The following is a 115,343-nucleotide window of genomic DNA, read 5'->3' on the forward strand; positions in this document are numbered from 1 at the left end:
AACAGATCACCCATTATATGTCAACGTATGGAAGTAATTTCCAAAGTGAAATCTATATTCCCAATGAAATATTGGATGTTCCTGATATGAAGCTGGTTTTTAAAGTAATCAAAGCCTATTCTGTGGAAGAAATGCAGGAAAAATGCCTTGCTCTTTTAAGATCAGGAATTGCTTTAAAAGAAGAAACCATTGATGATTTGCTTTCTATTCTACATACGGAGCTGGAATATGATTTTACAGGAAAAGAAAACATCAGAAATAAAGAAGCGGTTATAAAAATTGCTGATCTTTATGATATTTACCCTGAAAATCCCGTTGAGTTTTTCCGTTATGTTATTTATAAAACAACGAATACAACGCTTTTAATCAAAAACAATGATTTGATTGATCTAATCAAGCAGAGTAATTTCAATCCGACATTCTTATTTGAAAGCTTTGGAATGGAAAAAATGGCAGAAATTTTCAACAGATTTAAACCATTATTTCTGGCTTATAAAAACAGAGCACCCAAAGCGATCAATAAAATATCAAAGTTATCTAAGACCCATCATAAACCATTGATTTCAAACCCATTGAATGACGCCACAAATACTCTATTGGAAAACAGCGATTGGCACTGGCTGGAAAATGCAACACCGTTTGCCTTATTCAAAGCATTGTCAGCATGTTACTCAAGAATGTATGGCCAGGATACATTTGTCTACAGAGTCCGAAACGGAAAATCATGGACTAAAAAAGGTAAGGAAACTTACGTGAATCAGTTCAATTATGATTTCATTCTGGACTTTTTGAAACTGAAGTATGAAAACCTATCCGGAAAGAAATTCTATTTCCCTGAGAATATAGAATTTGCGTTGCCAACTTCTGAAAAGATGTTTGTTGGAAACATTCCTACCGGAACCCGTTTTTATGCGGATAGACTGGCTGTAGGTATTTATTGGGAAGACCAATGGGGTGCCAATGACCTTGATCTTTCAGGATTGAACATCGCAGGAAAAATAGGTTGGAATGCCGCTTATAACCATGGTAACGGACAATTGATGTACTCCGGAGATATGACTTCTGCTCCTAATGGCGCTGTTGAATATCTTTATGCCAATAAAGGTCTGTGTGAGCCAACACTTGTCATGAACAACGTTTTCAGTGGAGATGCCAACTGCGGATATAAAATTGTGATCGGAAAAGGAGATGACATTTCCTACGATTATATGATGAATCCTAATCATCTCTTTGCTGAGGCCAGATGTAATTCTGTTCAGAAGCAAATGATTCTGGGAATGCTGGTGACAAAGAATGAAAAGCAATGTTTCGTACTGTTGAATTTCGGAGCAGGACATTCACATGTTTCAGGAAATAGCCAGATTTCTGCAATGGCCACAACGGCATTGTATCAGCAATGGTATGAAGCGATGCCTTTCAATGACCTTATCAAAGAACTTGGAGGTGAGATTACCACAGAAAAAGCGGAAGCTGATTTTGATTTCTCACTGGAAAGCCTGGAGAAAGATAGTTTTATCAGAATTTTTAAATAAATTCTATGGCGTCATCTGATGGTATCGGGTGGCGTTTTTTCGTGGTGGTTGGGTTAGGGAAACTTGAGAACCACCCCGTCAAAAATTCTTTGAATTTTCGCCACCCCTCCGAGGGAGGGGAATTTTTACGTCTTCAGTTGGGAGATTGGTCGGGATTGTACTGTTTTCTTTGTGTGTGTTTATGGGATTGCTGCTGGATTCCTACGGAATGGCACAATTGCAATGATAGTTTATCCATACAGTTTGTCATTCCGCAGGAATCCAGCCTACAAAATTTAGAATTACCTAATGTATACTATTACAAACTGATGTATACTATTACAAACAACTTATATTTTGGCTAAAGCCGATTGAAAAGTGTAATCTTTAACAAACGGACTAAAGTCCGTTCCTATTGAATACAAGCCTTTATGGTAATTATACATTTATCTTCTTCACTGAAAAAACTCCTTCATTCACATTAATAATCACTTTTTTCCCATAATCAATCTGAATACTGAACATATTCTCCAATGGAAACTGAAGGACCGCCTGCAGGATCAAACGAATAACTCCGGCATGCGTAACTATAAGTGCTTTCTCCAGATCTTTTCTCTGAATCAATTCTTGCCAGAAGCTGAGAACGCGATTTTGCATTTCCAGAAGACTTTCACCGCCTGAGGCTTTTACACTCACAAAATCCTGATACCACGGATTGATTTCTTCTTCAGGAATATCCGTCCATTTTTTCATTTCCCAGTTCCCGAAATTCATTTCACGAAGTCTTTCGTCTGTCTGATAATCAAACTTAAAAAAATCGGCTAAAAGCCGGCAGCGTTGAGAAGGACTTGAAATAATTACATCATAATCCTTATCTATTCCCAATATTTTAAAATCTTCAGTGAAATCTTTACGTAAAGGCATTTCAGCAAAACCATAACACCGATTTTCCGGATTGTCTACAGCAGTATGACGGATCAGATGAATTTCCATACGATGATTGTTCCTAAATAAAATAAAACTTCACAAACCTGCTGTACCGATCCCAGACAATCACCTGTATACCCTCCGATATGTTTTTTAAAATACCAGCCCATATATATTTTTCCTAAATAAGCGAGCGCAAAAGCAAAAATCAAATACCAGTCCTGAACCAGGGCAAATGCAATTAAAACACTGATAAATCCTACCAGCAACGCCATCTTATCCAACGGTTTATTGGCTAAAGGCTTTGATTTACTTACATCAATATCAGTGACATACTGATGAGTATAGATCATCGTTCCCGCAATAAAACGGCTTACCGTATGACCTAAAACAACAATGAGTAAAACACCCACCGGATTACTCATTCCCAGGGCCTGAATGCTATAAAATTTTAAAGCGAAAAGCAAAATGATCCCTATTGTTCCATATGCTCCTACCCGGCTGTCCTTCATAATCGTCAGGATTTTTTCTTTTCCATATCCGCCCCCGAAACTGTCGCACATGTCTGTAAAGCCATCTTCATGAAAAGCTCCGGTCAGCAAAACATTGGAAATCATCATTAAAACAATCCCGATTTCAAGATTAAAAAGTAATGAAGAAAGATAAAGAACCAAAGCGTTGATGAACCCTACGATCAAGCCTACCCAGGCAAAATATTTCTGGGATTTATTCATAATCTCACTGGAGTACGGGATGGTAAACGGAACCGGAATTCTTGTGAAAAACATGAGTGCCGTTGCAAAGTAAATCAGTTCATTTTTTATAGCTTTCATTTAGTTTTTATTTGATACATCTGCATCTTCAAAACTTGACATTTCATTCAGGAAATTAACCGCACTCTGAATAATCGGATACGCCAATGCACAGCCTGTTCCTTCTCCCAGACGTAGATTCAGATTGAGAATGGCCTGCTCTCTCATCAGTCCCAACAACTGAGGATGGGCATTTTCATTGCTTACATGACAGAAGATACAATTGTTCAACACTTCCGGATTCTTTTTCCAGACCGTGGCTACAGCAACTGTTGCGATAAATCCATCCACCATGATCAGCATGTTGTGATGATAAGCTTCTTCTATGGCCCCGATCATTTGAGCTATTTCTAATCCACCAAATGTTTGGGCAATTTCATCCTCGGTCATTTCAACCTGATATTTTTCAATAGCGTCTTTTAAAATACTGATCTTATTGTCTAGCTGATGATCATTCAATCCTGTTCCGCGTCCAACACAGTTGGTAATAGGAATGTCGAAGAGTTTACTCATCATCAGAGAAGAAGCAGAAGTATTCCCGATTCCCATTTCACCGAAGCCAATAATATTGCAGCCTTTTTTCGCAATATCATTCACCACAGCTTTTCCATTTTTAAGCGCCTGCTGATACTCTTCAGGTGTCATGGCAGGTTCTTCCAGAATATTACGGCTGGATTTTCTGACTTTTTTATCCACCAGATCCAATCCTTCCGGAAAATCAAAGTTGACTCCGGCATCCACAATTTTGATTTTAATATCATTCTGCCTGCAAAAGACATTGATGGCTGCGCCTCCGCCAAGGAAATTCATCACCATCTGATAAGTTACTTCCTGTGGATAGGCACTTACTCCTGCAGCAGCAATCCCATGATCGGCTGCAAAAACCACCATATGTGGATTCAATAACTGTGGGGAAGTAGTTTTCTGAACCATTCCGATTTTGTGGGCAATATGTTCAAGATGTCCTAATGCCCCTAATGGTTTTGTTTTAAAATCAATTTTATGCTGTAGTTCTGATGATAACATGGATGTTTATAGTTATGTTAAATGGAAAAATGCAATATTAGTAAAATTCAATGAGTCTTTTTCTTTTGCCTTGACACAAAAGAAACAAAAGGTCAAGATCTTGAAAATTGAGCTAAAAATAAAATGTGTTCTCTAAAAATTCTAAACTCGTGCGAATTCATTATTACTTTTTTGTATCAATATATTTGTCGCACTCAGACAGGAGAATTTTCTTAACGTTCACACAATTTATTTTTTTAACGCCCAATTTTCAAAAGTCAAAAAATTTTAGCCCGCAATATTCACTTACTCACCAACCCGAACCCCGAAACTCTCAAACTCTCCCACACTCAAACCCTAAAACCCATCCCCACGAAACCTGCACCTCGAAACTTAAAACATCTACGCGAGTACATTGCGCACTTCATCTTTTACTTTGCACTATAAATACAAAACAATGACACCAAAAATACTTGAAAAAATAAAAGAAGTTGAGGCTGCAAAAGGCGTAAAAGTCCTTCTTGCCGTAGAATCAGGGAGCAGAGCCTGGGGTTTTGCGTCTCCTGACAGTGATTTTGATATACGTTTTATATACCGTCACGACAAAGATTGGTATCTTTCTCCATGGGATAAGAATGAAACGATAGAGTTTATGACAGAAGATGACTTGGACGGCTCCGGCTGGGATCTGAGAAAGACCTTTCACCTTTTACTGAAATCGAATGCGGCTTTACTGAGCTGGTTCTATTCTCCTATCGTGTATAAAGCGGATGAAAGGTTTGTAGAACTCTTTAAACCTTTGGCTGATGCCTGTTTTTCTCCGGTAGCCGTTTCTTATCATTATCTGAGCATGAGCAAGAAATATCTGGAAGCGTGCAGAAGTGATGAAGTAAAATTAAAAAGTTACTTTTATTGCCTACGAACCACCCTCACCGGAAAGTGGATCATAGAGAAAGGAACAGTTCCACCCATATTGTTCAGTGATCTGCTTGTTTTAACAGATGATGCAACCAGACGAAAAATAGAAAAACTCGTTGCCTTAAAAGCCACCAAAGGAGAATCTTACTACCATCCAAACGATTGGAAACTGTTTGATTTTCTGGAGAGAACAGTCGCTGAAAATGAAGAAAAATCGAAAGTTTTATCTGGAGGAAAGGCCGATAAAGGTGAGATGGAGAGGGTTTTTAGGGAGATTTTAAAGTAGAAAATTACATAAAAAGCTTATTTTACATAAAAAAAAGATACAGATGAAAAATATAATCGCTCTTTCTCCCATGTATACGGAAGATAGCAATAATTTGAAAAAAGCATCGCTCACTTCTTCTTATGAACTGAGTCGTTTCAATGCAAAATGGAATGTTCCGGAGGAATTTCGTGCGGATGTAGTAGCAGTCTATGGTGAAGATATTTATGCAGAAATTGTAGCAGAGCAATGTAATCTAACATTAACAAAGCCCAATGATAACTGGCTCTCAAACATTTCAGAAGAATTTACAAAACGGAAAATTGTTTACGGAAAGTTGAAAGACTTCTTACATGAAGAAAATATTTTTATCAAATGTTCGGATTTTAAAAGCTTTAAAGCAGGAGTTTTCGATAAAGTTACAAATATCAAAGGCTTTGAAACACTTGATCTGGAAAGCATGGTTTTCACTTCAGAAGTAGTGGAATGGGAACTTGAGGTTAGATGTTTTGTTTTGAATAATGAAATTAAAACTTATTCTTCTTATTGGAGAAATGATGCTTTCGACATCAACCCGCTTTCTGAACCGGAACAAAAAGATTTGTTTGAGTTTTTCGGCAGGTTTATTACACAATATGCTGAAACGCTTCCAAAAGCAATCGTTCTGGATTTCGGTATTATTAAAGGAAAAGGCTGGGCTTTGATTGAAGCAAATCCTGCATGGTGTTCCGGGTTGTATGCCTGTGATGCAGAAAAAGCTTTGGAAGTAATTTTAAACAGTTGCATTAAAAATTAGACTCAAAAATACATATATATTGATTTTATAAATGACCATCCAAGACCTAAAAAACAAAAAACTCCTCCTTTTCGAAGCCATTTCCGGAAGCAGAGCTTTTGGGCTTGCAACGGAAAATTCTGATACGGATATCCGCGGGGTGTATTATCTACCGAAGGAAGATTTCTTTGGACTGAATTATATTCCGCAGATTTCCAATGAAACGAATGATATCACGTATTATGAAATCGGGAGATTTGTCGAACTTCTTCAGAAAAACAATCCTAATATTCTGGAGATTCTGGCAAGTCCGGAAGATTGTATTCAGTACAAGCATCCGTTGATGGATTTATTGAAAGCTGAAGATTTCCTATCCAAATTATGCAAAGATACTTTTGCGGGCTATGCTGTTTTCCAGATTAAAAAGGCAAAAGGTCTCAATAAAAAGATTGTAAATCCGATTGATAAAGAAAGAAAATCAATCCTGGATTTCTGTTTTATTTTGGAAGGACAAGGTTCTGTACCGTTGAAAAAGTGGCTGGATGAATTCCCCGTGTCCGCAGGACGTGTTGGTCTCTCACAGGAAAATTGCGGATTGATAAACATTGATCATACCAAAGGAATGTATGCTCTGTTTTATGATGAATCGGGGACATTGGGATATAAAGGAGTTATTCAGAATGAAGAAGCTAATCAGGTTTCTGTATCCTCTGTTCCTAAAGATGAAAAACCGGTTGCTTACCTGTTTTGTAATCTTGATGCCTATTCTGTGTATTGCAAAGACTACAGGGAATATTGGAAATGGGTTGCTGAACGCAATGAAGACCGTTATAATGTCAATCAGACTCACGGGCAGAATTATGACAGTAAGAATATGATGCACACCATCCGCCTGCTGCAGTCCTGTGAACAGATTCTTAAAACCAACTCACTGACGATCCGTGTAGAAAACCGTGACGAACTCTTAAATATCAAAGCAGGAAACCAGTCTTATGAAAGTGTCATCCAAAAGGCAGAAAACCTCATACAATCTATAGAAAATCATTATTCCACTTCCACTCTACCCGACGCTCCGGATCTGGAAAAAACAACAAAAATCTTAGTTCAGATCAGAGAAAAACTGTACAATAATGATGAATTATAAATGATAAGTTATGAATGGTGGGACTGTTGAAATCCAACGCTCCCACTCTCTCACTCACCAATGCTAAAACACTCTCCAAAACCCGAATCCCGAAACTCGCATTCAAACCCGAAACCCGCACCCCGTACCCCGCAACTCTCCACACACTCACTTACCCTCAAACCCTCCCACTCTCAAACCCTCCAACCCCAAAACTCACTTCTTCGCTGCCTTCGCCAACGGATTATAATCAAGACATATTTTAATCCAATACTCAAAGTCATCAGGTTTTTGAAAACCGATGGGTTCTACATAGCAATAGCCATTTAACTGTTTCCCTTTCATGATCATTGGGAGAAAGCCTTTCTTTTCGGAAACCTCATCTTCTAACTCCGGATCATAACGGCACATCAGATTATCATGACTGATATTGATGCACATCTTTCCGTTCACCAGAAAAGACAGTCCGCTGAACATTTTCTTTTCTTCAACTTCTATATTATTTTCTATGGAAAGCCGTTCACGTACGCGATCGGCAAGTTCAGTACTGTAAGCCATGATTTCAATTTTTTTTGATCTATCCCTTTTAGTAATAATGGCTTCGACAGGTTCAGCCTGACAGTGCTTAAAAATTCCGGTTGGTATTCAAGTAGTTCCCCTGAGCCTATCGAAGGGCATCAATAAGAAAACCTTTGTTAATTATTAAGCTCGAGTATTAATTAAAGGGATAAGTCGGTTAACTTTTTTGTTATTAAAATTAATTAAAAAACCATGATGAGCACACTATTTCTTTCAATTTATTGATGGATTCTTATTTTAGAAAATAAAATTTTATTTAAATAAATTATTGTTTTACGATAATTAATTATACATTTGCAATAGTAATTAAAGTTCGTACCATGAACCAGACCAAAATTATTGCAAGAATTTTATTTTATATCTGTGCGTTACTTTCGGCCGGATATTTAATCACTTTTGGGTATTCCTTATTCTGTCTGATCACAGGATTTTCGGTTACACCTTATAAAGAAGGAAAGTTCCTTCATGTCAATTATCCGTTTACAGAACAGCCGTTTCTGAATATTGAAAACAATTACCCTTATATGATCTTTTCCTTTATGGTGGTACTTATCACTTATGGAATCTTTTTCTGGTTATCTGCCAGGGTTTTCAAAGTGTTTTTCCAACAGAAACTGTTTACTCAGGAAAATATCATTCAGCTTAAGAGATTTTACCTGTATAATATTTTCATTCCGCTTCCACTGGTTATTGTCGCGAGTTTCTTTGTGGAAGTAGAAAGTATGATATGGGGACTGGTGTTTATTCACTTTATGCTTGGAATTTTCTGTCTGTTTCTTGCGAATATCTTTAAGCAAGGACTACATTTGCAAAACGAACAAGACTTATTTATTTAAAATGCCAATTATAGTCAACTTAGATGTGATGCTTGCCAAACGAAAAATGCAGAGTAAAGAATTGGCAGAAAAACTGGGTATCACGCCCGTGAACCTCTCTATCCTTAAAACCGGCAAAGCCAAAGGTGTCCGCTTCGATACCCTTGAAGCCATCTGTAAAATCCTGGAATGCCAGCCGGGAGATATTCTTGAATTTAAAGAGTGATCGGGATTCGGGGTGCGAGTTGCGGGGTTTGAGTGTTTTAGAGTATGAGCGTCGGAGGGTTGAAGTGTGAGAGTGTTTGAGCATGGTATGTGAAACTTCCACTTCTAACTTCTAGCTTCTAGCCTCCAGCTTCCAGCTTCCAGCCATTAACTTCTAACTTCTAAACCAGCTGCCGAAAGGCCGCCTGCCCTTCTATTGCCCAAACACAACGTTATGAACACATTAACCATCAACAATCTTAGCCTTACCTATAAAAATGGTTTCCAGGCTATTAAAAACATTTCACTGGACATTAACAACGGAATGTTTGGACTTCTTGGTCCGAACGGAGCCGGAAAATCTTCTTTGATGAAAACCATTGTAGGACTTCAAAAACCTACCTCCGGAACACTGCTTTTCAATGAAGTCGATATTGTCAAGAATCCTGATTATATTAAACAGAATCTCGGATTTCTCCCACAGGATTTCGGAGTATATCCGAAAGTTTCTGCATATGATCTATTGGAACATATTGCCGTATTGAAAGGGATTACCAACAAAAGCGAACGTAAAAAACAAATTCCGGGTTTGCTGGAAAAAGTCAATCTTTCTGATTTTGCTAAAAAAGAAGTCCATACTTTTTCAGGCGGAATGAAGCAGCGTTTTGGCGTTGCCCAGGCCTTATTGGGAGATCCGAGGATCATCATTGTAGATGAACCTACTGCAGGATTGGATCCTGAGGAACGTAACCGTTTCAATACGCTGCTCAACGATATCAGTCAGGATGTGATTGTCATTCTGTCCACACATCTCGTTGAAGATGTCAGAAATCTCTGCTCGGAAATGGCAGTGATGAATCATGGGCAAATCCTCCGAAAAGGAAATCCGGGAAAACTGATTGCAGAGCTGGACAATAGAATCTGGTCAAAACCCATTCACAAAAGCGAACTGGAAAGGTATCATTCCAGCTATGAAATTATCAGCAGACAGCTTTTGGAAAGAGAACTCCACATCACTATATTTTCTGAAGAATCTCCGAAAGATTTCAGCCCGGTAACTCCTTTGCTGGAGCACGTTTACTTCCGCACCCTCACCCAAAAACCTTAATCATGAACGCGATAATTTTATTTGAAGCCGGACGCTCTTCCAAGCACTGGCTCACCTACCTTGTGGCGTTACTTTTAATAGGAATGGGTATCTTTTGTGGAAACCAGTTCAATCTTTCAGTAGGAGAAGGGATTTATTTAAACTCAACCTACACCATTGGTTTTATGACCGGAATGTTGAGCCTTGCCGTGATTTTTTTTGCTACGGTCTATGCATTGCAGCTGCTTTTTAAAGATCAGGATTCAAAATTTGACAACATCCTTTTTTCATTTCCTTTTTCAAAGCTCACTTATCTGAAAGGGAAATTCTCCACCTATTTTTTACAGACTTTTTTAAGCTTTTCTTTCTTAATGACAGGATTTATCATAGGTCAGATGATGCGGACCGGAAGTGAAATGCAGGCAGGTTTTAACATTGTCCATTACCTATATCCTTTATTCATCTTCGGTTTTATCAACAGTCTGGTTATATGCAGTTTTCTGTTTCTCATAGCGGTTGCGGTAAAGAGAAAATTACTTGTTGTAGTAGGTGGATTGCTACTATATGTTTTCTATATGATTATTCTGCTGTTTTCCAATTCACCCTTTATGGCGGGAAGTCTTCCACAGTCACTGGAAACACAGCAGTTTTCAGCTTTAATTGATCCTTTTGGATTATCCGCTTATTTTATGGAAGCCCGTGATTTGACTGCCCATCAGAAAAATATACAAATGGTTCCTTTTGCAGGATACCTTTTATTCAACAGGCTTTTATTTTGCTTTATATCTATTGGAATTTTACTCCTTTCACTTAAATTATTTTCTTTCTCCATGATCCCTGGACACAAAGTAAAAACATCCGGAAATATTCTTACATTTTCGGAAACAAATGAAGCAGAATATTCCACGGTGAAGCCAGACTTTGGTTGGAAGAATTCATTTCGATCTGTCTTGTCTTTTGCAAAAACAGACCTCACTTATCTGTTTAAAAGTGCTGCTGTTCCTGCCGTTTCCATACTGTTGTTATTTTGTATAGGAATGGAAATGTATGCCGAAATTGAAAAAGGAATCCGTCTTCCGCAGAAGTATGCAGGTTCAGGTCTTATGGCGACAACCATTTCAGAGAATTTTCATCTGCTTGGACTTCTTATTTCCGCTTATTTTTTAAACGATGTTTACTGGAGAAGTTCTTCATCGGGATTTTCTCTGATTGAAAACAGCACCTATTTATCAAAAAACCGATTAACCGGACATTTCATTTCCATCAGTTTTTTGCTGTTTTTCTTTACCGGAATTTTAATTATTCAGGGAGTTATTTTTCAAATGGCTTATCAGTATTTTTATATAGACTGGAATGCTTATTTCGGTGTTTTTCTTTTCAATACTTTCCCTTTGATGCTGTTTTCCGGATTGATTCTTTTAATCAATGACAGAATTCCCAACAAATTCATAGCCCTTGGAGTTTCTATCCTTGCTGTCTTTATATTATCTGGTCCGGTTTCAGGGAAACTGATCTCCTATCCTCTCTTCAGGATTTTTTCTGATTTTAAAGGTACATACAGCGATTTTAACGGCTATGGAATCTATGAAAAGGTTTTTGCCCAAAGACTATTATTCGGAACGGGGATTATCAGTATTTTATGGATGCTCAACAGTATTATAAAAATTAAAAAAGTTCCTGTACTTGCATCTGGCTTCAGTATCATTCTGCTCATCACAGGAATCTTTACCGTAGTATTATTTATGAAAGGTTATATTCCAAAAAATGAAGATCAGGCTATATTAAGTTCCGCAGCATATGAAAAAAACTATAGAAAATATGAAAAGCTTCCACAGCCGGATATCACTGATATTGCGACAGAAATCAAACTGTATCCTTCAAACAATGCTTATCAGATTATAGGAAAATATACTCTTAAAAATCAAACCAACCAGCCTATCCATAAGGTTCTGATCAATTTTAATGAGGATTTAAAACTGGAATCTGCTGTGTTAAAGTGTGGTACCGAAATCTCAAAAATCAATAAGTCTGTTACAGAAGTTTCATTACAACAACCTCTTTTGCCAGGTAAAACAGCTTTGCTTGATTTTAAATTATCTTATCAATGGTTTGCTGTCAACGGTCACAAGTCTTTCAATGCCATTATTGAAGATGGGTCTTTCATGAGAATCAGCAGGTATTATCCTACCATCGGTTATCAAAAGGATGATGAAATTCAGGATGAAAAAGAACGAGACCAATTCAAGCTTGGAAAACTTACTGAACTGAAGAAACCGGAAGCTCCTGAAGTTTCAAAAAAGGATTTTATCAATTTGAATATGATTATTTCCACGGAAAAAAGCCAGACAGCCATTGGAACAGGAGATCTTATCAAAAAATGGTCGCAGTCCGGACGTAATTATTTTGAGTATAAAGCAGATCAGATTCCTTTCCGGTTTGCCGTTTCTTCTGCAGAATACGAGGTAAAAAGCATACACTATAAAGGAATTGACATCAATCTATTTTATCATCAAAAGCACTTTGAAAATGTGAATCACCTCCTTGAAAATGCAAAGCTTACTTTAGATTACTGTCAGCAGAATTTTGGGCAATATCCTTTTAAAAGCATCAATTTTGCGGAGATTTCTTCTTTTACCAAAGGTTTTGCCGCGACAGCCTATCCTTCCGCCGTCTTTATGCCGGAAAACATGATTTTTCACGCCAACATTCAAGCCGATAAAAAACAGGATGTCATCAATGAACTGGCAGGTCATGAGCTTTCCCATCTCTGGTGGGGCAACAGTCAGATCAATCCCGATGACAGAGAAGGTTCTGTGATGCTTACCGAAACCCTGGCGATGTATACTGAAATGATGCTCTACAAAAAAATGCATGGCCGAGAAAAAATGATGGAAAGAATCAAAGTACATCAACAGATTTACGATAATGAAAAAGGACTGTCTGAAAATGTTCCGATTTATAAAGCAACCGGAGAGGTTCCTCATATTTCATATTCCAAAGGAGCTGTAGCAATGGTAGAATTGAGTAATCTATTAGGTGAAGACAAAGTAAATATAGCATTAAAGAATTTCCTCAACAACAATCAATATCCCCAAAAACCAACTTCTCTGGATCTGATTAATGAGTTTTATAATGTTGCTCCTGATATTTCTACCAGAAAACAAATCGACAGATTATTCAAGTCCATAGAAAATATAAGTTTTACTTCAGGGTCTAAAACTGCTTCTGCAAAGGCAAAACCCAAAGAACCTATCAACAGTTTTTAATTTTTTTGAAAATATTTTTTCAGGAATTGTAACAAAGTAGAAACCTCGAAAAAACAGGAGGCGAAGAAGATCTGAAATAAAGAGTAGTTAATAAAAATCATTGCGAGCCAAAGACGAAGCAATCTCACTTTTGAAAATTTAAATAACGAGATTGCTTCAATGCTCTGCATTTCGCAATGACACAAAAAGCAAAAATCCCTCAAAACTGAGGGATTTTTTATGTTTAAGAATGAATCTTATTAAGCTTCGTTAGATGGAGTTTGGTTTTCCACTGGTTTTTCGCTTTGTGGCTTTTCACCTTGTGGTTTCTGTCCTTCAGGTCTTCTTTGTCCCTCTGGTCTTCCTTGTCCTTCTGGTCTTCTCTGCCCTTCTGGTCTGCCTTGTCCTTCCGGTCTTGGAGGTCTTGGTAAAAGAACTTTACGGGAAAGTTTCATTTTCTTACGGTCATCGTAACCCATGAACTTCACTTCTACTTCATCACCTTCTGCATAAGGAACTTTGTCCAGACGAGCCCACTCAATTTCAGAAATGTGAAGAAGTCCTTCTGTTCCTTTAGCAATTGCTACGAATGCACCGAAGTCCATTACCTTCACTACTTTACCTTTGTAAACTTCACCTATAACCGGTACGAAAGTAATTTCATTGATTCTTGCAATAGCAGCATTGATCTTTTCTCTATCTGTACCAGAAATTTCGATACGTCCGATTTCTCCCATCTCTTCGATAGCAATAACTGTATCCGTATCTTTCTGTAACTGTTGGATAATTTTTCCACCAGGTCCGATTACAGCACCGATGAAATCTTTTGGAATCTCCATTACCACCATTTTCGGAGCGTGTGGCTTCACATCTGCTCTTGGCTGAGAAATCGTTTCCGTGATTTTGTTCAGGATGTGTAATCTTCCGTCTTTAGCCTGCATCAAAGCTTTCTCCATGATATCCATAGAAAGTCCCTGGATTTTGATATCCATCTGACAAGCTGTGATACCGTCTGCAGTACCTGTTACTTTGAAGTCCATATCTCCAAGGTGATCTTCATCTCCTAAGATATCAGAAAGTACAGTAAATTTACCTGATTTTGTATCAGTGATCAGACCCATTGCAATCCCTGAAACAGGTTTTGTAATCTGAACCCCTGCATCCATCAATGCTAATGTACCTGCACAAACTGTTGCCATTGAAGAAGAACCGTTAGATTCTAAGATATCGGAAACAATTCTGATGGTATATGGATTTTCTGCCGGAATTACCGCTGTTAAAGCTCTTTGAGCTAAGTTTCCGTGTCCTACTTCTCTTCTAGAAGTACCTCTTAAAGGTCTTGCTTCACCTGTAGAGAATGGAGGGAAGTTATAGTGTAAGAAGAATCTTTCGTCGTGCTGCGTGATTACGCTGTCGATCATGTTCGCATCTTTTACAGAACCCAGAGTTACCGCAGTCAGAGACTGAGTTTCTCCTCTTGTAAAGATTGCAGAACCGTGAGCTCCCGGAAGATAATCAATTTCTGACCAGATTGGACGGATCGTCTGAGGATCACGACCATCAAGACGGATATTGTCTTCAAGGATCATCTGACGCATTGCTTCTTTCTCTACGTCATGGTAATATACTTTAACGAATGGAGTTACTCGTGCCAATTCTTCTTCATTTTCAGCATATTGTGCTAAGAATTCTTCAAGAACTGCTTTGAATTTTTCTCCTCTTTCTTCTTTGTTAGATGGAGTTTTTGCTACTTCATATACTTTATCATAACATTCTTTCCATACTTTTTCACGAATTTCTTCGTCGTGATCTTCGTGGCTGTATTCTCTTTTAGGGAAAGATTTTCCTACTTTTTCAGCTAATCTCTCCTGAGCTTCGATCTGTTTTTTGATCTCAGCGTGAGCGAAGTTGATCGCTTCAAGCATTTCCTGCTCAGAAATCTCCTTCATTTCACCTTCTACCATTACGATGGAGTCTTTAGTAGCTCCCACCATAATATCGATATCTGATTTTAATAAATTCTCATAACTTGGGTTCACAGCCAATTGTCCGTCAATTCTTACTACTCTCGCTTCAGACATTGGTCCGTTGAAAGGAATATCTGTAATTGCAATAGCTGCAGAAGCTGCCAAACCTGCCAATGCTTCAGGCATTACTTCTTTATCGTAAGAAATTAATGAGATCATTACCTGTACTTCCGCATGGAAATCTTCAGGGAAAAGAGGACGTAATACTCTGTCCACTAATCTCATTGTAAGCACTTCATCATCAGATGGTTTTGCTTCTCTACGGAAGAAATTCCCAGGAATTCTTCCACCTGCGTAGAATTTTTCTCTGTAATCTACCGTTAATGGTAAAAAGTCTACACCAGGATTGGCTTCTTTATTGGCTACAACAGTTGCTAAAAGCATTGTTCCGCCACATTTCACCACTACAGATCCGTCAGCCTGCTTAGCCAGCTTTCCCGTTTCGATAGTGATTTCCCTGCCGTCTGCAAGGATAATCGTTTCTGTAAACGCTTGAGGTATACTCATAAATTTGCTTCTTTATACTCCGTATTGAGTATGATTAATATTTAAACTCTTTAAATTTTCGTTTGCAAAGGTACTATATAATAATGATATATTAAATTTTTCGATTGCTTTAATAGGCGCTTAAAATACAAAAAATTGGCTATCAATTGATGAACGTTTGAAAATTTCTAGGAGTAACGGAAACTTATTCATGATTTATGAAAATAAAAAAGTACTTTTTTGAGGATAATGTATTGAAAAATCCTGTTGTTTTTGTATTATTGTCTCAAAAAATGAAAATAATACTTTGATCTGAAAAAAAATATCTGTTTCATTTTAAAAATTAGTAAAATTATTGCAAACCAATAGGCTGATCCCTATATTTGCCCTACTTCACCAATTACAATGCTGTAGGCTAAAAAAAGTTAAGGAACTATCCTTATCCAGATAAATAAATGTTTATGATTAATAAAGAAGTACAATCTCAAAGCAGGAATTATACGGTTCCGTTGATTACCATCACCCTGCTGTTTTTTATGTGGGGATTCATCACCTGTATGAATGACATCCTGATTCCCTATCTGAAGCAACTATTCAATCTTACCTTTTTCGAATCCATGCTGGTACAGTTCTGTTTTTTCGGAGCTTACTTTATCGGGTCACTGATTTATTTTATGATTTCCATTACTAAAGGAGATCCTATCAATAAATTAGGCTATAAGAAGGGAATTCTGTTCGGAATTTTTCTGGCCGCATTCGGCTGCGTTCTGTTTTATCCGGCAGCTACGTTTTCATATTATCCGCTGTTTCTGGGAGCTTTGTTTATTTTAGGACTCGGCTTTACAGTATTGCAGATTACAGCCAACGCTTATGTTTCATTGCTGGGAAGTGAAGAATCTGCTTCCAGCCGACTGAATATGACTCAGGCATTCAATGCATTCGGAACAACCATTGCACCGGTACTGGGAGGTCATCTTATTTTTGAATTTTTCTCTTCTCCGGACGGATCATTCAGTGCGGTAGCAACGAGAATTCCTTACCTTATTTTTGCGGGGATTCTTTTACTGGTTGCTTTACTGATTTCCAGAGTTAAACTTCCTTCATTCCAGATGGGAGAAGAAGAAATCGTAAAAGGTTGGGGAGCGCTTGAATTCAGCCACCTGAAATTCGGAGTATTCGCTATGTTCTGCTATGTAGGCGGAGAAGTTGCTGTAGGAAGTTTTATCATCAGTTTCCTGGAGCAGCCACAGATTATGGGCTTTAATGAGATCATCAGTAAAAATTACCTTTCCTTATATTGGGGAGGAGCGATGATTGGCCGTTTTCTGGGAGCCATTTCTTTAAATCAATCAATAAGCCAAAGCAAAAAAGCTCTATATATGCTGGGAGCAGCAGCTGCTGTTTTCCTTGTGATCTTCAGTATTGTAAATCTTACGTTCAGCCAGATCAGCTTTTTCATTGTATTCATCATTCTTAACTTCATTGCCTTTTTCGTGGGTAAAGCAGCTCCGGCAAGAACATTATCCATATTTGCCGCGATTAATGTTATGCTATTGATTTCTGCAATGGTAAATCATGGTGAGCTGGCGATGTACAGTATTTTAGGAATCGGAATTTTCAACTCTATTATGTTCTCGAATATTTATACTCTGGCTATTTCAGGATTGGGCAAATATACCAGTCAGGGATCCTCTTTAGTGGTAATGGCTATTCTGGGAGGCGCTATTGTTCCCATATTCCAGGGATATCTTGCAGATCAGTTTGGAGTACAACATTCGTTTATTATTCCTGTATTCTGCTATCTTGTTATTCTGATATTCGGGGCTTACTGTACCAAATATTTAGGTCATGTAGAAACTACAGAAGCCAAATCAGGGCATTAAAATCAAATTCAAATCAAAATGTATAAGGCGGAATATCTCATAGGTATTCCGCTTTCTTTTTTCAGATTTTAAAATGTAACTTTTCATGAGAAAAAGGAACTTATTTTATAAACCAACTCAATCATTATGAAAATACAGTTAAAGCTTGAATACGCTGCATTTCTCCTGTTAGGAATCTATGCCTTTGCACAGACAGGATATTCCTGGTGGTGGTTTGCCGGACTTTTTCTTGCACCGGATATTTCTATGCTGGGATATACCATGAATAATAAAGTAGGTGCTTTCTTCTACAATCTCTTCCATCATTTTGGAGTAGCTGTCATTGTTTATTTTGCGGGAACAGCCTTGTCTCTGCCCTATTTACAAATGATAGGAGCTATTCTGTTTTCTCACTCTGCGTTTGACAGGATTCTGGGTTATGGATTGAAATATCCCGATAGTTTTCAGAATACGCATTTGGGGAAGATTGGGAAGAAGGCTGAATAGTGATGTTGAAAACCACCCCGTCAAAAAATCTTTGAATTTCCGCCACCCCTCCGAGGGAGAATTATCGCACCTTCAGTTAGGATGGCTGTTACAGTTGTAATCATCTTCAGTATTTTTTCAAGATAATAAAGGCTGGATTCCTACGGAATGACACAATTAGCGTATTAGTCTATCCATACAGTTTGTCATACGTAAGAATCTCAATACTTTTTTATGATCACATGAAAATCAAAGACTTTAAGAAACTTTAGTGTTCTTCTCAACCATTTGGTATTTTCTAAAAAAACTTTTGTGCCTGTTGTGGTTAAAAATCCCCTGTTGTGTAAAAACAAAAAAGCAACCTCTTTCGAAGTTGCTTTTTTATTTTGAAAATCTTTATAGATTATTTTCTTAAACCTAGTTCAGCAATAATTGCTCTATATCTTGCGATATCTTTGTTTTTAAGGTAATCTAATAAACTTTTTCTCTTACCTACCAATTTCACTAGAGATCTCTCTGTGTTGAAATCGTGACGGTTAGCCTTTAGGTGTTGAGATAAGTGGTTGATTCTGAAAGTGAAAAGAGCGATTTGTCCTTCAGCACTTCCTGTGTCTTGTGCAGATTTTCCGTGTTTTGCGAAAATTTCCTGCTTTTTGTCTGTTGTTAAGTACATTCCAATATTGTTTAATGATTATTATGTAACGGGTGCAAAATTACGACTATTTTTTGATTCTGCAAACATTATTGATTTCATATATCAAAATTGATAGAAAAAAATGTTAAAAAATTCTTAATAATTTGTATGCATTCCAATGAAAAGGCAGTAATTTTGCATTCGAATTACAAATGAAAAAAATTATATTCTTTACAGCGGTTACTACTTTTTTATTCATCGGATTTACTACGGTAAAAGCCCAGAAGAATACTGATGATAAAATAAAAAAAGTTCTTTACTTCAATCCTGAGGTAGAGCCTGATATCGACGAAATAAAAGACCCCACCAACAATGCTTTCTTTGATGCTGTTACCGATAATTTCAGTAACAGAAGAAATAAAATGCTCCGGGCAGAAGTTCAGGTTCCCTTCGACAGCATAGACAAACAAACCATTGCAGATTACTGCCTCAACAATGATGCAGATTTTGCCATTGTTTCCAAAGTGAGATATTTCAAAGTAGGATTTGGAAAATACGTATTCTCCAATCAGGTGGTGGTGAGTATGAAACTTTTTGGTGCCGACGGAACTCTTGTCGCCGAAACCGATCATGATACCTACAGAAAAAATATGCGTCTGCTGGGCTCCACAACCAATTCTGTTAAAATAGGAACCGAAGGTGCGATAAAAGGAATCATTAAAAAACTTAGAAAACTGAAACCGACAGAAGCAGAGCTTTAAGACTTAAGGTTTAAGGTTTAAAGTTCTGGGTTTAAGGTTGAAATTTACAGCCTTTTATTGCCAATGGTCAATTTTGCTTCGCAAGTCAATGGTGAATGTGTAAGGAAAATTCATGAGCTTACCGGACAAATTCATCATTCATCATTTATAATTTATAATTCTTTCATTGAGATGTCCTAATTATAAATATTTTCACGTTAAATAAAGCACTTATTCGCACTTACGGACAAGTGCTTTTCATTTAAAAAACACTATAAACAACTGATTAACAATTAAATATTTTCACCAAATAATGATTTATTAAATATTTTTTACTATTTTAGACCAACATTAAAACCAAAATCTCATGAAAAATCTAAAGAAACTCAGCAGAGAAAAAGCAAAACAAATTAATGGAGGAACTATGGAAAGGTGCAGCGAAACCAATCCGTGCACCGTTGGATGGTGTTGTTTTGGAATCTGCTCCCCTTTCATCTGCCTTGAATAAAAGATAAAACTAAACTATACAAAATCAAAATTTATGAAAAATCTAAAAAAACTAAGCAGACAAGTACAAAAGGAAATTAAAGGCAGCGGGCCTTTCAAAAGATGTACAGAACATTTCGAATGTCCGGGCGGATCATGTTGCCACAACACCTGCGTTGTTAATCCATGTCCTCTGGAATAATATATGATCATTACAGACACCTGCATTAGTAGGTGTTTTTTATTTAAAATACGAATAAAACACTGATTTATAGTAAAATATTTTCACCAAAAAATGAATAATATAGAAATATTTACTATTTTAGTCTGACATTAAATCTAAACTATAACGCTATGAAAAATCTAAAAAAACTCAGCAGAGAAGCGGCCAAACAAATTAATGGCGGCATAGGTCCATTCAGATGCAGCATCACAAGACCTTGTTCTGTTGGATATTGCTGTAATGGAGAATGCCTTGACCATGACTGTATGATAGAGCCTTAATATAAAAAATCATACAGGATGAAGAATTTACATTTTAAGAAGCTCAACAGGCTTGAACAAAAAAACATCAAAGGAAGTGGGATAAAAAAGTGCGGCGACAATTCAGATTGTGGTCCTTACCAATGCTGTACAAACGCTGTTTGCACCTATATTCCCACCTCAGAATGCGAACCAATATAAAGAGTATTGGAATTTAAAATTTAATTTTTATACATCCGTTTCGGCGGGTGTTTTTTTTACCCTTATACTGAAGCGATAAACTTTAATTAATCCTTAATTTTACCAGTTTATTGCTCAGTCTTAAAAATTTGAATTATTTTTGCATATCCAAAAAATTTCACGTTTTGAATTCTAGAGACGAACTTATCTTCAACCCTGCCGATATTGCCGAAACTCTCAGCGAACTTCCTGCTGATGAGAGGCTGCTCGCGTTCCTGAAGGTTCCGAAAGAATACAAAGCAGAAGTTTTTTCACATCTTGACCCTGATTTTCAGGAAGAAACCATCAGAAGTATCGGAAGCGATGAAGTGTCCGAAATCCTGAATGCCATGACTCCCGATGACAGAACGGCTCTTTTCGAGGATTTCCCGGATGAGCTGATCAAGTATTCCATTAATCACCTTAATCCGCAGGAAAGAAGAATTGCTTTAAAACTTCTTGGATACAATTCGGATTCGATTGCCCGTCTGATGACGCCTTATTACATCCAGATCCGTAAGGAGTGGACGGTAAAAAGATGTCTTCAGCAGATCAAAAAGGTAGGAAAAAGAGTGGAAACCATGAACTACCTGTATGTGGTGGATGAAAGAAACCGCTTAATTGATGACCTTGCCATCGGAACTTTACTGCTGGAAGAGGAAGATACTTTGGTTTCCGATATTACGGACAATCATTTCGTAGCAATTACAACTACTACTTCCAAAGAAGATGCAGTAACCTATTTCGAAAAGTATGACCGTGGTGCTCTTCCTATTATTACGGAAGCCGGTGTTTTGGTAGGAATTGTAACGATTGACGACATTCTCGATCAGATTGAGCAGCAGAACACGGAAGATATCCAGAAGTTCGGGGGATTGGAAGCATTGGATCTTCCCTACATCCAGACTTCATGGACAGAAATGATCAAAAAAAGGGCGACCTGGCTGATTATTCTATTTGTTTCGGAAATGCTGACCGCTTCTGCAATGGGATATTTTGATAAAGAAATTGAAAAAGCAGTTGTTCTCGCGCTATTTGTTCCATTGATTATTTCCAGTGGAGGAAATTCCGGATCACAGGCAGCAACTTTGATTATCCGTGCGATGGCTCTTCAGGAAATCAGTCTGAAAGACTGGTGGTATGTCATGAAAAAAGAAATTATCTCCGGATTATGTCTTGGAGCAATTTTAGGAGTTATCGGATTTATCAGAATTATGCTTTGGCAGCAAATTGGCTTGTTTGATTACGGCCAGTATTGGGTATACGTAGGATTGAGTGTTTCTGTTTCCCTGATTGCCATTGTGTTGTGGGGAACATTATCAGGTTCAATGATTCCTTTTGTTTTAAAGAAATTAAATCTTGACCCTGCTACTTCTTCTGCTCCGTTTGTAGCAACATTAGTAGATGTAACCGGACTTATTATCTATTTTACCGTAGCCGGACTTTTCTTAACCGGAAAACTTTTGTAATTTTAGGCATCATCTAACATGCCAATATGAAAATCGTTTCACTTGTACCCTCTATTACTGAGGCTTTATTTGACCTTGGACTGACCGAAAATGAAGTGGTAGGAAGAACCAAATTCTGCATCCATCCTCAGGATAAAATAAAAAATGTAGCCGTAATCGGAGGAACTAAGAATATCAATATTGAAAAAATTAAAGCATTACAGCCGGATCTTATTCTTGCCAATAAGGAAGAAAATGTAAAAGACCAGGTTGAAGCTCTGATGAATGACTTTAAAGTAACAGTAACCAATATTGATACGATTGAGGACAATTATTACCTGCTTAAAAATCTCGGAAAACTTTTCGGAAAGGAAGACAGAGCACAACTTTTCAATCTTAAAATTTATGATGTTCTGAATCAGGCCAAACTGGAAGCACCGGTAAAAGCCGCTTATCTTATCTGGAAAAATCCTTATATGACCATTGGCTCAGATACTTTCATCCACAGAATTTTATCTGAAATTGGTTTTGAAAATATTTTTAAAGACAAAACCCGTTATCCACAAATTACCACTGAAGATCTGGCAGATGCAGATGTCATTATGCTTTCGTCTGAACCTTTTCCGTTTAAAGAAAAACATATTGAAGAACTGCAGGTTTTCTACCCTAATAAAAAGATAATGATCGTAGATGGTGAAGCCTTTTCCTGGTATGGAACCCATATTGCCAAATGCGAGAATTATTTTAAAGAACTATTGGCGGAAATTCATTTGATGCAGCAAAGCTAATTTTCACGATCAACTTTAGACCCAAAACTTTAAACTTTAAATATTCAATTCACATGTCTGGCACAGTTATACTATCTGAAGGAGAAGAATTCGATTACGTGATACAGGAGGTTTCAAAATACATCAATCTTTATGTAATGGCATTTGGAAAGGAAGAAAGAGCCATCGCCCGTTTAGAAAAACGCGAAAATATGTATGGAGGAAACGGAACGGTTTATATGATACAGATGTTTGATCAGGAAGAACTGGCCAATAACCGCCTGGCGGCCTACATGGTTTTACTGAATAAAGGAGATGAATCAGGATTCCACACGCACAATCTAAGAAATGAAGAGGAATTGTACGTTGTAGTGCACGGAACCGGGGAATATCGTGAAAGAACCGGAACAGATGGACCCATACGTAAGAAAATACTTCAGAAAGGAGATATTACAGCCATCAGCTCCATAGGATATCATTCTGTTGAAAACACGGGCGACGAACCTTTACTTATGTTTGTGATTACCACTAATAATCCATAAAAAACTCCAGCTAAAATAGCTGGAGTTTTTATTTTTTATAGTAAGTTTTGATTACAAAATCTTAGAAACTTCATTACAAAGCCATTCTAGCAATTCACGGTCCTCTTTCGTGAAAGGATCGATGGTATGGGAATCAATATCGATCTGACCGATATTTTTTCCGTCTTTAAAAATCGGAACTACAATTTCTGCTTTTGTATCGATAGAACAGCTTAAATAATTGCTTTCTTCATGTACATCAGGAACTACAAATGTTTCATTGGAAACGGCAACCTGACCGCAAATCCCTTTACCATAAGGAATAATGGTATGATCTGTTGGCGCTCCTACATAAGGGCCTAAAATCAACTCATCCTTGTCTCCGTTTTTGAAATAGAAACCCGTCCAGTTGAAATAAGGAATCTCCTGATCCAACAGGTGGCAGACTTTTTCAAGTTTTTCTTCTGTATTATGTTTAGGACTTTCAAGAATTGAGGAAAGTCTTTTCTTTAATTCTGACATTGTTTTTATATTTTAAGAGAATTGTTTTAGGGAAAGTTCTTCTTTATATCCAAACATTCCGCGCTCTTTAATCATTTCTGCTACGCCTTCCGGTACCTGAGTTTCCCAGCCTTTCACACAGCATGCTATTTTTCTCAAAATTTCTCTGGAATAAATCTCCAAAAACTCAGGATTATAGTTGGTAATATCTACAATACGGTTGTTGTGTTTGAAATATTTGTATAATTCTTTCAGGTTTTCTTCCACTTTCAGATTGGAAGAATCCAGTAATTGATGTGTTTCAGGATCTTTATAAGGATACAGATATACTCTCATTCCGTTTCTGAAAAACTTACCGAATGCTTCAAGAATTCCTCCTGAGAGATTTTTATAATATTTCTCATCGAATACCATCAACATATTGTTTACTCCCATTGCTACTCCGATGTCTCCACTTGTGTAAGATGCGAAGTAATCAATCAGTCTGTAATATTCAGAGAAGTTTGAAATAATAACGGTGTACCCAAGTTTTGCAAGAATGTCTACTCTATCCAGGAAATCTCTTTCATCAATATCTCCGTCTGCTCTCAGATTGGAAATGGTGATTTCAATAAGAACCTCTGTTTCTTCATGAGTACAGGTAGCATCTTTGAAGAACATATCCATCCCGTTTTTAAGCATATCAATGTTCACTTTCGTTACCGGTCTGAAACTTCCTCTTACCGCGAAAATATTTTTCTTGTACAGAACATCTGCCGGAAGCATGTTGCTCCCCTGTGAATTGAAGATCACCGCGTCGGTCATTCCATTCTTTACCAATTGAAGAGACATCAGTCTGTTATCAACATAGGCAAAAGCAGGTCCGCTGAAGTCGATCATATCAATTTCCAGATTATCTTTTGCAATATCATCGTAAAGAGATTCTACCAAAGTTCTTGGATTATCAAAATAATGAAAGGCTCCGAAAATAAGATTCACGCCCAGATTCCCTAAGGTTTCCTGCTGAAGTGTAGCATCATTTTCTTTGAATTTTACGTGGATTACGATCTCATTGTAATCTTCATTTTCTTTGGTTTGAAAACGAATCCCTACCCAACCGTGACCTTTTACAGTTTTGTCAAAATTGATAGTAGTTACCGTATTGGCATAAGAAAAGAATTTTCTATCGGGATTATTATCTCTTGAAATTCTTTCTTCAATCAAAGCTACTTCATATCGAAGCATTTTGCGAAGCCTATTCTGGGTAACGTACCTGTTTTTTACTTCCTTTCCGTAGATGGCATCACTAAAATCTTTGTCATAAGCAGACATTGCCTTAGCAATCGTACCGGAAGCTCCCCCTGCTCTAAAAAAGTGGCGAACAGTCTCCTGCCCGGCTCCAATTTCTGCGAAAGTACCATAAATAGTAGGATCTAGATTAATTGTTAATGCTTTTTGTTTAGGAGTTAGTTTCTGATACATTAGGACATGAAATTTTTTGTAAATTTACCAAAATTAAACCAACCTCAAAACAAAATGAAGTTGAAATTTTTAGGAACTGGTACTTCTCAAGGTGTACCCGTTATAGGCTGTACATGTGAAGTGTGTACTTCGGAAAATCCCAAAGACAAACGTTTACGCTCTTCCGTGATGGTTACTACGGAGGAAAATAAAAAAATACTGATCGACTGCGGTCCGGATTTCAGGCAGCAAATGCTTACCAACCATGAACATACCGTAGACATTGCGCTGATTACCCATGAACATAATGACCACGTGATCGGGCTGGACGATATGCGCCCTCTGATTTTTAAAAGTGGAAAAGATGTTCCGTTGTACTGCTATTCAAGAGTGGCTCATGAAATAAAAAACAGATTTCCTTACGCTTTTGCAGATGTAAGGTATCCCGGTGCACCCGCTTTTGAACTTCACGAAATTGAAAATAAACCTTTTCAGGTACTGGATACGGAAATCACTCCTGTGGAGGTGATTCACTATAAAATTACCGTGTTTGGATATAAGTTTAAAAAGCTGGCTTACATTACGGATGCCGGGTTTGTTTCTGAAACGGAGAAGGAAAAACTGAAAGATCTGGATGTCCTGATCTTAAACTGCATCAGAAAATTTGATCCCCATCCTGCTCATTTTATCCTTCCGGATGTGATTAAATTGTTTGAAGAACTCAAACCCAAAAAATTATTTTTAACCCACATCAGCCATCACTTAGGTCTGCATGATATTGAAGATAAGGAGCTTCCATCCGGAATACACCTTGCTTACGATGGTTTGGAACTTAATTTTTAAAAAAATTCTTCAAAAAGCTTTTGAACATTGAAAAAAGTTCCTATATTTGCACACCAATTTGAAACAAACATCACGTTTGTAATCAACATCAAGCCCAGGTGGCGGAATTGGTAGACGCGCTGGTCTCAAACACCAGTTCTTAGGAGTACCGGTTCGATCCCGGTCCTGGGTACAAAAACCTCTGAAATTAAAAGATTTCAGAGGTTTTATTTTATACTATAATCTATTAAATTTTACCACCGTGTAAAAAACCGTGTAAAATTTTAATATTTACAAGCGCTATTATCATCATATTTATGCTACATTAACTCCGAAAATATGTCCTACGAGGGCTGTAATTCCCATTGCGACAGTTCCCCAGAAACATATTCTTAATACAGCAATCTTAATACTGGAACCTCCAGCTTTTGCTGAAATTGCGCCTAAAAGCATTAAAAATATGATTGAAAATCCATATTGGAAATAGACCATTTGTTGAAGAGGAGCCAAAAGAGACACCATAAATGGCAATAAAGCTCCCACCGCAAATGAACCGAATGAAGCCATTGCTGCTACCAAAGGTTTAGCCTGTGTTATTTCATTAATTCCCAACTCGTCACGGGCATGTGCTCCCAAAGCATCATGTTCCGTAAGTTCAATAGCTACCTGCATTGCGGTTTCTTGGGTACAACCTCTTTTCTCATATACTTTGGCCAGTTCTCTGAGTTCTATTTCCGGCATTTCTTCAAGTTCACGTTTTTCGCGGAGTAAATCTGCTTTTTCTGTATCTTCCTGCGAGCTTACAGAAACATATTCACCGGCGGCCATAGACATTGCCCCGGCAATCATCCCTGCCAATGCAGCAAGAATAATGATATGACGTTCCGGCTCTGCAGCTGCAACTCCTATAACGATACTGGTAGTAGATAACAAGCCGTCATTTGCGCCCAATACCGCTGCACGAAGCCAGCCTACTCTGTTTACATAATGTTTCTCGAGCTGATGATGCATAACTTTTATTTTGGTGGTAGGTTAAAGTTACCAACTATTTCATCAAGAATCATTTTAAATTATATTCATTTTCACAGGGATGAGCTTCTTCCAGGACCTCATATAACATGTTATAAATCAAAACATACCATGGCAAAACGTCATCATTCTGTTCAGAAAATCCTATTTTCTTATCTTTGCAGCAATGAATTTATTATATATCAACTGGGATGTTAATCCCGAAATCGTCAATATCTTAGGACTTCCCATTAAATATTACGGATTATTATTCCTTGCGGGACTTGTTTTATCTCTCAATATTTTAAAAAGAATTTATAAAAAAGAAGGTCTGAGTTCACAGGCCCACGAAGCGTTATTCTCCTATGCACTGATAGGAATTCTGGTAGGCGCCCGATTGGGTCACTGTCTTTTTTATGATTTTGAGTATTATTCACAGCACCCGCTTGAAATATTTTTACCGATTCAGAAAGGACCGGATGGAGTCTATCATTTTACAGGATTTGCAGGTCTTGCCAGTCATGGTGGCGGTATTGGTCTGGTGATTATGCTTCTCATCTATGCGAGAAAGTATTCTATCCCGTTCATGACCGTTCTGGATGCCATAGCGATTGTACTTCCGCTGGGAGGTACTTTTATCAGGCTGGCCAATCTCATGAATTCGGAAATTATAGGAACTCCTACCGATGTTCCATGGGCTTTTATTTTCCGTCAGGTGGATGATCTTCCAAGACATCCTGCCCAGCTTTACGAAGCTATCTCTTATTTTATAATCTTCCTTGCGGTGTATTTTATTTACAGGAAAAATATTTTTAAGATCGGAAAAGGGTTTTACTTTGGAATCAGTATTCTGTTGATCTTCATCATGAGAATCCTTATTGAATTTATCAAGGTGGATCAGGTAGAATTCGAACATGGAATGAGTCTGAATATGGGCCAGCTCCTGAGTATTCCGTTTGTTCTTCTTGGATTATTCTTTATCATCAAAAGTATACTGGAGAAAAGAAAGATTAAAACCACTTAATTTTCTTATTTCTTTTATTATAAAAAACTCACTGAAAGTTGTTTTCAGTGAGTTTCTTTTTTTAATAGTTTTTACAATATACTATCTCGTTGTATAGCCACCGTTGGCAAAAATGGTCTGCCCGGTAATCCACCAGCCTTCTGTTACGAGGAATTCTACCAGCGGAGCAATATCTTTAATATCTGTAAGCCCTCCCAATGCGGATGCCGATTTATGATACGCCACGGCATCATCGGTTTCCTGTCCGTAGAAGAAAGGAGTATCCATTGGCCCTGGTGCTACCGCTGTTACGGAAATACCTCTTGCCCCGAATTCTTTGGATGCCGCTCTTGTAAAATGTTCTACCGGTGCTTTTGCTCCAGCATACGTAGAATATAGTCCTGTGTAAGCCGCCAGCAGTGAAGTGACAATGGTACAGATTTTCCCATGATCGTTCAGTTTTTTACCAGCTTCCTGCAAAAAGAAATAAGCAGATTTTGAATTGACATTGAACATGCTATCATATTCAGCTTCTGTAGTTTCTGAAAATGGCTTTTTAAGAACCATGCCAACGGTATTGATTGCGATATCGATTCCTCCGAAACGGGAAATGGTTTCATCAAAAAACTTCGTGATATTGTCTACTTTGGTAAGATCTCCCTGAAATAAGAATGCTTCAGCTCCTAATGCCTGTACTTCAGCCAGTGTTTTTTCACTTTCGGCTCTTGAGCTTTCGCTGTTATAATGGATGGCCAGCTTTGCCCCCCTGGAAGCAAAATCTCTACTTAATAATCCGCCTAAATTTTTACCTCCTCCGGCAATTAAAACAACTTTCCCTTGTACATTTTGTGTTGACATATTTTTATATTTAAATGTTAATGAGACAAAGGTCAATAATAAAAACTGCCTCAACGTGGTGAAATTTTCGGGAATTTCTATTTATTATTTTTAAACCAAAAGAAAAATGTTTATTATTTTATGTAAACAATAGTTGTTAATAGAATGTTATTTACCAACCACATACGTCTTGATACCGACCTTTCCAGTTAAACACTTTTGGATAATTCACAAACCCGCGTCAATTTTAGGCATAACATTTGATACCTTCCTCCCGTATCACGCACCACCACTTCATTTTTAATATATTTTTTTATAATCCTCAGGCTTCTGAGGATTTTTTTATACAATTATTACAACTTCTATGATAGGTTTCCTGCAAAATATAAATTATCAATTAAAACCATTTCTGATAATCAATCATTTAAAACCTGATTATTCATTTTATTGTTGTATATTTGCATATTATAAACTAAGTCACTACTTTGTTTTCTGTAACGACCCGAATATTTTTTATTCAGTCTTTGCCTTTTGAGCAGCCATATTTTTAACTTTTATTCTTCTATTAAGAACAATACTTGTCGGAATTTTAAAGCTCTGTATGATTGGAAATATCCAAAACAGGAAACATCGGCGGGCTTTATAGGTCTGAAACAGACCAGATTGAACCAATTTAATTTATAGAAACTAAATACTAAAAATAATTTATGGCAGATTCTTTTTCTAAAAAGGAAAATTTCAAGAAAAAAATTCAAAAGCAAAAAGAAAAGGCGCTAAGACGCGAAGAACGTAAAACGAACAACAACAAAGGAGCGGAGGATGTCTTCATGTATGTAGACGAATTCGGAAGATTAACTTCTACTCCACCTGAACAAAGACAGGAAGTAAATCTTGATGACATTCAATTAGGTGCTGCACCTATCATTGAAGAAGATCCAAGAAAAACAGGAATTGTTACTTTCCTGAGCGAAAAAGGATATGGTTTCATTACGGAAGATAATTCCAAAGAAAACATTTTCTTCCACAATAACAACTGTGCAGAACCGGTGAAAAAAGGAAATAAGGTATCTTTCGAGAAAGAGAAATCTCCTAAAGGATTTTCTGCTGTTGAAATTCAGCTTGTTAAATAATATGTACTTATAAAATGTATTTACTGTACAAGCAGATGCGTTTTTAAATCATACACAAAGAGACTGCCCATAAGGACAGTCTCTTTTTTTAGGGACATATAAAAAAAGTTAACTCAACTTGTAAAAGTTAGATTGTACGCAAGATCCTGGAATTATTTCAATTAGCATTACGGGAATCCGTAGAATCCGATTAAAACATAAAAGAAGCTGCCTGAAAAGACAGCTTCCTTCATCGTAAAAAAAAGTAAAAATTAATCCAGTTTCCCTCCCAGTGCTTTAAACAGCAGGACGTTATTTCTGGTATTTTGGTGTTGAAACTGCAGTAAATCCAGCTCAGCAGTTAATTTGCTTTTCTGAGAATTGATGAGTTCAAAATAGTTTGCATAACCTGTCAAATACAGATCGTTGGAAACCTCAACACCACGGTCAAGGAAACCTACTTCTTCTGATTTCAGTTTCAGAACACGTTCATAGATCTTGGTTTGTTTCAGAATCGACTGAAGTTCATTAAAAGCAGTGGTAATACTTTTCTGATAGTTTAAAAAAGCAATTTCCTGCTCTTTGCTCGCTACTTTAAATTCATATTTCAACTGTCCTTTATTGAAAACAGGAACCATTAATCCTCCTAACAACTGCCCGGCCAGTGAGCTTGGCTTGAAGAACGTTTCTACAGAAAAAGAATTCAGTCCGAAACCTGCACCCAGATCAATTTTAGGATAAAAAGCAGCTCTTGCAGCTTTCGCATCAGCCTGAGAAGCTTCCAAGACATAATAGTTTGCAGCTACATCCGGTCTGGAATGAATCACATTTTCTACGTTGATGGTTTTATTCAACACTTCCATATTGGTAGGCATCAGTATTTTTCCGCGCTTTACTTCTCCGCCGTAGCTTCCTGTCAAAGTAGTGATTGCCTGTTCTACCGTAACAATTTCTACCCTGATGTGTTCAATCTCTGCCAGCCAGTTGTTATTCTGAGCTTTGAACTGCTGAACTGCCAATTCCGTGGCTTTTCCCACTTCACGCTGAGCCAGAACAATTTCAAAAGCTCTTTGCTGAAGTTTATAGTTCTTCTGATAAATAGCAAGACGATTATCCAACGCTACCAACTGGTAATACAGATTGGCAATATCGGTGAAAAGTTCTACCTGCAGTAGCCTCAAACCTTCAGTAGAAGCTAGATATTTCTTCTGAGCTGCAATCTTCTTATTTTTCAGTTTTCCCCAGGCATCAATTTCCCAGCTGCTTCTTGCTCCCAGCCAGTAATTAGGAGTAAAATCCCGGTTAATTTTCTGATTTTCGGTAATATTAGGGGAAAGATTGGTATCATAGTTTCCAACACCTTCCATTGTATATTTTCCGTAGTGGTCACCGGAAGCCTGTACTCCCACTTCAAGAGAAGGCAGCAGATCCATTTTTGATCTTTGAAGGAAGCTGTTGGCAATCTCCACTCTTTGCTGGGCAATCTGAAAATCCGGATTAGCCTGAACTACTTTTTCAAAAAGCTCAAGAAGCTGCGGATCTGTAAAGTAAGCCTTCAGATTGATCTGCTGGAATTCATCCGGAGATTTATTTTTGTCAGCTTTGATGATTTCCTCTGGTAATTCCTGGGCTTTTTTCAGCTCCGTTACTTTGGGAACAGCACACGAAACCAGGCTCAGTGATGCAATTCCATACAATATATTTCTATGATTTAATCTTTTCATCTTTCTTCTTATTTTCAAGTTTTGCAAAGAATATATACAGTCCCGGAATCACCACCAGTCCGAAGATGGTTCCAATTAACATTCCTCCTGCCGCAGCAGTACCAATGGAACGGTTACCAATTGCTCCTGCTCCTGATGCGATACATAATGGGATAAGTCCCGCTACGAACGCAAAAGAAGTCATAAGAATAGGTCTCAGACGCTGTCTTGCGCCTTCAATAGCTGCCGGAACAATATCAAATCCCTGTTTGTTTCTTGCTACTGCAAATTCTACGATCAGGATAGCATTTTTGGCCAGAAGCCCAATCAGCATGACCAATGCTACCTGCGCATAAATATTGTTATCCAGCCCCGCAGCCACCAATGCGATATAAGATCCGAAAATTCCTGTCGGAAGGCTTAATAATACCGGCATTGGAAGAAGGAAACTTTCATATTGTGCTGCTAATAAAAGATACACGAATAAAAGACAGATCGCGAAGATATAAACGGTTTGGTTTCCTGATAAGATCTCTTCCCTTGTCATCCCCGACCATTCAATATCGAATCCTCTGGGCAGTGTTTCTTTGGCTACACGTTCTACGGCTGCAATGGCATCACCGGAACTGTAACCGTCTGCAGGTTCTCCGTTGATCATCGCAGACATATACATATTGTACCTTGTCAGTACTTCAGGTCCGTATACCTTCTCGATAGTGATGAAAGTTGAGAAAGGAACCATTTCACCTTTATCATTTTTTAAATATAAATTCAGAATGCTTTCCGGGGTATCTCTGTGCTCCGGACTTGCCTGGACCATTACTTTATACATCTGACTGAAACGGATAAAATTCGTGGCATAATAAGATCCCAGCATGGTCTGTAGCGTAGACATCGCATTGTCTACCGAAACTCCTTTCTTCGCTGCCATATCATAATCTACATTGATCATGTATTGCGGGAAAGTAGCATCAAAACTGGTAAAGTTATTCTGCAACTCGGGAGCTTCATTTAATTTCTTAACAAAATCCTTTGTGATCTTATCTGTATTTTCAATCGTTCCTCCGGTTCTGTCCAGCAAACGCAATTCGAAACCGCTGGTATTACCGAAACCAGGAACGGTTGGTGGAGCAAAAATTTCAATCTGAGCATCTGCAATGCTTTTTGTTTTGTCTGAAAGTTCTGCGACCAGATCATTCACTGAAATATTTCTTTCTTTCCAGTCTTTAAGGTTAATCATCGCCATTCCGTAAGAAGAACCTGCAATTTCTGTTACGATGCTGTATCCTGCAAGTGTGGTTACGTTTTCCACTCCTTTAATCTTCTTGGCAATCACCGTCACTTCATCCAGCACCTTTTCTGTTCTTTCTACTGTTGCTCCCTGCGGAGTGGTTACACTTACATATACCATTCCCTGGTCTTCCATTGGAATAAATCCGGTCGGAAGGAATTTGCTGGTCACAAAAGTAAGTCCTACAAATAAAAACAGTAATCCGAAAGTCACTGTAGTTCTTGTGGCAAATTTTGATAAAATGCCGACATAGCCATTCGTCAATCTTTCAAAACCAGTATTAAAACTCTGGAAAGCCCTATCAATAATGGTCTTCTTTTTATTGTGGTCATGAGGTCTTAAAATAATCGCACAAAGTGCCGGAGTAAGTGTCAATGCATTCACCCCTGAAATGACAATACTGATGGCCAGCGTTAATGAAAACTGACGGTAAAATACTCCTACAGGACCATCCAGGAATGCCACGGGAATAAATACGGCAGACATTACTATTGTAATCGCTACTACAGCTCCTGCAATTTCTTTGGTGGCACTGATGGTGGCATCCATCGCATTCATTCCTTCTTCCATTTTCACGTGAACAGCTTCCACAACGACAATGGCATTATCAACAACAATTCCAATGGCAAGAACCAACGCAAATAATGTCAAAAGGTTAACAGAGAAATCCAGCATATTCATGAATGCAAAAGTTCCTACCAATGCTACCGGTACAGCCAGTACAGGAATCAATGTAGAACGCCAGTCCTGAAGGAAAATAAACACCACAATCCCTACCAGAATAAAGGCTTCGATAAGGGTTGTCAATACCGCACTGATAGAGGCATCCAGGAATCGGGAAACATCATAAGCCATGTTATACTCCATTCCGGGAGGGAAAGAAGTGACTTTTAATTCTTCCATCTTTGCTTTTACGCTCTCGATAACCTCGGAAGCGTTGGAACCGGGACGTTGTTTCATCATGATCGATGCAGAAGGTCTTCCGTCTGTTTTGGAAACCATTCCGTAGTTCATTGCTCCGAATTCTACCTTGGCAATATCTTTAAGCTTCAGAATGGTTCCATCCACATCAGATCTGATGGGAACTTCCTCATATTGTTTTGGCTCAAAAAATTTTCCTTTATATTTAATGACATACTGAAGCTGGCTGGAGGTTTTACCAGAGGTTTCCCCTACTTTTCCTGGTGCTGCGGAAATATTCTGTTTTTGCAGGGAAGTGATCACTTCATCTGCTGAAATATTGTAAGCGGCCATTTTCTGGGGATCCAGCCATACTCTCATCGAATATTCTTTCTGCCCCATGATTTCAGCACGCCCTACTCCATCAATACGTTTCAGCTCCTGAAGGACGTTGATATCCGTAAAGTTATAAATGAACTGTTCATCCTGGCTCGGATCTGCACTGGTGATGTTAAGGTACATCAGCATACTGTTCACCTCTTTTTCAGTAGTTACTCCGGCTCTGATTACCTCTTCGGGAAGTTCATCCAATATAGTCGTTACCCTGTTCTGAACGTTTACTGCGGCCACATCAGGATCTGTTCCTACTTCAAAGAAAACCTGAATAAGGGTAAGACCGTCATTGGAGGTTACCGTAGACATATACGTCATCCCCGGTACACCATTGATCGCACGTTCCAGAGGAAGAGCTACGGCATTGGCAGACACTTCAGCGTTCGCTCCTGTATATTTTGCAGTAACAGTTACTGAAGGCGGTACAATATCGGGAAACTGGGTGATCGGCATTTTAAGCAGCGCCATAATTCCCAGCAATACAAATAATATGGAAATAACCAACGAAAGAACCTTTCGTCTTATAAACATTTCTACCATAGTTAGTTGATTTACAGATTATGAAAGGTTAATATTTCTTTTTGATTTTGATAATATCACCATCTTTCAAAGACTGAGTCCCTTCATAAATGATTAAATCTCCTTTTTTAAGACCACTTTCTACCATATAAGAATCTCTTAAAGTAGTTCCGATCTTAATATTGGTCATTTTCACTTTATTCTGCTTATCCACTACAAAAACGTAGGTCTTATCCTGAATGGAGAAAGTAGATTTTTGTGGAATAAGGATCGCATTATTCTGTTGTTCAGAAATGATAAGCTTCCCTGAAGTACCGTGCTTGATCAAACGGTCCGGATTCGGGAAAAGTACTTTATATCTGATAGAACCAGTGGTTCTGTCGATTTCGCCTTCGGCTGTTTTCAAAGCTCCGTTGAACTGGTAATTAACTCCATTCGGAAGTGTTAGCTCAATCTTCTGATGACTTCCAATTTTATCATTAGCTAAAAGCTCAAAATATAAGTTTTCAGGAATGGAGAAATAGGCATAGACTTCGTTCAATTGGGAAAGGGTAGTTAATAAAGTTCCGTTTTCCACCAAACTTCCGTCTTTATGAGGAATCACATCAATCACTCCATCAAAAGGTGCTGTAATTCTTGTAAAGCTTATCTTCTGAAGAACTGTTCTCTTTTCTGCATCGGCAAAGGCGTGTTTTGCTTTGGCAGATGATAGTTTAGCCTTCACCATTTCCAACTCATTGTTGGCCACAAATTTTTTAGCATGAAGACTCTGAATCTGCTTTAGTTCTACTTCTGCAATGCGAACGTCTGCTTCAGTCTGTTTTAAAGCTGCATTGGCTTTCAGAAGTTCCATCTGAAGTTCCGCATCATTGATTTTGAATAAGGCCTGTCCCTGATGGACAAACTGTCCCTCGTTGACATAGATATGCTGGATAATTCCTCCGATTCTGGAACGCATTTCCACATTCTTTTTTGCCTGGATATCGGTCACAAACTGGTTGCTCACCAATGTATCCTTTTCCTTGATTTCCAGCACAGGAACTTCTTTATCTCTTTTATTGTTTTTCTCCTTGTCTTTACTGCATGACACAGCGAATAATGTTGCAAGAATGCAAATTATTACAGTTTTAAAATACATTTTTAAATGTTTAAGTTATAAGATTTCCGTTAAAATGATTTGGTTTTCAAAAACTTAAATCTAGTACAACTGGAGGAGATGGAGAAAGGATTTAACTCCACAAATAATAGAAATTGCAATCTCAGGAAGCGTAACTTTTGGAATAACTTTTAAAATTCCTGAAAAATCTGCAATGGCAGGATCATTTTTTTTAACTGAATGTTTTACAATTTTGGCAGCCGCTGGCAATGCATGCGTATTCATATCTGCCTCTTCGTAAACATCCAGAACATGAATATTGGTTACAGGCGGAACATGCGGAATATTCTGCAACGATTTTTCTGCCCAATTCGAATTGAAAAGGGAAAAAACCAGTAGGATATAGAATATGAAAAATGACCTCAGACCTGCCATGCCAAACCAGAACACATTAGTTTTTAAGTAAAAAACGATAGTTTGGCAAAATTAGGGATTTTTACCGGGAAATCCGGCCATTGAACTGTTAAAAAAACTTAAACAATGGAGGAATAATTCTACTCATTCGTATTGGGATTTCTACGGAATGACAAATAGAATACTAGGTGTATGGACGTATTCTGTCATTCCGTAGGGATCCAACCTCTAAAATTCAGAATCAGATTAAAAAGAAGAAATTTAATATATTTGATTATTGATTTTTTTAAGTTTTGGCTAAAGCCAGATGAATTTTGGTTTATTATTAACGGGCTAAAGCCCGTTCCTATTGAATTACTAAAATTGAATAGTTAAAATAATTTACGGAGTACTCTGAAACGGTAATCAAAGATATGTTCCAGTTTCTTTTTCACGAAAAGACCATGGGCAATTTCCCCTAAAAAACCCATGGGAAGTTCATAATCTATGGTGTCTCGCATCAGAACACCATCTTCGTTGGGAATAAATTCATGGTGGTGGTTCCATAGTTTGTACGGCCCTTTTTTCTGAAAGTCAATGAAACTTTTCTGAAAATCTACGTGGGTGATCTCCGTCTGCCACTTCATTTTGATACCGAATAATGGCGAAACATAATAATCGATGAGCATTCCTTCATAGATTTCATCGTTTTCCATTTCTGTCAATACAACAAAGCCCATATCTTTAGGGGTAATTTCTGAAAGGTTATTGGCTGAGGAAAAGAATTTCCAGGCCGTTTCTATATCACAATTGAGTTGTTGTTCTCTGAAAAGGGTATGTTTCATAAGAAGTAATCAGTTAACAAGATTGTCATGAAACAAAGGTAAAGATTTAATTATAGATCCACATCAGGACCGGTTTTTCTGATTTTTGAATCATCGGATCTATTTCCTTCATCGCGTTGTTGGAAACGGTCGGGCAACCCCAGCCTTCAGGAGATCCGTTTGGGAAAGTTTCAGTATCACTCATCAGATTCCAGGAATGAAAGACAATAAATCTTTTTAAAGCATTGCTGTTGGTTTCTTCAAGGCCGTGCATCAGGTATTTGACATTGATTCCCCAATCGCTGTACCCTCTTCCTTCCAGTTTATATTTCCCTAGAGAGGATAGATGGCTTCCGTCTTCATTGCTGAAACCAGGATTTGCTTTAGAATGATCTTTACTCCAGGAATTGGAACCGCATCCATGCCCTACCAGATATTTTTTCGAAATCTTATTATTTTTAAAATCCCAGACAAATAAACGGTTAACGCCGGAGTGAAGGCTCATATCAATGAGAATACAGAACTCTTTGCTCAAATTCTTTGAAGCACAGAATTTCAATGCTTCTTCTGCTTTTATTTTTAATTTAGAAAAATCAGCTTCAGGTTTCTTTTCTTCAACTACTGATGTTTCTACCGTTCTTATTGTATCAGTTTTCCTTTCCTGAGAACATGAACAGATCCAAAAGATGGTGAAAAACCAAAAAATCCTCTTCATATTTTATTTATAATGCTGAAAGATTCCGAAATCAGAAGGTGTCCAAAGTGCGGCTTTCTGTCCTGCTGCTTTCAAAGCGTTATTTGACCAGGTATTGCAGGTATACAGAAAGCTGTAAGTTCCTTTTGCATCATAAAAAGCGTCGTTATCACCGTACACCGCATTGGTAGGAATCAACATGAAATTGCCGTTTGGATCTCTGTCAAATTTATCTTCCACATATTTCACCAGATTTTCATACTGACTTCTGCTGATCATGATCATTTTACAGTCATCTCCTTCTTTCATCGTATTATAATAAGTACAGTGCATGGCAGAATCACTTAGCCAGAATGCTGCTTTTACAGCTGTTGAAAATTTCAGGTCTGCCCATGTAGGTGTATCAAGATAAAAGCCTTTATCTCCCCATCCTATTCCTATATACTGATAGTCTGTTCTTTTTGATTTTGTATTGGCAAAAGGAATTTTCCGGCTCCAGTCCTGCAGGTCGTTTTTCACAGGCATTACAATATCGGTATGCACTCCGTTGGTATAAATATAGATTGGAATTTCTTTCTTTTGTCCGTCATCTTTTGCAGAAACAGGAATATAGGGAATGAGCAGCCCAAGGATGACATAAATAATCACAATTCCTAAAATAATTCCTAGCACTTTCAGGATATACATTAATATCGTTTTCACAGTCATGTTTTTTAATAAAATTTAATCTTTAATTTTTAGTAAAAGTATTTGTTTTAATCGAAAAATTAGCTATATTTAGTTACGAAATATTCACAAATATGCGTAAAAATACTAAATCCCAAAAAAGGTTTAAAGTAAGAGTAAAAACTGCTCCTAAAAGAATACAAAAAAGACGTTGATTTTCGGTGAGATTTTGATCTCCTGAAAATCAATTTTTCTTTATAGGAAAGGCTTTTTAAGAAACTTATTGATGTAAATCTTCACCTCCTTAAAGCGAAAAATTTAAGGAATGGTCGACTATCAGCTCTGGTTTGGAACTTCAAAAAATTCCAAAAGAGGGATTGTCACCAAAAGTTCAGAGAAAAATCAGTCAGAAGATTTCTGTAAAAACTCAATATTTCTTTTAAGTCCTGTAAATTTGGTTCTTTTCACAGGAGATTTTCTGAAGATTTCTGAAAAAATTTCCTGGGTAAGTTCCTTCCATTCTCCTTTTTTGAAGTTTTTCAATGCTTCATTGGGTTGGAAACGGCTCTGTTTATTAGGCGCGGAGAATCTGTTCCATGGGCAGACATCCTGGCAGATATCACATCCGAACATCCAGTCTTCCATTTTATCTTTAAAATAATCCGGAATTTCGTTTTTGAGTTCTATGGTTGCATACGAAATGCAGCGGCTTCCATCTATAATCTTCTCAGAAACAATAGCATCTGTGGGACAGGCATCAATACATTTCCTGCAGCTTCCGCAATGATCTGTGGTGGCATGATCAGGAATCAGCTCCAGATCACAGATAATTTCGGCCAGAAAATAAAAAGAGCCACTTTGCTTGGTAATAAGGTTGGCATTTTTTCCTACCCAGCCTATTCCTGATTTTTTCGCCCAGGCTCTTTCCATCACCGGTGCAGAATCTACAAAGACCCGGAAACCAAATTCTCCAATTTCTTCCTGCAGCTCAGCTACCATTTCACGGAGGATCTCTTTAATGACTTCATGATAATCTTCTGCATAGGCATATTTTGAGATTTTAAAATTCTCAAGAACGGAAATTTTTTCTTCAGGAAAATAATTATAAGAAAGTGAAATCACAGATTTTGAACCTTCTACCAAAAGTCTGGGATCAAGTCTTTTGTCGAAATGATTTTCCATATACTTCATTTCGCCGTTATAATTATTCTTCAGCCATTTTTCAAGATGAGGAGCATCTTCTTCGAGAAAATCAGCTTTGGAAATGCCACAATTCTGGAATCCAAAACTTTTGGCTTTGGACTTGATCAGTTGGGAATATTTTTCGGCACCGGCATTCATTAATTTCACCCTGCAAAATTAAGATTATTTTATCAATCTTTTGATTTTGGGGAAAGTTCATAGCACAGCTGACTTCTTTTCTGAAAAATTATATTTTTATTAGGATTTTTTTCAAAAAAAAATTGCGTAATTTCGTTTCTAATTTAATATTTAAACCAACAACTATGTCTTTAATAGAAGTAATACAATCCGGAAATTATGAATTAATCGACGTTCGTGAGCCAATGGAGCTTGAAATGGACGGTAATATAGATGGTGCTAAGAATATTCCTCTAGGTGAAGTAGAAGACAGACAGGATGAGATTCTATCTGTTGAAAAACCTGTCATCTTATTCTGCAGAAGTGGAAACAGAAGCGGAAAAGCATTGGATTATCTTAACGCTCAGGGATTAAAGGACGGTTATAACGGCGGAGGCTGGGCTGAGCTGAAAGCTGTACTGGAAGCAAATCAGGGAACTTTTTAAAGTTCCTTTTTTTATATCTTTATTTCTATGAATCTGAAAAATCAATTTGAACAGCTTTGCTCTTTGTTTACGGAAGATCAGAAATTGATTAACAGTCTTTGGAAAGAGATTGAAACCAGATATTCTGAAAAAGGCAGGCATTATCACAATCTTCTTCATCTTGAAAATATGTTTAAAGAGCTTGAAGCAGTGAGAAATACTATCTCAGATTTTACTGCTCTTTCTTTCTCTGTGTTTTACCATGATATTATCTATGATGCCACCTCCAAAGCCAATGAGGAGAAAAGTGCTGCCAAGGCAGAAAAAAGGCTTGCTGAACTTCATATGCATCAAGATATAATTCCGATAATTTCTGCACAGATTCTGGCTACAAAATCTCACCAAATCTGTGATGATGAAGATACCAATTATCTTCTGGATGCTGACCTTTCTGTACTGGGCAAAGATTTTAAAACTTATTCAGAATACACTCAAAATATCAGAAAAGAGTATTCTATTTATCCTGATTTCCTTTATAAACCGGGACGAAAAAAAGTGCTTAAGCATTTTCTCGAACTGGAGAGTATCTTTAAAACAGAGTATTTTAAGAAAAAGTATGAAGTTCAGGCAAAGGAAAACATTGCTGCTGAACTGCAGTTACTTTAAATACAATTTCATTTATCATTTATATCAATAAAGACACCCTGATTACAAGGTGTCTTATTACTATATTTTATAAGTTCAGATTAAAAATATTTACCAATAAATTCCGTAGCTTTCTCTAATACAAGCTCAGGAGATTCTTTATGTGGTGTGTGTCCTATTCCGGGAATGATATATTTTTCCGAACTTCCACTGACCTGAGTCACTGTTTTTTCTACCTGATCCAATGTACCGTATTCATCAGCTTCTCCCTGAACAAATAATAATGGAGCAGTAATATTTTTTAAGAGATATTCAATATTCCAGGTTCTGTAATCTTCACGCGTCCAGGTTTCGGTCCAGGCCTTGAAAAGCATTTCTACTTTATCCCCATGGTATTTCTGTAAACGTTCCGGAAGATTAGTCGTTTTGTAAGCTTCCCAGGCGTCATAGACTCCCTTTAAAGTTACCTCTTCAACAAAGATATGACCAGCTTCACAAATGACAGCTTCTACTTTTTCAGGATATTTTGCAGCGGTAATCAAGGCTATTGTTCCCCCGTCACTGTGCCCGAACAGAATAACCTTATCAAGATTCATTTCAGTCAATAGATGATTCAACAGATCTGCTTCCAGCTCCATATAATTTACCGGTCTTACATGAGTAGACATTGGAAATGATTTACCGTAACCTAAACGGTCATAAGCCAAAGTATTGCAATGTGTGGCTTCGGATAGTTTGGCTGGAAAATCTCTCCAAAGCTGCACAGATCCTAATGAATCATGCAGAAAAACAATCGTAGGTTTGTCTTGAAATTGATTATTGTGTTCGATATATAATTTTTGTCCCTTTACATCTATTATTCTTCCCGCCATTGAGTAAAATTATATTTAAAAAGTTGGCATTTTTGTTTCTTCAAATTCTTTTAAAAGGTGGCTGAAGACAGTTTCTACCGGAAGAATTTCATCAATCAAAGCTGAAACCTGGCCTATTTCAAGTTCTCCATCTTCCATATCTCCTTCAAACATTCCACGTTTTGCTCTTGCTCTTCCTAAAGAAGCAATTAAGGCGTCTTTATCTCTTCCATTCACGTAGATATCTTCCAGTTCATTAAAGAATTTATTTTTAACCATTCTTACAGGAGCCAGCTCCTTCAAAGTAAGATGGGTATCTCCTTCCTGCAGTTCCGTGATTTTCTTTTTCCAGTTTTCATGGGCACTTGCCTCGGTTGTAGCCGCAAAGCGGGAACCGATCTGTACACCGTCTGCACCGAGAATCATGGCTGCTTTAATCTGTGAGCCTAATGCGATTCCTCCGGCTGCGATTAACGGCTTAGAAATATGTTTCTTTACATTCGGAATAAGACAGAATGTGGTGGTTTCATCTCTTCCGTTATGGCCTCCTGCTTCGAAACCTTCTGCAACAATGGCATCTACTCCGGCATCTTCACATTTTACAGCGAATTTGGTGGAAGAAACGACGTGAGCTACTTTTATTCCTTCTTTCTGAAGGGTCTCCGTATAGGTTTTCGGGTTACCGGCTGAAGTGAATACGATTTTCACTCCTTCTTCAAGAATGATCTGAATGATTTCCTCAATATTAGGATATAACATCGGTACATTTACCCCGAATGGTTTATCTGTTGCCAGTTTACATTTCCGGATATTTTCTCTCAGGATATCAGGATACATACTTCCTGCTCCTATAATTCCCAATCCTCCACAGTTGGAAACCGCAGAAGCCAATCTCCATCCTGAATGCCAGATCATTCCTGCCTGGATAATTGGATATTTAATAGTAAAAAGGTTTGAAATTCTATTGTGTGTAGCCTCCATGTCATGAAGTTTTTTTGCAGCGTTAAAATCTATAAAATTGCTCATGTGTAAAAATAATAAAAACAACGGTTTTCCGGGAAAAATATGTCAATATTTTCTATAACAACCAGTCATTCCTTAAGCTTTAATATAAAAAAAACCTTCAGAAATTCTGAAGGTTTTGATTTTATTTTGTCATGGATTGTTTCTTCCAGTTAGACTTAAAGTTACAGCTGTCGTAACGTCCGTCAATGGAAATAAAAGTAGTCGGCAACTTCGAGTTGACAAACTTTTCAACCATTTCACTTTTCTTTTTATTCAGTGCCATCTGCTTGATTCTGCTGAAATCTGTTTCCAGAGTAATCTGGTGAGAAGGAATCACATCTTCAACTTTGATGATCTTGATTTGTTTTCTCTTGTTCTCTTCGTCTTCAAAAGCAGTAGTGATATCACCTTTGTTTAATCCTGCCAATTCGTAGCTGATTGTTCCAGGGATACTTTCTCTTTCAATTTTATCAGAACCATCAGCTCCAGGAATGATCCCTGCATTGAATTTTGTTCTTTTATCGTCTGAGAATTTAAAAGCAGCATCTTTAAACGTCATTTTACCATCCATGATAAGACCTCTGATACTGTCTAATTTAGCTTTTGCGGTTTTAATTTCGTCATCGGTAGGAACAGCTTTCAACAAGATATGTCTTGCATCATATACTTTACCAGATCTTTTTATCAACTGAATAATATGGAATCCGAATTCAGATTCAACAGGATCTGAAATTTCATTTTCCTGAAGGTTCAATGCAGCAGCTTCGAATGGCTTCACCATCTGCCCTTTATTGATATTTTTATATAATCCTCCGTTGGCAGCAGATCCTTCATCTTCAGAATAAATTCTTGCCTGGCTTTCAAAAGTTTCACCTCCGATAATATCCTGCTTGATTTTTTTCAACCTGTTGATCAGTTCTTGTTTGTGAGCTTCTGTAAGTGACGGATAGATCATAATCTGAGCTAAAGTAACTTCATCCTTTACCTGTGGAAGCTGTGTTTTATACATATTGTAAAAATCAGTTACCTCATTAGGAGTTACATCTGCTTTATCCGTTACTCTCTGGTACTTTGCCTGTCCGTAATACTGGTCTGTATCTATTTTTTCAATAGCATTTTTCAGTTCATACGCATTTCTGAACTTATAAGCTGCAAGCATTGTTTTTTCATCCGGAAACTGAGAAAGCATCTGACGGTATTTTGCATTAGCTTGTTCTTTGATTGCTGCAGAACGGTTTTCAATTAACGTATCTTTTTTTGCTTCGTATACAAGAAGTTTATTGCTGATCAGATTTTCCAGGAACTCACATTTGTCTGTGTTGGCAGCTCCCTGTTGTTTACCATAATTCATCTGCTCGATTACATCAGATTCCAATACAATCTCATCCCCGATAACAGCGGCAATACCATCCACCAAATCTCCTTGTTTTAGCTGGGCGTTCATCATATTTGAAGAGAATATCATGATGAAAATCCCAAGAAGAAAAGTGATTTTTAGTTTATTTGTCATTTTACTATTTTAACAAGTTGCAAATTTAGAATTCTTAACGAATTTCACTCAATTTTTTATTATAAATATTTCTTAAAAAGACTTATTTACTGCAGTTCAACATCAAATGTCGTTAATTCTTTGAATTGTCTCAATCTGCTGAACATATCCGCTTCATTTACTTCCTCTATTCTTTCTGTTCCGAATTTCTCTACTGTGAATGATGCCATTGCAGATCCTACGATAAGGGCAGACTTCATCGTTTCGAAATCAATTTTCCCTTTTTTAGCAAGATATGCTGCGAAACCTCCTGCAAAAGTATCTCCGGCTCCTGTCGGATCGAAAACATCTTCTAACGGAAGTGCAGGGATAGCAAATACTTTATTGTCATGGAAAAGTAAAGCTCCGTGCTCTCCTTTTTTAATGATCACATATTCAGGACCCATAGTATGGATCTTTTTAGCTGCTTTTACCAGAGAGTATTCTCCTGAAAGCTGTCTTGCTTCTTCATCATTGATGGTAATTACATCTGTTTTTGCAATCATATCCATTAAGATATCCCATGCAGAATCCATCCAGAAGTTCATGGTATCAAGTATAACCAGTTTTGGACGGTTGTTCATTTTTTCAAGTACAGATAACTGAACTCCAGGGTGTAGGTTTCCAAGTAGTAAAATTTCGGCATCCTGCATTGAATCCGGGATTTTCGGATCAAAATTTTCCAACACATTTACTTCTGTAGCCAAAGTATCTCTAGTATTCAGATCGTTGTGGTATTTTCCGGACCAGAAGAATGTTTTTCCTTCTTTCACGATTTCAATTCCTTCAATGTTTACCTCTCTGTCTGTGAACATATCAAGATGTTCCTGTGGAAAGTCTCCTCCTACTACAGAAACAATTCCGGATTTAACGCCTAAAATTGATGAAGTGATTCCGATATAAGTGGCTGCACCTCCTAAAATTTTGTCCGTTTTACCAAATGGTGTTTCAATTGCATCAAATGCAACACTTCCTACAACTAAAAGTTTCATATATTTTTCAATGTATATTAAAAGTAATTATTTTTTCCATTCAAAAGTGTCCAGCAGATGTTTCATATCATTTTTGATATAGTTCACCGCAGGCGCAAGAGAGTCCGGCTTCGGTCTCGTATTAAAGTATAAGTAAGCAGTCACGAAATGTTTCGTACTGTCTGTAATGTAAAACTGAAGATTGGAAGCGCTCTGCCCTTTCAATTCATAGAAGTTCCCGTACACTTTCTTTTCAGGGTATTCAAAGGATTTTGTATCTATGGAACTGGCTTTGATGGTATGCTCATATACCATTTTCTCGGCTTCCTTAATATGGTCAGCAAAGTCGTTCTGTATCGGATAATAGGTAACGAAAAGCTTAGCTTTCATTTTCGGATAGTTCAGATAGAACCAGCAAGGTTTTTTGGCTGGTGCAATCGAAGCAAAGTGCGAATATTCAAAGGTATAGGCACAATCGTTTTCAAACTTTTGGTATTTCGGTGTCGGATATTCAAGACGCAATTCTCCATAAGGTTTTGGCGAAGGGTCTTTTCCACATGAAATTAAAAGCAGCGATACAAAAATAAAAATGACTTTTTTAATCATTTTGCAAAAGTACAAATTAGATTTCAGATTTCGGAAGACAAATTTCAGTCTTTCAGAGCGTTTTGAATGTAATTTTCCAAAGGCTTCGGAAACGATTTTTCATGAGAGCCTTCAACGTCTGTAATCAGGTACTGATTTTCAACGACAAAATCCTTCCATATCTTTTCAGAAGTTACCTCAACATTCCAGATTTCAATGCTTAAGTTCTTATGGGTCAACTTATGGGTAACTGTTTTTGAACCGGTAATGAAAGGTTCCATATCGGAAGGAATAGCTGTTGGAAACTCAAATAATTTCTTCCAGATGAAGTCATCCGCTCTCTGACGGATCAGAAACTGTCCGTTTCTGTGAACAAAATAATACGTCAGCGCAAGATCTTCTGCTTTTACTTTCTTTGTTTTAACGGGATAAGTGGAAATTTTCTGCATTGAAAATGCCAGACAGTCTTCATTTACAGGGCATTCTCCGCACAACGGATTTTTGGGTTTACAGATTTCAGATCCAATATCCATCATAGCCTGATTAAAGTCTCCTACATTTTCCGGCATTACCAAAGCTGCCAGTTCAGAGAAATAAGTAAATGCTCTTGCATTTGAAATATCAAAATCATCGGCAAAAAGGCGGCTCAACACACGGTAGAAATTCCCGTCAACAGCAGGCATTTTTCCTCCAAAACATATACTTGAGACCGCTGCTGCAGTATATTTCCCTACTCCTTTCAGTTTTAAAATTTCTTCGTATTGATCAGGAAAGACGCCCTGATAATCATTCATGATCTGTTGGGCAGCTTTATGAATATTGATCGCTCTGGAATAATATCCCAATCCTTTCCAATAGAGTAAAACTTCGTTTTCTTCAGCTTCTGCCAATGTTTTTACATCGGGAAATCGCTTAATGAAATTATTATAATGGTTTAATCCCTGATTGATCCTCGTCTGTTGAAATACAATTTCACAGATCCAGATTTTGTACGGATCTTTTGTCTGTCTGAAAGGCAGATCTCTTGCATTATTTTTATACCATTCTAGAATTTTGCTGCCTATATGCAGAAAATCTGAACTTCGGTTATCCTTCTCCAAAAATTTTTGTTTTGCTTTTATGAGATACTTCGACTTCGCTCAGTATGACATTGCTAATACCAACCGTTTTCAATAAACGAATATTATTTAATGTGTTATGCATTGCGGAGTCAAAGCATTTTGTATCTGCAAAGATAAAACTTATTTATCAGCTTTAACAGAATATACCGGAGCCGCTTTTAACCACTGGTACTTAAGGTTTCTGTCTTTGGCTATAAAACGATACCCTTCAAGCTTTTTCAGATATACATACATAGAATCTGTATTTTTGATCTTTAATTTATATTGAGATAAAAACATCATGGGCATATCTACAGTGGAATCTCTCACTGTTTTCAATACTTCTCCTGATTTTACTTTATAAAGATAGAATGATTTTCCGCGGCCTTTTGAACTGTCGGCCAGCTTTACATCCGAACTTGCAAGTACGAGTTCACTGCCATCAAAACATTCATCTCTGTTCATGATGTATGCTTTTCCTTCCTGGCGTTCCTGTGCGAAAAGATCATTTTCGTAAGTGCCCGGACTCTGGTATTTTTTTTCACAGCTTATCAAAAAGATGACCAACAAAAAGGGTAATCCAATCACAAGTGTTTTATTCATATTCAATTTCATAGATGTTGGTTGAAAAAAAACCGATGTAATATTGCATCGGTTTTTGTTATATAAAGTACGTTTATGTTACTCCTGAGTGTATTCTGCATCCCATTCGTTACCATCATCTCCTTTGTGTCCGTCCAGTTTAATAACGAAACTTTTTGTAGGGAAATAAGGCGTCATACGGATATCCAGCCATACTCTGTCTTTGTTTACTCTATCCTGCTCGAAACGAACAATTTTGAATTTCTCGATCAACTTGTCCGGTCCTTTGATATTGTCAAGGAAAGTAACAATCTGTCTTCTCAAATCGTCTTCGTTTTTAGCATTCCAGTTTTCGAAAGCTCTTCTGTTAAGGAAGTCTAATAATACTTTGGTCACATAGTCGAATACACGAACTACGGAATAGGTCTGAAGACCGATATTGTCTCCTGTAAATAAGGTCTTCGCTGAGAAAGCCATAATTTTTCCGTATTCGTTTACCATTGGTACAAGACCCATTTTTTCCAATTGAGAAATTTCACTTTTCTTCAATTCGAATTTTACAGCGTCTACTTCGTTGATGTTACCGTGCTTTTTACCTGCTGCTACCTGAGACATCAGTGTTTTATGGATCTTTCCTGCTAATGAAGTGGAAGGTGGAAGTTCTACGTTTTCTTCTTCCCCTACTTCTTCAGCTTTACCACGTCCTACCAGCCAGTTACACGTCATGATAACGTTACTTCTGTGAAGTTCACCTCCTGTAAGGTTTGCAGAGTGGAATAAATCTACCACGTCATCCGGCTTATCAAGGTTGGCGAAGTCTGTAACCATCATTACTTTGTTTTCGTTACAGATTTTTGCCCATTTCTCTATAACCTTGTTAGATCCTAAATATCCTGGTATTGCAAGGATTGAATAGTTATCTCTAAGGTCAAGACGGTCGTAATAGTTTTTGAATTCTTCTGAAATAGCATCGATGAACAGAGGATTATCCAGATCGGAAACCTGATCAAGGCTTGCATTCACGATACTTACGTTATCCACTTTATCCAATTCCGTATTCTTGTAGAATTGCGCTACTGTTCTGTAGTTGGTTTCCAACATACGAACGGCATCCAGTGTATTTTTTAAGTTTGTTTTTAAGTTCTGATCGGCCTGTTGTGCTTTACTTTTGCACGTATCAGCCATTTTATCTGCAGATTCATTACCTTCTAAAAGGTTTACCCAAAGATTAATCTTCTGAAGAAGTTCTTTTCTTTCGTCTGCTTTATTGCTGTCATTCAGGAAGATTTCTTTTCTTGCCTTTCTTGTTGGGTTCATATTGGCAATACCGTCTACAACGGATTCAACAAAGCCAAATCCTCCCATTTTATTGAGCTCTGCAAGCGGGTTGCCCTTCGGCTGCCCTGCGTGTTGCTGCTGCCCCTGCTGCTGGCTCTCTTGTGCCTGTAATTTGCTATCCATGATTTAATGTAAGTCTTTAATTATTTTTCAAGTTCTTGTGCCACTTCTTTCAATACTTCTATGAACGCCGCTCTTGTCTGATCGTTCTCCAGCATGTTGCGTAGAATTTTGTTAGTTTTCAGCTGACGTACGATTTTATTGTACTGCTCCTGTTCCATGCTCAATTGCTGCAGATAATCTGACTTCTGAGTAAGGCTTTTAGGGGTAAAGTCTCCAAGGTTTTGAAAACGGAATTCTTCTTCTACCACTCCACCATCTTCTGTTTCGTGCTGTACCGATACTGAAGGCTGAAAATGTTTGAAAACGTCTTCCACTGTTTTTAATCCTGTTACGATTTCAGGGGTATAAGACTCGTCTGTTGTAAGTTGGCTTACTATCAGTGATTTATTTTCCTGTATTTCCTGAATAGCTTCATTAGCGTCTACTTTTACCTCGTTTCCGCCAACACCATAATTAAACATTGCCATATTATTGTTATTTTGAGATTTACTATTTTGGTTTGGATCTGTCTTTGAATAATTTACCGATGAATCAAATAAATTACCAATCCAATGTTTAAATTTAAAAAAAAACTGTAACATACAAAATTTTACTAAGATTTTTCTTGAATCATCTAAATCTATTTACATTTATTCAACATAAAATCACCATATTACGATATCACTAAGCTATGAAAAAATAAATAAAGTCTTCCAAGAAAAATAAAATAAAATTTTTGTTTGCTGTACTCTTTTATAAACATGCCTGATAAATGTTAAAATAAGAATTCCTCAGATTTTACAAAAAAATATTTTTTATATTTAAACAAAGTGAGCCGTGTCATGAAAGATGTAAAAATAGCGTTCAGAAAACCGATATTTCCCGTTTCAGAAGCATTACAAGAATATCTGGAAAAATATAACAGAACTACCAAGATTAAGTTTCTGTATGAAGATCTTTTAAGATTTAGTGACAGTGTAAGAATTCTGGATAAAGATGGTAAAGATACTTTGTGGCTTGGGGTGCTGTATTCTGAATATGAGTTTAAAGAAATAGAGGCCAATTTAAATAAAATTTATACCCTTCTTCATTCTGATGGAGATATTGCCACTTTACCTTATCTGAAAGTGGATACCATCGACTTTTGTACTTTCGGAAATTCTAAACCTTTCCGGATTCGGGTGAGAAATGTACTGAATGATAATTATACCTATTTTTATATAAAACAGGCCGATGCTTCCCGGATATTCGGACTGGAGCTTGAAGACCTGCTTTCTCCTAACCGGATTAACTTTCTGGTCTATAAGAATACTTTGATAGAGGAGCATATTTTAGGAATTCCCGGAGATGTTTTTATTCAGAAACATCTGCCCAACTGCTCAGAACTTGAAAAGGCACAGATTTCCAAAGAATTTGTAAAATTTAATGAACGTTGTCTTATTGGACTTCTTGGAGACATGCGTTCTTATAATTATGTTGTGATTCCTATACACGATTTCGACCAGGTCATTTACAGAATCCGTCCTATAGATTTTGATCAGCAAACGTATGAGGGAAGCCTGAAGGTTTATCTTCCACAGTATTTCAAAGAGAATAATCAAATGGTGAATATGGTATTGGAAAAGCTGAAGCCAAGTTCCATAGAACAATACCGCAAAGAAGTACGTTCCCAAATCGTAAAAAGAGTGACCACCAGTAAAAACAGATTTGATGAACTTATTTCTATTATGAAAAAAGATAATCTTGCGCCGGAAGCCAATGTCATAGAACTAAGGACGGCTTTACAAAAACTCACCTATGATGTTAATTTCAAATATTGTAAAACCATGGGAGATATTATAGAAACGGGAATAAAGTTTGTACTCCGGAATTATAAGAAAGAATATTAAAAAGAGAATCCGTCTCAAATGTGAGGCGGATTCTTTCTTTTCTAACAATTTAAGGTAAAATTACCAGATTTTTATTCTGTCCTGAGGAGCTTTATATAATTTGTCTCCCGGTTTGATATCAAATGCTTTGATGAATGAGTCCTGATTAACCAATGGTCCAAAAGCCCTGAACATTCCCGGAGAGTGTGGATCTGTTTTCACCTGGTTGATCATATACTGATCGGTAGCTTTAGTTCTCCAGACCGTAGCCCAGCTCATGAAGAATCTCTGATCCTGAGTGAACCCGCTGATCTTTCCTGGGTTTCCTTTGTCTTTTAAATACATCTGAAGCGCATCGTAAGCCACTGCTACTCCACCTAGGTCTCCTATGTTTTCACCGCTTGTAAATTTCCCGTTCACAAAGCTTCCTTTTACAGGTTCGTAAGCGCTGTACTGAGCGGCTAACTGTCCTACTTTTGCATCAAAGTTTTTACGGTCTGCATCCGTCCACCAGTTGTTAAGGTTACCATCTCCATCGAAACGTGAACCGCTGTCGTCAAATCCGTGAGAAATCTCGTGACCGATAACGGCACCAATACCACCGAAATTTACGGCTGCGTCAGCTTTAGGGTTATAGAAAGGCGGTTGAAGAATGGCTGCAGGGAATACGATTTCGTTGTTTGATCCGCTGTAGTAAGCATTTACCGTTTGTGGAGACATTCCCCATTCTGTTTTGTCAACAGGTTTTCCTACTTTATCTAAACTTCTCTGATACTGCCATGCTGCAACATTCTGAAGATTAGAATATAAGGTAGCACCTTCTTTTGGTGATTCTACTTTCAACTGTGTATAATCTTTCCATTTATCCGGATAAGCAATTTTCACGGTAAACTTGGATAGCTTTTCCTGAGCTTTTACTTTGGTTTCAGGAGACATCCAGTCTATGTTTGCAATGTGTGTTTTGAATGATTTTAAAAGATAATCAATATACGTTTCCATCTGCTTCTTAGCTTCAGGAGTGAAGTATTTGTCAACATACAGTTTTCCGAAAGCTTCTCCCAGAACACCATTGACAAGGGTAAGCCCTCTTTTGTTCATCGGACGCTGTTCTTTTTGTCCCTGTAAATATTTAGCATAGAAATCGAACCTGATCTGCTCTAAATTGTCATCCAGATTGCTCGCATTTCCGTTGATGATATGGTATTTCAGATAATCTTTCAGTAAAGGAAGGTTTTTCTGGGTAATGAACTGATCCATGTTCTGGTAATATTTCAGTTCGCCGATGATCACTCGGTCTGTATTTACTCCTGCATCTTTCAGATATTTGGCAAGGTCAACATTTTTCACAAGCCCTGATAATTCTGATACGTTTTTAGGATTATATCTTAAATTGGCATCTCTGTTCTGCTCTAAAGTCAATAAATAATTAGCAAGCTGTTTTTCAAAATCTACCACATTCTGTGCCGCCTGAGTCGTATTTTTATATCCTAAAACTCCGAATAACTTTCCAACATAAGTCTGATATTCCGCCAGGGTTTTAGTATTGGCATCGTTTACTTTCTGATAGTAATCTCTTCCTAATCCTAAATCCGGACCGCCAAGATACACCGCGTTCATCTTTGAATTCTTCATATCAGCACCTACTCTCCATCCGTAGAAAGAGTTGTCACCTAACCTTGTAGCTTCCAAAAGGTATTTCTGAAGATCGCCCAGACTTTTAATAGCATCTACTTTGGCAAGATCAGCTTTGATAGGAGCGAGACCTTCTGCATTTCTCTTATTGGTATCCATAAAAGAGGCATACAGATTCTGGATTTTCTGTCCTTCTGATCCTGCAGGATATGATTCTGTAAGAATTTTGTTTAAGATATCTAATGAAGCATCATCCACATTTTCTCTCAACGCATTGAAAGATCCCCAGTTTGCTTTATCGGAAGGAATCTGAGTCGTTTTCACCCAGTTTCCATTCACATAGCTAAAAAAGTCATCTTGTGGACGGACACTGGTATCCATATACGATAAATTGATTCCCTCTTCTTTTGCTTCTTCTTTTACCGGTTCAGCCACTTTTGCTGTAGCTTCAGTTTTATTGTCTGTCCCTGCATTCTTAGCAGCACCACACGAATTAAGAAATACAATACCCGAAAGAGCAAGTATTCCAATATTTAGCTTTTTCATTAAAGATAATTTTTGATTTTACACAAACTTATCAAATATACAAACTTTAATGATATGTAGTGAATGATAATTGATATATGGTGAAAAGTGAAAATTCAATGTTTAATGTTTAATGTTTAATGTTATTACGTATAGAACCACCCCGTCAAAAATTCTTTGAATTTTTGCCACCCCTCCGGGGGAGGGGAATGATGGAAGCCGTTATTGTAAAAATTGTCCCCTCGATTGCTTATCAAAGCACTTATTACTTATTACTTATTACTTATTACTTATTACTTATTACTTATTACTTATTACTTATTACTTATTACTTATTACTTATTACTTATTACTTATTACTTATCACTTATTACTTATTACTTATTACTTATCACTTATTTTCCCTAAAACCCATTCCCTGCAGCCTATCATCCATCACCTGCTACCTAAAAAAACAAAACCGCCCATTGCTGAGCGGTTGTTATTGTTACCAGATTTTGATTCTGTCTTCCGGAGCTTTGTAAAGTTTGTCTCCTTGTTTCACATCGAATGCTTTGTAGAAAGCGTCAACGTTGATAAGTGGACCAAAACTTCTGAAATATCCTGGTGAGTGTGGATCAGTTTTTACCTGATTCACCATATATTTCTCACTTGATAATGTTCTCCAAACGGTTGCCCAGCTTAAGAAGAATCTCTGATCCTGAGTAAATCCGCTGATTTTTCCTGGGTTTCCTTTGTCTTTTAAGTACATCTGAAGAGCGTCATAAGCGATATTTACTCCACCTAAGTCAGCGATATTCTCACCGTTTGTGAAAGTACCGTTTACAAAAGTTCCTTTTACAGGCTCGTATTTGTCATACTGAGAAGCAAGAGCTTTGGTTGCTTTTTCGAAGTTTGCTTTATCTTCCGGAGTCCACCAGTCTACTAAGTTACCGTCCGCATCGAACTGTGCTCCTGAATCATCAAATCCGTGGCTCATTTCGTGGCCGATAACCGCACCGATACCTCCGAAGTTTACAGCAGCATCAGCTTTAGGGTTAAAGAATGGCGGCTGAAGGATCGCTGCAGGGAATACAATCTCGTTGTTTACCGGGTTGTAATATGCATTTACAGTTTGTGGAGTCATTCCCCATTCTGTTTTATCTACCGGCTTGCCAATTTTAGCTAAATCTTTGTTATATTGCCATTCGGTAATATTCTGAAGGTTCTGATATAGGTTTCCTCCTTTAGCTTCCGAAACGATATTTAATTTTGAATAGTCTTTCCACTTGTCCGGATAAGCCACTTTTACAGTAAACTTGTTCAGCTTCTGCATTGCTTTTTCCTTCGTGGTTGAAGACATCCAAGATAAGTTGTTGATGTGAACAGCGAAACTTTTCTTTAAATAGTCGATCAATTCTACCATCTGAGCTTTTGCTTCAGCAGGGAAATATTTCTCAACATATAATTTTCCGAAAGCTTCTCCCAAAGTACCGTTGATCAATTCAAATCCTCTTTTGTTAAGAGCTCTTTGTTCCTGTTGCCCTCTAAGGTATTTACCATAGAAAGCAAATTTCATGTTTCCTAAGTTTTCGCTTAAGTAAGAAGCACTTCCATGGATCATGTGGAATTTAAGATAATCCTTGATTACAGGAAGATTCTGAGCATTTACCAATTTATCGAAGTTCTTATAGAATCCTAATTCGCTGATAATTACTTTGTCAGAATTTACGCCTACTTTTTTAAGGTAACCCGGAAGGTCAACATTTTTTACCAAAGCAGAAAGTTCAGCCATCGTCTTAGGATTGTACTGAAGCGTGTTATCACGGCTCTGCTCGTTGGTCAGGTAAGTTTGTGCGATGCTTTTTTCATAATTAACGATACCTTTTGCTGCTTCATCAGCATTTTTGTATCCTAATTCTTTTAGCATAGAAGCTACATATTTCTGATACTCAGCAATGGCTTCGGTATTTTTTTCGTTTACTTTCTGATAGTAATCTCTTCCTAAACCTAGAGAAGCATTACCCAGGTAAACTGCATTCATTTTAGAATCTTTAAGATCTGCATCTACTCCCCATCCGTAGAAAACATTTTCACCTTCTTTCGTTACAGAAGTAAGGTAATTCTGAAGATCAGCCATATTTTTAATAGCGTCAATCTTGTTCAGGTTTTCCTGGATTGGTTTAATTCCATCAGCATTTCTCTTCTGCATGTTCATATAAGTAGCATACAGATCCTGAATTTTTTTCCCTTCGCTTCCGTCAGCAAATTTATCTTTCAGAAGAGAATTCAGGATGGTCATGGAATTGTTATCCGTATCCTCAGCCAGTTTGTTGAAGCTTCCCCAAGTTGGTTTGTCAGATGGAATTTTGGCAGTTTTCATCCAGGTTCCACTCACATAGTTATAAAAATCATCCTGAGGACGTACTGAAGTGTCCATCAAGCTAAGGTCTAAGCCTTTATCTGTGTTATTCACTGCTACTTTAGCAGTTTTTGCTTGTGCGCTCATCGTAGTCTGAGTGCAGATCCCTGCTATTAAAAACAAAGAAAGCGTTATTTTTTTCATTATGATAACAATTTTTAGAATATGTATGATTTATTTCGGATTTGTTACTTGAATATGAAAACAAATTTAAATAAATATCATGAAAGTATCCTAAGTGGGAAGTTGGGAGCAGGAAGCTGGAAGTTATTAAAGTCATAAAACAACCTCCAGCCTCACTCTTCCGGCCTCCAAACCTCATTAAGAAGTTGCTATCTCTTTTACATTCCCGGTTCTTTTCAGGAATCCCCAGGACTGCATTTCGCCTTTCAGTGCTTTTCTTAAACTTTTAAATAATACAATATACATCAGCCATCTGTACCCGAATCTCTGTGGAATAATATACAGGAGATTGATCAGTTTTTCCCTCTGTATGATGAATGCTACTAATGCTAATGAAGCATCCACCAAAAGGAAGATCAGATAATAGGTGAATATTTTGTCTCCGTTTCCGGACAAGATTCCAAAGAACATAATTACGTCTGCCAATGGCGAGAAAAATGGGATGATGTATTGGAATAATAGAATATTCGGCATTGCCCAAAGTCCCAATCCTTTATATTTGGGGTTAAGGAAAGTCTGTCTCTGTTTCCAGAACATCTGCATGATTCCGTAGGTCCAGCGGAAACGTTGTTTTAAAAACTGTTTTGTGGTTTCGGGAGCTTCTGTTACTGCTATTGCTCTGTTTTCGTTCGCAACAGTATATCCGGCTTTTAATATTTTCACCGTAATATCACAATCTTCTGCCAGCGTATCGGATGAATAACCTCCTGTTTCAATGATCACGGATCTTCTAAATGCTCCGATAGCTCCCGGAATAACCGTAATCGCATTGATATGAGCATATGCCAGCCTGTCAAAATTCTGACTTGTTGTATATTCTATAGCCTGCCATCTGGTAAGCCAGTTGACTCTGTTTCCTACTTTTACATTTCCTGCTACCGCGGCTATTTTTTCTTCCGCACTTGAATTTAAAAATCTTGCAATAAGATATTTCACGGCATCCTGCTGTAATTTGGTATCGGCATCAATACACACTACATATTCTGCATCAGTCTGTGATATCCCAAAGTTCAGAGCTGTGGCTTTTCCACCGTTTTCTTTGGTGAAAATTTTCAGTTTCGGATGATTGGGGAATGCTTCCAATGCTTTTTCATAAGTAGAATCTTTGCTACCGTCATCTACCATAATGATATTAAAATTAGGATAAGTCTGCTTCAATAAGTTCTGCAGGGAAGACACAATATTCACTTCTTCATTATAAGCAGGAACAATGATGGAAACTTTCGGATAAGATTCCAGAACAGGAAATCCGCCCAGTTTTTTCTCTTTTTTTCTTTCTTTAAATGCCCAGTATGCCATCAGCGATAATCTGATCAATCCTAACACAATGAAAATGGTAAATAAAGCAACCAGGAAGTGGCTTATTCCATAGATAACCGTTGCCAACACAAGGTTCAGCTGCATGATGTAATACGATCTCGTTTTAGGAACTTCAGGCATTAGTTCGCTTCTGCTTTTGTGCAGAATATTGGTCAGATTGGTAAAATGATAGCCTTGTTTCTGAAGCGTCGGGATCAGAATTTTTAAAGCTTTTACTGTTTCCTCTCTGGTATCTCCGCCTGCATCATGAAGAAGAATGATATTCCCTCTCTGCTGTTTGATTCCGGCCATTACACGTTTTACAATCTCATCTGCTTTTATTCCCGGCTGCCAGTCTTCCGGGTCTATATTTTCCCCTATATCAAGATAGTTTTGTTGTCTTGCCAACGCTACCGGAATAATCTCTTCTGAAGTGGTAGGTTCAGAGTCTGCGTTGTATGGTGCTCTGAACAGAATGGTACTGTGACCTGTGATACATTCGATCAGCAGTCTTGTCAGTTTCATTTCCAGCAAAGCTCTTTCCGGGCTTACTTTTGCCACATTCTCATGGGTAAAAGTGTGATTTCCTATTTCATGTCCTTCCCGATAAATTCTCTTTACAAGCGGAAGGTTTTTTTCTGCATTTAATCCTACCAGAAAGAAGGCTGCCGGAACGTGGTATTTGGACAGAATATCCAATACCTGTGGTGTATACGTTTCATCCGGACCATCATCAAAGGTAAGAACGAGCTCTTTCTGAGGAGCACTTCCGTATTTTTTCACTTCGTAAGAACTTGGGTAAGTGATATAATTTTCGTCTGTGATAATTTTCTCTTTCGGATCGATTTCAAGTGCAATTTTTCCGTCATGAGGGGTATTCAGAACATCCAGTACTTCTCCATCTCCGATGTAATCCACCATGGTCTGCCCTTTTACATTTTCAAGCGATTTCAAATTCATTTTGGAAAGTCCGGCGAAAGTGAGATCTTTATCATAAAAATTCCATACTCTGCTGTCTTCACTTCCCAGTCTCCAAAGCGCTGTTCCGGCCAGAGGATATTCTGAAGAGAAACGCATTGTGTTGAAAATAGAAGCCGCATCATTAAAAAAGACGGTATGGGTTAAATTTTTAGAATCTGTATAAGAATAATTTAAATTAAAAGTATTGTCATTAAAATCAATAACCGCTTTACTTGCACTGGCTTTTGTAATCGCCTGCATGTAAGTAACGGAGGTGTTATCATCCTTATTGGAACTCCAGTCATACCCATACGCTCCTAATCCAAGAATGATTTTTTGCGGAGAAGTTTGTTTTACGATTTTTCCCGTCTGCTCTTCAATCCATTTCTGAGAAGAAACCGGACCGGCATCACTTCCTGCGGAATACTCATCATACGCCATCAGTACAAAGTAATCTACATAAGGATTCAGTCTTGGGATATTGTAATCATCATTATCCGTCATGATATCCATAGTCACCAGCAACTGATTCTTTTTGAAAGTCTCTGAAAGTTCTTTCATAAAAGCAATCAGATTATCATCAGAATTGAGGTTCATATCCTCAAAGTCAATATTAATTCCTTTGAAATGATATTTTAGACATTGTTGGGTGATTTTTTGAATCAGATGGGTTCTTTTCTGCGGATCGTTCAGAACTTTTACCAACCCTTCTGAACGAAATTCTCTGTCTGAGTTATTACTCAACATGGGCATGGCTGCAACCCCTGTTCTTTTGATCACTTTATATCCTTCCGGATCTACATTGGTTTTCAGATCACCTGTTTTGGGATCAAGAAAAAACCATTCAGGGAAAACAAGATTGACATGTCTGATATTTCTTTTCAGAGACATCAGCGACTGAGGATCCCAGGCAACATAAAATGCAGAACGGATTCCTCCCGGAAACTGAGCCCAGTTTCTGTTCTGATTTTTATATCTTTCTGCTCTTGCTTTCTCGATTTTGTCGAGATTGGTATGAATTGTTTTTTCAGAAATAAAGCTTCTGAAACCTTTATATTCCTTTGAAATTTTATTCTCCTGAAGGTAAGGTTTATTGGCTGTAATTACCGCTTTATAATCTTCTTTAAAAGGTATTTTAGGACTTCTGTCCAGAGTCATCATCAGACCTAAAGCAAGCAGAAGCAGTATTCCTATAAAAATAAAAACACGGCTTCCCCACTGTACACTTTTCCAGCGTTTTTTACTGCTGGTCTGAAAAATCTGTTTGGAATTTTCCACGATTTTTGAAATTTATTGAAGGGCTTTCAAAAAGCGTGAAAAACTGTATGAAAATTAATTAAAAAAAAATTAAAAAAACAGGCTCGTATTTAACTGTTTACAAGAAGACTTACCAAATCCTGAATCACCTTTTGGGAAACAAAATCCATGAAGTCTACTCTTTCCAGATGTGGCATGTATAATTTGGAGGTTACTTCCTGATCATTGATCCTGATCGTATAGTAAACCGTTCCTACATCTTTACCATCTTCTCCTTTTCCCGGTCCGGCAACGCCTGTTGTAGAAAGGGAGATATGGGTTTCAAATAATTGCTGGCAGCCTTTCGCCATTTCCTGCGCCACCTGTTCGCTCACCACAGTGAACTCATCAACGGTTTCTCTTGAAACATTTAAAATTTTAATCTTTTTCTCTGTGGCATAGGCTACCATTCCACCAAGGAAATATTTTGAACTTCCGGAAACTGAAGTGATCATTTTGGCCAGTTCACCTCCTGTACAGCTCTCCGCAGTAGAAATCGTCAACTTTCTTTCGGTGAGCATTTCTGCCAGAATATTTTCAATTTTATCTTCAGATACTGCGATCACATGACCTTCTACCAAAGGAAGTAATTTCTGGATTTCTTCTTCTGTCCTTTGTTTCAACTGTTCTTCATTCTCACCGGAAGCCGTCAGACGAAGCTTTACACGCGTTCCTACCGGAAGATAAGAAAGTGCTATATTTTCAGGAAGTGCCAGCTCCCAGTCTTCAATTTTGTCTGCAAGAAGACTTTCAGGAATTCCCACCACAGAAACAATTCTGGTATGGATATAATGAAGGCTGAATCTTTGCTGTAAATAAGGAATGATCTGATCCTTAATCAGTGGTTTTACTTCGTAAGGAACTCCGGGAAGACTGTAGCACAATTTTCCATCCTGCTCCATCATCATGCATGGTGCTGTTCCGTAATGGTTTTGAAAAACGATGGATTTGGTAGGTACAAAAGCCTGTTCTTTGTTTCTCTCCAGAATATCTGCCCTTCCCCTTCTTTCCATATAGCCTTTCAAATGATTGAAGGTTACCTCATCCAAAGCAATTTCATCATCGAAATACTCTGCCAGTGCTTTTTTCGTTTTATCATCTCTGGTTGGCCCGAGTCCTCCTGTTGTAATGACTAAATCACCTGTTTCAAAGGCCGTGCTCAATGCATTTTTAATGGTTTCAATTTCGTCTGAGATGGTAAGAATCTGAATAACTTTTATTCCTATATTTTTAAGTTCAGTTGCGATAAAATTAGAATTGGTATCTACCGTATTTCCGGAAAGGATTTCATCACCGATAGTAATCAGAACAGCTTTTTCCATATATCTTTTTGTTGAAAAAAATTCTATGCAAATGACGGAAAATTCTACGGCAGCGGCAATATAAATTGATTTTTTCTATTTTTGCCTGAATTATCAAAAACTACAAGAAGAATTATGTCTAAATATGATGATGCTTCATGGCATTATGGTGGTGATTTTCCGGAAGGACTTCCTCAGAAAAACGGGGCAACACATACAGGAATGTTCCTGAACTGGTGTATTCACAACGATCTGATCTCCGATGAACTGAAAGAAGATGCTGCAGAAGAAATAGAAAAAGTAAAACGAAGAGAAATGACCGGAGCAGAATTTGTTATGGATTCCTGCGACGGAAAATTTTCTGAATATGATCTGAATGAACTGGGAAATCTTTTTGCCAAAGACTATTATGCAGACGACACAGATTTCGGGAACAGATACAGTTCATTTGCTGATGATTACGTAAATATTTTTGATGCTAAAGCAGAAGAAAACGACTACGAATATGAGACCTTCTACCATATCGAGGATACCTACGAAAACTACGATCTGATGAAACAGGTGATTGATCACCGTTTTGAAGAATGGAAGGAATACATTAATAGCTAATAATGAAAAGATAAAATCGCAAAACGGCTGATTTACAAATTGACCCTTTTGCGATTTTGTTTTTTTATTAATTATGCTTTACCCAAATCAGTTCATCGGTGTTATAGCCGATTTTTTTTGCTTTCTGAATGAAACGCTGGCGGATGCTTTCAGGAATATTGGTAGTACGGGAAAGTATCCACAAATATTTTAAACTGCTTCCAGCTACCAGTGCATACTGATAGTCTTCATCAATATCTATGACGTTATAACCCGCCCATATCGGTTTAAAAAATGAAACTTTAAGACGTGCTTCTGTCGGGTCTTTTACAAATTTTGCCTCCCCAATAGATTCATTCCATACTTTTTTAACGTAATCATACCCTTTATTTGTGACCTGAACTGTTCCATCCGGATTCTCTGTATACTCTGCAGTAACATTATCCATATTTTTCTCAAACCTGTAATCAAAACGGGCGATCTCATACCATCTGCCCAGATATTTTTTAAGATCAAAATTCTTTACCGCAGATGCTCCTCTGGGAATCCTTACAGAATAGGAATTGAAAATGATAAGCCCCAATGCTCCTAAAGAAACGGGAAGTATAATTTTATGAATAGTTTTCATGACAGAAAGATTTTGTGTAGTTGTTATAAAAACGTCAAAAATAATGCCTTAAGTCTGTTAAGGTACAATAAATTCTATGAAAATACTTTCAGGAAATTATCTTTAAAGCTTCCTGAAACCTCAATTTCTGTATCGTCAGACAACATCACTGTTCCGCTTTTGTGATAGGATTTTACAAAACCTGTATTGATAATATGGGAACGGTGAACCCTCACAAACGGGTTTTCCAGAAGGTCATCAAAGTGCTTCAGAAAACGGCACACCATCTTCTTTGTACCATCTGTAAGATATACCTGAGTAAAATTTCCATCCGCCTGAAGTCTTACGATATCTTCGGTCTTTACTACATCAAATCCCTGTAAAGTTGGTAAAATCAACTGTTGTTTTTCAGGTTTTAATTTCAGGTTTTCAAGAAGAATCTTATTCCGGTTGAGTTCCTCTTTTCTCTCAAGACTTTCCGCTACTTTATTGACAGCAAGAATCAGTTCCTGAATATCGATAGGTTTTAAAATATAATAGCTTGCTGATTTATTTAAAGCCTGTAATGAATATTGAGAAAATGCAGTAATAAAAATGGTTTCATAGGAGAAATCTTTGGTAGCTTCCAGCACGTCAAAGGCATTACCAAAAGGCATTTCTACGTCCAGAAACACCAGTTGAGGCTGTTTTTCAGTGATTAACGGAACAGCTTCTTTGATATTTTCAGCTTCACCCAGAATTTCCACCTGCGGGCAGTATTTGGTCAGATAGTTTCGCAAGACTTCTCTTGCTATGATTTCATCGTCAACAATAACAGCTTTTATTTTCATGTGAACAAATATTAAGTGGCAGGTAACAGATTGCAGATGCAAATTAGTGATATTTAAGCAATCATACAATCGGTCCAAAACTTACAACCTCCGTAATTCCGGCTAGGCAAGATTCATCCGGATAGTCACCAAAACTCCATTGTTATTTTCTTTATCCTTTATGGAGCACGTGATCTCTTTTTTGTAGAGATCATTCAAAAGCTGAATTCTTTCCAGCGTATTTTTCATTCCTCTTCCCTCTCTCATTTTCTGGTGCTGGGTTTTCTGCTTTTTACTTTCTTCAATACCTATTCCGTTGTCTTCAATAAGGATGTTCAGATGAGATTCACTTTTCTCAAAGCTTAATTTTAAAAATCCTTTGTCAGTTCTGTAGCGGAGTCCGTGCCAGACGGCATTTTCCAGAAACGGCTGTATCAGCATTCCCGGAACTTGCAGATTTTGCATATTCAGATTTTCATCTACTTCAATTTCATAATCGAATTTATCGGTAAAACGTGTTTTTTCCAAAGCCAGATAATTCTGAAGAAGATCAAGCTCCTGCTGAAAAGGAATAAAATCTTCAGTGGAATTTTCCATTACACCGCGCATCAGTTTGGAAAATTTGGTCAGATACTGATTCGCTTCCAGTTCATTATTGGTAGCTATAAAATGGTTGACACTATTTAAGCTGTTAAAAATAAAATGAGGGTTCATCTCACGACGCAGCGACTGCAGGGCAATTTTTTTATTTTTGGTCTGAACCTTTTTCAAAGTTCTGAAAATAAAAATGATTAATCCTGTCAGCAGAATTAAAGCTCCGATCAGACTGTAATTAAAGACATTCTTCTTTCGTATAAGCTCATCTTTAAGCTCTTTTTCTTTTTCCAGCTGTGAGATTCGCTGTTCTGTATCTTCCAGAATTTTATTATCAACCAGGCTTCTGTCTTTGGAAACAAGATTCGGAAGTTTTCCCAAAAAATCTCTGTACAATTGAACTGAAGCATCTACATTTCCTGAAATCGCATACAGACTGTCCAGTTTTTTTACACTTCTCTGTGCTTCCAGTGTATGACCTTTATCCAAAGCAATTCCGTAGGCATTTTTCAAAAGGTCCACAGCTTCTTTAGGATCATTCTTTTTAATATAGATATCGGCCAATTCCTGAATCTGGTTAACTTTCTCCTGTGAGTTTTCTTTCACAAAATCCTCCTTCAGAACTTTCTTTTTGGCTTCAATCGCTTTCTCAAAGTTTTTGTTTTCCACATAAAGATCTGCCAGTTTCTGATTAATGGCAAGCGCTTGCTGAGGAGCTTCTTTTTTAGAAATTTTATAGGCTGTATTCAGGTTTTCTTCGGCACTGGAAACGTCCTTCTGTTTCAAATTCACATCTGCAAGCTGGCTGTAACTTTCTGCAAGATCGCCTTGCTCATTTTCCTTTTTAGTCAGATTGATATTATTCTGGATTGCTTCTGCTTTAAGCTCAGGTGTGGGCGAAGAAAGTCTTGCTACATCATTAGCATTAACAGCTTTACTTTTTTCGCTGTAACTCATCTGTGCGGCCATGCTGTAATTACTGATGGCTGGTGTAATTTTATTCTGTTTTTCCTGTGACTGGGCTAATCTTCGGGTTGCTTTCTCGATATTGGGTTTATCATTGAGTTTTTCATACAGCTTTTTCGCTCTTGTATAATACTCTTCACTTTTGGGAAAGTTTCCGCTATTGAAAAATGTTTCTCCGATATTATAATAAGAATCTGCCTGGGCAGGTTCATTTTTCTTGTCCATTGCTTTTTTCAGCTTCTTCGTTTCTACCTGCACTTCTTCCACAGCAGCCGCGCTGTTGGTAGTGGTTTGGGAATAAATTATATTTCCCAAAAGCACAAGTAAAAAGATTGTAAAGAGTTTAAGCATTTTCATAAAACAAAGATATACATATATATAGTCTGCTCAAAAACTATTCACCAAGTGAAGTTTCCCTTTCACCAAGTTGAGTTTTTGATACTCTGACTATAAAATGATTTTTTGGAAATGAAGAACACCCGTTAGGCATTTAAGCAAGTCTCTGGATTTTATGAATGGTTGAAAAGAGTATTTTTCAAAATAATTCTTTTTTCTCAAGGTTCACCAAGTGAAAACTCCATTTCACCAAGTCTCCCGGAATCTGGTTTATGATCAGTGTAATTTTACATCAGAATTAAAAATTTAAAAACAGGAAATTATGAAATTGAAACATTTTTTATTAATCGGAATTTTAACCCTTGGAAGCTTTGTAAATGCTCAGGAAATAAAGAAAAACGCCATTGAAGTAACAGGTGTTGCCGAAATGGAAGTAGAACCGGATGAAATTATCTTCAGCATCGGGATAAAAGCGGATAATAAAAACGATCTCGCAGATAATGAAAAGAAGTTATTTGATATTTTAAAAAACGCAGGAGTAAAGAACGAGGATATCAAGTTCAAAGCGATGTACCAGAATATCTATTCTAAGACAGCTAAGTTTTCAAAGAACTATCAGTTTAAAGCAGGTACAAAATCAAATCTCAGTAAAATATTTGAAGATCTGAATCAAAAATGGGTAGGTAATCTGAACATTGCAGAGGTAAAGAATACTAAAATTGCGGATTTCAAAAAAGCAGTGAAGATCAATGCTTTGAAAGCCGCTAAAGAAAAAGCAGACTACTTACTGGAAAGCATGGGTAAAAAGACAGGAAACGCTCTTGAAATTGTAGAAATAGAAGACTACACCAGTGATGTGATTATGCCTGCAGCTTATAAAGGACGATCTTATGGTGTGCAGGTGGAAATGGCTGACGCTCCTGTAGATTATTCTTTTGATAATATTGAAAATATCAAGCTGAAGTACAGCATCAAAACAAAGTACGAAATCCTTTAAAATGGACTGCCCCCAAAAAGTTAGACACTTTTTAGGGGCAGTTTTTTTGTTTTTGTACTATTGGGTTATTGACTTTCTGACTAAAGAAAAATACCTGCCTATCTATTAAAATCTGGTCAATGGTTGGAGGCTTCGACTCCGCTCAGCCTGACACTCCTCACACTAGTGAAATTACATACCAGATCAATATTATCACACTAAACATATAATCAGATCCTTCCGTTTTTATCATCCACCAAGTGAAACCTTCCGTTCACCAAGTTTCCCGATTTCCAGCCTTAAATAGGGATAATTTTACTTCAGGAATTCAAAATAATAAATGATAAAATGCTATCACAACAAATAACCAATAAAAAAATAACAATATGACAACTTTAAAAATCTTAGCACTTGCAGCAGGTACAGCTTTTTTAGGCACCGGTAATATTCCGGATAACCGCTCCAATAGTAATACTGACAATAAATTACCCGTAGAAAAAACGACATTGGTTCCGGTACACTCAACGGTAAAGGATAATAAAATTCAGGTCGCGCTTTTACTGGATACTTCCAACAGTATGGACGGACTGATTGATCAGGCAAAATCCAGACTATGGAATATTGTGAATACATTGACCACTCTTAAATACAACGGACAAGCTCCCCAGATTGAAATTGCCCTGTATGAATATGGCAATGACGGAATTCATGATGAAAATTACATCCGTCAGGTCACTCCTCTTACTCAGGATCTCGATCTTGTTTCTGAAAAATTATTTGCCTTAAGAACCAATGGCGGCAGTGAATATTGTGGTGCAGTGATTCGGGATGCCTCTGCCAACCTCAACTGGGACGGAAATGAGAAAAGCATGAAGCTGATTTATATTGCAGGTAATGAAGCATTCGATCAGGGGAAAATAAATTATAAAGATGTTGTTTCGAAAGCAAAAAGTAAGAATATTTACACCAACACCATTTTCTGTGGAAGCAGGGAGGAAGGAATCCAGACTTTCTGGCAAAACGGAGCTTCATTAGGAGGTGGAAAGTATTTCAATATCGACAGCGACAGAAAGGTTCTTTATATTGAAACGCCTTATGACATCAGAATTTCAGAATGTAATGCAAAACTGAATGATACGTATATCTATTACGGAAATCATGGGTCTGAGTACAGACTTAAGCAGATCACACAGGATAAGAATGCAGAGGCACAATCAGCATCCAACTTAGTGGAAAGAACAGTTGCTAAATCTAAAAAGAATGCCTACAAAAATGACCATTGGGATCTGGTAGATAAAGCTGAAAAAGATGCAGGATTTATTGCCAATGTTAAAGAAAGTGAACTTCCTGCTGAATTGAAAGGAAAAAGCAAAGAAGAAATTCAAAAAACAATTGCTGCCAAATCAGCAGCACGAGATAAAATTCAAAAAGAGATCGAGGAACTTTCCAAAAAACGCCAGACTTATATAGATTCTGAAATGAAAAAACGGGGAACTGGTGATTCTGATGATCTGGGAAAAGCTATTGAAAGTTCTATTGTAGAACTTGCGAAAAAGAATGGGTATAGTTTGTAGTGTAAGCGGGTTGAGGCCCGCTTTTTTATGTTATTCGATGACTTTTGTGATACAAAAGCACTTTGATCCAACAAATAATTTATCTGAGATTCCTATGGAATGACACAATTGGAATAGCGATTTATCCACGCAGTTTGTCATTCCGGTAGGTCTAAATAACCTTTATTCTTACTAAAAAATTGTGGTAAAATAAAGCATCACCTACCAAATTGAAAATACCTTGATAACGGATGTTTCTTTCCTTTCATAAACAAGGAGGCCATTTCCATTCCCGCCACTGAAAAAGTAATTCCGTTTCCTCCGAAGCCTAACACAAAATAAGAGTTTTTAAATTTATTATGTTCACTGATATAAGGTAAACCATCTTTGGTTTCACCGAAAGTTCCTGCCCATACAAAATCTGTATAAAAATGATAGTCAGGTTTTATTTTCTTTAAATTTTTAAGGATTTCCTTTTCTTTTTTATACAATATAGCATCACGTTTTTCGGCATCATAAAAGTCTTCGTCTCCTCCTCCAATGAGAAGTCTTGCATCATCAGTAGTTCTCATGTAAAGGTAGGGATCATCCGTATTCCAGACTAAAGTACTGGTGATATTTTTAAATTTGTCCTTATCTATTTCAGAAACGACAGCATAGGTACTTTTCAGGTTGACAAAGTTCTCTTTCAGCAGATTTTTACTTTCGTAGCCTATACAGTAAATGATTTTTTTTGCTTTAATCTCAAATCCACTGTCTACAGTAACCGTATTAAAGCCTCTGTGCTCCTCCACTTTTACCATTTCAGTCTTATCAAATACCTTAAGCCCTTTCTTCACATTGTGCATAAACAGTTCATGCGCAAATTGAAAAGCATCAATACTGGCTCCCTGTTCTGATACAATTCCACCGTAAGTATTTTCAAATTCAAATTTTTTCAGAATATCTTCTGCTTCCAGCCATTTTACTTCGAATCCGTTTTGTTTTCTGGCCTCACATTCTTTCATCAACCATTCTACATCTTTCTTTTTTGAAGCAAAATACAATGATTTCTTTCGTTTGAAACCTGCTTTAGATCCTATAATTTTTGTGAGTTTTTCTATTGTATCAATAGCATCACTGCAGGCTTTATAACTTAAGACAGCACCCTTTTCGCCTATTTTTTCTATCAGTTCATAAAGTGGAACATCTATTTCATACTGAAGCATTGAAGTTGTGGCAGAAGTACTTCCGTTACAAAGTTCTCTTTTATCAATAAGAATTGTATTATAACCATCTTCTATCATCTGATGAGCGATCAGACTTCCTGTAATACCGCCTCCTATGATGAGGACATCACATTCTTCGTTTGATTTTAATGAAGGGTAAGATGCTAATAATCCGTTTTTTAAAAGCCAGAAAGGTTCGTTTGATTTCAGATTCATATTGATATTTTCCATTTAAAATATCAACATTTATACCTTTTTTAACAATTATACATCAAATATTGGTGTAATTATTGTTATTTTTTTAAACTAAACCACCAAAAAATATTTATTATGATAACAATTATTCCAGAAGCTCCGGAGAATGTTGCAGCATTTAATGCAACGGGAGAAGTAACGAAAGAGGATTTTGAAAGATTGGTTATTCCGCGTGTAAAAGAGAAGGTAGAGCAATTCGGTGAACTGAACTATTTATTGTACTTGGATACCGATCTGGATAATTTTACTGTGGGAGCATGGCTTGAAGATTTGCTGTTGGGATTGAAAAATCTTACGAACTGGAATCGTTCTGCCATTGTAACAGACAAAGAAGGCATACGCGATTTCACCAGTGTTTTCAGTGTTCTGATGCCGGGAGAGTTTAAATCTTTCCCCAAAGAAAATTTATACAATGCCCTCTATTGGTGCAAAAATGGAGATGAGGTAGAGGCATAAACTTATCCTATAAAAAATCGCCTGTTTCATTTTTCACTGAAACAGGCGATTTTATTTTTAACAATGATTCTTTATTTATCACATGATACACACTCAGCAGCCACTTCTTCTTCATTTTGAGTCTTTGAACCGTACAGATACATATATCTTACACTGATCACTACTCCAATAAAAGTCATCCCTACTCCTACCAGCGATGGATATTTGAATGAGTAGCCATATTCTAAAGGAATTCCGCCAAGAAAAGCTCCCATTGCATTGGCAATATTGAAACCTGCCTGCATAAAAGCAGCGGCCATCATTTCACTTTTGGGGGCAGCTTTCATCATCATAATATTGATAGGTGAAGCAATAGACATGGATAGAGCACCACACATGAATGTGAGAACCAAAGCAATATTTTTATATTCTGCAAGGAAGAAAACACCTCCGAGAGAAATCATCATCAGAAAGATCAGTAGAGCACACGTCTTTTCCGGGCCTAATTTATCTGAAACAATCCCTCCAACCAGGTTTCCAACCACCATTCCTGCTCCGGCAAGGACCATTACATAAGCCATCTGGCTGCTTTTGATTCCGGCAACGACAGTCATTAAGGGGGTGATATAGCTCAACCATGTGAACAATCCTCCAAATCCTATTGCTGTAATGGCCAATACCAACCACGATTGTTTATTTTTAAGGAATTTCAGTTCTTCCATGAAATGGGTATTCTGATTGGATTCCATTGCAGGAAGCCATAGTTTTAAAAATAAAATGGCAAAAAGCCCGATTACAGCTACAATAGCAAAGTACAGCCTCCAGTGAAAGGTGTGTCCGATATAGGTGACCAGAGGTACCATTGCCAGATTGGCGACCGTGAGTCCCGTAAACATCATGGATATATAAAAGGCTTCTTTTCCTTTTCCAGCCATTCTTGATGCGACCACCGTTCCTACTCCGAAGAACGCTCCGTGAGGAAGTCCGGACATAAAACGGATAACCAGCATACTGTTGTACCCGGGAGCAATAGCAGAAAGCCCATTAAATAAAGTAAAAAGGATCATGAAAGCCATCAGCACTTTTTTGGGTGGAAATTTCACAGAATATCCAATCAGAATGGGTGCTCCGATAACCACTCCCATGGCATAAGCTGAAATCAGGTGTCCCGCTTGCGGAATCGTGATCTGTAGCGTTTTGGCAATGTCCGGCAACAGTCCCATTACCGTAAATTCCGTAGTTCCTATCCCTAAACCACCGATAGCCAGTGGTATTATTCTTTTATCAATCTTCATTATCTAAATCTTTTTTCTGAATTAATTGGTTCAAATTAAAGGTTCATCTAGGCGTCTTTATTTTGAAAGTGCAAAAATCGAAAGAAAGTTTGAATTTCACACCTCTTTGAATGATAAAAATTTGCTCCATATTAACCTTTTTATTTAATTTTAGATTCAGAAACAATCAAATAAGAACAAAATGAAGATCCAGAAAGAAATTATTGAGTTTGAAAAAGGAAAATCGTTTAAACTTTTTTCCCCTTCACTGAAAAATTGCTTTTTCTGGCATTACCATCCGGAAATCGAACTGGTCTATGTAGAAGCAGTGAATGGAATCCGTCATGTTGGAAAAAATATTTCCGGTTTTACAGACAGTGATCTTTTACTGATTGGTTCCAATGTACCTCATCTTAATTTTGATTATGGTATTCAGACTGAATGCAGACAGCTTGTATTACAGATGCGGGAAAGCTTCCTTCAGGACATTATTCTTCCTGTTCCGGAATTTGAAAGTATCAAAAATCTTTTAGAACGGTCTTATCTCGGTCTTTCATTCTCCGGGGAAACCAAAAATACTGTTGTTGAAAAACTTCAGATTATTAAAGATAAAAACTCTTTTGAATCTTTAGTGGGGTTAATTGAAATTTTGCAAATCCTCGCTGATTCTACCGAAGTAAAAGAACTCAATAAAGATGATACCCGAATTAAATGGTTTTTAAATGATAAAATCAGAATGGGCACCATCTACGATTATATCCATGAAAACTACGACAGAAAACCCAACGTAAACGAAGTAGCGCAGGTTGTCAGTTTGAGTACTCCTGCTTTCTGCCGGTATTTTAAAAAACAGACAAATATGACTTTTACAGATTTTGTCAACAATTACAGGATTAATCAGGCCAAAATATTCCTGCTGAAAGACCAGTCTGTGACAGAGGTCTGTTTTCAGGTAGGTTTTGAAAGTCTTTCTTATTTTAATAAACTGTTCAAGCAGCATACGGGAGAAACGCCTTCTGAGTTTAAGAAAAAGCATTTCAGGCCGATCGAAATCAATGGAAGGATTGGAGTGATTAAGAAGGATACGACTTGTTAAGTAATTTTTAATGAAAGTGGACTAAAGTCGGATGCTATGGATGTTTTTGTGAGTGTCCTACGAACCACCCCGTCAAAAATTCTTTGAATTTTTGCCACCCCTCCAAAGGATGGGAATGATGGCAGCCGTTATTGTAAAGATTGCCACATTCATTAGCTAATTCCTCACAGCTGATACCTGCAACCTGCCACCTAAGAAAACAAAAAACCGTTCATTGCTGAACGGTCTGTATTTTAGTGAATATGTTTTTCTGCGTGGTAAGAACTTCTTACGAGTGGAGAACTTTCAACGTGTCTGAAACCCAGGCTTCTTGCAAAATCCCCGAACTCATCAAATTCTTCAGGCGTGATAAATTTCTTTACCGGAAGATGTTTTTTAGTCGGCTGCAGATATTGCCCAAGGGTGATTACGTCTACATTGGCATTTCTGATATCTTCGATCGTCTGGAAAACCTCATCTTTAGTTTCACCTAATCCAAGCATTACCCCTGTTTTGGTTCTTCTTTGTCCGGCTTCTTTCAGGTATCTTAATACTTCAAGGCTTCTTTCATATTTTGCCTGAATTCTCACTTCTCTGGTCAGACGTTTTACGGTTTCCATATTGTGAGAAATCACTTCAGGAGCTACATCTACTAATCTGTCAAGGTGTTTTGTAAGTCCCTGGAAATCCGGAATCAAAGTTTCCATTGTCGTTCCCGGAGAAATTCTTCTGACAGCATTCACTGTTTCTCCCCAAAGAATAGAACCCATATCTTTCAGATCATCACGGTCTACAGAAGTAAGAACGGCATGTTTGATCTTCATTAATTTGATGGATCTTGCTACTTTTTCAGGTTCGTCCCAGTTTACATCAAGAGGTTTTCCTGTTTTTACCCCACAGAATCCACAGCTTCTTGTACAGATATTTCCTAAAATCATGAAAGTAGCTGTACCTTCACCCCAACATTCTCCCATGTTCGGGCAGCTTCCGCTTTGGCAAATGGTATTTAATTTATATTTATCAACCAAAGTTCTCAGCTCTCTGTAATTCTTTCCGGTAGGAAGTTTTACGCGGATCCATTTTGGTTTTTGAACGGTAGTGTCTTGAACTGAATTTTCCATTTCTAAAATTGAAGTTCAAAGTTAAGGATTTTTTAATGGAAACCATCAACCGGATATATTGATGAAATTGATCATTCAAATTTCATTTGTATATTTATCCGCTCAAAATATTCTTATGAAAAAAATATTCTTCCTTTTATTCGCGGTATGCGGAACATTTTGTCTTGCCCAGAAACAATTTCAACCTGCAGGATCCACCGTTATCGAAACAGTAGATGGAGATCTTGATGGAGATAAAATTCCTGAAAAAGTAATTATTTATAACACCAAGGACACCACAGATATGGGAAACATCCGCGAAATCCAGATTCTGAAAAAAGTTGGCGGAGCATGGACAATCCTTGAAAAATCCAGGAATGCTGTTATGGAAAGCAATGGCGGAGGTATGATGGGTGATCCTTACAGAGAAACTAAAATAGAAAAAGGAATTCTGATCATTTCTCAAAACGGCGGAAGCAGCTGGAAATGGGATGTTACAGATAAATACAGATTCCAGAACGGACATTTTGAACTCATAGGAACCTCTTCCACTTCCGGAAGACCTGGTGATTACTGGAAAGATGTAGATTTTAATCTTTCAACAGGGCAGCTGAACTATTCAAAAGAGGTAGAAAATACTGCTGAATATGGTAAATCTTTAAAAGAAACTTATATTAAAAAAGGGCTGAAAATTAATCTGCAGAACAGAAATCAGGAAAAGCAGCAGAAAATAATTCTTCCAAAAACAAAAGAAGAGGTTTATTTTTAAATAAAAGTCGTGGGATGTAAGTTTGGGCTAAAGCCCATTGTGAATCTTGTTGTTCTGGCGAAGGAAGAATCTTATTGATGAACAAATTTATGAGATTCTTCACTGCATTTCATTTCGTTCAGAATGACAAATCCGTTTCTATTGAAGAGTATTAATTGAATTTAATGATCATCAAATTCATTATTTTTCAACAGCTCAGCCAGGACTTTTTTGGCCCGCATGACTCTTACTTTGGTGTTGGCAACGGAGATTCCCAGCTCTTCAGCAATTTCTTTGATGCTTTTTTCTTCAAAAAACCTCAGCTTGATAATATCCTGATAATTGGCATCCAGAGATTCTATGGTTTTGATGATTTTCTTTTGTTCTTCTTCAGAAATAAGAAGTTCTTCGGGTGATTTTGCATATTGATTTTTGACCTCATCAAGGTTTTCAACGGCGTCTTCGTTATCACGGTTTTTCTTTCTCCAGAAATCAATAACGGTATTCTGGGCAATAGTCAATATCCAGGTTTTAAACTGAAAATGAGGATCAAACATATCCAGCTTCGACAATACTTTTGAAAAAACATTCACGGTAATTTCATCGGCATCATTTTCATCTCTTACCTTTTTCATGACAAAAGAGAAAACATCCACCCAAAAAATATTAATGAGTTTAGTCTGGGCCTTCTGATCTTTATCTTTGGCCTTCTGGATGAGCAGGAATAGCTGTTCGTCGTTCATTAATAACAAATATAGATTATTTGGGTCGAAATACAAAGTGATAAAAAGGAAAAGCTCTTCTATTTGCCAAGTCAACGGGTAAAAATTTTGTTATATTTTATTTTGTATTTCTGCCTTTCGTCCTTTTGCTTTTTTACCCTTAATACTTCTGAATTTACTATCTTTGCATCTTAAAATTTTAAAGTTAACAATCAATGAATTCCTTTATAGAAGAACTGAAATGGCGTGGTCTGTTTGCCGATATGATGCCAGGAACCGATGAACAACTGAATAAAGAGGTAACTACTGCATATATTGGTTTTGATCCTACTGCCGATTCTTTACATATCGGAAGTCTTATCCAGATAAAAATTTTAGCACACTTCCAGCTTCATGGCCACAAGCCGATTGCATTGGTGGGAGGTGCAACAGGAATGATCGGAGACCCGTCCGGAAAATCTGCTGAAAGGAATCTTTTGGATGAGGAAACGCTTTTACATTACGTTGACTGTTTAAAAAATCAGCTTTCAAAATTCTTAAACTTTGAAGGAAACGAGCCTAACAAAGCTGAACTGGTGAACAACTACGACTGGATGAAGAATATTTCTTTCCTTGATTTTGCTAAAAATGTAGGGAAAAATATCACGGTCAACTATATGATGGCTAAAGATTCTGTGAAGAAAAGATTCTCAGGAGAATCGGGTGCTGACGGAATGAGTTTTACAGAATTTACGTACCAGCTTATCCAGGGATATGATTTCCTTCACTTATATCAAAATAATAATGTAAAGCTGCAGATGGGAGGTTCAGACCAGTGGGGAAATATCACTACAGGTACAGAATTGATCCGTAGAAAAGCTCAGGGTGAAGCATTTGCATTAACAGTTCCTTTGATTACCAAAGCGGACGGTTCCAAATTCGGAAAGTCTGAAAGCGGAGAAAACTACTGGCTGGATAAAAAGAAAACTTCTCCTTACAAGTTCTATCAGTTCTGGCTGAATGCTACTGATGAAGATGCTGAAAGATTCATTAAGTTCTATACTTTCTTAGGAAAAGAAGAAATTGAAGCTTTAATTGAAGAGCACAAAACAGCAGCCCACGAAAGAAAATTACAGAAAAAACTTGCAGAAGAAGTAACCGTTTGGGTACACGGAAGAGAAGAGTACGAAAAAGCACTGAAAGCTTCTGAAATCCTTTTCGGACGTTCTACAGCTGAAGATCTTGTAAGCCTTGATGAGGAAACATTCCTGGAAGTTTTTGATGGAGTTCCTCAGAAAGAAATTGCAAAAACTGATGTTTTAGGAGTAAATATTATTGATCTTCTTTCTGAAAAATCAGGATTCTTAAAATCTAAGAGTGAAGCTCAAAGAGAGATTAAAGGAAATGCCATCTCTGTCAACAAACAAAAAGTAAATGACACATTTACAGCTAATGAAACAGATCTTATCGATGGTAAGTTCTTATTATTACAAAAAGGTAAGAAAAGCTACTTTATTGTAAGAGCAAACTAGTAGAAAATATATAAAAAAACCGGCGCTAAGATGAATCTCAGCGCCGGCTTCATTTCCTAAATAAATTTAATATTAAAATGTATAGCTTGTAGTAGCCGACAAATACTGTCCGCTGGAAGTTCCTTCTTTCTTCAGTTCTCCGTCTACCCAGATCTGAACTTTCAATGTTGCAGAAGCATCCGGTCCGACAGCGTTTACTCCAACGGTGGCATTGTATGCTCCCGGTTCTGATGTTACCTCAGGGCTGCTCCATGTTGTTCCGCTAAGACTTGTTGCAGTGGTAGGGTTACCGTCTATTCCGTAAACCGCTACATCAATATTACTACCTGAAGAAGCGATTGCTTTAAAGACCAATTTATGACTTTTCCCTGCTCCATTCACATTGTTGTCGTCATCGTCGTTACTGCAAGACGCGGTAAATCCAATAAGCATTGCTGCTATTACCGCGACGAATGCTCCTCTTAACAGCTGGTTCATTCTCATTTTTTTCATAATCTTTTTGTTTAAATTTTAGTTACTATATTGAATATTCTATGATTCATGATTTGATGCTTGCAAAGCTATGAGCATCACGTACGTCTATCAATCCTCAAAAACCAGTAATTTTTTCTACCTAAATTCAGGTATTTTTTATGCTAAAATTTTTAATTAAATTGAGCGTTTAAAAAAATATTTTACAGAATTGATCCATAATGAAGAGATTACTTGTCCTGTTAAGTCTGTTTTTATCTTTTGCGTTACAATCCCAGCAAATCATTCCACTTGATGAAAAGTCTTATATAGACAGCTTACAAAGCGTTACAAATGGAAATTATCCCGATACTTCAAAAGCGACTGCGTCTCTCCTTTTATCCAATTATTACAGGAACAGCGATTCAGTTTTGAGTAAAAAATATCTTTCCAGCGGAAAAAGGCTGGCTCAAAACAATCCTTTTATCCTGGCAAAATATTATTATTACGAAGGACAATATTATCTGGACAGGAATAAGGAGAAAGCTGCTGCTTCCTATCAGCAGTCTATCCGGACTTTATCGAAATTTAAAAATGAAGAATCCGATTTTCTTCAGGCTCTTGCCTGGTACAGCTATGGTGTTTCGCAAAAGGATAAAGAAGGCTATATTCCTTTGGTTAAGACCATGCTTGAAAAGAGTATTCCGCTGGTTGAAAAATATGAAAACAGTAAAAATCTTGGTTTCCTGTATACTCAGCTTGCTGTTATTCTTACGTATAATGCCCAGTTTAAAAAGGCTGAAGGGTACAATGACAAAGCTCTGAAAATTCTTGAAAAAAATTATCCTAACTCTGCTGAATTATTTTTCACCTATCTCAATTCTGCCAACAATTTCTGCTATCAGGCTAATGGGGATCAGGCTGAAAAGTATTTGAATAAAGCTGAAAAACTCATCAGGGCATATCCTGAATCTTCATCCAATGCTTTTTATTATTACAGTAAAACCCTGTTGTATATTACCCGTCAAAAAAATGAAGAAGCGCTTCCTGTAATCGAAAAAGGTATTTTTTATACAAAAAAATACAATCAGAATCTTCTGGCTCAAATGTTTTATTTCAACAAGTATGATATTTTAAAGAAGCTTAAAAGATATAAGGAGGCTAAAACTACTTTGGAGAATGTTTTAACAGAAAAATCTCTGGCTATTGATCTTAATAACCGGAAAACCTTCTACAAACAGCTTTCTTTGCTCAATGAAGAATTAGGAGATACCAAAGAGGCTCTTGTATGGGAACAGAAATATTCAAAGCTGAATGACAGCCTTAATACAGAGAATGTAAAAATTGAAATCAACAAACTGGAGTCTAAATTCAATACTGCTGAAAAAGAAAGAAAAATAGCAACTTTAAATGCAGAAAAAAACCAAAAGGATCTGGAAGTCAACAAGAAGAATTCCTATTTGTGGGGAATGGGTCTTGTTTTATTACTTGCGTTAAGTCTTCTGATCTTCCTGTTTATTATTTTCAGAAAAAACAAAAAAATAAACGAGCAGAAGCTCAATGAAATAAAGCAAAAAGAAGAATTATCATTAACCAAAGCCATTCTTGATGGTGAAGAAAGGGAAAGAGAACGTATTGCAAGGGATCTTCATGATGGTCTGGGAGGAATGCTTGCCGGAGTAAAGATCAACTTTTCTACCTGGTCTTCCAGTCATTTAAATCCTGAAAAAGATCAGGAATTTTATAAAATATTAGGTCAGCTGGACAGCTCTGTAAGTGAACTCCGTCATGTAGCGAGAAATTTAATGCCTGAATCATTGCTTAATTTCGGTTTGGAAACCGCAATACTCGACCTGTGTGAATTTTACAACAGAAAAAATCTTGAAATTGATTTTCAGGCTATTGATATTGACAAAGCACTCCCTTTAAATATCCAGCTTAATATTTACAGGATTGTACAGGAGTTACTGGCCAATGCTGTAAAACACGCCGAAGCAAGCAGTATTCTGCTTCAATGCTCACAATCCGGCGAGAATTTTCTGATAACGATTGAAGATAACGGAAAAGGATTTGATAAAAATATAGAAAACACCACCAAAAGTATGGGACTTCGTAATCTGAAAAACAGAGTCAATTACCTGAAAGGAAAAATGGAAATCAATTCTGATGATCAGGGAACAGTAATTAATATAGAACTCAGCATCCATGGAGAATGAAAAAATAAATATTGTCATCGTAGATGATCATCCCATTGTCATCGAAGGTCTAAGAATGATGCTGAGAAGCCAGCCTTTCTTTCATGTCGCAGGAAGTTTTGCATCCGGTGCAGAAACACTGAGTTTCATCCGGTCCGAAATGGTAGATATTGTTCTTCTGGACATTACGCTCCCCGATTCCAACGGAACAGAGCTCTGCAGAGAAATAAAAAGAATATCACCCGGCACCTCTGTAATAATGTTCAGTAACCGTTCAGAACGAAGCATTATTATGCAGTCTATACAAAACGGAGCAAGCGGTTATCTGCTCAAAAACACTTCTATTGATGATCTTGTGATAAGTATAAGAGGAGCTCTTTCCGGAGATATTGTTTTCTGCAATGAAACCAAACAGATTATCAGTCTTCCTTCTCAGAATAGCGTTCCTGTTCCCAGACTCACAAAAAGGGAAAAACAAATTCTACAGATGGTAGCCCAGGGAAAAACAAGTAATGTAATTGCTGAAGAACTGTTTTTAAGTCCTCTTACCGTAGACACTCATCGTAAGAACCTGCTGCAGAAATTTCATGCAAAGAATTCAACAGAATTGATCAGCTTAGCTGTACAGCAACATATGATTGAAGAATAAAAAAAACCGCTTTGAAAGCGGTTTTTTTTATATATTGTTAAAGTAATTTAAGGTTCTAAGAAGCTATAATCAATAGAAGCAACCAATACCCCTTTACCTTTCTTCTTCACTGTTCTTGCTATCTCACCATCAATGTAAAGATTGATTGTCAATTCAGAATTATCATCCGGCATTGACGCGTTAGCATCAAGATTCAGCTGTGCCTGGCTGGAATTCACGAAGAATTCTCCACTTGTCCATGGTGAAGTTACAGGAGACTGCGGAGTATTGTATATGGTATTCTGAGTTGTACCTACTTGTGTTACAACACTTATGATCTCCCCTCCGGCAGTTGTCTTCACTTCGAATTGAACCACATGATCCTGAAATTCTTCATCATCATCTTTTTTACAAGAATTAACAACGGTGATTACAGAAAATAATAAAACGAATAAAAAAGAAAGTCTAAGTAAACTTTTTGAATTGTAAAATTGCTTCATTTCTCCAAATAGATTTTTTAATGTTTCAAATATAAGTTTTTTATTAATATAAAAATAACTTTTATGAAAATTTTCCAATAAAGATTTCCAAATAATATCAAATCAATAAAAATAAAAACCCAATTAAAAATTCAAAAATATACTCCAGATATTTAATCATTACACATAAACCAACATGCAGCAGAAGTTCATTGTATGAATAATAAAAATCAAAATTCTGTAGGTAATTTAATTATCTTTGCTCTATGAATTTAGATTATCTAGTAAGAGAGCCGGAAAATATTACTTCGCAAACTCCTATTCTTTTTATGCTTCATGGCTATGGCAGCAATGAGCAGGATCTTTTCAGTTTTAGAGAAACTCTTCCCAATGACTGGATCATTGTCAGTTTCAGAGCTCCGCGTGATACCCAGTTTGAAGGATATTCATGGTATGATATCAATTTTAATGATCCGGAAAATTTCATTGATGTTCCTCAGGCAAAGGAATCGTTGGATGCTGCTCTTGAAAGTATGCTGAAGATTATCAACCACTATGGACTTACGGAAAGTAAGGCTCATCTTTGCGGCTTCAGCCAAGGTGGTATATTATGTTATGCTTTGGCTTTAAAACATCCTGAACTTTTCAATCGTGTTGCCTGTATGAGCAGTTATCCTGAAGATAAAATTCTGGACGGTATTGTAAAAGATAAAAAGAAACTGGAGGGCCTTCGTTTCTTCATTTCTCACGGCACAGATGATGCTGTAATCCCGCTGGAATGGGGAAGAAAAGGGGCTGATCTTCTTTATGATCTTAGCTGTTACTTCACGTTCAGAGAATATATGAGCGGACATGGTGTCAATCAGAAGAATTATATGGATCTGATGGATTTCTTTTCCAAATAGACAGAATCCAATTTGAAATAAATTCAACAAAACACAATGCTTTATTGTAGTTTATATAAACATTCCAGCTTTTGGAATGTTTTTTTTATTATCATATAGATAAATTTACTAAATTCAGTAAATGAAATTTAAACTGCTTTTACTGGGATTATTTGTGAGCATTTTTATAAATGCCCAGAATTCTTTTGAGTTGGTTAATACTAAAAAAGCAGTGATTCCTTTTCAGTTTATCAACAATCTAATCTTTATTCCCATCAATGTAAATGGTGCGGAGCTTACTTTTTTATTGGATACAGGAGTTTCAGAAACGATCCTTTTCAGTCTGGAAAATAAGGAAGTCATGCTAAGCAATGTTGAGAAAGTAAAATTTTCAGGTCTTGGAGGCAGTATCAGTATTGATGGCTTGAAATCTGAGCGGAATATAGGTAAAATTGGAAATGAAATTATCAATACTTCGATGTCTCTTTATATTATTATCGATGAAGAATTTAATATTTCGCCCCACGTGGGAATTCCTGTGAACGGAGTTATCGGATATCATTTTTTCAAAGACCACCCGATTTATATAGATTATAGTTCTAAAAAAATAACCGTGTATGAAAACGAGGATGGTCTGCAAAAGAAAATCAAAAGATTTGAAGAGTTCCCTATCACTATTGAGAAGGATAAACCCTATCTCTATGGTGATGTAGAAATGACAAATGAAAAAAAGGACTCAAAACTGTTGATTGATCTCGGAAACAGCGATGCCATCTGGCTCTTTCCCACTCTTATTAAAAATTTTGTTTATAACAGACCTAATATTGATGATTTCCTTGGCCGTGGCTTCAATGGCGATATCTATGGAAAAAGAAGCCGTATTCATAATTTCTACCTTGGAAAATTCAAGTTTGAAAAACCACTTACTGCTATGCCGGATGAATTCTCCATACAGCACGTTAATATGGTGGAAAACAGAAAAGGTTCCATAGGCGGGGAAATTATGCGTAGATTTACTGTAGTCTTTGATTACACCAATAAAAAACTTTATCTGAAGAAAAACAGATACTTTGATGATCCTTTTCATTTTAATATGAGCGGGCTTGATTTCAAGCAGGACGGACTTGAGTGGCAGGAAGACAGACTAAAAATTGAAACCCAGAAATCGGCGATGGTAACAACGGAGGTTTATAGAGATGCTTTTCAGTATAAATTTAGTTTAAAACCGATATTTTCCATTGCCGGTGTAAGAAAAGATTCTCCCGCTTATGAAGCCGGTCTGCAAAAGGATGACAAAGTTCTTACCATTAACGGAGCGCAGACTTCAGACATGACTCTGGAAAAAATAGTGGAGCTCATGAAGTCCAATGAAGGCAGAAATATTACCATGGTCATTCTAAGAAAAAACCAAAAACTTACATTACGTTTCGCTTTGGAAGACCCTATTCCCTATCAAGAATAACAATATGAATACTGAAGAGAGCACCTTAGACAGAATAAGAACCAGACCCAGATTTAAAATGTTTACTCATCTTACCAAAGAAGAGTATGCTGAAAACCTGAAAAAATATATGGAAGAGCATACAGATGAGTTTTCAGGTAACATTAATAAAGAAGTAGCTACCATCTGGGTGAAAACAGAATACGACAACTACTGGAAACCCTGTCTTGCCTTAAGGGTTGAGATGGAAGATGAACATACAGCAATACGCGGGGTATTTGGTCCGAGTTCTGCAGTATGGACTTTCTTCATGTTCTTATACTTTTCCTTTTCTATTCTGTGGATGACTTTCTTCACGATGTATTATGTGGAAAAGCAAATAAAAAGCGCCGAATACCCGTGGGCACTGAGCGCTTCTTTTATCATGTTATTCTTTATTCTTCTTACCTATATTGCCGCCAGATTCGGGCAGCATAAAGGAAAAAAAGAAATGCTTAAATTGAGAAGATTTGCAGAAGAATCTACTTTACAATTTGAAAAGAAAATTAATTAGATAGAGATTCTACAGGCTTTTCATTCTGAATAGGTGCAGCTGCTGCTTTTGCTGCTTTGATAGAATCTACCACTTTTTCTCTGTTGTTTTGTTCTTTGAGCATTTTCGGAACATCCGGTTCTAAAAGCCTGGTTAATTCTTCAACAGAAATATTGTTGGCATTAGGATCATCCAGAAGATTTCTCCATGGTTTTCTTCCTCCCCATTTATAATCTCCGAATACCATTACTGCAGTACCTCTGGCTTTGGTGGTTGCACCACCGGGATTCAGAATCCAGGTATCTGCATAGGAATACAGCCATTGGGCATCTTTTCTCAGCAGTCGTAAACAAGAGTGCGAAGCAGGATATCCAGGAAGTGTATATTCATGCCATCCAATTCCTCCAATATTGTGAATATTAAAATTGTATGGAAGTTTCCATTCGGTGCTCACGGTGGAAATAGCAAGTTTCTTTTTCCAGTTGGCAAAAGTAAGTCCTCTGGTGGTCTGGGCTGCTTTTTTACCCATACTTGTTGGTCCCCATTTCACAAGGCTTCCATTAGAATATACGGCAAAAGCCTGTATAGGATATGAGAAAATGACAAACTTTTTCACTCCGCTTAATACATCCAGCTGCATTGGAAATGGTGAGTAGGCCATCAATGTGGTATCTATTTTCGCAGGAACTACCAATGTATCGGCATTCCATTTACTTTTAGAATCTAATCTGTTTAAGGCTAAAATAGCTGTTCTTTCCTCTACAGTATATTTCTTGCTGAATTCTGCATAAACGGAATCACGCATTTTTTTATCCTTAGGAAGAACAAAAGCATTATAAAAACCATTCTCCTGCATAACAGGCGGAACGGATTCTTTTTTTACTACAGGAACAGAATCTTTCTTTATAGAATCCTTTTCTACCTCCTGAACTTCAGAAGAAGAAACAGTATCTTTAAAAGTATCGCTTATTTTATCTATTTCCTTTTTACATGAAGCAAGTAAAAAAGCGCATAAGCAGGCATAAAAAAAGGATTTTTTCACAGATATGTTTTTCATAAATAAATCGGCCATTTAGTTGGACTACCCAGTACAAATATCAGACCTAAATTTGAATCCTAAAAGACATTCGTGAAAATACCGTAAAAAAACGGGGGCTTTACCACTGTAAATGAGGAGTTATTATTAAAGACTGGAAAAAAAACATAGATTCCAAAGGATATTTCCAAACATTGTCATACACGTTATTCGCTACCCTGTTCTCTTGTAGAAATCTATTCCAAAGTCCCGTTTTTCCCCAATCGGTAAACATCCTGATGCCATCTTGCTCCACCTCTGCATCCTGTTATTAAAAGTTTCTTATCTTTTTCTACAGTGACATCACACAGACATGAACATCCTGAGCGGGAAAAATCCGGTTCTTTAAGCTTTTCAAAACATTTGTTTTGTGGATGATACAGATAAATTTCAAACATCCTGTACACTCCCATTCCATCATCAGGAACAGAAAATGCTATATCATCATAACCGTCAAAATAAATAAGCAGATATTGCAGAGAATAGATTCGTACAATGAAATCATTAAGCTAATTGGGGTAAAATAAATAAAATAAAAAAAGTCTTCTATTTCTAGAAGACTTTTTCGCGATCCGGACGGGACTCGAACCCGCGACCTCCGCCGTGACAGGGCGGCATTCTAACCAGCTGAACTACCGGATCAATTAAGGTAGCATTTGCTTTTAACTGGTGCAAATATATACCTTTTTTTAGCTTTTCCAAAGAAACGTGTTCCTTTTATTTCAAAGATTTTGTTAAGGCACAGATTGTCAAATACAAAAAAAATAAGATTTTCTACTTTAAAAACTTTTTAAGAGATTATCCTTCAAAATTCAGGTAATTTTTTCTTCTACAGCAACAATCAACTTTCTATTGAAATATTCATCCGAAACTTACTGTCCCCCTGTTATTATAATAGCAGTAAAAACGATTGTATAAATGCCTACCTGATCTTCTTGTTTATTCTGTTTGTTCGATAACTTCGACAAATTTCTTACACAAAATAGACTTATCATAAACTGTTTCAGCCAGTTTTCTTGCATTTTGTCCCATGCTCTTTACCAATTCAGGATTATCTTTCAGATGGAGTACTTTTTGCACCAGTTCTTCCGGACGGTTTGGATTTACATAATATCCGCAGTGGTACTTTTCTGCTATATCTTTTGTCCAACCGGCAGAGTTGACAATAATCGGTTTTCCTGCAGACAATGAATCGAACAGTTTATTTGGAGAGTTGGTATACAAAATCGGCAGATCCAAAAAGGAAATCATAGAGACATCCGAAAAATTGACAATTTCAGATACATCGGTCATAGGAAACTTTCCGAGAAATTTCACATTTTTAAGATTATTTTTTTCTACTTCGTCTACCAAATCCTGTTCGGTAGAACCTCCTCCTACAAACAAAAATTCGATATCTTCCCTATCTTTTAATAATTTGGCGGATTCAATAATTGAATGAGCTCCGTTTGCTAATCCCAGAGAACCAAAATGAACTATTTTGAATGAATCTTTTTTTAAGCCGAGCTTTTCCATCAGTTGATCGTTTTTTCCCCTCGGCCAGAATTCGTCCATTTTAGCCATATTAGGTATCATTGATGTCTTTTCTTTGGGAATATATTTTGTGACGCCAGCCTGCATACCGGGAGAAAGCGCAATAACACGGGAAGCGTTTTTATAAATCATTTTTTCCAGCAGACGAGTCGTTTTTATTGTCCAGCTGTTTTTTATAGCTCCCATCTGTATAGGTACCTCCGGCCAGAGATCTCTTACTTCAAAAACAAAAGGCTTTTTTTTAAACCACTTTAATATAAGTGCAGGAATACCTATGGTAAGAGGAGTAGATGTAGCAATCACCAGATCGATATCTTTTTGTTTCAATCCTACCACAGAAGATTTGTACATAAATTTCAGGAAAGCCTTTAGCCTTCTGGAAACGCTCATATTCTGGTCATAGTCTTCTTTTATATAAACGACTTCAATACCATCAATGTTTACAACTTTAATATCTTCTGAAAATTTGGATGATGAGGTGAGCATGGTAACTTTATGCCCGTTCTTAATAAGTTCCTGTGCCAGCCAGTACGATCTTGTTCCTCCTGGTTCCTGAGGAGTTACGAAATATTGGTGGATGTATAATATATTCATTATTTTTTTTCTTTATATAATTGTTGATATACTTCAGCTATTCTCTTCCAGTCATGATTTTCTAACAATTGTTCAATATCAAAACTATAATGATCTCGTTTTTGGATTAAACGTTCAAGCCCTCGTTCGATCGCAGAAACAGAAGTGTCTTCTACTTTTTCGCCTATAGAATCATCGTAAAAACCGTCGATTCCTTCATTTTGTGTGTACATTACCGGTAAGCCCTGCAGAAGCGCTTCTATATAGACCAATCCAAAGGTTTCTGCTTTGGAAGGCATTGTAAAGAAGTCACTTCGTTCGTAATAGGATTTTAGAACAGGCAGGCTGTCTACTTTTCCTACAAACTCAAAGGAATGATCATTTTTAATAGAATCCAGGATTCTTTTCTCGTCATTTCCTCCACCTCCGATCAGTGTTAATTTTATCTTATTCTCAATTTTTCGATTATGATTCTTAACAGCATTAATAAGGTTAAAAACATTTTTTCCCTTATTAAATTTCCCTATATAGAGCATCTGAATGCTTTTTTCATTCTCAACATTTTTCCTCTCTACAACCTTTGATTCTATCCAGTAAGGATCTACACCATTTGGGACTACCGTGAGTTTTTGCTGTACATCATTCATGATATAAGACAGTCGGGAATCTTCAAGCATTCTTTTTTTATAGACTGCCGAAATGGTTATGATCTTACTCGCATTCTGAAGAATTTTTTTTCCGTACCCTCTTTCGTGCAGAAAATACTTCAAAAACACATTCAGATCAGTATTACGTACCGCTACTATGTATGGTATATTATATTTTTTGTGAAGTTCATAGGCCACTCCCCCATCGCTGTACCATGTGTGGGCATGAATAAATCTGACAGCCTTGAGGTCTATTTTTGCTTCAATGTCCTGTACGATTTTTTTAATTTTTTTCCGATACAAAACACGATCTGCATATTTTGATAAAATATGACTGTAGATAATCTGAGAGCGGGTATTTTTAAAATCTATTTTATTTTTCCCTATTCTGGAAACCTCCCGAAATGGATTATATACAATCTGCTCCACCCCGTTATTATCCAGCTCTCTCACTAAATTTTTATACACTGTAGATCCTGAGTAATCGTTTGTAATGTGGAGTATCATTTATCTAAAATTTTTAATGTACTATTTAGCTTCTGATTAATATTAATTGTTTCTTTCGAGGGTTCCCAATAAATAATACCGCTTACTTTCCTTCCTTTGTAGCTATAATCTTTTATCAGTTTTAAATAAGTATCATATAAATTTTCATTAACTACACTCCCACCAGAAATTTTATTATAAGGATGAACTTTATACCAGATAAATGGTAATACGGGTTTTTGCACTTTTTCTGCCATTTGAAAGTTCAGATCTAAATTATTTGTGATGTAGTCTTTAAAATAACTATCACCCTTTTCGAAATTAGAATACATTAGATATAATGAAGGAGCAAGGTAATCTACACTTTTTAGTAATGGCTTTAATTTTTCAAAATCATTAAATTTCTTTTGAAAATCATAGTTGAAGTTAAATGGAACACCATATAATACAACCTTTGCATTAGGTCTCATTTTTTTTACCAGATTTACCATATCTACCAGTTTCTTTATATTTGAAGCATAATTGACATCAAATCTGCTTTTCTGCTTGACATCCTGGTAAACCTTATTCTCAATATCAAGTACTATCAAATCAGAATTTTGTACATTAGGTATGATAGAATCAACACCCTGAGCTAAAGTAGTAAGGTCAATGATATTTTGTTTATTACGATCAATGTAATGTTGTCCAAAAAAATAGTAATTTTTTATACAATTTTTACATTGTATATTATACCTTTTATTTTGTGTATATACATTAAATTCTTGTCCATTAAACCAACTTGGCACCAGGCACAGGAGTACGATGAGCATTAAAATATTTTTCATATCTAAAAGTAATAATTGTTAAAATCAATAAATACCATAGTAAATTGTTGGAATAAATATTATTGGAAAACATACTGAAAATAAAAAACTGGCAAAAAATCATCGGAATCCAACCTGTCGAATGATCATTTTGTATAACATACTTTCCTTTTATAAAAAGGGTTCTTATAAATAGTATTACAAGTATCATTCCGATAAAAAAACCTGTTGCCATAAAAGCTTCGACAAAAAGGTTATGGGGATAAGACCCTATGTATGGTTTTGTTTGTATTAAAAAATTCTTTCCGAAAAAAGGATTATCCATAAATTCCCGTAAAGCGACCTTGACTAATTTTTCACGCTCATTATCCTTTTCAAAAGTTGAAACCAATCTGTCTAAAAAATTACTCTTAAACAGGCTTCCAAACAATTCCATGATCTGAAAAAAGAAAACGGAAATAAAAACGGCAGGTATACTCAAGTAAAAAACTCCTTTTGTTCCTTTTTTAATAACAAAATAAAATACAGTCGACAAAATCAAAGCTATAAATGGACTTCTACTTGCTGATACGAAGATAATCAGCGCCCCTAAAACTATACCGGCTATATAAAGAATAGAAAAAATTCCTTTTTTCTCATTTGCCAGCTTATAAATCGATAATAATGCTAACATAGTACCATATTGTCCATATACAAGGACACCTATTTCAAGATCTCCAACATCTCTTCCGGTAACATTACTATTATTTCGTGATAATAATGATACAAAGAGTAAAGCGTATATAGTATAATAAATTATGTTGAGTATTCCCTTAAAGTTTAATTTCTTAAAGTCTAATACCATAAAAGCGAAACAAGGTACTAATACAACTCCAAATGCAAACTGTACATATTCTGAGTAAGTCTTATTGGAAGTAAGTCTGATAGGCTCAAAATAAATATCTTTCAATAGGAAAATGGAATAGATCCCCCAAAAAATTAAGAATAGGGTGTAAAAGCTAAAAGTTTTAATATTAAATTTTTTAGAAAAAACATTGCTGCTGATAATAATAAGGCTGAAAGCTAGTACGAGTACACGATAGATTATATTAATACCCTGTCCTTGTATTTTTAAAATAGAAGGTAAAAAGCTAGATATTAAAAAACCAGCTAAACAAAAGATTACATAAAAATTATAAAACTTTTTAATTTGCATTATGCACTTTATTAATAAAATTTATCCAATTTATTCTCCATTTTTGTTCATTGAAAGAATATTCTACCGTTTCTTTTGCTTTTTCCGAAACTCTTTTTAAAATATCAGGATTTTCAAGCAAAAAGCTTATTTTTTCAATAAAAGCGTTGCTATCAGGATTCATAATGTATCCATTATAATCATCCAGAATAATATTGGTCATTCCCCCAACATTGGAAACAATAGGTACTGCCCCAGCAGCCATTCCTTCTAATAATGAGAATGAAGTCCCCTCACTTCCATAGGTTGGCACTAACGTAATATGATGTTGTAAATTGAACTGCTCAGATTCCCCAATACCATATTTAGTAATGGTGACATTTGGGAAAGAACCGATTTCTTTTATTAATTCATTCTTTAATGGTCCTTCTCCACATATCGTAAATTCTACATTATCATATTTTGCTGTGATATTTTTCACTATATCTATCAAAATATGCACCCCTCTCATCATCTCAAACCTTCTTGCAAAAAGAATTTTAATTTTATCCCCGGCAATCTGATTGATACTGACTTCTTTAGAAATGGTAGCATAATTAGGTATCACTACCGTATTTTCTGAATAATTTCGAGGCAAGATTGTTCTTATCCAGTTTGTAAAATTATAATCTACACATACAACGTTTTTACATATAAGAAAGTCTTTTGCATTTTTGTAACATTGTAAAAGTTTATAGAATATACCTACGATGTTCTTTTTAAAAAATCCGGGAAAGGCATTATAGGAAATATAATCAAATGAAATCCCATGTTGAATAGAAATCGTTTTTGAATATCCTTTTAACTTAAATGCGATCTTATCTGTACCAAAAACAATTATATCATTAACTGAAATTTTATCATTAACCTGGTTAAAAACATCTTTCGTTTGCTTCTTTAATGATTCCTTCGGATTGTTTTTCTTACCTATAATAGTGATTCCTTTATATTCTGACACAAAGTTTTCGTCTGCACCCTGGTAAATTACTACCTCGTATCCTGCATTTTTTAAAGCTGTACCTAGACCTATTAAATAATTCTGAATACCTCCAACTGTAATCTGCTTACCCAAACGATCCATTACCGCTAAATAAAAAATATGTATTTTCATCTGATATTATTGTAATTGATTATAATATTCTTTTAATTTTAAAAACATTTGATCAGATAACGTTTTAAATGCAAGCATTTTCTGCGTTAAATATGTTTTTCGTTGTACATAGTTTTCATTGAGTAAAGAAATCTTGGAATACAAATCTTCCAGATCGAACGGATTTCCCCAGCTATATGAACTTTCAGAATAGGTTTCTGAAATAAACTTTAATTTCTGTTCAACTTCAATTGTTATAAATGGCGTATTCAGTAAGGAAGCGAAGATAGCCCCGTGAAAACGAGCTGTAATAAATAAATCGCACTTTGAAATTTCTTCCAAAAAAGAATCAAATGTATCCTTTTCCGGATTCCAGATGATCATATCCAATTTGTCTTTTTTGCTATACCAATAGGAATCGGATTCGGCATCAAAAAGGATATACTTTATCTCGTATCCATCTTCCTTAAGCTTTTCTGTAGCTTGCTGTAATTTCTCATAGTATTCTCCACCCCCATTTGCATAATTCCAGTCTCTTACAATAACTCCAATCTTCTTTATTTCCTCGGCCTCATTTTTATATGAATCTAAAAAATGGCTGTTAAAAGAATAACAAATATCTGGTGAAAGAATTGGTTTTTTAACGCCCCATTCTCTTGATTTTTTTAAAGCGAATTCGTCTCTTACTCCTACAAATTCAGCTTTAGCAAACAACTCAGCGGTCTTTCTCTCTATAGTTGAGTTTTCTATATCAAAAGGTCCTACACCTACACCAACCAATGCAATGTGTGAAGCATAATTGCTGATCTGGAATTTGTTTTCAATAAAGTTTTTTTTTACTATTCTTTTATCAATATAGTTTTTAATATGGTTGAGATTAAATATCTTATCTTTTAACCCTTTGCTGAAAGTATTTTTTTTAAAATGATAAAATTGTGTTCCTCCTCCATATACTAATAATTTTGAATGTACAGGTTCTTTAAGTTTATGATAATCAACAACTTTAACACCAGGCAAAATATTATTAATATAAGAAGCTGACTGGCAAAGGAGTACAACATCAGTAGAAACTTCATTTAATTCCTTTACAATAGTATACATTAAGGCATCATCACCAAAATTGCCGAAACCATAACCACCTCTTATAACTATATTAGTTTCCATTTTTTTGCTTTAAATAAATATTATCTAATTCCTTATTCTTTAAATAATCACTTATATTAGATCTCTCCTTTATTACTTTTGCAGGATTTCCTCCTATGACAGAAAACTTTGGAACATCTTTTACAACCACACTTCCTGCAGCAATTACTGAACCTTCTCCAATAGTAACTCCAGGTACAATAATTACACTATCTCCAATCCATACATTTTCTTCAATGACAACATCCTTTATAAGTAATTCCTTATCGTAAGGTATTGCCTTAATATCATTAATGTAATTATGATTTGCTGTATAAATTACTACTCTGGGACCTATGATCGTACCTCTTTTTATGATAATTTTTCCAAAACTCGATAAAAATGAATCACGCCCCATGTACACATAGTCTTCTATATGTACATTTTTAATATTTGTAAATTTAAAACCCGTAGAAATTTTACATTTTTTACTTATATTACTATTACCTAGTACCTGTTGAATTCTATAATTATGTATTTTTCCGTCTACAAAATTCTTTATGTGAAATAAAATTTTACCTATCATTTTATATATACTTTATACCATTTATAAAAAGTAAAGAGACTTGCTGCTAATAAAAGAACAGCGATTAAGGTTCTTAAAACAATATTCTCTACACTGATAAAAGACAAACATGCTAATGAAATAATAATGATCAAAACAGCATGTTCCTTGCAAAGAATTAGCTTTTTACTGATAAGCTTTTTTTTCAAGTAGAAAGGAATAAAAATAACAGTATTGACAAAATACCCTATTAAAAAGCCTACTGCTCTTCCTATTGCACCATAATCTATTAAAAAATTACATACAATTATTGTAGTTACAGCCCAGGTCATATTTGAAAAAACACTGAACCACATAAAATTCCCTGCGGCAAAGTTTCTGGCAATCCCCTGCCTTTGTGCTATAATGATCGTTGATAAAGAAACAAATAGTAATGTCAAATACATATCACTATTCTGATATTTCCCTCCATACAATTGAGAAAACAAATCTGGCAAAACTAAAATTGGCAGAAAAAGTACAACTCCAATGACGTATGATTGGTTAATATTAAAGAAGTCAAATCTTTTATTATTTTTACCAAAATTCTTCATTGTAAGTGGATAAGTGACTTGTCCAATTACTCCAAGCAATAAAGTACCTACCTGAGAAAAATTAAAAGTTGCATTATAAATTCCTAGTTGATAATAACCATGTATATGATTTTTTATCAACATGGAATTACAAATCAGTACCACCGGACTTAGCATCATACTGCTTATAAAAGATGGTAGAGTGAAATTATATACTGTTTCTAAATGCTTCTTCTGTCCCTTTATGGTAAACTTTATTTGTTTAAAGTTTAATTCTCTCTGCAATAATATTGCTGAACAGAGCCAAATAGAAAAATTAATTATAACAAGAGAAACAACAACACCATAAATCCCAAATTTATATGCAGAAAATAATATCAATGGTAATGAAAGCATCCCATTTACCATATTGACAAATGATATGCTTTTAAAATTTTCAAGACCAGCAAGAGCACCAGTTTGCAATCCGTTAAGGGATGAGAAAAAAATAGCAAAAGCACACAGCAGTACCTCCTTAGACATATTCTGATTTCCCACTATATACTCACCTACCTGTTTATTAAAAACTAAGGAAAGAACAAGTATTGCCGCTGCTAAAAAGAATACTGACAATCTTGTTAAAGAATAAATCTCACTGGCCTTTTTCTTATCATTATCTGCATATAAAGCAAGATATTTTGTAGCAGTTACACCAAAGCTTGCAAGGCTGAATGTAGTAAATGTATTAATGTACGATTGCAATAATCCCAACTTTCCGTATTCGTCTACCGTCAATATTCTTGCAACTAAAAAAAGAGCTATAAAAACAAATCCTTTAGATATAAGAGTTCCCAAAAAGGACCAAAATACTCCTTTAATTATCTTTTGTTGGTTTCCCGTCCCTAAAACTTTCTTATATAATGATTTTATATTCACCTTTCAAAATTATTTGGATGATATAAAGTCTACGATTCTTTTGCACGCCTTCCCATCTCCATACGGGTTATGAAGCTCACTCATTGATTGATAACGTTCACCATTATCGAGTAAACTTTGTGTTTCTGAAACAATTTTATTTTTATCTGTTCCTACTAAAATGACTGTTCCGGCATCTACCGCTTCCGGACGCTCGGTTGTATCCCTCATTACTAAAACCGGCTTACCCAAACTTGGAGCTTCCTCTTGAACCCCTCCTGAATCTGTAATGATCATGTAAGACTTATTCATAAGCCACACAAACGCGGGATAAGCTAGAGGAGATATCAAATGAATATTATCAATCCCTGATAGAATTTTATAAACAGGTTCCTTTACGTTTGGATTTAAATGAACAGGATATATCACCTGTACATCTGGATTCTCAACTGCAACTTCCTTAAGGGCTTCACAGATATTTATAAATCCCGCTCCGTGATTTTCGCGTCGATGGCCAGTTACCAATATAAGTCTCTTTGAGGAGTCAACGATACTTTTCAAATGATCAATTTCATTATTGGATATTGTGTTGACTCTGTCAGTACTATCTAATAAAGCATCGATAACAGTATTCCCAGTTACAAGAATATTTTCATTTTTTATATTCTCATTTAATAAATTTTGTTTCGATTGTTCGGTTGGTGCAAAATGATAGTCTGATATACGTCCAGCAACCTGGCGATTTATTTCCTCTGGAAATGGTGATCTTTTATTATGTGTTCTTAATCCTGCTTCTACATGGCAAACTTTAGCTCCTGCGTAAAAAGAAGCGATACTTGCAGCCATTGTTGTTGTTGTATCTCCATGAACATACACAAAATCAGGTTTAAACTCTTCGAGAATAGGACGAAGTCCTGTAATAATATCGGCTGTAAGAGTATATAAATTTTGATTAGGCTTCATTAAGTTTAAGTCATAATCAGGCTTTATATCAAAAAAGTCAAGTACTTGATCCAACATTTCTCTATGCTGGGCAGTCACACAGACCCTTGTTTCAAAATCGTCACGTTGTAAAAGTTCCTTTACTAAGGGAGCCATTTTTATAGCTTCTGGACGAGTTCCAAATATAATTAGATGTTTTGTCTTACTCATTAAATTAATTATAATGCAGTTATATTTTTAATCATTACCAAATAGATCCCTTGTGTACACTTTTTCCTGTACATCGGCAAGTTCAGGTGCATTACGGTTAGAAATAATGACATCGCATTCTTTCTTGAAAAGTTCTAAATCTTTTACCACTTTGGAACCGAAAAAGGCCTCCTCATTAAGGGCTGGTTCAAAGACTTCCACTTCCACTCCTTTAGCTTTAATCCTTTTCATGACTCCCTGTATGGCAGATGCCCTGAAATTGTCCGAGCCTGATTTCATAATCAGACGGTAAACTCCTACTTTTTTGGGCTTTTTGGCCAATACAGAATCTGCGATAAAATCTTTACGGGTTCTGTTGGCATCTACAATTGCCTGAATAATATTATTGGGAACAGCGGTATAATTTGCCAAAAGCTGTTTAGTATCTTTAGGCAGGCAGTATCCTCCATATCCGAAAGATGGATTATTATAATGTGAACCAATTCTTGGGTCCAGACCAACACCTTCTACAATCTGGCGTGTATCCAGTTCATGGATCTGAGCATAGCTGTCTAATTCGTTAAAATAAGCAACCCTCAATGCCAAATAAGTATTTGAAAACAATTTAATAGCTTCTGCTTCGGTAGGATTAGTAAACAAAACCGGAATATCCTTTTTTACCGCACCTTCTTTCAGTAATTCTGCAAAAATCCTTGCTCTTTCGCTCTGTTCCCCGACGATAATTCTGGAAGGATACAAATTATCATACAACGCTTTGCCTTCCCTCAAAAATTCAGGAGAAAATACCACGTTATCTGAATGCATTCTGCTTTTTAAATCTACGGTATAACCTACCGGAACTGTAGATTTAATAATAATGACAGCATCAGAATTATACTCTGCTATTTCCTTTATTACATTTTCAACACTACTTGTGTCGAAATAGTTAGTAGTAGGGTCATAATCTGTGGGTGTCGCAACAATAATATATTCCGCTTTATCGTAAGCTTCCTTTTTATCTAAAGTAGCTTTGAAATTAAGTGGTTTAGTACTGAGAAATGTGCTGATCTCTTGATCTTCAATAGGAGATTTTTTAGAATTAAGCAATTCTACTCTTTCCGGAACAATATCTAAAGCTACAACTTCATTATGCTGAGCCAATAAGACGGCATTAGATAAACCAACATATCCTGTTCCTACTACTGCTATTTTCATTCTCTGATTTTTTATAAACGGTTATCGTATTTCTCTAAAATTCCCTTAACATCATACACAACTCCTCCTTCTTTCAGATACTGGGAAAGATCAATATTCAGGAATTCGTCATGAGAAACTGTGAGAACCACTGCATCAAATTTTTCATTCACATCGTCCAGAGAACTTGTAGATTTTATACCATATTCGTGCATTACCTCTTCCGGGTTTGCCCAAGGATCATACGTTGTAACCTCTATAGAATAATCTTCTAATGCATTGATAACATCTGCGGCTTTCGTATTTCTTACATCCGGGCAGTTTTCCTTAAAAGTGATTCCAAGATTCAGTACTTTGGCATCCGGAATGTTGATTCTTTTTTTAATCATCGTTTTTACGACCTCGGAAGCTACAAATTGCCCCATAGAATCATTCAGTCTTCTCGCTGTAAGGATAAGCTCAGAATAATATCCTACATCCTGCGCTTTCTGGGCAAGATAGAAAGGGTCTACCCCGATGCAGTGCCCTCCTACCAATCCGGGTTTGAATTTCAGGAAATTCCATTTCGTTCCTGCAGCTTCCAGAACTGCATGTGTATCGATATTCAAGAGATTAAATATCTTTGCAAGCTCATTCACAAAAGCAATATTAATATCACGCTGTGAATTTTCGATCACTTTTGAAGCTTCAGCTACTTTGATCGTTGGTGCCAGATGCGTACCTGCTGCAATTACAGATTTATATAATTCGTCTACTTTTTCACCAATTTCCGGTGTAGAACCTGAAGTTACTTTTAAAATTTTCTCTACGGTTCGTTCCTTATCTCCCGGGTTGATTCTTTCAGGAGAATATCCGGCAAAAAAATCTTCGTTAAACTTTAATCCGGAAACCTTTTCCAGCACAGGGATACATTCTTCTTCTGTAACGCCGGGATAAACAGTAGATTCATAAATAACAATATCTCCTTTTTTCAATACTTTTCCCACTGTTTCTGACGCTTTGTATAAAGGCGTCAGGTCGGGACGGTTATGTCTGTCTACCGGTGTAGGAACAGTTACAATATAGATGTTAGCCTCTTTAATATCTTCAAGATCAGATGAACAAAGCAGTCCTTTTGATGAGCCTGAAAATGGGTTCTCTTTTACTAAAACCGGCTGCAATACTTCATCTTCCACCTCCAAAGTAGAGTCTTTTCCGCTATTAAGTTCTGCAATTCTGGTCTGATTAATATCAAACCCAACGACCGCGTATTTTGTTGCAAATAAACGGGCCAGAGGTAATCCTACATATCCCAATCCGATTACCCCGATTTTGTTCTGTATATTCATATTATATGTGATGTTCTTACTTTATTTTAAGGTTTATTTTGAAGAATTGATTATTTATTAAAAAGCTTTTGCCACCATTTTTTCTTCTTATCAGCTGTATATCCGTAACCGTAGCCATAGTTGTATCCGTACCCATAACCACCAACATTTTTAGCAACATCATTGATTACGAAAGAAACGTTTGTTATTTTTGATTCTTTAACCAGTTTATTTGCAAAATCTATTAATATTTTTCTTGATACTCCCGATCTCACCACATACAAAGATGCATCGGCTGTATCAGAAATACTCAATGTGTCTGAAACAAGCATCAGAGGAGCAGAATCAATCACAATATATTCATAACGCGAAGACATCTCATCGATAAGCTTCTGATAACGACCGTTGGAAAGAAGCTCCTGAGGATTGGGAGGAATAGATCCTGCATAAATTACATCACATTCAGGATTAGTATCAGAAGTATGTATAAGATCTTCCACATCTGTGGTTTCATCATATAAATATTCTGTAAGACCAGCATTCTTAATACGCTCATCATCATATCTCTGTATCTGCGGATTTCTGACATCCGAACCAATTAGCAATGATCTTCCGTTTTTGCTTCCTAATGTCAGAGCCAGATTCACTGAAACCAGTGTTTTTCCTTCTCCTTTCACTGAAGAAGTTACCAATATAACTTTCGCCGTCTCTTTCTTGGGAAGTAGAAATTTAAGATTGGAAACCAATATTCTGAATGCTTCAGCCAATTCTGTGAAATCGTTTTTCTGTACCAGGTGAACCTGATTTTCTTTAAGAGCAGGGATATCTGCAAGTACTCCAAGTGATGAATTTTCTGAAATATCTGTACGGTTGTAGATTTTATCATCCCACATAAAGAAAAGATAGAATACCCCAAACGGTAACATTAATCCTAATAAAACAGCAGCCAAAAGAATGATATTCTTCTTAGGTGAAACCGGAACATCATCCGTATAAGCAGGGTTTACAATTTTAGCTTTCGGAACATTAACAGAAAGATTGATTGCATTTTCTTCCCTTTTCTGCAAAAGGAAAAGAAAAAGCTGTTCTTTAAGGTTCTGCTGACGTTCGATACCTCTATAGATTTTCGACTGTCCCGGAACTTTTTCAATCATTCCTGTGTTAGCAGAAATCTGACTGTTCACCTGGGCAATAGATGCCTGGATTGTTGCTTTTTGCTGACGGATGTTATCTCTTACAATTTCTTTTAGTGAAGAAATTTCTTTATTCATTTCTATTACCGCAGGATTCTCATTGGTTGCCTGCTTCAAAGTTTTGTTTCTTGTGATAACCAGCGTATTATACTGCGAAATTGCCTGTTCCAAAGAAGGATTAAGTCCTAGGTTTGAAGGCATAAGCTGATTATCTCCTTTTGAAGCTTCATTTTGAAGAGAGTTAAGAAGATCCAGCTGAGTTTTCTGCTGAAGAAGCTCCTTTGTGCTTTCGTTTGTATTTTGAAGCGCCAATTGAGCCTGCGTCTGCAGGTCTACGATTTGATTACGGTTCTGGAAATCTTCTTTCTGATTCTCAACACCGGAAAGATCCCGCGAAATTACTTCTAATCGTTTATCAATAAACTCCTGTGTATTCTGAGCTTGTAAGTTCTTATCTGTCAGCCCATCCAGATTATATTGTTTAGTAACTTCATTAAGGATAGCTTCTGATTTTTCGGGAACAGTTCCTACAATGCTAATATCCATAAGCATCGCTTTCTGATCCGGAAGATCAACCTGGATCTTCTTTTCCAAAGATTTTACCTTCTCTATTGGATTCCAGAAAACAATTTTATATTTATCTTTAAAGGTAAGACCTGGAACTTTTTGAAGAACAACAGTTCCAAAATCAAGCGGCAGGTTTTTATCAAAAGTCCCTTTTATTTTTTTGTTTTCCTTATCTTCTAAAACAAATTCGTTTCCATTTACCTCTTTTACCATATATTGGGAGGAAACAAATTTTTTGACATTATTATAAGAAATAATTTTTGCAACAATCGGTACCTTGGTAAACAATTCGGAATCCCTTATCTCACCTGAATTATAATATTGTATATTAAGATTTAGGTTTTCAACAACTTTCATCAGGATAGGTCTTGAGCTTACGACAGCAACTTCACTTTTGAGTTCATCTGCATTTCCTAAACCAAGGCCTAAATTATCTAAATCGATTAATGCACCTGTTAAATCGGATTGTTTTTTATCAAATTTTAAAGTAGTAGTCGACTGATATTGAGGTACTGCGTATCTCAGATATATAAAGGCTATAATAACAAGTAATAAGACAGATGCTATAAACCAAGGCCATTTGACTAAATACTTTCCAATGATCTTTCTTAAATCTAAAGATTCTTCACTTTCCTGAAATTCTATCTGCTGCATATTTTATTTACGAGTTAAAGCAATAATAAGTGTACCAGCTGTCAGTAAAGCACCAATAATCTGGAATGTAAGGGCCCGGTTAGGATTTGAGTTAGCCTGAACCTGTTTGTTTTTGTCCGGCTGTACATACAATATGTCATTTTGCTTCATATAATAGTATGGTGAGCTCACAATATCAGATCTGGTAAGATCTATATTAACAATCTGATCTGTCCCGCTATCATCACTACGAATAAGTTTAACATGGGTACGGTCTCCAAAATCAGTCATGTCCCCTGCAAGTCCGAGTGCCTGAAAAATATTGATCTTCTGAGAAACACTTTCTTTCTGCCCGGGTTCTTTCACTTCTCCCAAAACACTTACATTGAAATTCTTAAGGGTAATAGTTACCAACGGATCTGTCAGATACCTCTTAAGACGTGATTCAAGTTCCTGTTTTAGCTGAACCTGCGTCATTCCTTTAGTATAGACATTTCCTAAAACCGGAAAAGAGATATAACCTTCTTCATTCACAAGATATTGACTTGGTTCTACATACTGGTTAATTCCCCTGCTACCATCACCTCCTACCTTGTTTGCTGTATTAAGGTTAAAAGGTTTCACAGCAATTTCATCAAGTGCTGATACAAGGATCATGAGAACATCGCCCTCCTGAATATGTAAGCCCTGAAACTTGGCTTTTGCAACCTCCTCTTCCATATTATGCTTTGACATATATACCATATTCTGCTTCGGTCTGCATGACAATAAAGTAACCGATAACAGTACTATATATGCAATAATCGTTTTATTCATATGTTATTATTCTTATCTACTTGTGTTATTATTTAGGTTTATAGAATTGATTTCAACTATATTCAAATAATATTTGCAATAAAATCATTATATTATTTAAATATTTTAAAACGTACTTTAAATTCTCATGTTAAAATCACTTCTTTCTCTAGCAATTTTCATTCCGTTTAAAAACAAAACGGCGAAATTATTATTTTAATATGAATTTTTTTATTTAATAAATTCTTTAATTTTAATTATATGCTTCATTTTCAGATATTCTGTAGTACTTGTAAATTTGCAACTACATTTTTTTTTTACAATCCATTAGTTTAAACTCCTCATTCCAATCCTAATCTCGGCATGTTCCAAACTTGAGGAATTATTCTGACATATACTTCTTTAAAAAATTCGGGCGCCATTTTGAAAATCAGATAAACAGAGAAAAATAAAAACAGAACATAGGATAGATAAACAGGTTGATCCGGTACAAAAGGTACCATACCATTCAATCCCGGAAATACCAGAAATGCACTGATGTACAACCACACAGTTTTAAAAAAATCAAAAGAAACAGAATATCTTTTAATTTCCCTTTCTGGTTTAATTTTAAGCATAACCAGAATAGTAATTCCTGTTACTGAGACTAGTTTTTCATTTTGAAGCCCAATCGAATGAATTTGTACCTCTAGGCTTTTTAAAAGTAAATATGAAATTGAAGCTAAAAAAAATATGAAAGAAATATCAATAAGAAAAACCGGCCATCCGATCACATATTTTAACTTCCTGATTTTAAAAACATTCCCCATACACAAATAAATCTAAAAGTAGATTTTCCATTAATTCAACAACCGGTGGTTTCTATTATCGAGCGAAGATAATAATTATAATTAATATTTTTAATGACATACGCCAATTTTTATTCAAAACATAAATCTTATAATAGAAATACTTCGGCAAATAAATTCAAAAACAAATCATAAAATTAATCATCATCTTTTTTATTGAAATTTGATATAGAAAAAAATACAAAAATTAGGAAATAAAGCAATATTTTTTCACTCACTATAATTACTTTGAACCGTATCGGACCATTCATCCCAAAAAATACCCGAAAATAAAGCTAAATAACACATGTAGTATTATTGATGTACCCTGTTATTCTTTTTCCAATCTTCATATCTTGTAGATTTGCAACACAAATAAGATGATTTAAAAAGATGAAAAAAAATGTTTTATTATTAGGTAGTATTCTAATTTCTTTACAAACATTCTCCCAGGTGGGAATTAATACTACAACTCCTCAGGCCAGTTTAGATGTAACAGGAAAGCCCACTTCTACCAATGTACTAGATGGCATTATTGCACCGAGAATTTCAGGAACCCAGCTTAGAGCAAAGACCTATACAGCCAGCCAGACAGGAGCAATGGTTTATGTTACAGCTGCTGATACAGCCCCGGCTGGCCAGACTGTTGATATTAAAAGCTCCGGTTATTATTATTTTGACGGCAGCCTGAATAAGTGGCAAAAGCTGAATGCAGGAAATATAACCGCCGGAGACCTTACGCCGGATGCCTTTATTGACGACCCTGCTAATACAATGGTAAAATTAGGGAATACTTCTTCCGGTACAGGAAGGGTAGCCAATACTGATTTTGTGATTAAAGACGATGGCACGGTAGGAATCGGTACATCATCTCCGGACAGCGGATTACATATAAAAGAAAATTCTACAACGGGAAGTCATCAGATAAAAGTAGAATCTGTAAGCAATGCTCCTTTGATTGCGTTAGAAAGAACCGGAAGCAATAACTTATCTGCCGGAACGGAGCTTGGAAAAGTATCCTTTAATGGAAAGATTTCAGGAGCTGATTTTTCATTAGCAGGGATAAAAGCCAATTATTGGGGAAATGGAACAACCAACTCTTCATCTCTTACATTTTCTACCAGTGACCGGCCAGCTGCAGTAATCAATGAGAACGGGAATATGGGAATAGGCCGTTCTGATATCAATTATGCAATGTCTCCTACCCAAAAGCTAGATGTAGATGGAAATGTAAGATTCAGAGGTGTTCCGGATGAAACAGGTGTAACCTCTACAGAAAGAATTATCGTATTGAAAAGTGATGGCACGGCAAAAAAAGTTCCTTTGGAATCGATGTATCCTCCTGACAAATTCAGTTTAGATGATATATTAGTCAACAAGGCAGGAGGTTCGGTACATTACGATTTCGACTACCCTACTACATCTTACTCAAATATAGATTTAGCCAGTTTTAGCAGAACCATTACCATCCCTCCCAATACCATTGGCAGAGTATCTTTGAACTATTCTATTCCTGCCGGTACTCATACTGCCAACTGTCCAAATCCGGACAGAGTATCTTACATCGGGGTTACATTTTACAAAAATGATGTAGAACAGCAGGAAGGCTCCAGAAAAGTATCCATAAGAGGATTAACTTCAGGTGCAAGAATGGGAACCATTAATGGTAATTTTTCAGAAGACATCACCAATAATACTTCTTCTGATATGACTGTAACCTATAGGCTAGCAGGATATGCAGAAGGGTTTGGGACAGGAACATGTATGCTTGTTTACAATATGTGGGATGGAGGAACCCAACCGAATTACAATTGGGGACGTGGAACCATGACCGTTCAAATGTTTAAAAAACCTTTATAGACGGTACCCGTAAATAATATATTTGATAAAAGATTACAGAATCCGGTATAGCAATATTCCGGATTTTATAATTATGACCCCTTGTCATTGAAATCAAAGCTGCTTTGGAAAAGACTTAAGGATATATTTTCTAAGGCATGCATTCTTTAGCCTATTTTGTAAATATACTTGTCTATGCAACCATAGAAAAACATAAAGAATCAAGAATGCAATACTATTTTAAAGAAACAAAATCTTATTATCTGATATGACACGATGAAACTACTTTTGCACTTGATCCGTAAAAACTGAAGATTTTAGTCAGAGGTATAAGAAATGATTTGGATAACACCCAGCTATAAAAAAAAGCACAGATTATGCATTTCCATCCAAAAGATATCTTGTTTTCATATGTCCTATTCAATAAAAATACAGCATAGACTTTGTTATTCTATGAAAGAATCTACCCATCCTAAAGGAAGGGTGTAAATAAGTTAAAACCCCATTTATATTAAAACAAAGTACACACAGAGTAAAAGCGGTAAACGCAATTGAATATTCATTAACAAATAAAAAGCCTGTAAAAAAATACAGGCTTACTTATTGCGATCCGGACGGGACTCGAACCCGCGACCTCCGCCGTGACAGGGCGGCATTCTAACCAGCTGAACTACCGGATCAATTTTTTTAAAAAGAAATTGAGAAAACTTCTGCGATCCGGACGGGACTCGAACCCGCGACCTCCGCCGTGACAGGGCGGCATTCTAACCAGCTGAACTACCGGATCAATTTTTTAAAAAGAAATTGAGAAAACTTCTGCGATCCGGACGGGACTCGAACCCGCGACCTCCGCCGTGACAGGGCGGCATTCTAACCAGCTGAACTACCGGATCAATTTTTTTAAAGAACGTCGTTTCTTTTTCGTGGTTGCAAAATTACAACTTTTTTTGTTATCTGCAAATTATTTTAAAAAAAATGCCTCCCAATACTGGAAGGCGTTCATTATCAAACTTATTTTTTTTATAAGTGAGCGCTTAATTTTTCAGCAATTACCTCTTTTGGAGCTACACCCACTAATTTATCTACTACTTCTCCATTTTTAAAAATAAGAACTGTAGGAATATTTCTGATTCCATACTGCATAGAAATCTCCTGGTTGTTGTCTACATCTACTTTCCCTACTACTGCTTTACCTTCAAAATCTGATGCTACTTCTTCGATGATTGGTCCTAAAGTTCTGCAAGGTCCGCACCATACTGCCCAGAAGTCTACTAATACCGGTTTGTCTGATTTTAAAACCGTATCCTGAAATGAGCTGTCTGTAATTTCTAAAGCCATTTTTGTTTCTTTTATTTTAATTAATATTATTTTCTTTTACTCCTTATTTGGATATTCAAAATTACGCTTTTTAGAGCACAAGACTATCTATGCTCAACATTAGTTTTTTCTATATCGTAATCTTTTGAAATTTCCTTTAATGCATTTACTAATGTATCGATCTCTGCTTTCGTTGTCATATGGCTGAACGAAATACGTAATGGGGTACAGTGATCCATTTCATCCTCAGAAAGCACCATCATCATCACCATTGAGGGTTTTGACGCTCCAGATGAACATGCACTTCCCTGAGAAACTGCAATTCCTTTCATATCCAATTGAAGTCCTATCAGCGGGTTTTTATAAGGCAACAAAGCACTTAAAACCGTATAAAGACTGTTTTCCTTCTCAGCACTTCTTCCATTGAATTTAATCCCTGTAATTTCTGCAGAAAGTCTTTCAATTGCATAATCCTTGATATCCTGCATATGGTTGGTATATTCCTCCATATGATTCAGAGAAAGTTCTAATGCTTTTCCCAGTCCTACGATACCACAAACATTTTCAGTTCCAGCTCTAAGGCTTCTTTCCTGAGGTCCTCCGGTAATAATTCCTTTTAAACCTGTTGCTTTTCTGATGAATGCAAATCCAGCTCCTTTTGGACCATGGAATTTATGGGCACTGCAGGATGCAAAATCCACAGGAATGTCAGAGAAGTCAAGGTCCATATGAGCCATTGTCTGTACGGTATCTGAGTGGAAAAGTGCCTGATACTGTTTGCAAAGCTGGGCAACCTGTTTAAGATTAATGATATTTCCTATTTCGTTATTGGCATGCATTAAGCTTACCAATGTTTTTTTATCTGAAGCTTTTAAAAGTTCTTCTAACTTGGCAAGATCAATATCTCCTTTTTCATTTGGGCGGATGTAGTTTACTTCTACTCCTTTTCTGCTTTTCATATCCAGAATACTTTCAGAAACACATTTATGTTCCAGAGGAGAGCTGATGATTCTTTCTACTCCAAGGTGTTCTACCGAGGATTTGATGATCATATTGTTTGATTCGGTACCACAGGAAGTGAAAATGATCTCAGCAGGAGTTACATGAAGATAGTCTGCAACCTGTCGTCTTACATTTTCAATAAGGATTTTTGCTTCCTGACCAAAACTGTGTGTTGAAGACGGGTTTCCGAAATTCATTTTCATAGTGCCAACCATTGCATCTATAACTTCTTCTGCAAGCGGAGTGGTTGCGGCATTATCTAAATATACTTTATCCATTATTATTTTGAATATTTTAATTCTACAGAGGTAAATTTATAATCTGTGGGAACAGTAAATATAAACCAAGGGCTTGAGATCACCTGAATTTCCATTCCACCGGAAGGTTCACCAGCCGGAACTTCTACATACAGAATCTGATTTTTCACAGATATATTTTTGATCTCTTCAATTTTGTGACTTCCTGATCTGAAGGTTCCCAAATTGTATAAAACGACTTTTTTATTTTTCGGAAATTGCGGGTATTTGATATAAGATTCTTTTCCCAGTTCTGAAATACCAAAACTTCCGCTGATAATATTGCGAAAATCCTTTTCGTCTTTAATGATCTTAAAGCCGGGAGCATCGGTTCCTCCCTGATTTTCAGAAACAAGGAGCTCAGTATTTTCCTGCATGGCAGAAGACTTCTGAGATGAAGTGCTTGCACAGCTCATGAAGATTGCTGCACATGCAATTAACAGGCTTTTCATTTTTTACAATTTTATCTCCCAAAATTAGTGAAAAAATTGGTAATGTCCCTCATTTGCCCATTTCAACATTGGCCGATCTCCTGAGGTATCACCAAATGCAATAATTTTATCGTATTTAGAATCGTTGATTTCCTCTTTAATTCTTACCAGTTTTTCTTTCCCGTTACAATTTTTTCCTACAAAATTTCCTGTGAAAACCCCATTCTTAAACTCTGCCCGGGTAGAAACAAGCTCCATTTTCAGTTCATCCGCGAAAGGCTTCACCCAGATATCTAATGAAGCGGTTACCAATAAACTCTGTGTATTATTCCTATCGATATTTTTTATAAAGTCTAATGCATTTTCCCTCACTATTTTAGGATAATGGTGTTCAAAAAATTGTTTAGATTTCTGTTCGATTTTTTCCTGGGTTTGCCCTCTTAAAATAGAACCGATAAAACTTTTTTTCACTTTTTCTGTTTCAGCCAGTTTCAGCTTCAGGAGAATAAAGAGAGGTACATGTCTTAAAAATTGTATACGATATTTTGTAGAATCGTAGAATTTAAGATACATAAACATTGTATCTTTATACGTAAGGGTTCCGTCAAAATCAAAACAATACAATTTTTTCATTTTTTAAAGCTTTAATTTCTTGAATATAAACTCAGGGATATTCCTGATAATCATCATGATAATACTCCAAACCGGCAAAACATATGCCACATTTCTCTCCTTTTTGAAGGCTTTGTAAATACAGGAAGCAGCCTGTTTGGGAGTTGCTGTCAGTTTCGGATTTAAAGGCAGGCCTTCTGTCATCTTAGTTGCCATAAACCCGGGTTTTATGGTAAGAACGTGTACTTTTTTATCAAAAAGATAGTTTCTCAAACCGCTCAGATAAGCAGTAAAAGCTGCTTTTGCACTACCATAGATAAAGTTACTCTGCCTTCCCCTGTCTCCTGCCACGGACGAGAGCCCAATAATTGTTCCGGATCTTCTGCTTTCAAATTTTTGAGCAAAATAATTCAATACAGGCACCAGTTTTGAATAATTGATATCAATGATACGTTCTGTATTTCTGTTATCATACAATCCTTCTTCAGTTCCTTCGCCCAAATATCCTACAGCACAAAATAATACATTTGAATTGATATTATCAAATCTATTGTAATCAATTTCTTTTGTCAGATCAAGTTCTATAACTTCCGCCTGCTGCAGAAACTTTACATCAATATGTCTTGCAAAACGCTCTGTAGTTTCTTTATTTGAGGTAAAAAGATAGATTTTTTCAAACTTTTCTCCTTCCTGAAGTGCTTTTTCCACAAAAGCCTGTGCCACTTCAGATGTACTTCCCAGAACTATCATTATGAATTGTTATTTATGATTCTTTTGTGCTGTAAAGACACAAATTTCGGATTTTGAATATTTTTCAGGTAACTGGTAAGAGATGATCTGCTCATGCTGTCCTTGGTAAGATAAATTCTTCCTCCGAACTCCTGAACAATAGCATCCAGCTGATCTACCAGTTTTTTCAGTTTTGAATTAACTTTAAAATCCAGAGCCAATGTGTACCCTTCAACAGGGAATGAGTTATAAGCCTGAGGATTGTTTTTTCCAAAAAGTTTTAACACTGCTAAAAATGATCCGTTTCCACTTCTTGCTATTGTTTCAAGAATTCTTTTCATTCCTTCTTTTCCTGTTTCTTTAGGAATGACCATCTGATACTGTATAAAACCGGATTTCCCATAAATTTTATTCCAATCGGTGATCGCATCTAAAGGATAGAAAAACGTTTCATAATCGATAAAGTTTTTCACCTCTTTTTTAGACTGCTTTTTATAGTACAGCCAGTTGAATATTTTTACAGTAAGGGCATTCAGTACAAATCCCGGAAAATAAAAAGGTACGGTAGGCTGTAATTTTTTCTTTAATCTTAAAGGTGTTTTTGAAAAACTCTGAGGAAGTTCATGCTGAAACGCATGCTCTCCTCTCATAAGAATACTTCTTCCTATATTTTTTCCTTTCTGAAGACAATCTATCCATGCAACAGTGTAGGTCCAGTTTTCACTTTCATCGAACAGTTTAAATATCTCATCCAGATTGTCTGCTTTGATACTTTCCTGGCGAATATATGCGGACTCTATATTTTTAAGTTTAAATTTTGCGGTAAGAATAATTCCTGTAAGTCCCATTCCACCAATGGTAGCCCAGAACTTTTCAGAATTCTCTTCTCTGGAACAGGTAATAATTTCACCTTTCTCAGTCATGAGCTTAAACTCGATCACATATTCTGAAAAACATCCTTCTGCGTGATGGTTTTTTCCATGAACATCAGAAGCGATAGCTCCTCCTACTGATACAAATTTTGTCCCGGGAGTAACATATAGAAAGTAACCCTGTGGAACTGCTATTTCCAGTACATCTGAAAGCAGCACTCCGGATTCACATTCTATGACTCCATTTAAACGGTCAAAATTGATGAATTTATTTAATTTCTTAGTTGAAAATATAGATTCTCCCAACGAAGCATCTCCATAGCATCTTCCATTTCCTCTTGCAATAACTTCGTTGTGACTGAGTACAAATTCTTTTATTTTTCTGAAACTGTCCTCAGATCTCATTTCCTTCTCTACTATTGGGAAATTTCCCCAGTTTGTAACTTTCTGTATGAAATTCGGTTTCATTTCTTAAAATAAATTTGAATTAAAAATGCAACGACCCAGAGCAATAAAGTAACCTGTATATAACGGTCTCTGTACACAATTTTCGTGGGAGATTCCGTTCTGTTGTAAACCAGGGTCTGCTGAAGATATCTTAACAACGCAAATACCACAAAAATCACGGTATAAAAGACTCTTTCGTGAAACCTTGCCTGAACTTCCGGAGAGAGTGTAAACATCAGATAGCAGACAATAGCCAGTGTAATAGAAATGGATAAAGCAATATCTGCAAACTGCACGTTATAGCCATCCAGCGCTTTTCTTGTTTTTCCTGAAACCTGGGCATTGATAAGTTCTCCCCTTCTTTTTCCTATAGCCAGTACCAAAGCCAATACAAATGTCAGCAGAATCGCCCATTGTGATATACTGATTCCGGTGATATAACCTCCAGCCAGTACACGCAGTACAAACCCAATGGCAATAATAAAGATATCAATAATAGGAACATGCTTCAACCTGAAAGTATAGGCAAGATTCATCATCACATAGAATCCAACAATGGTCGCAAATTTCCAAAGATACTCGTGGAAATAGATCTGTGTAAAAAATACAAGAGCAATATCTGTAATGACCAGGCCTATAAGAATTCCTATCGCTTTTGATTTTGAAATAGCCCCACTCGCTAATGGTCTTCTTCTTTTTTCCGGGTGCTTTCTGTCTGCTTCAATATCATTGTAATCATTCAGGATATAGACCACACTTGCAGCAAGCGAAAATATAACAAATGCAAAAATGCTTTTGAGAAGCAGATCTATATTGGTAATATTACCTGAAAAGAACAGAGGGACAAATACAAAAAGGTTTTTCACCCATTGCTCCACACGGAGCAGTTTTAAATATTTCTTCATTTATGTTATTTCAAATACAAAAATAATAAATTCAAAATTTCTAGCATAAAAATACAAAAAAAACCGCCGGGGCGGTCTTTTACGAAAATATTTATATATTAAATTAACTATTGCCCTTGTTTGGCATCGTTAATCATTTTTTCATTGGCAGTAATAGCAAACTCTACTCTTCTGTTTTTAGCTCTTCCTTCATCGGTATCGTTACTTGCTACAGGCATTGCTTCACCTTCACCTTTTGTAAACATTCTGCTTGATGCAATTCCTTTTCCTGATAAGTAGGCTTTCACAGCGTCTGCTCTTCTTTGAGAAAGTTTAAGGTTATACTCATCAGAACCTTTGCTGTCTGTGTGACCATAGATATTGATATTGGTATCTGGGTTATTAGCCAATACTTCAGCTAATTTATCAAGGTTTGTCTGTGCTACAGAAGTAAGGTTTGAAGAGTCGAAAGCGAAATTAACAATACTTTCATTCATGGTTACTTTGATACCATCTCCTACTCTTTCTACCTGAGCACCTGGTAAAGTTTCTTTAATATCTTTAGCTTGCTTATCCATTTTGTTACCGATAACGTTACCTGCAACACCACCGATAATACCTCCTAATACAGCTCCGATAGCACCGTTTCCTCCTTTACCTACATTATTACCAAGGATACCTCCCAGTACTGCTCCTGAAGCAACACCTACTGCTGTACCTCTTTGTTGGTGATTTGAATTCTGAACCGCTTCACAGCTTGTCAATAATAATGCTGATGACAAGAAAAGGGCTCCTACGTATGTTTTTGTAAATTTCATTTTTTTTGATCTTTTATGTTGATAAATTATTTCATTCCTGTTCTCTGGAAGTTGTAAACTACTTTTACATTACCTCCTTCAAAAGGAACATCCTGCTCCAGTGAAAACTGATCTGTACTCTGATTGATCATGGTAAGGCTGTAACCAGCTGTATTTTGTTTTGCTTTAGTACCTGAAGCAATTTTTTTAAACATAAACGTATTACCGCCTTTTACTTCAAATTTGATAGGCTGTGTAATTGCCGGGCAATCTCCACCACCGTTTAAAGTATACGCTCCTGTCCAGTTATTAGGAATCAATCTCCAGTGGCTTCCTACGAAGCACTGTGCATCTGCACCTTCGTCAAAAGGTTTAATTTTATAACCTTTATCATAATCTATGCTCACAATCTGCCAGTCTCCTTTCATTTTAAGGAAGTCGGCTCTTTGATTTTGAGATGTAGCTGCTTTGTTAACAGAGGAACACGAAACTGCAAAAAGTGATGTTCCCAACATCCCTGCAAGTAGTAACTTTTTCATTTTGTTGTTTATTATTTTGTTACTATAAAGTTACAAAAAACCGTGCCAAAATTTAAAATAAAAAATAAAAAGTCCGAAAAAATTCGGACTCTTTATGGTTTCTCCTTAAACAGAGGGAGATAAATTATTTTTTAACAGCCTTTTTTACGGATTTCGAAGGCTTGGCAGTGCCTGAAGGTTTCCCTTTGTAGAAATTCGTATATGCGTATTCTGCTGCTTTTTTAAGGTCGATAACTCCACCAGCCTGAGATTGGTCTCCAAATCCATCTGCTGTACTTGGATTGCTGCTTTTCACAAGAGCTTCAATGATCTGATAAGGTTTCAGATCAGGCATATAAGCCAGTAAAACAGCTGCTCCTCCGGCTACAACAGGGGAAGCCATAGAAGTACCCTGAAGGTATTTATATTCGTTTTTAGGAACGGTAGAATAGATTTCTTCTCCCGGAGCAAAAACGTTCACCATTTTTTTATTGTAATTAGAAAAATCTGCTCTCAGCGCATTGTTTTTATTGGTACTTGCCCCTACTACAAGAACATTGCTTACAAACGGTTTTTCGTCGGTAACATTTTTAAAGTTGGTAGGATATGCCAAGTGCTCTGCTACATCTTCATTTTCGTTACCGGCAGCTTTTACTAAAAGTACTCCTTTATCTTCAGCATATTTGAAAGCATCCCAAACCACATTTTTACCAGGAGAAACAGGTTTTCCAAAGCTCATATTTAATACTTTCGCTCCGTTATCTACTGCATATCTGATCGCATTAGCAACGTCTTTATCTCTTTCATCACCATTAGGGACAGTTCTTACGGACATGATTTTAGCCACTTTGGAAGCAACTCCGTACTGAACTTCTTTTCCTTGCGGAAGTCCGGCAATAATACCTGCCACGTGGGTTCCATGTTCTGCATCAGGTCCTTCATAGTGATTATTTCCATAGATTTTTTCAGAATAATCATCGTAGTTATCCCCTACAATTTCTTTTCTCGGATCATATGAAAGGTCATACTGTTTTGCTGCAGGAGCAAAATGATCGATGGCTTCTTTCATTTCCTCCTTCATCTTTTTTTCAAATTCCGCGGCTGATTTTCCTTTGAATTCCGGACTTTGTGAAATCTGGCCTAAAAATTCCTTCGCAATGGCATCTCTCTGATCTGTCGGAGCTTTGATTGCAGCAATAGTTTCAGCGGTTACAGGCTTACCTGCCAGCAGTTTTACCATATTAGGAATCAGCTCGTTCAGCATAGAATAAGTCTGAAAGTTTTGTTTTGCCTCGATACTTTTTTTATTGAACATATCTTTGGCTTTCATATACATCTCAAACTCTTCCTTCATTTTAGCCTGGTTGGCTTTATTTTTTGTGGAATCATCTCCTTCAAAAACAGGTTTATATTTGGCAACCACTCTCGTCACCTCCATGTTATCGATATCAATATCACCGTTTTTACCTCCTATGAAATTCCATCCGTGTACATCATCAATATATCCGTTTCCATCGTCATCTTTACCATTTCCGGGAACTTCATTAGGGTTTGACCAAAGATTCTTTACCAATCCGGGGTGATCTACCTGTACTCCGCTGTCTAACACTCCCACCACTACGGTTTTAGGCTTCAGGCCTTTAGATTCCAAGTATTTATAAGCATTTGCTGTATTTACTCCATATACTTTTGAAGTTGCAAAATCTTTATGATACCATGTCATCAGATCTTTATCTTCGTTGGGATCAATACTTTTAGCTTTAGATTCCTGTGCAAAGGACAAACTAAAACCTGCAAAAAAAACTGCAGCTAATAATACCTTTTTCATATGTTGATATTTAATTTTTAAAGACATATTCCAATCGCCACCTTATGTTTTCTATCCTGAAAATTTCATCAAAAGCGATTGTATGTTAACCTAATTGTTTTACATTTTTTATATACACCAATGATTCCGGGCCTTTATTACAAATAAGATCAAGAACCGAAAGGTCTTCCAAAAATCCTAATTTATCAGAAAACGTCTGGTAATATTCTTCCATTTGAAATTCTGAAGGAAGTTTTGCCGAAAACTTTTCTCTGAAACTGTTACTCTCCGGATTTTTGATATATTCTTCATTCAAAGAGTGTGCCTTTTCTGTTTTAAGTATCTGTTGGATTACTTCTATCCCTTTAAGGTTAAAATCCAGAAGAAACTTTTCTTTAAGGTCAAATATTTTTCTGAACTTATCTTCATAATATTCGAAATAAGGGGAGCTCTGGTATGCGGTCTTAATGGATTTCCAATGAAGCGTTCTCCAGTCTTCACGGTAAGAGATCTCTACGTCTTTAAATTCTCTTTTCCCGTTATGGTTAATGGGAATTATTAATGACAATTTTCCGTTAGCTCCATAGATGTTGGCTCTGTTTCTATACGTCTGCTTCGGGAAATTTTCAAACTGTTCAAATACAATTTCATTCTCAGGATTCAAAAATACTGAGAACCATGAGATTGGGGGCATATAAAATGCCGGCAATAATACATTCGTCATATTCATAATACAAAAATGAAGTATTTTTTCAAATACTTCATTCTATTTTAAGTTTAATTTTTCTATTAGTTGTCTTCAGTCTTTTTCTTTCTGAATAATTTCATGAAATACTCCCATCCGAAGAACAGAATAAGGATCATCGCAGCAATCCACCAGTAAGAAGTTTTATTGGATTCTCCTGTATTGGTTGCTTTGAACATTCTTTCCCAACGGATTTTTTTAGGAGCCTGATACGTTGAGCTCGCATCCGGGAACACTCCCTGCACACTCATCCATGTAAACATTGGTTTTCCAACAATATTTTCCTCAGGAACAAAACCAAAGAATCTTGCATCTAATGATGCATCTCTGTTGTCCCCAATCATCATATAATAATCCTGCTGAATGGTATACTGACTCGCTTCTTTACCATTAATGAAGATCTTTCCGTTTTTCTTTTCTAAACTGTTGTGTTCATATTCAGAAATAATCCATTGGTACATTGGAAGTGTCTCCTGATTGATCGCCACCACATCTCCCTTTTTAGGAATTCTGACAGGTCCGTACCAATCCTGATTCCAAGGTTTGTTGATTGGGAAAATGGATTGTGTGGTATCAATTTTAGTTTTAGCTTCGTCTCTGTAATATACGGCAGCTTCTCCTTTTGGCGAAACTTCTTCCTTCATATCAATAACGTGAGGAAGTTCTTTAATTTCTTTAGCTGTTTTATCTGTTAAGCCCTGGAATCCATAAAGGAAACCTCCGTTATTCTGCTGTACTTCCTGAACCGGTAAAAATCCATAAGCTTTATATAAAGTAGGGATATCCAGTTGCGCGTCCGTCGTTACAATATATCTGTGCTGTACTTCCTGATCTCCTAAAACAACTTCCGGCTTTCCGTTCACGAAAAGTCTTCCGGCTCTCATTTCAAAAGTATCTCCTGCTGTAGCCACACATCTTTTTACATAAGGATCTTTTCTGTCAATAGCAGTATGTACGGAATCCTGAGGATAGTTGAAAACTACCACATCATTTTTCTGTGGTTTGTTGAACTGTAAAATTCTTGTATAAGGAAGCTTTACTGCATCTACATAAGATTTAGGATCATCTTTTGGATTTCCTTTCTGTCCGGTATCCATAATGGTTCCCTGAAGGAAAGGTATGGCTACAGGGCGCATTGGAAGTCTGTAACCGTAGCTCCATTTGTTTACAAAAAGGAAGTCACCTACCAATAATGTTCTTTCCATAGATCCTGTAGGAATCCCGAAAGGCTGTGTTACAAAAACGTGGATAATGGTAGCGAAAACTACAGCAAAGGTAATGGAACCAATGAATGTATCTTTCTTCTTATCATTTTTCTCTTCGTCTGTAAGAAAGAGATCGTTTGCATTTTCATCTTCTAACTCTACATCTTTAGAATAGTTGATGACCGCCATATAAATAAACGGCAGAATCACGGTAAGAATCTGATCTTTGAAAAGTGTTTTCCCGAACTTCTTCACTAAATAAAGGTGGAAAACAGACATCATGATTGGCCCTACTATCGGAAGATAAGAAAGGATTGCCCACCATTTCGGATGTTTTGTTTCTTTAAGAATAATGAAATAGTTATAGAAAGGGATAAAAGCAAATAAAGGGCTATACCCCATTTTCTTGAACAGTTTCCAAGATGAAATCCCCATCAATACGGATAGTATGAGGACATATACTGTATAAGTTAAAAAATAATTCATAAATTTTTGTGCCTATTCTTAAGATATAAATAATAAAAATGATGAGTAATAAATGATAAAAGCATCCGCTGTTTACAATTCACTATTCATCATTTCCTGCTTATTGGTCTGCAATTTACAGAATTTGTTACAAATTAAAGTCCCAAAACGTCTTTCATTGCGAAGTTTCCTTTTTTATCTTTAATCCACTCGGCAGCGACTACGGCTCCCAGTGCAAAACCGTTTCTGTTGAAAGCGGTATGCTTGATCTCGATTTCGTCTACTTCACTTCTATAATATACGCTGTGTGTTCCCGGAACTTCATCTTCACGAACCGCAAAAATTCCAAGCTGCTTACCTTCTGTTTCTTCCAGCTTCCAGGCATCGAATTTCGGATTGTTTTGAATGATTCCTTCTGCAATGGAAATAGCAGTTCCACTTGGAGCATCTTTTTTATGGATGTGGTGAATTTCTTCCAGCTGACAAGAATATTCATCCACATTTTTCATCAGATCCGCCAGTTTTTCGTTGAGCGCAAAGAATAAATTCACGCCTAAACTAAAGTTAGAACCATATAAGAAAGCAGTTCCATTATCTACCGCTAGTTTTTCAATTTCAGCTTTTTGATCAAGCCATCCTGTTGTTCCGCAGATTACCGGAATTTTATTTTCAAGACAAGCTTTGATGTTTTCAAATGCAACTTCCGGCAGTGAGAACTCAATCACAACATCCGGATTATTAAGATTCTCAGCAGTGGGGGTTTCCTTCAGACGGGCAACTACTTCATGACCTCTCTTCTGTGCGATCTCATCAATGATCTTACCCATTTTACCGTAACCGACTAATGCTATTTTCATATAATCTTTTTATTTTTTAATCTGCATCCGATCCTCAGAACTTCTGCAGGTGTATTGTCTTTTAAAATCTGTAACTTAAACTGAATCCTGTTTTTGGTGCGCTGTACCCATACTGATCCTGAATAACTGATGGTTTAAAAACCAAATCCGGATCATGACGGCTTTCGTAAAGGTGGGCATCTACTACAGCATCTACAATATTCAGAATATAGATCAAACCTGTAATAGCAATGGCATAATCCCTTTGTCTTTTGGCTCTGTCCTGCGCATTCCCCAAAGCTTTTTTGTCCAGCCACGGGTGACTGTCTACAAATTCATTGGGAGTACCATTCAGTTTTGCCACGTAATATT

General features: G+C 36.6%; 104 protein-coding genes and 5 tRNA genes (2 of these 109 running past the window's edge). 36 read left to right on the plus strand and 73 right to left on the minus strand.

Features of this window, described 5'->3' with window-relative positions; all coding sequences use genetic code 11:
* A protein-coding gene (locus RAH34_RS13850) for a hypothetical protein (RefSeq protein ID WP_306596525.1) crosses the window boundary here: on the plus strand, positions 1 to 1,532 show its 3' portion. The gene continues 223 nt to the left of window position 1, outside the view; the window shows 1,532 of its 1,755 coding nt (coding positions 224-1,755); its start codon lies off the left edge, out of view; it ends in the stop codon at positions 1,530 to 1,532.
* 417 nt (positions 1,533 to 1,949) lie between these two features.
* Here the strand turns inward: RAH34_RS13850 and cobC are convergent, their stop codons facing one another.
* From cobC to cobT, 3 genes are read right to left on the minus strand one after another with little or no spacing between them, the layout of a single operon-like run.
* Positions 1,950 to 2,504: an alpha-ribazole phosphatase family protein gene (gene cobC, locus RAH34_RS13855; protein ID WP_306596526.1), complete on the minus strand. Its 555-nt coding sequence runs from the start codon at positions 2,502 to 2,504 to the stop codon at positions 1,950 to 1,952.
* A complete protein-coding gene (locus tag RAH34_RS13860; protein WP_306596527.1) occupies positions 2,489 to 3,271 on the minus strand; it encodes an adenosylcobinamide-GDP ribazoletransferase in 783 nt (260 codons plus the stop codon). The genes cobC and RAH34_RS13860 overlap by 16 nt, the downstream gene beginning before the upstream one ends.
* Positions 3,272 to 4,276: a nicotinate-nucleotide--dimethylbenzimidazole phosphoribosyltransferase gene (cobT, locus tag RAH34_RS13865; protein WP_114821489.1), complete on the minus strand. Its 1,005-nt coding sequence runs from the start codon at positions 4,274 to 4,276 to the stop codon at positions 3,272 to 3,274.
* A gap of 436 nt (positions 4,277 to 4,712) precedes the next feature.
* Here cobT and RAH34_RS13870 point away from each other — a divergent pair, with 436 nt between their 5' ends.
* Genes RAH34_RS13870 through RAH34_RS13880 form a run of 3 tightly spaced genes read left to right on the plus strand, consistent with a single transcriptional unit; the run spans position 4,713 to position 7,357 of the window.
* On the plus strand, positions 4,713 to 5,459 hold the full coding sequence (locus RAH34_RS13870; protein ID WP_306596528.1) for a nucleotidyltransferase domain-containing protein: 747 nt from the start codon (positions 4,713 to 4,715) through the stop codon (positions 5,457 to 5,459).
* Between the two features lie 43 nt (positions 5,460 to 5,502).
* Positions 5,503 to 6,234, plus strand: a complete 732-nt coding sequence (locus RAH34_RS13875) for an ATP-grasp domain-containing protein (RefSeq protein ID WP_306596529.1) — start codon at positions 5,503 to 5,505, stop codon at positions 6,232 to 6,234.
* A 31-nt stretch (positions 6,235 to 6,265) separates the two neighbouring features.
* Positions 6,266 to 7,357, plus strand: a complete 1,092-nt coding sequence (locus RAH34_RS13880) for a DNA polymerase beta superfamily protein (protein ID WP_306596530.1) — start codon at positions 6,266 to 6,268, stop codon at positions 7,355 to 7,357.
* A gap of 195 nt (positions 7,358 to 7,552) precedes the next feature.
* Here the strand turns inward: RAH34_RS13880 and RAH34_RS13885 are convergent, their stop codons facing one another.
* Entirely contained in the window at positions 7,553 to 7,894 is a 342-nt protein-coding gene (locus RAH34_RS13885; protein ID WP_306596531.1) for a TfoX/Sxy family protein, read from the minus strand.
* Positions 7,895 to 8,235: 341 nt separating this feature from the next.
* Between RAH34_RS13885 and RAH34_RS13890 the strand changes: the two genes are divergently transcribed.
* The 4 genes from RAH34_RS13890 (at position 8,236) to RAH34_RS13905 (ending at position 13,287) form a co-directional block, all read left to right on the plus strand.
* Entirely contained in the window at positions 8,236 to 8,751 is a 516-nt protein-coding gene (locus RAH34_RS13890; RefSeq protein WP_306596532.1) for a DUF2975 domain-containing protein, read from the plus strand.
* Position 8,752: 1 nt separating this feature from the next.
* The gene (locus RAH34_RS13895; protein WP_002980904.1) at positions 8,753 to 8,956 is read left to right on the plus strand and encodes a helix-turn-helix transcriptional regulator; all 204 of its coding nucleotides are present in this window, start codon (positions 8,753 to 8,755) and stop codon (positions 8,954 to 8,956) included.
* Positions 8,957 to 9,169: 213 nt separating this feature from the next.
* The gene (locus tag RAH34_RS13900; protein WP_306596533.1) at positions 9,170 to 10,042 is read left to right on the plus strand and encodes an ABC transporter ATP-binding protein; all 873 of its coding nucleotides are present in this window, start codon (positions 9,170 to 9,172) and stop codon (positions 10,040 to 10,042) included.
* 2 nt (positions 10,043 to 10,044) lie between these two features.
* Positions 10,045 to 13,287 (plus strand): M1 family aminopeptidase, encoded by a 3,243-nt coding sequence (locus RAH34_RS13905; RefSeq protein ID WP_306596534.1) that lies wholly within the window; start codon positions 10,045 to 10,047, stop codon positions 13,285 to 13,287.
* A 239-nt stretch (positions 13,288 to 13,526) separates the two neighbouring features.
* Here RAH34_RS13905 and RAH34_RS13910 read toward each other — a convergent pair whose 3' ends face one another.
* Positions 13,527 to 15,800 carry a polyribonucleotide nucleotidyltransferase gene (locus tag RAH34_RS13910; protein ID WP_114821481.1) on the minus strand — a complete coding sequence of 758 codons (2,274 nt, stop codon included), beginning with the start codon at positions 15,798 to 15,800 and terminating at the stop codon, positions 13,527 to 13,529.
* A gap of 440 nt (positions 15,801 to 16,240) precedes the next feature.
* Here RAH34_RS13910 and RAH34_RS13915 point away from each other — a divergent pair, with 440 nt between their 5' ends.
* Positions 16,241 to 17,662 (plus strand): sugar MFS transporter, encoded by a 1,422-nt coding sequence (locus tag RAH34_RS13915; RefSeq protein ID WP_306596535.1) that lies wholly within the window; start codon positions 16,241 to 16,243, stop codon positions 17,660 to 17,662.
* A gap of 126 nt (positions 17,663 to 17,788) precedes the next feature.
* Positions 17,789 to 18,148: a DUF4260 domain-containing protein gene (locus RAH34_RS13920; RefSeq protein WP_306596536.1), complete on the plus strand. Its 360-nt coding sequence runs from the start codon at positions 17,789 to 17,791 to the stop codon at positions 18,146 to 18,148.
* Between the two features lie 382 nt (positions 18,149 to 18,530).
* On the opposite strand, the gene rpsO is transcribed toward RAH34_RS13920, so the two are convergent.
* Entirely contained in the window at positions 18,531 to 18,800 is a 270-nt protein-coding gene (rpsO, locus tag RAH34_RS13925) for a 30S ribosomal protein S15 (protein WP_034692246.1), read from the minus strand.
* A gap of 173 nt (positions 18,801 to 18,973) precedes the next feature.
* On the opposite strand from rpsO, the gene RAH34_RS13930 reads away from it, so the two are divergent.
* The 6 genes from RAH34_RS13930 to RAH34_RS13955 all read left to right on the plus strand — a co-directional run bounded on the left by RAH34_RS13930 (position 18,974) and on the right by RAH34_RS13955 (position 23,446).
* A complete protein-coding gene (locus RAH34_RS13930; RefSeq protein WP_306596537.1) occupies positions 18,974 to 19,522 on the plus strand; it encodes a pyruvate decarboxylase in 549 nt (182 codons plus the stop codon).
* A 520-nt stretch (positions 19,523 to 20,042) separates the two neighbouring features.
* Positions 20,043 to 20,189, plus strand: coding sequence for a hypothetical protein (locus RAH34_RS13935; RefSeq protein ID WP_162800941.1), 147 nt, complete (start codon positions 20,043 to 20,045; stop codon positions 20,187 to 20,189).
* A 152-nt stretch (positions 20,190 to 20,341) separates the two neighbouring features.
* Entirely contained in the window at positions 20,342 to 20,491 is a 150-nt protein-coding gene (locus RAH34_RS13940) for a hypothetical protein (RefSeq protein ID WP_156106369.1), read from the plus strand.
* 344 nt (positions 20,492 to 20,835) lie between these two features.
* A complete protein-coding gene (mgtE, locus tag RAH34_RS13945; RefSeq protein WP_047432715.1) occupies positions 20,836 to 22,158 on the plus strand; it encodes a magnesium transporter in 1,323 nt (440 codons plus the stop codon).
* Between the two features lie 26 nt (positions 22,159 to 22,184).
* A complete protein-coding gene (locus RAH34_RS13950; protein WP_306596538.1) occupies positions 22,185 to 22,925 on the plus strand; it encodes an ABC transporter substrate-binding protein in 741 nt (246 codons plus the stop codon).
* A 53-nt stretch (positions 22,926 to 22,978) separates the two neighbouring features.
* The gene (locus tag RAH34_RS13955) at positions 22,979 to 23,446 is read left to right on the plus strand and encodes a cupin domain-containing protein (RefSeq protein ID WP_306596539.1); all 468 of its coding nucleotides are present in this window, start codon (positions 22,979 to 22,981) and stop codon (positions 23,444 to 23,446) included.
* A gap of 51 nt (positions 23,447 to 23,497) precedes the next feature.
* Here RAH34_RS13955 and RAH34_RS13960 read toward each other — a convergent pair whose 3' ends face one another.
* Together RAH34_RS13960 and RAH34_RS13965 are read right to left on the minus strand one after the other, a co-directional pair.
* Positions 23,498 to 23,947 carry a GAF domain-containing protein gene (locus RAH34_RS13960; RefSeq protein ID WP_034692242.1) on the minus strand — a complete coding sequence of 150 codons (450 nt, stop codon included), beginning with the start codon at positions 23,945 to 23,947 and terminating at the stop codon, positions 23,498 to 23,500.
* Between the two features lie 12 nt (positions 23,948 to 23,959).
* Entirely contained in the window at positions 23,960 to 25,387 is a 1,428-nt protein-coding gene (locus tag RAH34_RS13965) for a hypothetical protein (RefSeq protein WP_047432722.1), read from the minus strand.
* A 54-nt stretch (positions 25,388 to 25,441) separates the two neighbouring features.
* On the opposite strand from RAH34_RS13965, the gene RAH34_RS13970 reads away from it, so the two are divergent.
* Entirely contained in the window at positions 25,442 to 26,209 is a 768-nt protein-coding gene (locus RAH34_RS13970; RefSeq protein ID WP_306596540.1) for an MBL fold metallo-hydrolase, read from the plus strand.
* Positions 26,210 to 26,301: 92 nt separating this feature from the next.
* Positions 26,302 to 26,381 (plus strand) — tRNA-Leu (locus tag RAH34_RS13975).
* Positions 26,382 to 26,503: 122 nt separating this feature from the next.
* Here the strand turns inward: RAH34_RS13975 and RAH34_RS13980 are convergent.
* Positions 26,504 to 27,199, minus strand: coding sequence for a VIT family protein (locus tag RAH34_RS13980; RefSeq protein ID WP_306596541.1), 696 nt, complete (start codon positions 27,197 to 27,199; stop codon positions 26,504 to 26,506).
* Positions 27,200 to 27,383: 184 nt separating this feature from the next.
* Here RAH34_RS13980 and lgt point away from each other — a divergent pair, with 184 nt between their 5' ends.
* Complete coding sequence (gene lgt / locus RAH34_RS13985) at positions 27,384 to 28,220, plus strand: prolipoprotein diacylglyceryl transferase (protein ID WP_306596542.1); 837 nt, start codon at positions 27,384 to 27,386, stop codon at positions 28,218 to 28,220.
* A gap of 81 nt (positions 28,221 to 28,301) precedes the next feature.
* Here lgt and RAH34_RS13990 read toward each other — a convergent pair whose 3' ends face one another.
* On the minus strand, positions 28,302 to 29,057 hold the full coding sequence (locus RAH34_RS13990) for an SDR family oxidoreductase (RefSeq protein WP_306596543.1): 756 nt from the start codon (positions 29,055 to 29,057) through the stop codon (positions 28,302 to 28,304).
* 686 nt (positions 29,058 to 29,743) lie between these two features.
* On the opposite strand from RAH34_RS13990, the gene RAH34_RS13995 reads away from it, so the two are divergent.
* The gene (locus tag RAH34_RS13995; RefSeq protein ID WP_047432903.1) at positions 29,744 to 30,166 is read left to right on the plus strand and encodes a cold shock domain-containing protein; all 423 of its coding nucleotides are present in this window, start codon (positions 29,744 to 29,746) and stop codon (positions 30,164 to 30,166) included.
* A gap of 251 nt (positions 30,167 to 30,417) precedes the next feature.
* Here the strand turns inward: RAH34_RS13995 and RAH34_RS14000 are convergent, their stop codons facing one another.
* The 8 genes from RAH34_RS14000 to queG all read right to left on the minus strand — a co-directional run bounded on the left by RAH34_RS14000 (position 30,418) and on the right by queG (position 39,965).
* On the minus strand, positions 30,418 to 31,869 hold the full coding sequence (locus RAH34_RS14000; RefSeq protein ID WP_114821471.1) for a TolC family protein: 1,452 nt from the start codon (positions 31,867 to 31,869) through the stop codon (positions 30,418 to 30,420).
* A complete protein-coding gene (locus tag RAH34_RS14005; protein WP_306596544.1) occupies positions 31,850 to 34,972 on the minus strand; it encodes an efflux RND transporter permease subunit in 3,123 nt (1,040 codons plus the stop codon). The genes RAH34_RS14000 and RAH34_RS14005 overlap by 20 nt, the downstream gene beginning before the upstream one ends.
* Before the next feature lie 28 nt (positions 34,973 to 35,000).
* The gene (locus tag RAH34_RS14010) at positions 35,001 to 36,089 is read right to left on the minus strand and encodes an efflux RND transporter periplasmic adaptor subunit (protein WP_114821469.1); all 1,089 of its coding nucleotides are present in this window, start codon (positions 36,087 to 36,089) and stop codon (positions 35,001 to 35,003) included.
* 60 nt (positions 36,090 to 36,149) lie between these two features.
* Positions 36,150 to 36,401: a hypothetical protein gene (locus RAH34_RS14015; RefSeq protein ID WP_162800940.1), complete on the minus strand. Its 252-nt coding sequence runs from the start codon at positions 36,399 to 36,401 to the stop codon at positions 36,150 to 36,152.
* Between the two features lie 431 nt (positions 36,402 to 36,832).
* Positions 36,833 to 37,285: an SRPBCC family protein gene (locus RAH34_RS14020; RefSeq protein ID WP_114821467.1), complete on the minus strand. Its 453-nt coding sequence runs from the start codon at positions 37,283 to 37,285 to the stop codon at positions 36,833 to 36,835.
* A 46-nt stretch (positions 37,286 to 37,331) separates the two neighbouring features.
* Complete coding sequence (locus RAH34_RS14025; protein WP_306596545.1) at positions 37,332 to 37,979, minus strand: murein L,D-transpeptidase catalytic domain-containing protein; 648 nt, start codon at positions 37,977 to 37,979, stop codon at positions 37,332 to 37,334.
* A 3-nt stretch (positions 37,980 to 37,982) separates the two neighbouring features.
* Complete coding sequence (locus tag RAH34_RS14030; protein ID WP_114821465.1) at positions 37,983 to 38,666, minus strand: TIGR02117 family protein; 684 nt, start codon at positions 38,664 to 38,666, stop codon at positions 37,983 to 37,985.
* Between the two features lie 360 nt (positions 38,667 to 39,026).
* Positions 39,027 to 39,965 carry a tRNA epoxyqueuosine(34) reductase QueG gene (queG, locus tag RAH34_RS14035; RefSeq protein ID WP_114821464.1) on the minus strand — a complete coding sequence of 313 codons (939 nt, stop codon included), beginning with the start codon at positions 39,963 to 39,965 and terminating at the stop codon, positions 39,027 to 39,029.
* A 164-nt stretch (positions 39,966 to 40,129) separates the two neighbouring features.
* Here queG and RAH34_RS14040 point away from each other — a divergent pair, with 164 nt between their 5' ends.
* A complete protein-coding gene (locus tag RAH34_RS14040) occupies positions 40,130 to 40,429 on the plus strand; it encodes a rhodanese-like domain-containing protein (protein WP_047420452.1) in 300 nt (99 codons plus the stop codon).
* A gap of 27 nt (positions 40,430 to 40,456) precedes the next feature.
* On the plus strand, positions 40,457 to 41,074 hold the full coding sequence (locus RAH34_RS14045; protein WP_306596546.1) for a hypothetical protein: 618 nt from the start codon (positions 40,457 to 40,459) through the stop codon (positions 41,072 to 41,074).
* 80 nt (positions 41,075 to 41,154) lie between these two features.
* Here RAH34_RS14045 and RAH34_RS14050 read toward each other — a convergent pair whose 3' ends face one another.
* The 9 genes from RAH34_RS14050 to RAH34_RS14090 form a co-directional block, all read right to left on the minus strand.
* Positions 41,155 to 41,925: an alpha/beta fold hydrolase gene (locus RAH34_RS14050; RefSeq protein WP_306596547.1), complete on the minus strand. Its 771-nt coding sequence runs from the start codon at positions 41,923 to 41,925 to the stop codon at positions 41,155 to 41,157.
* A 15-nt stretch (positions 41,926 to 41,940) separates the two neighbouring features.
* Positions 41,941 to 42,885, minus strand: coding sequence for a nitronate monooxygenase family protein (locus RAH34_RS14055; RefSeq protein ID WP_306596626.1), 945 nt, complete (start codon positions 42,883 to 42,885; stop codon positions 41,941 to 41,943).
* Between the two features lie 166 nt (positions 42,886 to 43,051).
* Positions 43,052 to 44,419, minus strand: coding sequence for a peptidylprolyl isomerase (locus tag RAH34_RS14060; protein WP_114821461.1), 1,368 nt, complete (start codon positions 44,417 to 44,419; stop codon positions 43,052 to 43,054).
* A gap of 86 nt (positions 44,420 to 44,505) precedes the next feature.
* Positions 44,506 to 45,429 (minus strand): PfkB family carbohydrate kinase, encoded by a 924-nt coding sequence (locus tag RAH34_RS14065; RefSeq protein ID WP_034692120.1) that lies wholly within the window; start codon positions 45,427 to 45,429, stop codon positions 44,506 to 44,508.
* A 27-nt stretch (positions 45,430 to 45,456) separates the two neighbouring features.
* The gene (gene gldD / locus RAH34_RS14070; RefSeq protein WP_114821460.1) at positions 45,457 to 46,014 is read right to left on the minus strand and encodes a gliding motility lipoprotein GldD; all 558 of its coding nucleotides are present in this window, start codon (positions 46,012 to 46,014) and stop codon (positions 45,457 to 45,459) included.
* Positions 46,015 to 46,058: 44 nt separating this feature from the next.
* Positions 46,059 to 47,093: an A/G-specific adenine glycosylase gene (gene mutY, locus RAH34_RS14075; RefSeq protein ID WP_306596548.1), complete on the minus strand. Its 1,035-nt coding sequence runs from the start codon at positions 47,091 to 47,093 to the stop codon at positions 46,059 to 46,061.
* A gap of 141 nt (positions 47,094 to 47,234) precedes the next feature.
* Positions 47,235 to 47,696: a hypothetical protein gene (locus RAH34_RS14080; RefSeq protein ID WP_228412008.1), complete on the minus strand. Its 462-nt coding sequence runs from the start codon at positions 47,694 to 47,696 to the stop codon at positions 47,235 to 47,237.
* Positions 47,697 to 47,774: 78 nt separating this feature from the next.
* Positions 47,775 to 49,136 (minus strand): DUF5458 family protein, encoded by a 1,362-nt coding sequence (locus tag RAH34_RS14085; protein WP_114821457.1) that lies wholly within the window; start codon positions 49,134 to 49,136, stop codon positions 47,775 to 47,777.
* 20 nt (positions 49,137 to 49,156) lie between these two features.
* Entirely contained in the window at positions 49,157 to 49,603 is a 447-nt protein-coding gene (locus RAH34_RS14090; RefSeq protein ID WP_185144355.1) for a type VI secretion system contractile sheath small subunit, read from the minus strand.
* A 354-nt stretch (positions 49,604 to 49,957) separates the two neighbouring features.
* On the opposite strand from RAH34_RS14090, the gene RAH34_RS14095 reads away from it, so the two are divergent.
* Positions 49,958 to 51,004 (plus strand): hypothetical protein, encoded by a 1,047-nt coding sequence (locus RAH34_RS14095; RefSeq protein WP_306596549.1) that lies wholly within the window; start codon positions 49,958 to 49,960, stop codon positions 51,002 to 51,004.
* Positions 51,005 to 51,064: 60 nt separating this feature from the next.
* Here RAH34_RS14095 and RAH34_RS14100 read toward each other — a convergent pair whose 3' ends face one another.
* The 4 genes from RAH34_RS14100 to RAH34_RS14115 all read right to left on the minus strand — a co-directional run bounded on the left by RAH34_RS14100 (position 51,065) and on the right by RAH34_RS14115 (position 60,601).
* Positions 51,065 to 53,161, minus strand: coding sequence for a M13 family metallopeptidase (locus RAH34_RS14100; RefSeq protein WP_114821454.1), 2,097 nt, complete (start codon positions 53,159 to 53,161; stop codon positions 51,065 to 51,067).
* A gap of 466 nt (positions 53,162 to 53,627) precedes the next feature.
* The gene (locus RAH34_RS14105; protein ID WP_114821453.1) at positions 53,628 to 55,685 is read right to left on the minus strand and encodes a M13 family metallopeptidase; all 2,058 of its coding nucleotides are present in this window, start codon (positions 55,683 to 55,685) and stop codon (positions 53,628 to 53,630) included.
* A 177-nt stretch (positions 55,686 to 55,862) separates the two neighbouring features.
* A complete protein-coding gene (locus tag RAH34_RS14110; RefSeq protein ID WP_114821452.1) occupies positions 55,863 to 59,261 on the minus strand; it encodes a polysaccharide deacetylase family protein in 3,399 nt (1,132 codons plus the stop codon).
* 89 nt (positions 59,262 to 59,350) lie between these two features.
* Complete coding sequence (locus RAH34_RS14115; RefSeq protein ID WP_306596550.1) at positions 59,351 to 60,601, minus strand: CinA family nicotinamide mononucleotide deamidase-related protein; 1,251 nt, start codon at positions 60,599 to 60,601, stop codon at positions 59,351 to 59,353.
* Between the two features lie 114 nt (positions 60,602 to 60,715).
* On the opposite strand from RAH34_RS14115, the gene RAH34_RS14120 reads away from it, so the two are divergent.
* Positions 60,716 to 61,189, plus strand: a complete 474-nt coding sequence (locus RAH34_RS14120; protein WP_114821450.1) for a hypothetical protein — start codon at positions 60,716 to 60,718, stop codon at positions 61,187 to 61,189.
* A 67-nt stretch (positions 61,190 to 61,256) separates the two neighbouring features.
* Here the strand turns inward: RAH34_RS14120 and RAH34_RS14125 are convergent, their stop codons facing one another.
* The 3 genes from RAH34_RS14125 to RAH34_RS14135 all read right to left on the minus strand — a co-directional run bounded on the left by RAH34_RS14125 (position 61,257) and on the right by RAH34_RS14135 (position 64,465).
* Entirely contained in the window at positions 61,257 to 61,796 is a 540-nt protein-coding gene (locus RAH34_RS14125) for a lipocalin family protein (protein WP_306596551.1), read from the minus strand.
* Positions 61,797 to 61,870: 74 nt separating this feature from the next.
* Positions 61,871 to 62,605 (minus strand): LytTR family DNA-binding domain-containing protein, encoded by a 735-nt coding sequence (locus RAH34_RS14130; protein ID WP_306596552.1) that lies wholly within the window; start codon positions 62,603 to 62,605, stop codon positions 61,871 to 61,873.
* Between the two features lie 102 nt (positions 62,606 to 62,707).
* Entirely contained in the window at positions 62,708 to 64,465 is a 1,758-nt protein-coding gene (locus tag RAH34_RS14135) for a histidine kinase (RefSeq protein ID WP_306596627.1), read from the minus strand.
* 337 nt (positions 64,466 to 64,802) lie between these two features.
* Between RAH34_RS14135 and RAH34_RS14140 the strand changes: the two genes are divergently transcribed.
* Both RAH34_RS14140 and RAH34_RS14145 read left to right on the plus strand, forming a co-directional pair.
* Positions 64,803 to 65,477, plus strand: a complete 675-nt coding sequence (locus tag RAH34_RS14140; protein ID WP_114821446.1) for an SIMPL domain-containing protein — start codon at positions 64,803 to 64,805, stop codon at positions 65,475 to 65,477.
* A 365-nt stretch (positions 65,478 to 65,842) separates the two neighbouring features.
* On the plus strand, positions 65,843 to 67,030 hold the full coding sequence (locus RAH34_RS14145) for a VWA domain-containing protein (RefSeq protein ID WP_306596553.1): 1,188 nt from the start codon (positions 65,843 to 65,845) through the stop codon (positions 67,028 to 67,030).
* Positions 67,031 to 67,227: 197 nt separating this feature from the next.
* Here RAH34_RS14145 and RAH34_RS14150 read toward each other — a convergent pair whose 3' ends face one another.
* Positions 67,228 to 68,448 carry an FAD-binding oxidoreductase gene (locus RAH34_RS14150; protein ID WP_306596554.1) on the minus strand — a complete coding sequence of 407 codons (1,221 nt, stop codon included), beginning with the start codon at positions 68,446 to 68,448 and terminating at the stop codon, positions 67,228 to 67,230.
* 99 nt (positions 68,449 to 68,547) lie between these two features.
* Here RAH34_RS14150 and RAH34_RS14155 point away from each other — a divergent pair, with 99 nt between their 5' ends.
* Positions 68,548 to 68,928: an STAS/SEC14 domain-containing protein gene (locus RAH34_RS14155; RefSeq protein ID WP_114821444.1), complete on the plus strand. Its 381-nt coding sequence runs from the start codon at positions 68,548 to 68,550 to the stop codon at positions 68,926 to 68,928.
* A 71-nt stretch (positions 68,929 to 68,999) separates the two neighbouring features.
* Here RAH34_RS14155 and RAH34_RS14160 read toward each other — a convergent pair whose 3' ends face one another.
* Positions 69,000 to 70,202 (minus strand): MFS transporter, encoded by a 1,203-nt coding sequence (locus tag RAH34_RS14160; RefSeq protein ID WP_114821443.1) that lies wholly within the window; start codon positions 70,200 to 70,202, stop codon positions 69,000 to 69,002.
* Positions 70,203 to 70,383: 181 nt separating this feature from the next.
* Here RAH34_RS14160 and RAH34_RS14165 point away from each other — a divergent pair, with 181 nt between their 5' ends.
* Positions 70,384 to 71,277: an AraC family transcriptional regulator gene (locus RAH34_RS14165; RefSeq protein ID WP_306596555.1), complete on the plus strand. Its 894-nt coding sequence runs from the start codon at positions 70,384 to 70,386 to the stop codon at positions 71,275 to 71,277.
* A gap of 233 nt (positions 71,278 to 71,510) precedes the next feature.
* Here RAH34_RS14165 and lipA read toward each other — a convergent pair whose 3' ends face one another.
* Positions 71,511 to 72,377, minus strand: coding sequence for a lipoyl synthase (gene lipA, locus RAH34_RS14170; protein ID WP_034692098.1), 867 nt, complete (start codon positions 72,375 to 72,377; stop codon positions 71,511 to 71,513).
* Positions 72,378 to 72,492: 115 nt separating this feature from the next.
* Here lipA and RAH34_RS14175 point away from each other — a divergent pair, with 115 nt between their 5' ends.
* The gene (locus RAH34_RS14175; RefSeq protein ID WP_306596556.1) at positions 72,493 to 73,125 is read left to right on the plus strand and encodes a hypothetical protein; all 633 of its coding nucleotides are present in this window, start codon (positions 72,493 to 72,495) and stop codon (positions 73,123 to 73,125) included.
* 161 nt (positions 73,126 to 73,286) lie between these two features.
* Here the strand turns inward: RAH34_RS14175 and RAH34_RS14180 are convergent, their stop codons facing one another.
* Positions 73,287 to 73,847 carry an RNA polymerase sigma factor gene (locus tag RAH34_RS14180; protein WP_034692096.1) on the minus strand — a complete coding sequence of 187 codons (561 nt, stop codon included), beginning with the start codon at positions 73,845 to 73,847 and terminating at the stop codon, positions 73,287 to 73,289.
* Positions 73,848 to 74,041: 194 nt separating this feature from the next.
* On the opposite strand from RAH34_RS14180, the gene tyrS reads away from it, so the two are divergent.
* Entirely contained in the window at positions 74,042 to 75,337 is a 1,296-nt protein-coding gene (gene tyrS / locus RAH34_RS14185) for a tyrosine--tRNA ligase (RefSeq protein WP_306596557.1), read from the plus strand.
* A 72-nt stretch (positions 75,338 to 75,409) separates the two neighbouring features.
* Here the strand turns inward: tyrS and RAH34_RS14190 are convergent, their stop codons facing one another.
* Complete coding sequence (locus tag RAH34_RS14190) at positions 75,410 to 75,829, minus strand: hypothetical protein (RefSeq protein WP_114821439.1); 420 nt, start codon at positions 75,827 to 75,829, stop codon at positions 75,410 to 75,412.
* A gap of 200 nt (positions 75,830 to 76,029) precedes the next feature.
* On the opposite strand from RAH34_RS14190, the gene RAH34_RS14195 reads away from it, so the two are divergent.
* Together RAH34_RS14195 and RAH34_RS14200 are read left to right on the plus strand one after the other, a co-directional pair.
* Positions 76,030 to 78,003, plus strand: a complete 1,974-nt coding sequence (locus RAH34_RS14195; protein ID WP_306596558.1) for a tetratricopeptide repeat-containing sensor histidine kinase — start codon at positions 76,030 to 76,032, stop codon at positions 78,001 to 78,003.
* Positions 77,993 to 78,631, plus strand: coding sequence for a DNA-binding response regulator (locus RAH34_RS14200; RefSeq protein WP_306596559.1), 639 nt, complete (start codon positions 77,993 to 77,995; stop codon positions 78,629 to 78,631). Before RAH34_RS14195 ends, RAH34_RS14200 begins: the two co-directional genes overlap by 11 nt.
* Positions 78,632 to 78,678: 47 nt before the next feature.
* Here RAH34_RS14200 and RAH34_RS14205 read toward each other — a convergent pair whose 3' ends face one another.
* The gene (locus tag RAH34_RS14205) at positions 78,679 to 79,110 is read right to left on the minus strand and encodes a hypothetical protein (protein WP_228412005.1); all 432 of its coding nucleotides are present in this window, start codon (positions 79,108 to 79,110) and stop codon (positions 78,679 to 78,681) included.
* A 245-nt stretch (positions 79,111 to 79,355) separates the two neighbouring features.
* Between RAH34_RS14205 and RAH34_RS14210 the strand changes: the two genes are divergently transcribed.
* From RAH34_RS14210 to RAH34_RS14220, 3 genes are all read left to right on the plus strand, one after another.
* Positions 79,356 to 79,994 (plus strand): alpha/beta hydrolase, encoded by a 639-nt coding sequence (locus tag RAH34_RS14210; RefSeq protein ID WP_306596560.1) that lies wholly within the window; start codon positions 79,356 to 79,358, stop codon positions 79,992 to 79,994.
* 121 nt (positions 79,995 to 80,115) lie between these two features.
* On the plus strand, positions 80,116 to 81,435 hold the full coding sequence (locus RAH34_RS14215; RefSeq protein ID WP_306596561.1) for a PDZ domain-containing protein: 1,320 nt from the start codon (positions 80,116 to 80,118) through the stop codon (positions 81,433 to 81,435).
* A gap of 4 nt (positions 81,436 to 81,439) precedes the next feature.
* Positions 81,440 to 81,967: a hypothetical protein gene (locus RAH34_RS14220; RefSeq protein WP_114821433.1), complete on the plus strand. Its 528-nt coding sequence runs from the start codon at positions 81,440 to 81,442 to the stop codon at positions 81,965 to 81,967.
* On the opposite strand, the gene RAH34_RS14225 is transcribed toward RAH34_RS14220, so the two are convergent.
* From RAH34_RS14225 to RAH34_RS14300, 16 genes are all read right to left on the minus strand, one after another.
* Positions 81,960 to 82,988: a L,D-transpeptidase gene (locus RAH34_RS14225; protein WP_306596562.1), complete on the minus strand. Its 1,029-nt coding sequence runs from the start codon at positions 82,986 to 82,988 to the stop codon at positions 81,960 to 81,962. The genes RAH34_RS14220 and RAH34_RS14225 overlap by 8 nt on opposite strands.
* A 230-nt stretch (positions 82,989 to 83,218) precedes the next feature.
* Positions 83,219 to 83,419 carry a hypothetical protein gene (locus RAH34_RS14230; protein ID WP_114821432.1) on the minus strand — a complete coding sequence of 67 codons (201 nt, stop codon included), beginning with the start codon at positions 83,417 to 83,419 and terminating at the stop codon, positions 83,219 to 83,221.
* A gap of 170 nt (positions 83,420 to 83,589) precedes the next feature.
* Positions 83,590 to 83,663 (minus strand) — tRNA-Asp (locus RAH34_RS14235).
* Positions 83,664 to 83,960: 297 nt separating this feature from the next.
* Positions 83,961 to 85,148, minus strand: a complete 1,188-nt coding sequence (locus tag RAH34_RS14240) for a glycosyltransferase family 4 protein (RefSeq protein WP_114821431.1) — start codon at positions 85,146 to 85,148, stop codon at positions 83,961 to 83,963.
* A complete protein-coding gene (locus RAH34_RS14245; RefSeq protein WP_306596563.1) occupies positions 85,148 to 86,281 on the minus strand; it encodes a glycosyltransferase in 1,134 nt (377 codons plus the stop codon). The genes RAH34_RS14240 and RAH34_RS14245 overlap by 1 nt, the downstream gene beginning before the upstream one ends.
* Positions 86,278 to 87,087, minus strand: coding sequence for a hypothetical protein (locus RAH34_RS14250; protein ID WP_114821429.1), 810 nt, complete (start codon positions 87,085 to 87,087; stop codon positions 86,278 to 86,280). The genes RAH34_RS14245 and RAH34_RS14250 overlap by 4 nt, the downstream gene beginning before the upstream one ends.
* The gene (locus tag RAH34_RS14255) at positions 87,032 to 88,261 is read right to left on the minus strand and encodes an O-antigen ligase (protein WP_306596564.1); all 1,230 of its coding nucleotides are present in this window, start codon (positions 88,259 to 88,261) and stop codon (positions 87,032 to 87,034) included. The genes RAH34_RS14250 and RAH34_RS14255 overlap by 56 nt, the downstream gene beginning before the upstream one ends.
* Positions 88,251 to 89,390, minus strand: coding sequence for a glycosyltransferase family 4 protein (locus tag RAH34_RS14260; protein ID WP_114821427.1), 1,140 nt, complete (start codon positions 89,388 to 89,390; stop codon positions 88,251 to 88,253). The genes RAH34_RS14255 and RAH34_RS14260 overlap by 11 nt, the downstream gene beginning before the upstream one ends.
* 6 nt (positions 89,391 to 89,396) lie before the next feature.
* Positions 89,397 to 90,533, minus strand: a complete 1,137-nt coding sequence (locus RAH34_RS14265; RefSeq protein ID WP_306596565.1) for a polysaccharide pyruvyl transferase family protein — start codon at positions 90,531 to 90,533, stop codon at positions 89,397 to 89,399.
* Positions 90,523 to 91,077: a DapH/DapD/GlmU-related protein gene (locus RAH34_RS14270; protein WP_114821425.1), complete on the minus strand. Its 555-nt coding sequence runs from the start codon at positions 91,075 to 91,077 to the stop codon at positions 90,523 to 90,525. The genes RAH34_RS14265 and RAH34_RS14270 overlap by 11 nt, the downstream gene beginning before the upstream one ends.
* A complete protein-coding gene (locus RAH34_RS14275) occupies positions 91,074 to 92,543 on the minus strand; it encodes an oligosaccharide flippase family protein (RefSeq protein WP_306596566.1) in 1,470 nt (489 codons plus the stop codon). The genes RAH34_RS14270 and RAH34_RS14275 overlap by 4 nt, the downstream gene beginning before the upstream one ends.
* A 9-nt stretch (positions 92,544 to 92,552) precedes the next feature.
* On the minus strand, positions 92,553 to 93,674 hold the full coding sequence (wecB, locus tag RAH34_RS14280) for a non-hydrolyzing UDP-N-acetylglucosamine 2-epimerase (protein ID WP_114821423.1): 1,122 nt from the start codon (positions 93,672 to 93,674) through the stop codon (positions 92,553 to 92,555).
* 27 nt (positions 93,675 to 93,701) lie between these two features.
* Positions 93,702 to 94,868 (minus strand): nucleotide sugar dehydrogenase, encoded by a 1,167-nt coding sequence (locus RAH34_RS14285; protein ID WP_306596567.1) that lies wholly within the window; start codon positions 94,866 to 94,868, stop codon positions 93,702 to 93,704.
* An 11-nt stretch (positions 94,869 to 94,879) separates the two neighbouring features.
* A complete protein-coding gene (locus RAH34_RS14290; protein ID WP_114821421.1) occupies positions 94,880 to 96,175 on the minus strand; it encodes a nucleotide sugar dehydrogenase in 1,296 nt (431 codons plus the stop codon).
* A gap of 50 nt (positions 96,176 to 96,225) precedes the next feature.
* Positions 96,226 to 98,568, minus strand: coding sequence for a polysaccharide biosynthesis tyrosine autokinase (locus tag RAH34_RS14295; RefSeq protein WP_306596568.1), 2,343 nt, complete (start codon positions 98,566 to 98,568; stop codon positions 96,226 to 96,228).
* Between the two features lie 3 nt (positions 98,569 to 98,571).
* A complete protein-coding gene (locus RAH34_RS14300; RefSeq protein WP_228412004.1) occupies positions 98,572 to 99,282 on the minus strand; it encodes a polysaccharide biosynthesis/export family protein in 711 nt (236 codons plus the stop codon).
* A gap of 1,280 nt (positions 99,283 to 100,562) precedes the next feature.
* On the opposite strand from RAH34_RS14300, the gene RAH34_RS14305 reads away from it, so the two are divergent.
* Entirely contained in the window at positions 100,563 to 102,029 is a 1,467-nt protein-coding gene (locus RAH34_RS14305; protein ID WP_306596569.1) for a hypothetical protein, read from the plus strand.
* A 585-nt stretch (positions 102,030 to 102,614) separates the two neighbouring features.
* Here RAH34_RS14305 and RAH34_RS14310 read toward each other — a convergent pair.
* The 17 genes from RAH34_RS14310 to RAH34_RS14390 form a co-directional block, all read right to left on the minus strand.
* Positions 102,615 to 102,688: transfer RNA gene (locus tag RAH34_RS14310), tRNA-Asp, on the minus strand.
* Positions 102,689 to 102,721: 33 nt separating this feature from the next.
* Positions 102,722 to 102,795 (minus strand) — tRNA-Asp (locus RAH34_RS14315).
* A 32-nt stretch (positions 102,796 to 102,827) separates the two neighbouring features.
* A tRNA-Asp gene (locus RAH34_RS14320) sits at positions 102,828 to 102,901 on the minus strand.
* A gap of 127 nt (positions 102,902 to 103,028) precedes the next feature.
* Complete coding sequence (trxA, locus tag RAH34_RS14325; protein ID WP_027374941.1) at positions 103,029 to 103,346, minus strand: thioredoxin; 318 nt, start codon at positions 103,344 to 103,346, stop codon at positions 103,029 to 103,031.
* A gap of 83 nt (positions 103,347 to 103,429) precedes the next feature.
* The gene (locus tag RAH34_RS14330; protein ID WP_306596570.1) at positions 103,430 to 104,605 is read right to left on the minus strand and encodes a cysteine desulfurase family protein; all 1,176 of its coding nucleotides are present in this window, start codon (positions 104,603 to 104,605) and stop codon (positions 103,430 to 103,432) included.
* Positions 104,606 to 104,607: 2 nt separating this feature from the next.
* Positions 104,608 to 105,075, minus strand: a complete 468-nt coding sequence (locus RAH34_RS14335; protein ID WP_114821416.1) for a hypothetical protein — start codon at positions 105,073 to 105,075, stop codon at positions 104,608 to 104,610.
* A 24-nt stretch (positions 105,076 to 105,099) separates the two neighbouring features.
* A complete protein-coding gene (locus RAH34_RS14340) occupies positions 105,100 to 105,687 on the minus strand; it encodes an HAD-IB family hydrolase (protein WP_079240776.1) in 588 nt (195 codons plus the stop codon).
* Between the two features lie 3 nt (positions 105,688 to 105,690).
* A complete protein-coding gene (locus RAH34_RS14345) occupies positions 105,691 to 106,416 on the minus strand; it encodes an SDR family NAD(P)-dependent oxidoreductase (RefSeq protein ID WP_306596571.1) in 726 nt (241 codons plus the stop codon).
* Positions 106,416 to 107,735: an FAD-binding oxidoreductase gene (locus RAH34_RS14350; RefSeq protein WP_114821414.1), complete on the minus strand. Its 1,320-nt coding sequence runs from the start codon at positions 107,733 to 107,735 to the stop codon at positions 106,416 to 106,418. The genes RAH34_RS14345 and RAH34_RS14350 overlap by 1 nt, the downstream gene beginning before the upstream one ends.
* A complete protein-coding gene (locus RAH34_RS14355) occupies positions 107,732 to 108,619 on the minus strand; it encodes a decaprenyl-phosphate phosphoribosyltransferase (protein WP_062676409.1) in 888 nt (295 codons plus the stop codon). Before RAH34_RS14355 ends, RAH34_RS14350 begins: the two co-directional genes overlap by 4 nt.
* Before the next feature lie 107 nt (positions 108,620 to 108,726).
* The gene (locus tag RAH34_RS14360) at positions 108,727 to 109,416 is read right to left on the minus strand and encodes an OmpA family protein (protein ID WP_114821413.1); all 690 of its coding nucleotides are present in this window, start codon (positions 109,414 to 109,416) and stop codon (positions 108,727 to 108,729) included.
* A gap of 26 nt (positions 109,417 to 109,442) precedes the next feature.
* Positions 109,443 to 109,934, minus strand: a complete 492-nt coding sequence (locus tag RAH34_RS14365) for a lipocalin family protein (RefSeq protein ID WP_047433063.1) — start codon at positions 109,932 to 109,934, stop codon at positions 109,443 to 109,445.
* Positions 109,935 to 110,058: 124 nt separating this feature from the next.
* Positions 110,059 to 111,741 carry a S8 family serine peptidase gene (locus tag RAH34_RS14370; protein ID WP_306596572.1) on the minus strand — a complete coding sequence of 561 codons (1,683 nt, stop codon included), beginning with the start codon at positions 111,739 to 111,741 and terminating at the stop codon, positions 110,059 to 110,061.
* Between the two features lie 85 nt (positions 111,742 to 111,826).
* Positions 111,827 to 112,450, minus strand: coding sequence for a WbqC family protein (locus tag RAH34_RS14375; protein WP_185144353.1), 624 nt, complete (start codon positions 112,448 to 112,450; stop codon positions 111,827 to 111,829).
* 59 nt (positions 112,451 to 112,509) lie between these two features.
* Positions 112,510 to 114,156 carry a signal peptidase I gene (gene lepB, locus RAH34_RS14380; RefSeq protein ID WP_114821412.1) on the minus strand — a complete coding sequence of 549 codons (1,647 nt, stop codon included), beginning with the start codon at positions 114,154 to 114,156 and terminating at the stop codon, positions 112,510 to 112,512.
* A gap of 134 nt (positions 114,157 to 114,290) precedes the next feature.
* Positions 114,291 to 114,992 (minus strand): 4-hydroxy-tetrahydrodipicolinate reductase, encoded by a 702-nt coding sequence (gene dapB, locus RAH34_RS14385; RefSeq protein WP_114821411.1) that lies wholly within the window; start codon positions 114,990 to 114,992, stop codon positions 114,291 to 114,293.
* Between the two features lie 61 nt (positions 114,993 to 115,053).
* On the minus strand, positions 115,054 to 115,343 hold the final stretch of the coding sequence (locus tag RAH34_RS14390; protein ID WP_306596573.1) for a DUF5683 domain-containing protein. It continues 349 nt past the right edge of the window; only the last 290 of its 639 coding nucleotides appear in the window; its start codon lies off the right edge, out of view; its stop codon occupies positions 115,054 to 115,056.

The organism is Chryseobacterium sp. WLY505 (genome assembly GCF_030846215.1).
GTDB lineage: Bacteria > Bacteroidota > Bacteroidia > Flavobacteriales > Weeksellaceae > Chryseobacterium.

What these genes read in the sequence shown, in the direction of transcription:
- cobC (WP_306596526.1), bottom strand. Translation starts at nt 2,504, where the DNA reads ATGGAAATTCATCTGATCCGTCATACTGCTGTAGACAATCCGGAAAAT.
- RAH34_RS13860 (WP_306596527.1), bottom strand. Translation starts at nt 3,271, where the DNA reads ATGAAAGCTATAAAAAATGAACTGATTTACTTTGCAACGGCACTCATG.
- cobT (WP_114821489.1), bottom strand. Translation starts at nt 4,276, where the DNA reads ATGTTATCATCAGAACTACAGCATAAAATTGATTTTAAAACAAAACCA.
- RAH34_RS13870 (WP_306596528.1), top strand. Translation starts at nt 4,713, where the DNA reads ATGACACCAAAAATACTTGAAAAAATAAAAGAAGTTGAGGCTGCAAAA.
- RAH34_RS13875 (WP_306596529.1), top strand. Translation starts at nt 5,503, where the DNA reads ATGAAAAATATAATCGCTCTTTCTCCCATGTATACGGAAGATAGCAAT.
- RAH34_RS13880 (WP_306596530.1), top strand. Translation starts at nt 6,266, where the DNA reads ATGACCATCCAAGACCTAAAAAACAAAAAACTCCTCCTTTTCGAAGCC.
- RAH34_RS13885 (WP_306596531.1), bottom strand. Translation starts at nt 7,894, where the DNA reads ATGGCTTACAGTACTGAACTTGCCGATCGCGTACGTGAACGGCTTTCC.
- RAH34_RS13890 (WP_306596532.1), top strand. Translation starts at nt 8,236, where the DNA reads ATGAACCAGACCAAAATTATTGCAAGAATTTTATTTTATATCTGTGCG.
- RAH34_RS13895 (WP_002980904.1), top strand. Translation starts at nt 8,753, where the DNA reads ATGCCAATTATAGTCAACTTAGATGTGATGCTTGCCAAACGAAAAATG.
- RAH34_RS13900 (WP_306596533.1), top strand. Translation starts at nt 9,170, where the DNA reads ATGAACACATTAACCATCAACAATCTTAGCCTTACCTATAAAAATGGT.
- RAH34_RS13905 (WP_306596534.1), top strand. Translation starts at nt 10,045, where the DNA reads ATGAACGCGATAATTTTATTTGAAGCCGGACGCTCTTCCAAGCACTGG.
- RAH34_RS13910 (WP_114821481.1), bottom strand. Translation starts at nt 15,800, where the DNA reads ATGAGTATACCTCAAGCGTTTACAGAAACGATTATCCTTGCAGACGGC.
- RAH34_RS13915 (WP_306596535.1), top strand. Translation starts at nt 16,241, where the DNA reads ATGATTAATAAAGAAGTACAATCTCAAAGCAGGAATTATACGGTTCCG.
- RAH34_RS13920 (WP_306596536.1), top strand. Translation starts at nt 17,789, where the DNA reads ATGAAAATACAGTTAAAGCTTGAATACGCTGCATTTCTCCTGTTAGGA.
- rpsO (WP_034692246.1), bottom strand. Translation starts at nt 18,800, where the DNA reads ATGTACTTAACAACAGACAAAAAGCAGGAAATTTTCGCAAAACACGGA.
- RAH34_RS13930 (WP_306596537.1), top strand. Translation starts at nt 18,974, where the DNA reads ATGAAAAAAATTATATTCTTTACAGCGGTTACTACTTTTTTATTCATC.
- RAH34_RS13935 (WP_162800941.1), top strand. Translation starts at nt 20,043, where the DNA reads ATGAAAAATCTAAAAAAACTAAGCAGACAAGTACAAAAGGAAATTAAA.
- RAH34_RS13940 (WP_156106369.1), top strand. Translation starts at nt 20,342, where the DNA reads ATGAAAAATCTAAAAAAACTCAGCAGAGAAGCGGCCAAACAAATTAAT.
- RAH34_RS13950 (WP_306596538.1), top strand. Translation starts at nt 22,185, where the DNA reads ATGAAAATCGTTTCACTTGTACCCTCTATTACTGAGGCTTTATTTGAC.
- RAH34_RS13955 (WP_306596539.1), top strand. Translation starts at nt 22,979, where the DNA reads ATGTCTGGCACAGTTATACTATCTGAAGGAGAAGAATTCGATTACGTG.
- RAH34_RS13960 (WP_034692242.1), bottom strand. Translation starts at nt 23,947, where the DNA reads ATGTCAGAATTAAAGAAAAGACTTTCCTCAATTCTTGAAAGTCCTAAA.
- RAH34_RS13965 (WP_047432722.1), bottom strand. Translation starts at nt 25,387, where the DNA reads ATGTATCAGAAACTAACTCCTAAACAAAAAGCATTAACAATTAATCTA.
- RAH34_RS13970 (WP_306596540.1), top strand. Translation starts at nt 25,442, where the DNA reads ATGAAGTTGAAATTTTTAGGAACTGGTACTTCTCAAGGTGTACCCGTT.
- RAH34_RS13980 (WP_306596541.1), bottom strand. Translation starts at nt 27,199, where the DNA reads ATGCATCATCAGCTCGAGAAACATTATGTAAACAGAGTAGGCTGGCTT.
- lgt (WP_306596542.1), top strand. Translation starts at nt 27,384, where the DNA reads ATGAATTTATTATATATCAACTGGGATGTTAATCCCGAAATCGTCAAT.
- RAH34_RS13990 (WP_306596543.1), bottom strand. Translation starts at nt 29,057, where the DNA reads ATGTCAACACAAAATGTACAAGGGAAAGTTGTTTTAATTGCCGGAGGA.
- RAH34_RS13995 (WP_047432903.1), top strand. Translation starts at nt 29,744, where the DNA reads ATGGCAGATTCTTTTTCTAAAAAGGAAAATTTCAAGAAAAAAATTCAA.
- RAH34_RS14000 (WP_114821471.1), bottom strand. Translation starts at nt 31,869, where the DNA reads ATGAAAAGATTAAATCATAGAAATATATTGTATGGAATTGCATCACTG.
- RAH34_RS14005 (WP_306596544.1), bottom strand. Translation starts at nt 34,972, where the DNA reads ATGGTAGAAATGTTTATAAGACGAAAGGTTCTTTCGTTGGTTATTTCC.
- RAH34_RS14010 (WP_114821469.1), bottom strand. Translation starts at nt 36,089, where the DNA reads ATGTATTTTAAAACTGTAATAATTTGCATTCTTGCAACATTATTCGCT.
- RAH34_RS14020 (WP_114821467.1), bottom strand. Translation starts at nt 37,285, where the DNA reads ATGAAACATACCCTTTTCAGAGAACAACAACTCAATTGTGATATAGAA.
- RAH34_RS14025 (WP_306596545.1), bottom strand. Translation starts at nt 37,979, where the DNA reads ATGAAGAGGATTTTTTGGTTTTTCACCATCTTTTGGATCTGTTCATGT.
- RAH34_RS14030 (WP_114821465.1), bottom strand. Translation starts at nt 38,666, where the DNA reads ATGACTGTGAAAACGATATTAATGTATATCCTGAAAGTGCTAGGAATT.
- queG (WP_114821464.1), bottom strand. Translation starts at nt 39,965, where the DNA reads ATGAATGCCGGTGCCGAAAAATATTCCCAACTGATCAAGTCCAAAGCC.
- RAH34_RS14040 (WP_047420452.1), top strand. Translation starts at nt 40,130, where the DNA reads ATGTCTTTAATAGAAGTAATACAATCCGGAAATTATGAATTAATCGAC.
- RAH34_RS14045 (WP_306596546.1), top strand. Translation starts at nt 40,457, where the DNA reads ATGAATCTGAAAAATCAATTTGAACAGCTTTGCTCTTTGTTTACGGAA.
- RAH34_RS14050 (WP_306596547.1), bottom strand. Translation starts at nt 41,925, where the DNA reads ATGGCGGGAAGAATAATAGATGTAAAGGGACAAAAATTATATATCGAA.
- RAH34_RS14055 (WP_306596626.1), bottom strand. Translation starts at nt 42,885, where the DNA reads ATGGAGGCTACACACAATAGAATTTCAAACCTTTTTACTATTAAATAT.
- RAH34_RS14060 (WP_114821461.1), bottom strand. Translation starts at nt 44,419, where the DNA reads ATGACAAATAAACTAAAAATCACTTTTCTTCTTGGGATTTTCATCATG.
- RAH34_RS14065 (WP_034692120.1), bottom strand. Translation starts at nt 45,429, where the DNA reads ATGAAACTTTTAGTTGTAGGAAGTGTTGCATTTGATGCAATTGAAACA.
- gldD (WP_114821460.1), bottom strand. Translation starts at nt 46,014, where the DNA reads ATGATTAAAAAAGTCATTTTTATTTTTGTATCGCTGCTTTTAATTTCA.
- RAH34_RS14080 (WP_228412008.1), bottom strand. Translation starts at nt 47,696, where the DNA reads ATGAATAAAACACTTGTGATTGGATTACCCTTTTTGTTGGTCATCTTT.
- RAH34_RS14085 (WP_114821457.1), bottom strand. Translation starts at nt 49,136, where the DNA reads ATGGATAGCAAATTACAGGCACAAGAGAGCCAGCAGCAGGGGCAGCAG.
- RAH34_RS14090 (WP_185144355.1), bottom strand. Translation starts at nt 49,603, where the DNA reads ATGGCAATGTTTAATTATGGTGTTGGCGGAAACGAGGTAAAAGTAGAC.
- RAH34_RS14095 (WP_306596549.1), top strand. Translation starts at nt 49,958, where the DNA reads ATGAAAGATGTAAAAATAGCGTTCAGAAAACCGATATTTCCCGTTTCA.
- RAH34_RS14100 (WP_114821454.1), bottom strand. Translation starts at nt 53,161, where the DNA reads ATGAAAAAGCTAAATATTGGAATACTTGCTCTTTCGGGTATTGTATTT.
- RAH34_RS14105 (WP_114821453.1), bottom strand. Translation starts at nt 55,685, where the DNA reads ATGAAAAAAATAACGCTTTCTTTGTTTTTAATAGCAGGGATCTGCACT.
- RAH34_RS14115 (WP_306596550.1), bottom strand. Translation starts at nt 60,601, where the DNA reads ATGGAAAAAGCTGTTCTGATTACTATCGGTGATGAAATCCTTTCCGGA.
- RAH34_RS14120 (WP_114821450.1), top strand. Translation starts at nt 60,716, where the DNA reads ATGTCTAAATATGATGATGCTTCATGGCATTATGGTGGTGATTTTCCG.
- RAH34_RS14125 (WP_306596551.1), bottom strand. Translation starts at nt 61,796, where the DNA reads ATGAAAACTATTCATAAAATTATACTTCCCGTTTCTTTAGGAGCATTG.
- RAH34_RS14130 (WP_306596552.1), bottom strand. Translation starts at nt 62,605, where the DNA reads ATGAAAATAAAAGCTGTTATTGTTGACGATGAAATCATAGCAAGAGAA.
- RAH34_RS14140 (WP_114821446.1), top strand. Translation starts at nt 64,803, where the DNA reads ATGAAATTGAAACATTTTTTATTAATCGGAATTTTAACCCTTGGAAGC.
- RAH34_RS14145 (WP_306596553.1), top strand. Translation starts at nt 65,843, where the DNA reads ATGACAACTTTAAAAATCTTAGCACTTGCAGCAGGTACAGCTTTTTTA.
- RAH34_RS14150 (WP_306596554.1), bottom strand. Translation starts at nt 68,448, where the DNA reads ATGGAAAATATCAATATGAATCTGAAATCAAACGAACCTTTCTGGCTT.
- RAH34_RS14155 (WP_114821444.1), top strand. Translation starts at nt 68,548, where the DNA reads ATGATAACAATTATTCCAGAAGCTCCGGAGAATGTTGCAGCATTTAAT.
- RAH34_RS14160 (WP_114821443.1), bottom strand. Translation starts at nt 70,202, where the DNA reads ATGAAGATTGATAAAAGAATAATACCACTGGCTATCGGTGGTTTAGGG.
- RAH34_RS14165 (WP_306596555.1), top strand. Translation starts at nt 70,384, where the DNA reads ATGAAGATCCAGAAAGAAATTATTGAGTTTGAAAAAGGAAAATCGTTT.
- lipA (WP_034692098.1), bottom strand. Translation starts at nt 72,377, where the DNA reads ATGGAAAATTCAGTTCAAGACACTACCGTTCAAAAACCAAAATGGATC.
- RAH34_RS14175 (WP_306596556.1), top strand. Translation starts at nt 72,493, where the DNA reads ATGAAAAAAATATTCTTCCTTTTATTCGCGGTATGCGGAACATTTTGT.
- RAH34_RS14180 (WP_034692096.1), bottom strand. Translation starts at nt 73,847, where the DNA reads ATGAACGACGAACAGCTATTCCTGCTCATCCAGAAGGCCAAAGATAAA.
- tyrS (WP_306596557.1), top strand. Translation starts at nt 74,042, where the DNA reads ATGAATTCCTTTATAGAAGAACTGAAATGGCGTGGTCTGTTTGCCGAT.
- RAH34_RS14190 (WP_114821439.1), bottom strand. Translation starts at nt 75,829, where the DNA reads ATGAAAAAAATGAGAATGAACCAGCTGTTAAGAGGAGCATTCGTCGCG.
- RAH34_RS14195 (WP_306596558.1), top strand. Translation starts at nt 76,030, where the DNA reads ATGAAGAGATTACTTGTCCTGTTAAGTCTGTTTTTATCTTTTGCGTTA.
- RAH34_RS14200 (WP_306596559.1), top strand. Translation starts at nt 77,993, where the DNA reads ATGGAGAATGAAAAAATAAATATTGTCATCGTAGATGATCATCCCATT.
- RAH34_RS14205 (WP_228412005.1), bottom strand. Translation starts at nt 79,110, where the DNA reads ATGAAGCAATTTTACAATTCAAAAAGTTTACTTAGACTTTCTTTTTTA.
- RAH34_RS14210 (WP_306596560.1), top strand. Translation starts at nt 79,356, where the DNA reads ATGAATTTAGATTATCTAGTAAGAGAGCCGGAAAATATTACTTCGCAA.
- RAH34_RS14215 (WP_306596561.1), top strand. Translation starts at nt 80,116, where the DNA reads ATGAAATTTAAACTGCTTTTACTGGGATTATTTGTGAGCATTTTTATA.
- RAH34_RS14220 (WP_114821433.1), top strand. Translation starts at nt 81,440, where the DNA reads ATGAATACTGAAGAGAGCACCTTAGACAGAATAAGAACCAGACCCAGA.
- RAH34_RS14230 (WP_114821432.1), bottom strand. Translation starts at nt 83,419, where the DNA reads ATGTTTGAAATTTATCTGTATCATCCACAAAACAAATGTTTTGAAAAG.
- RAH34_RS14240 (WP_114821431.1), bottom strand. Translation starts at nt 85,148, where the DNA reads ATGAATATATTATACATCCACCAATATTTCGTAACTCCTCAGGAACCA.
- RAH34_RS14245 (WP_306596563.1), bottom strand. Translation starts at nt 86,281, where the DNA reads ATGATACTCCACATTACAAACGATTACTCAGGATCTACAGTGTATAAA.
- RAH34_RS14250 (WP_114821429.1), bottom strand. Translation starts at nt 87,087, where the DNA reads ATGAAAAATATTTTAATGCTCATCGTACTCCTGTGCCTGGTGCCAAGT.
- RAH34_RS14255 (WP_306596564.1), bottom strand. Translation starts at nt 88,261, where the DNA reads ATGCAAATTAAAAAGTTTTATAATTTTTATGTAATCTTTTGTTTAGCT.
- RAH34_RS14260 (WP_114821427.1), bottom strand. Translation starts at nt 89,390, where the DNA reads ATGAAAATACATATTTTTTATTTAGCGGTAATGGATCGTTTGGGTAAG.
- RAH34_RS14265 (WP_306596565.1), bottom strand. Translation starts at nt 90,533, where the DNA reads ATGGAAACTAATATAGTTATAAGAGGTGGTTATGGTTTCGGCAATTTT.
- RAH34_RS14270 (WP_114821425.1), bottom strand. Translation starts at nt 91,077, where the DNA reads ATGATAGGTAAAATTTTATTTCACATAAAGAATTTTGTAGACGGAAAA.
- wecB (WP_114821423.1), bottom strand. Translation starts at nt 93,674, where the DNA reads ATGAGTAAGACAAAACATCTAATTATATTTGGAACTCGTCCAGAAGCT.
- RAH34_RS14285 (WP_306596567.1), bottom strand. Translation starts at nt 94,868, where the DNA reads ATGAAAATAGCAGTAGTAGGAACAGGATATGTTGGTTTATCTAATGCC.
- RAH34_RS14290 (WP_114821421.1), bottom strand. Translation starts at nt 96,175, where the DNA reads ATGAATATACAGAACAAAATCGGGGTAATCGGATTGGGATATGTAGGA.
- RAH34_RS14295 (WP_306596568.1), bottom strand. Translation starts at nt 98,568, where the DNA reads ATGCAGCAGATAGAATTTCAGGAAAGTGAAGAATCTTTAGATTTAAGA.
- RAH34_RS14300 (WP_228412004.1), bottom strand. Translation starts at nt 99,282, where the DNA reads ATGTCAAAGCATAATATGGAAGAGGAGGTTGCAAAAGCCAAGTTTCAG.
- RAH34_RS14305 (WP_306596569.1), top strand. Translation starts at nt 100,563, where the DNA reads ATGAAAAAAAATGTTTTATTATTAGGTAGTATTCTAATTTCTTTACAA.
- trxA (WP_027374941.1), bottom strand. Translation starts at nt 103,346, where the DNA reads ATGGCTTTAGAAATTACAGACAGCTCATTTCAGGATACGGTTTTAAAA.
- RAH34_RS14330 (WP_306596570.1), bottom strand. Translation starts at nt 104,605, where the DNA reads ATGGATAAAGTATATTTAGATAATGCCGCAACCACTCCGCTTGCAGAA.
- RAH34_RS14335 (WP_114821416.1), bottom strand. Translation starts at nt 105,075, where the DNA reads ATGAAAAGCCTGTTAATTGCATGTGCAGCAATCTTCATGAGCTGTGCA.
- RAH34_RS14340 (WP_079240776.1), bottom strand. Translation starts at nt 105,687, where the DNA reads ATGAAAAAATTGTATTGTTTTGATTTTGACGGAACCCTTACGTATAAA.
- RAH34_RS14345 (WP_306596571.1), bottom strand. Translation starts at nt 106,416, where the DNA reads ATGATAGTTCTGGGAAGTACATCTGAAGTGGCACAGGCTTTTGTGGAA.
- RAH34_RS14350 (WP_114821414.1), bottom strand. Translation starts at nt 107,735, where the DNA reads ATGAAACCGAATTTCATACAGAAAGTTACAAACTGGGGAAATTTCCCA.
- RAH34_RS14355 (WP_062676409.1), bottom strand. Translation starts at nt 108,619, where the DNA reads ATGAAGAAATATTTAAAACTGCTCCGTGTGGAGCAATGGGTGAAAAAC.
- RAH34_RS14360 (WP_114821413.1), bottom strand. Translation starts at nt 109,416, where the DNA reads ATGAAATTTACAAAAACATACGTAGGAGCCCTTTTCTTGTCATCAGCA.
- RAH34_RS14365 (WP_047433063.1), bottom strand. Translation starts at nt 109,934, where the DNA reads ATGAAAAAGTTACTACTTGCAGGGATGTTGGGAACATCACTTTTTGCA.
- RAH34_RS14370 (WP_306596572.1), bottom strand. Translation starts at nt 111,741, where the DNA reads ATGAAAAAGGTATTATTAGCTGCAGTTTTTTTTGCAGGTTTTAGTTTG.
- RAH34_RS14375 (WP_185144353.1), bottom strand. Translation starts at nt 112,450, where the DNA reads ATGAATATGACGAATGTATTATTGCCGGCATTTTATATGCCCCCAATC.
- lepB (WP_114821412.1), bottom strand. Translation starts at nt 114,156, where the DNA reads ATGAATTATTTTTTAACTTATACAGTATATGTCCTCATACTATCCGTA.
- dapB (WP_114821411.1), bottom strand. Translation starts at nt 114,992, where the DNA reads ATGAAAATAGCATTAGTCGGTTACGGTAAAATGGGTAAGATCATTGAT.